Source organism: Caballeronia sp. LjRoot31 (assembly GCF_964253885.1).
In the GTDB taxonomy this organism is placed as follows: Bacteria; Pseudomonadota; Gammaproteobacteria; order Burkholderiales; family Burkholderiaceae; genus Caballeronia.
The window spans coordinates 229,362-341,650 of the sequence record NZ_CAXURX020000001.1 but is presented as its reverse complement, the minus strand read 5'-3'; the positions used below and the strand labels follow the sequence as shown (position 1 = coordinate 341,650).

The following is a 112,289-nucleotide window of genomic DNA, read 5'->3' as shown; positions in this document are numbered from 1 at the left end:
AAGTGCTGCGCCACAAGGACAAGATCCAGGAGCATGCGCACGCCACAATGAAGTACGGACACGAACCGCAGGAGAGCGAAGTTCCGGCGCCGTAAGGTACCGTGAGTGGTTAGAGGAATGATTCAAATGGGGTGAACGGCGCATCGGCTGGAGGTTTTTTCGATGCGCCGGATTCCGGAGCAATGTGGACCGGAGCCCATCAGTCCGATAGTCGGCACGAGCCGCCTGAAAGCAGGCGGCTTTTTTTGTCACCGCCGGTTTCGGGCCGTTTTTTGCAGCAACAGGGGTGAATTGAGGCATGGCATCAACCGTTGCGTTATGCGCAACAAACGCATTCAGCGTATGGCGCGCCGCACCATCGCTGATTGCGCTGTTCTATAATGGTCCGGTTAGTTTGAGTACCGGGATTGTTAATCGGAGTGAAGCGAGACTTTGGTCTGCCGCGCATTCCTTACCAAAATCGCCGTGAGCGTTTCGTGCAGGTTCTGCAGCCGCCACGATGAGGAGAATTCAGGCCACGCATCTGCCTGCCAACATGAATCGTTTAGCCAAATTTCTTCCCCTCGAAAATGTCGTCCTCGGACTGTCCGTCACCAGCAAGAAACGTGTATTCGAGCAAGCGGGCCTGATCTTCGAGAACCAGAACGGCATTGGCCGCAGTATCGTCACCGACAATCTCTTCGCGCGCGAGCGCCTTGGCTCGACCGGTCTCGGCGAAGGCGTCGCCATTCCGCACGGACGCATCAAGGGCCTGAAGCATCCGCTCGCCGCCTTCGTGCGCCTGGCTGAGCCGATCGCTTTCGAATCGCCGGACGGGCAGCCCGTGTCGCTGCTGATCTTTCTGCTTGTTCCCGAACAGGCCACGCAACAGCACCTCGAAATCCTCTCGGAAATAGCGCAGCTGCTGTCCGACCGGGATGCACGCGAACGCCTGAATACCGAAGAAAACCGTGAGGCGCTGTATCAGGTGCTCACGCAATGGCAGCCCTAAGCTCTTTGAGCCGGGCCTCGTGCTGGACTTGAAGCCGGACTCGGCGCGAGAGACCAGGCCGAACGGCCCTCTCGCGCCAGCGGCCCTTCTAGCGCACAATCGGTCCTATTGAGCGAAGCATTGAAGAGACCGAACCCGGCTCTTCAATTGCCCCATGCTCGCGGCCTCTCTCGGAGTTCCGGCCTCATGGATACGTCCAGCATCAACGCCCAGAGCATTTTCGACGACAACGCAGCCACACTCAAACTGAGCTGGCTGACGGGTCACGAAGGCTGGGAGCGCGGCTTTTCGACCGAAACCGTTGCCAATGCAACGTCAAGCGCCGATCTCGTCGGGCACTTGAACCTGATTCACCCCAACCGTATCCAGGTACTCGGCGACGCCGAAATCACCTACTACCAGCGTCAGTCCGACGAAGACCGGTCGCGCAACATGGCCGAACTGATCGCGCTGGAACCGCCTTTCCTGGTGGTTGCGGGCGAAGTCGGCGCACCGCCTGAACTGGTTCTGCGCTGCACCCGCTCGTCCACGCCGCTCTTCACCACACGAATGTCCGCAGCGGCGGTGATCGACAGCCTGCGCCTTTATATGTCGCGGATTCTTGCTCCGCGCGCCACGCTGCACGGCGTGTTCCTCGACATCCTCGGCATGGGCGTGCTGCTGACCGGCGACTCCGGTCTCGGCAAAAGTGAACTCGGGCTCGAGTTGATCAGCCGCGGTCACGGTCTTGTCGCTGACGACGCCGTAGACTTCGTGCGCCTCGGTCCGGATTTTGTCGAAGGCCGATGCCCGCCGCTGCTGCAGAACCTGCTTGAAGTACGGGGTCTGGGCCTGCTGGATATCAAAACCATTTTTGGTGAAACCGCCGTTCGGCGGAAAATGAAGCTCAAGCTGATCGTTCAGCTTGTGCGTCGTCCGGACGGTGAATTTCAGCGGCTGCCATTGGAAAGCCAGGCTGTCGACGTGCTCGGCCTGCCGATCAGCAAGGTCACCATCCAGGTGGCGGCCGGCCGGAATCTGGCCGTGCTCGTGGAAGCGGCGGTGCGCAACACGATCCTGCAACTGCGGGGTATCGACACGCTCCGTGACTTCATGGATCGTCAGCGCCTTGCAATGCAGGACCCCGAAAGCCAGTTCCCCGGCAAGCTGATCTGACGGGTCGAACTGGCAAGACCGGCGGCCTCCAGACTCAGCCGCCGCCCGGACCCGAATTTTCTGCGTGCTTTTATCTCGAGCGAACGAGTCCCTATTCATGCGCATCATTCTGATTACCGGCATCTCCGGCTCCGGCAAATCCGTCGCCCTGAACGCGCTCGAAGACGCCGGCTACTATTGCGTTGACAACCTGCCCCCGCGCTTCCTGCCCGAGCTCGCGGCGTATCTCCATAGTCAGGGGCAGCCGCGTCTGGCCGTTGCTATCGACGCACGTTCGAGCCGTTCGCTCGACGAAGTGCCCGCCATCATCAAAGACCTTTCGCAAGCGTTCGACCTGCGCGTGCTGTTTCTCAACGCCAGTACCCAGTCGCTGATTCAGCGCTTCTCCGAGACGCGCCGCCGCCATCCGTTGTCGGGTTCGTCCAATCAGGACGCCGCGGTGGGCCTGCTGACGTCGCTGGGCGAAGCGATCGAACGCGAGCGCGAACTTGTCTCGGGACTCGCCGAATTTGGCCATCAGATCGACACCAGCAATCTGCGGGCGAACGTGTTGCGCGCGTGGGTGAAGAGTTTTATCGAACAGGAACCGGCCGGGCTGACGCTGATGTTCGAATCGTTCGGATTCAAGCGCGGCGTGCCGCTCGACGCCGATTTTGTCTTCGATGTCCGTACGCTCCCGAATCCCTACTACGATCACGAACTGCGGCCGCTGACGGGCCTGGACCAACCGGTTATCGATTTTTTGTCCGCCCAGCCGATGGTCCACCAGATGATCGACGACGTGGGCACGTTCATCGGCAAATGGCTGCCGCAATTTCGTGACGACAACCGTAGTTACCTGACGGTTGCAATCGGCTGCACGGGTGGCCAGCATCGCTCGGTATTCATCGCCCAGGCGCTCGCCGCGCGCTTCGGGGACAAGGCCAATGTGATTGTGCGGCACCGCGACGCACCCATCGCTGTGGATGGACACGTCGCGCCCTTGCAAACCTGATCGCCTTCGGGCGGCCTTTTTTAAAGAAGCGCGCGATGTCCACCAATCCCCTTCTCGCCGACCTGCCGCTGTTTCCGCTGCATACCGTGTTGTTTCCGGGCGGCCATCTTCCCCTGAAAATCTTCGAAGCCCGCTATCTCGACATGGCGCGTGCGTGCTTGCGCGAAAGCACGCCGTTCGGCGTGTGCCTGTTGAAAAGCGGTAATGAGATCGCGTCGCCGGGGGACCCGTCGGTGCCCGAGAGCATCGGCTGCCTGGCCGAGATCACGCAATGCGACGTGGACACGTTCGGCATGCTGCTGGTCCAGGCGCGCGGGACGACACGCTTTCGACTGTTGTCGCATCGCGTGGAGCCGAGCAATTTGCTCGTGGGCGTAGCCGAAATCATTGGCGACGACACGCCGCTGGACGGCACGGAAGCGTTGGTGAAGTTTGGAGCGTGCGCGGAAGTGCTGGAGCGGATCATCGATGCAATCAAGGCACGCGAGCCGAAGGACCTGCCGTTCACCGAGCCCTTCCTTCTCGACGATCCGACGTGGGTATCCAACCGTTTATCGGAGATCCTGCCGATCCCCATGCGCGCCCGGCAAAAGCTGATGGAGCTTGAAGACGCGGCCGCGCGGATCGATGTCGTGCATCACTATATGCAGCAGCATCAACTGCTTTGACGTTGCTTTAGTTGTTTTAGCATCCTGCCAATATCAAATCAGCGAACCCTGCAGCGCATCAAGCAGTTTGCGGACGGGCGCAGGCACACCGTACGCATCGATATTCGCAAGCGGCGCCCACACGGTGCGGTTATCGGCGGCGTCGGGCACGCCGTTCGCCTGCCCGAGACGCGGCTCGATATCCAGTTTGAAATGCGTGAGCGTATGTGTGAAGGGAGTTAGCCGCTGAAGCTCGGCCGACCCGCCGAAACCATGTGCGACTGCCGCGAGCGCGTCTTCATCCTCTGCTTCCGGCAGGCTCCACAGACCGCCCCAGATGCCCGTCGGCGGGCGCTTTTCAAGCAGGACGCTATCGCCGTCCTGTAGCACCAGCATCCAGGTCTTGCGTGTCGGCACGGTCTTTTTCGGGCGCGACACAGGCAATTCCTTTTGCCGTCCGGTCACGTTCGCCACGCAATCGGCGGCAAACGGGCAGCGCGCGCAATCCGGCTTGCCACGCACGCACAGCGTGGCGCCAAGGTCCATCAAACCCTGCGTGTACGCGGTGACTTCGTCCTTGTGCGCGGCGTCGGGAAGCAGCGATTCGGCCAGTGTCCACATCGTGTTTTCCACGCGCTTTTCGCCCGGAAATCCGTCGATGCCAAACACCCGCGCGAGCACCCGCTTTACGTTGCCGTCGAGAATCGTCGCGCGCGCGCCGAACGCGAACGACGCAATGGCCGCCGCCGTCGAACGACCGATACCCGGCAGTTCAGCCAACTCATCGACGCTGCGGGGAAACTCGCTGCCATGCTCCGTCGATACGACAAACGCGCATCGATGCAGATTCCGCGCGCGCGAGTAGTAGCCGAGACCGGCCCAGAGCGCCATGACGTCGTCGAGCGGGGCGAAGGCGAGCGCGTTCACGTCGGGAAAACGGTCGAGAAAACGCGCGTAGTACGGAATCACCGTCGATACCTGCGTCTGCTGCAACATGATTTCTGATAACCAGATGCGGTAGGCATCGCGCGTGTTTTGCCACGGCAAGTCGTGACGGCCGTGAACACGTTGCCACGCGATCAGGCGCGTGGAGAAGTCGGTGAGCTGGAGCATGGGGCTAGCGCTGGCAGCGCGGGCAAAAGTACGTGGATCGCTGGCCTTGCACGATGTGTTTGATGGCCGTTCCGCAAACATGGCACGGCAAGCCCGCGCGATCATAGACGAAATAATCGAGCTGGAAATAGCCCGACTCGCCATTGCTTCCCACGAAATCGCGCAACGTGCTGCCGCCCTTTTCGATCGCGGCGGCAAGCGTGGTACGCACGGCGTCGGCGAGGAGATCGTAGCGCACGAGCGAGACGCGCCCGGCCGCGACCGTGGGCCGTATTCCGGCTCGAAACAGGCTCTCGGACGCGTAAATGTTGCCCACGCCCACAACCATCGTGCCCGCGAGCAAGGCCTGCTTGACGGACACCTTGCGCCCGCGCGTCTGCCGGTACATCAGCGCGCCGGAAAATTCAGCGGTGAATGGCTCTACGCCCAGGCCGGCCAGCAGCGGATGGTCGAGGACATCGCCATCAGCGCGCGAATGCCAGAGCACAGCGCCAAAGCGCCGCGGATCGCGAAAGCGCAAAATGAAATCATCGAAGATCAGGTCGATATGATCATGCTTCGCCGCATCCGGCGGACGCGGCACGTTACGCAGTACCCGTAGCGTCCCCGTCATGCCCAGATGCACGATCAGCCAGCCTTCGGAGGTTTCGAACAACAGGTACTTGCCGCGCCGCTCGACCTTCTCGATTTTCAGCGCCTTCATCGTCTTCGCGAGATGCGGCGGAATGGGCCAGCGCAGCGCCGGTGTACGGACATCGACACGCTCAACCCGACGTCCGGTAACGAACGGTTCGATCCCGCGTCGGGTTACTTCGACTTCCGGCAACTCTGGCATGGTTTACTGGTCTGTAACTTGCTGTGGGATGTGCGCGTATTGTAGCGAGCGCGTTACAATCGACTGAAACATTGATCGGATTTCCATGAACTTGTCCTTCGTAAAGTTGTTTTCGAAGCAGCGTGCAGCGACCGCTCAAACGAGCGCCGCACGCGGTAAGCCGGTCTACCCGAGCAAGCTCGCGGCCGCAGTGACGTTCGCGGTGGCGGCGTTTGCGCTTGCGCCTGCCTACGCGCAGAGCCCCGCGCAACTTCCTTCGCCTGACGACGACCAGTCGGCCATCAGCGCAGCGGACCTGATCACCGCGCCGCCCACGGGCAAGGAAGTGCAGGACTTGCCGAATGTGGCTGCGTCCAGCCAGATCGTGTTCCAGGTGCTCGCAGCGGAAGTCGCGTTGCAACGCAACCAGGCAGCGCCCGCCTATCAGACTTATCTCGCCCTCGCGCGCGACACGCACGATCCGCGCTTCGCGCAGCGCGCAACCGAGATTGCGATTGCCGCACAAAGTCCCAACGACGCGCTGACGGCCGTTCAGCTTTGGCAGCAGTTCTCACCGAATTCGGAACGCGCGGCGCAGTTGAGCGCGTCGCTGCTGATCCTCTCCGGCAAGCCCGACGACGCCAAGCCGATCCTCAACACCGAGCTCGCGAAGGTGCCTGCGGAGCAGCGTGGCGACGCGATCCTTTCGCTGCAGATCCTGCTCTCTCGCGGACCGAATCGCGTAGGCGGGTTGAATGTGCTGAAGGATCTGGTCAAGAACGACATGGACCGGCCCGAAACGCAACTGGCGCTCGCCCGTCAGGAAATTGCCGCCGACGACCAGCCGGGCGCGAAGGCATCGCTTGAACAAGCGCTGAAATTGAAGCCCGACTATTTGCCTGCTGCGTTGACGCTGGCTCGCATGGGGCCGAACGAACGCGACGAAGGTATTGCTTCGTTCGAGAAGTACCTCGAGAAGGATCCGAAGTCGCACGACGCGCGGCTTGCGCTGGCGCAACTGTATTTGTCGGCGGATCGTCTCGACGACGCGCAGAAGCAGTTCGAAATCATGCGCAAGAACGATGCAAAAGATCTCACGCCGCTGATGGCGCTCGCGCTGATCAATATTCAGAAGAAACAGCCGGACAAGGCGCAGGATTACCTGAAGCAGTACGCGGCGGCGGCTGAAAGCACGCCGGGCGCCGATCCGGGACAGGCTTATATCTATCTCGCGCAGTTGTCGCTGGAAAAGAAAGACGACGCGGCCGCGAACCAGTGGCTCGACAAGATTCCCCGCGCGAGCCAGCAGTATCTGCCGGCACAGGTCACCCGGGCGCAGATCCTTGCCTCGGAAGGCAAGGTCGACGACGCGCGCCAGTTGCTGGGCAGCCTGCAGACGTCGGACCCTCGCGACCTGGCGCTGCTCGCGCGTACGGACGCCGCCATGCTGTTCCAGGCGCAGCGGTATCCGGAAGCGGAAGCGGCGTTGTCGAAGGCATCGACTGCATTCCCCGATGATCCGGACATTGCCTACGACTACGCCATGGCGGCCGAGAAGAACGGTCATTACGACACCATGGAAGGGCAGTTGCGCAAGCTGATGAAAGAGCAGCCGGACAACGCGCAGGCGTATAACGCGCTCGGCTATTCGCTCGTCGATCGCAACGAGCGTCTGGACGAGGCTGAGAAACTGATCGAGAAAGCGGTATCGCTTGCGCCGAACGACGCGTTCATCATGGACAGTCTCGGCTGGGCGAAGTATCGGATGGGCAATTCCACGGAAGCTGCCAGCATCCTGAAGAAAGCCTACGACCTGCAGCCGAACGCCGAAATTGGCGCTCATCTCGGCGAAGTGCAGTGGAAGTCGGGGCAGCAGGACCAGGCGCGTAATACATGGCGCCAGGCGCAAAAGCTCGAACCCGGCAACGACACATTGTTGAAAACGCTCAAACGATTCCAGGTGAACGACCTTTGAACTTGATTGCAACGAATTTCCTGAGCGGTCAGCGCGCGCGTCGCGGCGCGCTGGCGCTGATGGCAGCGGGTGTAGTGGTGGTGTCGGGGTGCGCGATCAAACCGCGCGTGCCGACAACGTCAAATGCAGCAACCGAGGTGACTGCGCAGACCAGTCGCGCTTACCACGGCCGGTTCGCGGTCCAGTACAACGACCAGAACGGCCAGCAGCGCAACGCGTACGGCAACTTCGACTGGCAGGAAACCGGAGACACCGTCACGCTGCAATTGCGTAATCCACTTGGGCAAACGCTGGCTATCGTGACGTCGTCGCCGTCTTCGGCCACGCTCGAACTACCGAATCGCGACCCGCAGACCGCCGATAACGTCTCCCAACTGATGAGCAACACGCTGGGGTTCGCTTTGCCGGTGGAAGGCTTGCGGTACTGGCTGCAGCCCTCGCCTGCGCCCACCTCGCGAGCGCGCACGACCATGGATTCGTCGTCGGAAAATGGCCGTCTGAAGGAAATCAAGCAGGACGGCTGGACCATCGACTACCTGGCCTACGCCGACGCGCCCGCAACCGGCGTGAAACGCCTGAATCTGTCGCGTGCCGAACCGCCGCTCGACATCAAGCTCGTCCTCGACCAGTAACGCTTAGTCCAATCACATGCAGTCATCTTTATCGAGTTCGTCGCGGGGCCCAGCGCGTCCGCTGGCCGATGCATCCCTGCGCGACTGTCTCGCGCCGGCCAAACTCAATCTGTTTTTGCATATCACCGGGCGCCGACCGGACGGTTATCACGCGTTGCAGACGGTGTTCCAGTTGCTCGACTGGGGCGACCGCCTGCACTTCACCCGTCGTGACGACGGCGTGATCGCGCGAAAAACCGATGTCCCTGGCGTGCCGGAAGCGGATGACCTTGTTGTACGTGCCGCGCGTCTGTTGCAGTCGACAACAGGCACCCCCCTTGGCGTAGACATAGAAATTGATAAAATACTGCCCATGGGCGCCGGTCTCGGCGGCGGAAGTTCTGACGCCGCGACTACGCTGCTGGCTCTGAATCGCTTATGGGGCGCGGATTTATCGCGAGAAGCGTTGCAGGATCTGGCGCTGAAACTGGGCGCGGACGTGCCGTTTTTTGTGTTTGGACGGAATGCTTTTGCGGAAGGGGTTGGTGAAACGCTGCAGGTGGTCGATCTACCGAAGCGTTTCTTCCTGGTGGTGACTCCTGCTGTGCATGTTCCAACCGCTGCGATTTTTTCAGAGAAAGGGTTGACGAGGGACTCAAAAGTCCTCACAATTACGGACTTCCTTGCACAACATAGTTCTGACGCAGATTGGCCTGACAGCTTCGGCCGAAATGATATGCAGGCAGTTGTGGTTGAGAAGTACGCGGAAGTAGCCAAGGTGATTGAGTGGTTTTCGAATCTTTCACCTGCGCGAATGACCGGATCTGGAGCGAGCGTGTTTGCCGCTTTTCGTAGCAAAGCCGAAGCTGAGATGGCGCAAGCCAAACTCCCGGCAAGCTGGAAAAGCAAAGTGACCGAAAGTCTGGATTCGCATCCTCTCTTCACTTTCGCGTCGTAAAGTTTCGTTTTGACGGGTTTGTCCTACACTACCCGGCAAAACTCAAAGTTAGTGTAGGGGAGTCGCCAAGTTGGTTAAGGCACTGGATTTTGATTCCAGCATGCGAAGGTTCGAATCCTTCTTCCCCTGCCATAATTTCTCGCGTTTTTCCTCTCGCCCCAGCCAAGAAACAGGTGCACGATGAGCAGTGACGGCCTGATGGTATTCACTGGCAACGCGAATCCCGCGCTTGCACAGGAAGTCGTCAAAATCCTTGGAATCCCGCTTGGCAAGGCAATGGTTAGCCGTTTTTCCGACGGCGAGATCATGGTCGAGATCCAGGAAAACGTGCGCGGTAAAGACGTGTTCGTGTTGCAGTCCACCTGCGCACCGACCAACGACACGCTCATGGAACTCATGATCATGGTCGATGCGCTCAAGCGCGCATCCGCTGGCCGGATCACTGCAGCCATCCCGTACTTCGGTTATGCCCGTCAGGATCGCCGGCCACGTTCGGCTCGCGTCGCCATCTCGGCGAAAGTCGTGGCGAACATGCTGGAAATCGCGGGTGTGGATCGTGTCATTACCATGGACCTCCACGCCGACCAGATTCAAGGTTTCTTCGACATCCCGGTCGACAACATCTACGCCACCCCCGTGCTGCTCGGCGATCTGCGCAAGCAGAACTACGAGAACCTGCTGGTGGTGTCGCCGGATGTGGGCGGTGTGATCCGCGCCCGGGCATTAGCGAAGCAACTGAACACCGATCTCGCGATCATCGACAAGCGTCGCCCGAAGGCGAATGTTGCTGAAGTGATGAACATCATCGGTGAAGTGGAAGGCCGCACGTGCGTGATCATGGACGACATGGTCGACACCGCCGGCACGCTCTGCAAGGCAGCACAGGTTTTGAAGGAACGCGGCGCGACGAAAGTGTTCGCGTATGCCACGCATCCCGTTTTGTCCGGTGGCGCAGGCGAGCGGATCGCGGCGTCGGAACTCGACGAACTCGTCGTTACCGACACCATCCCCCTCTCCGAGGAAGCACGTGCCTGTACCAAGGTTCGTATTCTGTCGAGCGCGGGATTGCTGGCCGAGACGTTCTCGCGTATCCGTCGCGGCGACTCGGTGATGTCGCTGTTCGCGGAAGGTTAAAAAGTATTTGCGGTTTAGCGGGGGGTCAAAGCTCTGCTGAACCGCGTAATCGGTTCAGGCGAACGAAGGCTTGAATCGCTGCTCTGGGGCTGAACGCGAACACGCGGACAGCCCCGTTTTCACTGCCTGGTCGCGGGCAGATTATGGAGTTGAATCATGAAAGTAGTCGCTTTTGAGCGCAATCTGCAAGGTACGGGTGCGAGCCGCCGCCTGCGTAACTCGGGCAAGACCCCGGGCATCGTATATGGCGCGAACGCTGAAGCTCAGGCTGTTGAGCTCGATCACAACGCCCTTTGGCACGCGTTGAAGAAAGAAGTGTTCCATTCGTCGATTCTCGATCTGGAAATCGCTGGCAAGTCGCAACAGGTTCTGCTGCGCGACGTGCAATACCATCCGTTCAAGCAAATGGTTCTGCACGTTGACTTCCAACGTGTCGATTCAACGAAGAAGCTGCACACCAAGGTACCGGTGCACTTCTTGAATCAAGAAACGAATCCGGCTGTGAAGATCGGTGGCGCGGTGATCTCGCACGTTCTGAATGAAATCGAAATCGAATGTCTCCCGGCCGATCTGCCGGAATTCGTCGAACTCGATCTGGCGAAGATTGAAGCCGGTCACACGCTGCACGTGAAGGACATCGTTTTGCCGAAGGGCGTGGCGCTGGTCGCTCACCTCGACGCAGAAAACCCGGTGATCGCTTCGGCGACCATCCCGGCTGCAGTCGTGTCCGACGAAGCTGCTTCGGGCGCTGCCGCTCCGAGCGAAGGCGCCAAGCCGGCTGCATAAGTCTGGCTAAAGCCTGTCCGCTTGAGTCCGCTCTGGGTCTGCCCACAAGAGCGGACGAAGTGACCCGCCGTTGCTCTGCTCCGGCGGGTTTTTTTTGGCCTTTTTCTGGTGCGGCTGACGTTGCTACGCCGCCAAGATTGAACATGATCAAACTGATCGTCGGGCTCGGCAATCCGGGCGCCGAATACACCGCGACCCGCCACAACGCCGGCTTCTGGTTCGTCGATCAACTGGCGCGCGACGCCGGTGCGTCGCTACGTGACGAGCGCCGGTTTCACGGTCACTACGGCCGTGGCCGGCTCAATGGCCAGGAAATTCATCTGCTCGAGCCGCAGACCTTCATGAACCGGTCAGGACAATCGGTCGTGGCCGTGGCGCAGTTCTTCAAGATTTTGCCCGACGAGATCCTGGTCGCGCACGATGAACTCGATCTGCCGCCCGGTACGGTGAAGCTGAAGCTTGGCGGCGGCAGCGGCGGGCACAATGGCCTGAAGGACATTTCCGCGCATTTGTCGGTGCAACACTATTGGCGGTTGAGGATCGGCATCGGGCATCCGCGTGATCTTATTCCCGAAGCCTCGCGGGCCGGTGCGAAACCGGATGTAGCGAATTTTGTGCTGAAACCGCCGCGTCGTGAAGAACAGGACGTGATCGATGCATCGATAGAACGCGCCCTCGCCGTCATGCCGTTCGCGATCAACGGCGAGATGGAGCGCGCGATGATGAATCTGCATCGCAACGCGCAGCCGTAAACCCGCAGCATCCCGTCCCGTGCGGACATCAGGGACAATTAAGGAGCGAATCTTGAGCCGTTTCTGGAGCGATATCGTCAATAAGCTGACGCCGTATGTGCCGGGCGAACAACCCGCGCTCGCACGTCCCGTGAAGCTCAACACGAACGAGAATCCCTATCCGCCCTCACCGCGCGTCGTCGATGCAATCCGTCGCGAACTCGGCGAGGACGGCGACTCGCTCCGCAAATATCCCGATCCGACAGCGCATGCGTTGCGCGCGGCTATCGCGCAGCATCACGGCTTGCGTGAGAGCCAGGTATTTGTCGGCAATGGCTCGGACGAAGTTCTCGCTCACACGTTCCAGGCGCTGCTCAAGCACGACAAGCCGATCCGTTTTCCCGATATCACGTACAGCTTTTATCCCGTGTATGCGCAGTTATATGGCGTAGCGGTAGACGTTGTGCCGCTCAACGCGGATTTTAGTATCGATGTGGACGACTATCGCGCGCCCAACGGCGGCGTGCTGCTGCCCAATCCGAACGCACCGACGGGCCGCTCGTTGCCGCTCGCCGAGATCAAGGTGCTGCTCGCGGCGAATCCGGATTCGGTTGTGGTAATCGACGAGGCGTATGTGGATTTCGGCGCGGAATCGGCCGTGGCGCTTATCGATGAAAATCCGAATTTGCTGGTCGTGCAGACGTTGTCCAAGGCACGTTCACTGGCGGGCATGCGGGTGGGATTTGCGCTCGGACACGAAGCGTTGATCGAGGCGCTGACACGCGTGAAGGACAGCTTCAATTCCTATCCGCTCGACCGGCTGGCGCAAGCCGCGGCAATTGCGGCGGTTGAAGACGACGACTGGTTTCGCGAAACCTGCGCGAAAGTGATCGCCAGCCGGGAGCGGTTGACGGTCGACTTGCAGGCGTTGGGATTCGATGTGGTGCCGTCTGCTGCGAACTTCGTATTCGCGCGCCATCCGGAACACGATGCCGCCACACTGGCCGCGCGCTTGAAAGAGAAAGAGATTTTCGTGCGGCATTTCAAGCTGCCGCGAATCGATCAGCATCTGCGGATTACTGTCGGCACCGATGCCGACTGCGACGCATTGCTGGCAGCGCTGCGGGCATTGCTCTGAGGCCGCGCGCGTAAAGGGTGCTTGGTGCTTGGCGCTTGATGCTTGACGTTAAATCAAGCGCCCTTCGCTTTCATCAACCCGTGATATTTCGTCATCAACTGGATGGCGTTTTCCTCATGTGCCGGATCGCGTGGAATGCAATCGACCGGGCACACTTGCTGGCATTGCGGTTCGTCGTAGTGGCCGACGCATTCGGTGCACTTGTTCGGGTCGATCACGTAGATATCGATACCCATCGAGATGGCGTCGTTCGGGCACTCGGGCTCGCACACGTCGCAGTTGATGCACTCGTCGGTAATGAACAGGGCCATGCTTTACTCTCTTCGCCCGGCATTTCAGCCGGCTTTTGCAGTGCCCGCGCGACTCTAATGGGAGCGCGCGTTAGTGAACGCCTGAAACGCTCACGGCACCGATGACGGGTCTGGCGCAATCGGACCAACCTTGTCCTGCAAGCGCTTTTCCACCGAGGGAAAAACGAACTTGCTGACGTCGCCGCCGAGTTGCGCGATCTCGCGCACGATCGTGCCCGAGATGAATTGATATTGATCCGATGGCGTCATGAACATCGTCTCGACGTCGGGCAGCAGATAACGGTTCATGCCCGCCATCTGGAATTCGTATTCGAAGTCGGAGACGGCACGCAGGCCCCGCACGATCACACGCGCGTTGTTCTTGCGCACAAAATCCTTCAATAGCCCCTTGAAGCTCATCACCTGCACGTTCGGATAATGGCCCAGCACATCATGTGCAATATCCAGCCGTTCCGCCAAACTGAAAAACGGCTTCTTGTTCCGGCTATCTGCGACTCCGACCACCAGCGTATCGAAAATACTCGATGCACGTCGCACGAGGTCTTCGTGACCGCGCGTGAGCGGGTCGAACGTTCCGGGATAAACGGCTACAACCATGGGGCATCTCCTCTTCTGATACTTCTTCTGGTATGTCTTTCGCTACAGATTGGGCCGCCGCTGGTATCGACAAGACCCAAAAATTTCTCCGATTGCCCGCTACGTGCATCACGCCCCGTCCGCAGTCGGCCGGGCGTCGCCTGGCCAGCATTTGGGAACGCGCATTATTCCTCATTTTCGCGCCGCAGCAAATGATAGCGGACCGCACCAGCCTTGCCTTCGCGGGTAATCGCCCATCCGGACAACGCCGGCGTTTGCGCAGGATCGACCGGTTCGCCCGATTCGATGTACAGCGCGCCGCCCGGCGACACCAGCGGCACAGCCAGTTCAATGGCGCGCTGGAGCATGGCGGTATCGCCGAAAGGGGGATCGAGGAACACGACATCGAAGGAATTCGCCGCGAGGCCCCCGGCAAGACGCAGCGCATCCGCTTCCACGATTTCGATGTTTTTCGCGGCCAGGCGCGTCTGGTTCGCCTTCAGTTGCGCTACTGCGCGGCCGCTGCGTTCCACCATGAGCACGCGTAGCGCGCCGCGCGACGCCGCTTCGAAGCCCAATGCGCCGCTGCCGGCGAAGAGATCGAGGCAACGTTTGCCGTCGAGCGACTGGCCCAGCCAGTTGAACAGCGTCTCGCGGACCCGGTCGGGTGTCGGACGCAGGCCGTCCAAACTCAGAACGGGTAGCGGCGTGCGCTTCCATTCGCCACCAATGATTCGGATGGAATTTGCCTTGCCGCCGCGCGATGGCGCCGCTTCGCGGACTTTCGGAGCGCGTTCGGCGGTGCGTTCGGCGTTGCGTTCGCGATTTCGCTCGGGATTTCGCTCTAATGCGCGGGTGATCGATGAACGGGACATGGACGTGCGTGGGGCGTAGATAGAGGCGGCGGGATGATCCGCGCGGCTTGGGTGAGAACGTGATCGGATTGCAACAATTCGCTTGTCGCCGATGCGGGCACGTTACCACAGCCCCGCCGCTCCCGATGCAGGGGTTCGCCGTCGGGCCGGACACTACATCGGTGCCGGCTGATAAAATACGCGTCTTTCGCCCTTTTTGCGCACACGCCCGGCTCTTCCCGCTGTTTTCGGCGGTCTTTCGCGGCACGGCAGCCATCGTCACCTTTGCGTTTGTGCGTTGTTTGCGTTTTTGCGCTCGTTCGACGCAGGAACGCGGTTGCGACGGCATCGATAAAACGCGCCACCCCACCACTGCAGACCATGTTCAGCTTTTTCAAACGATTAATAGGCAAACCGACCGACGCCGATACCGATACGCCAGCGGAAAACGAAGCCGAGGACGTTGCCGAGGCGCGTTCCGAGGGCGCTGCAGGGCTCCGGCACGCGAGTACGCCTGTGACGCCGGCGCAGCCGGTGGAAATCGCACGGGAAGGCGCTGCGGCAGCGGATCGGGCTTCGGAAACGCAACTACGCGGAACGGGATTGGGTGCCGGTGCGCCAGGGACGCCGGATGCGCCTGCGAGCGGGACGAAGGGCACGGCTGAAACCGGGTCATTCGGCGTGTCTGTGGAATCGCGTGACCGGTCCGCGCGTCCGGCTGCCCCGGGCGAATTGGGTTCGGCATCGGGTTCAGCTTCAGCTTCATCGGCGGATTCGGCTCAGAGCGCGCCTCACGCCTCGGAGTCTCCGATCGATAACGGAGCGCCCGCAGGCACGGCAGCGTCTTCTGTGTCGACCGCTACGACTCCGGTTACGCCAGCGCAACCGGCCACGGTTGGCCAGCCGACGCGGACGGAAGCCCCCGGTGCGGCGACGCCGCTGCCGCAGACCCCGCCTGCGAGCGCAACGCCCCAACCGCCAAGCCCTGCCGCAACCGCCACACCAGAAGCCAAGCCGTACTGGCAAGGCCGCACGGCATCGCAATGGAAGGCGCCGGCAGAAGCCGTCGAGATCGTGCCGCCGCCGGAGCCGGAACCCAACGCAAAGCGTTCATGGCTCACGCGCCTGAAAACGGGCCTGTCGAAGACCAGTTCGGGCCTGACGGGGATTTTCATCGGCGCGAAGATCGATGAGGATTTGTATGAGGAACTCGAAACGGCGTTGCTGATGTCAGATGCCGGTGTCGATGCCACCGAATATCTGCTTGAAGCGTTGCGTGAAAAGGTGCGCAGCGAACGGCTCACTGATTCGATGCAGGTCAAGGCCGCGCTGCGCTCGTTGCTCGCCGACCTGCTGCGGCCGCTCGAGAAGTCCTTGATGCTCGGTCGCGCCCAACCGCTCGTGATGATGATCGCCGGCGTGAACGGCGCGGGCAAGACCACGAGCATTGGCAAGCTGGCCAAGCATTTGCAGCGCTTCGATCAGACCGTGCTGCTCGCCGCCGGCGACACCTTCCGTGCTGCCGCGCGCGAACAGCTCACGGTTTGGGGGGAACGCAACAACGTGACGGTGGTATCGCAGGAGAGCGGGGACGCGGCCGCTGTGATCTTCGATGCGGTCGGCGCCGCGCGTGCCCGCAAGATCGACGTGATGATGGCCGACACGGCGGGCCGCCTGCCCACGCAACTCCACCTGATGGAAGAACTGCGCAAGGTGAAGCGCGTGATTGCCAAGGCACAGCCCGATGCCCCACACGAGGTGTTGCTGGTCATCGATGCAAACACGGGCCAGAACGCGCTCGCCCAAGTGAAGTCTTTCGACGATGCACTGGGCTTGACGGGTTTGATCGTGACCAAGCTGGATGGCACGGCGAAGGGCGGCATTCTCGCGGCAATCGCGCGGCAACGGCCGATTCCGGTGTACTTCATTGGCGTGGGCGAGAAAGTCGAGGACTTGCAGCCCTTCAGCGCCGACGAATTTGCGGACGCTTTGCTCGGAAGTTAAACCGGCGCCGCGGCCTGGCGTTCAGCCAGACCGCGGTCGCGCGTGCTACCGGGACACGATCAACGCCCCGGCAATCCACCACATCACAATCCCCACGATCACATCGAGCACTCTCCACGAGATATCTTTCTCGAACAGAGGCTGGAGCAAGCGCGCACCGAACCCGAGCACGGTGAACCAGATGATCGACGAACACATTGCCCCTGCCGCAAACCACGCGTTTCCCGGCCAGCCGTACCGGGCGCCAATGCCGCCGAGCAGCACGACGGTATCGAGATAAACGTGCGGATTCAGCAGCGATAAAGCGAGCACTGTTGTTATCGCTTTTAACGCCGTCTGCGATTCGCCGTTCTCCGCGTGCAAATGTCCCGGCCCCTTCCACGCCGCGTGAAAAGCCCGCAGACCGTAGAGAAACAGGAACACCGCTCCCGCCCATCGAATCACCCCAAGCAGCACCGGCGCTCGCTCAATGAGCGCCCCCATCCCGCCAATACCCAACCCGATGAGCAATACGTCGATCAGCGCGCAGATAAAAACGACCCAGCCCACGTGCCGCCGTTTCAAGCCTTGCCGCAACACAAAAGCGTTTTGAGCACCAATCGCGATAATCAGACTTGCGCCAAGCCCGGCGCCGGATAAAAAAACAGCAGTCGTCATTCGGCGTCCGGTTGCTGTCCGGGCGCAGCACGCGCGAATGCATCGATTTGCGCAGCGTGATCGGCGATACGTTCGATCGTCGGATAACGGCTCATATCGATATTAAAACGCCGCGCGTTGTACACCTGCGGCACGAGGCACAGATCCGCGAGCGTGGGGGTATCGCCGAAACACAGCTTGCCCACGCGCGAGTCGTTCGCGAGCCGCTTTTCGAGCGACTCGAAACCCGATTCGAGCCAATGCTGGTACCACGCGTCTTTCGCTTCATCGGCGACCTTCAGCGTGTGCTTCAGATACTTGAGCACGCGCAGGTTGTCGACGGGATGAATTTCGCACGCAATCTGAAGCGCAACCGAACGAATGAACGCTCGATCCAGCGGCGTACCCGGCAATACCGTAGGCTCGGGATGCGTCTCTTCCAGATATTCGATGATCGCGAGCGACTGCGTGAGCACGTTGTCACCGTCGATAAACGTCGGCACGATGCCGTCCGGATTCAGCTCGCGATAGTCCGGCTTCAGTTGTTGCCCGCCGTCGCGCAGAAGATGGATCGGCGCGTACTCATAGGCGAGCCCTTTGAGATTCAGCGCGATACGCACGCGATACGCCGCCGAGCTACGAAAATAGCTGTATAGCTTCATGGGTCCCCTCCGTTTTTATAGTCAGACCACGCGCACGGAGAACTCTCCGATTCCTTCGACACCGCCCTTCATCAGGTCGCCCTTCTGAATGGCGCCGACGCCTTCAGGCGTGCCGGTGAAAATCAGGTCACCGGGGAACAATTCGAATAGCGTCGACAGATACGCGATCGTGTCACCGACCGACCAGATCAGTTGCGAGATGTCCGATCGCTGCTTCTCTTCGCCATTGACGGTGAGCCAGATCGCGCTTTTTTCCAGATGCCCGACCTTCGCGACTGGATGGATCGGACCCAGCGGCGCCGAATGATCGAAGCCCTTCCCCGTGTCCCACGGACGGCCCAGCTTCTTCGCTTCGGCTTGCAGATCGCGACGCGTCATGTCGAGACCGAGCGCGTAGCCGTAGACGTAATCGAGTGCCTTCTCAGCGGGAATGTCTTTGCCTTGCTTGCCGATTGCCGCCACGAGTTCCATCTCGAAGTGGACGTTCTTCGACTGCGACGGATACGGGAATTCGCCGGTTGCACCGGGCGCGACGTACAGCACGGCGTCGGCGGGCTTGGCGAAGAAAAACGGTGGTTCACGATCGGGGTCGTGGCCCATCTCGCGCGCGTGCGCCTCGTAGTTCCGGCCGACACAATAAATCCGGCGAACGGGAAACTGGTCGCTGGAACCGACAACTGGCACCGCGACCGCGGGTGCCGGAGCGAATACGTGACTCATTGCGTTTTCTCCTGTTTGATGAAGCATCGACCTGGACCTCAAGTTTAACGTGCGCCGTTACGCATCGCGATTCGGCTGAACGGCCTATGCGCCCCAGGGCATCGCGTGGCAAAGCACACAGGAGCACGCCCCACGGTCTGCGATTCCCATGGGCGGTCCTAAGTCCATAAGCCCATAAGCCCACGACCCTCGAACAAATGAGCAGGCAAGCGCCCCGAAAACCATCCGCCGAGCCGCCCCGCGACTTGCAAGCCCGGCTCAAATGCGGTACTGAATGTGATTCCTGCATTTCCGTAATTGCAGCGGCCGAGTCTGCACAAGGCGATGCGATTGAACACCTCTTGCGCAAACCGGCCGCTCTAACCAATCAATGACCGACAAAGCCCCTTTCCCGTGCGCCCGTTTCATCAAGGAAATCGGCCGCGGGCCAAACGGCGCGCGAGCGCTGACCCGTGAGGACACGTACGCCCTATACGAAGCGATGCTCGATAACCGCGTCTCCGATCTCGAACTCGGCGCCGTGTTGCTTGCGTATCGGGTGAAAGGCGAGACGGCCGCAGAACTGGCCGCGATGCTGGCGGCCGCGCATCGCTCGTTCGAACCGTTGCATATCCAGAACGGCCGCGACCACGCGCGCCCCGTCTCCATCCCCACCTATAACGGCGCGCGCAAGCAGCCGAACCTGACCCCGCTGCTGGCGTTGCTGCTCGCACGGGAAGGTGTGCCGGTGCTCGTGCATGGCGTGACAACTGACCCTGGCCGCGTAACGAGCGCGGCGATTTTCGCCGAGCTGGGCATTCCGGAATCCACATCCCACGATGAAATCGAGGACAACCTCGCCTCGCGCCGGCTGGCGTTCGCGCCGATCGCCGTGCTCGCGCCCAAGCTCGCGCGCCTGCTTGCGATCCGGCGGATCATGGGTGTGAGAAATTCCACCCATACGCTGGTCAAGATCCTGCAACCGTTCGCACAGCCCGGTTTGCGGCTGGTGAACTACACCCATCCGGAGTATCGCGAGAGCCTGACGGGACTGTTCACCGAGCATCCCGATGCAGCCGCCGGCGGCGCCCTGCTCGCACGCGGGACAGAGGGCGAGGCGGTAGCAGACACGCGCCGGCAGGTGCAGGTGGACTGGTTCCACGACGGCCACACAGAAACGCTGATATCGGCGGAGCGCTCCTCGCCGGACGCGCCCGTGGTGGCGTTGCCCGAGGCTCTCGATGCGGCGACCACGGCCCGCTGGATCGAAACCGTGCTGCGCGGTGAAGCCCCTATTCCGCCCGCGCTCGCGCGTCAGGCGGAGTTGATTGCGGACATTGTGAGGCGGTAGGGCATTCTTCAGTCGAGAACCGTTTCGGTTGACAACGGCGCACGCGGTGCGCTAATGTAAAGAAATGAGCTTTACCCAATTCCCCTCCCTTCGAATTACTCAGGGTCGCCTAGCGCGGCCCCTATCGCTACGTCTAGCGTAAGTCGCTAAACGTGGCGCCGCGCGTCCCTCGCGCGGTCCCGCCCGCAGTTTCGTAGCTCCCTTTTCACCACCCGTAGTCGTCTGCTTTCGTCCGTTCATCCACGGCACGAAAACGCGAGGATCACATGCACGCTGCTTTTGCATCGTTCACGTTCGTCACCGGCGTCACCCACGCCATGGGACATCGCGAACCTGACCAGCACGCATCGGAACGATGCCGGCAAGCCGCCGGCCACGCATCCGCCTCGCAACGACTGCGCTTTCACGCGTACAACGCGTTCAGCCGAGGCCCACGATGATGATGCGCAACCCTTCCGAGAAATATCGTCCTTTTCCGCAGGTCAACCTCAACGGCCGCCGATGGCCCACCCGCACGATCGAGCGCGCGCCCATCTGGATGAGCACCGATCTGCGTGACGGCAACCAGGCACTGATCGACCCGATGAGCATTGACGCCAAGCTCGAATTCTTCGAGATGCTGGTGGCGGTAGGTTTCAAGGAAATCGAAGTGGGCTTTCCGTCGGCATCGCAGACGGATTTCGACTTCGTGCGCAAGCTGATCGTCGAAAATCGCATTCCCGCCGATGTCACCATTGAAGTGCTCGTGCAGTCGCGCCGCGAACTGATCGAGCGGACTTTTGAAGCAGTGGAAGGCGCGCCCCGGGTGATCGTGCACCTGTACAACGCGATCTCACCGTCGTTTCGCAAGATCGTCTTCGGGCAGTCCAAGGACGAGACCAAGGCGCTTGCCGTGGAAGGCACGCGCATGATCAAGGAGTGCGCGGCCGCGCGCCCCGATACACACTGGATCTATCAGTATTCGCCGGAAACGTTCAGCATGACCGAGCTTTCGTTTTCCCGCGAAGTCTGCGACGCCGTCGCGCAAATGTGGCGTCCCACGCCCGACCACAAGATGATCGTGAATTTGCCGGCCACCGTGGAAGCGGCCATGCCGAACGTGTTCGCCGATCAGATCGAGTGGATGGATCGCAACATGAGTTTCCGCGACAGTATCGTGCTCTCCGTGCATCCGCATAACGATCGCGGCACGGCGGTCGCCGCCGCGGAACTCGCGATCCTTGCCGGTGCGGATCGTGTGGAAGGCTGCCTCTTTGGCAACGGCGAGCGCACGGGCAACGTGGATATCGTCACGCTTGCGATGAATTTGTACACGCAGGGTATCGACCCGGGTCTGGATTTTTCGGATATCGACGGCGTGCGCCGCGTGGTCGAGCGCTGCAACCAGATTCCGGTGCATCCGCGTCATCCGTATGCCGGCGATCTCGTGTTCACGGCCTTTTCCGGCTCGCATCAGGATGCCATCCGCAAGGGTTTTGCACAGCGAGAAGCGGACACGGTGTGGGACGTGCCGTATCTTCCCATCGACCCAGCCGATCTCGGCCGCAGCTACGACGCCGTGATCCGCGTGAACAGCCAGTCGGGCAAAGGCGGCGCGACGTATCTTCTCGAACGCGGACTGGGTTTCACGCCGCCGCGTCGCGTGCAGATCGAATTCAGCCACGCCGTCCAGAAAGTCGCCGACGCTTCCGGCGCGGAAGTCTCCGGCGAAGCCATTTGCGCGTTGTTCAAGCGCGAATACTTCGACGCACAAGGGCCGGCGTCGCGGGCAGATGCCTCGACCCTGCACTTCGATGGACGCCACGTGAAGCTGCCTGTATCTGCGGTGGCTGACGAAGCGCACGTGCAGGCCGTCGCTGCGGCAGTAGCCAGCGTGGCGGGTATCGCGATCGAGGTGACATCGTTTGAAACCGCCGCGACGGCGAAGGGCGAGACGGCGGTGTTCATCGGCTGCCGGATCGGCGATCAACCGATGCGATTTGGCGTCGCGGTGCATGCGAACGCGGTTCAGGCAGCCACCAACGCCATTGTCAGCGCGGTAAATCGCGCGCGCTGGGCCGGACGCAAGGAAGTGGAAAGCGAAGCGGTAGCGGCGTGAAGGAACGCGGCTTTTACAGCAAGGAGTAGTGAGTAGGAAGTGACGCGCGATGATGTGGCCGGGTACCGCTTCCCAGCCACCGCGCAGCAGAAGTTTGCGAAGCAGGCGATAAAACACGACAACCGGTATCGACATGACGGCCGACGCTCACAAGGCGCCGCCCCGCCGGCCGAACCGCGACGCCCCACCGAACGGCGTCGAACCGGTGCTAATCCAGCGCCGCACGTGTTGCCTGCATCGCGAGCAACTGCCATTGCCCATCGACCTGAATGTGGATGGCCGTGTACGCGATCGGGAACAACAAGGCGCCGTTCTTCGACTCCATCTCGAGCAGCGCGCGCCCAAACACGATCCATGTGTCCCGGCCGCCCGGCATTACGTCCTGCGACTGGATCTCGATCTGCCGATAGCGCCGGCGCCCCGCCGTGATCGCGTCGATAAACTGACGCTTCGTCTCGCGCTTGCCATTGGTGTGCACGTAGCTGGCGTTCTCCGCCAGCAGCGCGTCCAGCAATTCGCCGTCACCGTCGACCATTGCACGGAAACGGTCGCGCTCGAGTTCACGGATTGCCTCGACGGGGGTATCGATGGGTTGTGCCGGCATCTTCGATTCCTTTCGCGCTAGAGGAACCGATGGACGCGGTCCTCGTCAGAAGTTGTATTGCAAATATATCTCGCTGAAATTTATACCAGGATTCGGGTGTTCGAAACCGGCGTTGGATAAATGCTGAAATCGCAAGCCTGCCTGATAGTTCTGATGCGCGCCAAATTGAGCGCCCACGCCCACCATGTCGGCAAACTGAAAGGATGAGGAAAAGGTCCGCGTCTCGGTTTCGCGAACGTGCGACAAGAGGCGTACGCCTACGCCAGCTTCAACATAGGGCCGAATCCATCCCGAACTCTTGATGAACCGGAATACCGGCGTGAAACCGAATTCCCAGATGCCCGGATGCGATGCCTGGCTTTCCCGAATATCCCAGTAGGCCACGTGCGCTTCGCCCACAACGGTGAAGTGGAAACCGCCGATTTGCCACCACGTCCAGTTGGGATCCCAGACGCCGCCGACATCGGCCTTCCGGACGTCGTGGTCGGCAACCCCGCCGGCGATCTGCAAGCCGAACTGATCGGCGTGGGCAGTGGCCGAAGCCAGGACCAGCGCACCGAACAAGGCACCGTAGAAAGAGCGCTTTTGCCAGACACTTTTGTTCTTCTGCATGAATACTCCGGAGCTGGATTCTCACAAAACAGGCTCGCCGCTAACGCAGCAAGTCGCCATTTTAGAGACGGTCTCAAAAAAGTGCTCAGAAGAGTTCTGCTGAATGAGGAAAACACGGAATTAAGTTTCGTCGAATCCCGATTGCCGGGTAAATCATGCGAAATCTTGCAAATTTCTTTCGGTAAGTTTGACAACGAAAGCGTTTCGCGGCGTGCAACAGTGCGGGAAAGCACTTATTGGCTATTGGAGCAGAGATTCTAATAGCGTATGGGAACTTGGACACACAAGGCCCCTCTAATCCTTAGCACTCGAAATAGCAGAGTGCTAATATCCTGCTAGACCCGGTTTTTCATCGGGTTTTTTGTTGATAAGGAGCATACAAGCGTGACCAATGCGATGACCCTCCCGAATACTGGACACTCGGCGCCGGCCAAGGCCGCTTCGGCAGGTGCGCTGACGTTTGCGCAGTCGTCCATGTTGACCGGCCAGATCGGCAACATCGACGCCTACATTTCGGCTGTCAACCGGATTCCGATGCTAACGCCGTCGGAAGAACGTCAGTACGCCACCGAATTCCGTGACAACGACAACCTGGACGCGGCGCGTCAGCTCGTGCTGTCGCATCTGCGCCTGGTGGTATCGATTGCCCGCAATTACCTGGGATACGGCCTTCCCCACGCCGACCTGATTCAGGAAGGCAATATCGGCTTGATGAAGGCTGTGAAGCGCTTCGATCCGCAACAAAACGTGCGGCTGGTGTCGTATGCCATGCACTGGATCAAGGCCGAGATTCACGAGTACATCCTGCGCAACTGGCGCACGGTGAAAGTGGCGACCACGAAGGCGCAGCGCAAGCTGTTTTTCAACCTTCGCAGCCACAAGACGGGGCACAACGCGTTCACGCCAGACGAGGTTGATAGTCTGGCGAAAGAGCTGAATGTGAAGCGCGAAGAAGTCTCGGAAATGGAAACGCGTCTTTCCGGCGGCGACATTGCGCTGGAAGGTCAGATCGACGACGGCGAAGAATCGTATGCGCCTATCGCGTATCTGGCCGACTCGCACAATGAGCCAACCAACGTGCTTGCATCGCGTCAGTTCGACAAGCTGCAAAGCGAGGGGTTGTCGACCGCGCTCGAATCGCTCGACGAACGCAGCCGCCGGATCGTTCAGGCGCGCTGGCTCGAAGTGGAAGACGACGGCTCGGGCGGCAAGACGCTGCATGAACTCGCCGACGAGTTCGGGGTATCGGCGGAACGGATTCGCCAGATCGAAGCCAGCGCAATGAAGAAAATGCGCACGGCGCTGCACGAGTACGCTTGACCGTTTAGCGCAGGAGTTTCGCCGCTTGAGTTTTTTAGCGGTGCGTGAACGGGCGAATGAGCATTGCGTGGAGAAGACTTGAAAGCCCGCCGTCGAAAGACGGCGGGCTTTTCTTTGTCTGCTCGATTTGCGTGTGTCCGGAGCGCCCGACACCTACCAATAAAAAGCGGCGCCAGAGGTTTCCCCATGGCGCCGCTCAGCGTCCAGCCAGCAGACCGTCTACAACCTCTAGCGCGACATCATGTGCGCACCGACGTTATGGAGTACCCACAATGTCCCGCCAATCAGGATCACCGCCACCAGCACGGCGAATCCGAGCGAGAGCAGATTCCATCGCTGCGATGAAGACGTGTTCATATGCAGGAAAAACACCAGATGCACGAGGATTTGAATGAACGCGAGCACCGCGATGGCGATGATCGATTCTGTCGGCCCCAACGCCTGTTGCATGACCAGTCCAAAAGCCGCAGCCGTCAGCACGACCGACAGGACGAAGCCAATGACATACGAGCGCACGCTGCCGTGGCCCGCGCCGGTATCGATTGAATGTGCGTTTGACATTTATACGACGCTCGTCAGATAAACAAAGGTAAAGACGCAAATCCACACGATGTCCAGAAAGTGCCAGAAAAGGCTGAGACACGTGAGGCGCGTCAGATCGCGCTGGGTAACTTTCTTGTTGCCGATTACCTGCACCGCCAGGACCGCCATCCAGATCAGGCCGACCGTTACGTGCAAGCCGTGCGTCGCGACCAGCGTGAAGAACGCCGACAAAAACGCACTGCGATCAGGTCCGTAACCCTGCGAGATCAGCAAGCCGAACTCGTGGATTTCCATGCAGATAAACACAACGCCCAGCACGAACGTCACGCCGAGCCACGCCAGCAGCGCGGTCGACTTGCCCTTGTGAGCGGCCAGCATGCCAAAGCCGAACGTGATACTGCTCAGCAACAGGATGGCGGTTTCCAGCATGACGCCGGGAAGCTCGAACACGTCCTTGCCGGACGGGCCGTCGGCGAACTGATGACCCAAGACAGCGAACACTGCGAATAACGACGCAAAAATAATGCAGTCGGTCATCAGGTACACCCAGAACCCCAGCACGGTATTCGACGCGCCGTGGTCATCGTGCGATCCGGGCAAATCGAGTGGGATGGTTTTTTGCAGCATTACAGTGCCTCCTGCAGGTCCAGCGTCCGCGCTGGCGTCAGCGTCGGCGTGCCGTCCATACCGGCGATGGTTTCAGCCGAAATGGTGTAGTCGATGTCGTTGTCATAGCTACGAAGGATCAGCGTGACGACCACGCCCAGAAGCCCCGCGATTGCGAGCCACCAGATGTGCCAGACCATCGCAAAACCCACAGCCAGGCTAAACAAGCCAACAAACAGACCCGCGCTTGTGTTGCGCGGCATGTGGATGTCGCGATAATCCTCAATAGCGTGGCGTGTGCGGCCGCGTTCCTTCACGTGTGCGAACGCGTCGAGTTCATGGACCACCGGCACGACCGCGAAGTTATAGACGGGCGGCGGCGAACTGGTCGCCCATTCGAGCGTGCGGCCGTTCCACGGGTCGCCGGTGACATCTTTGTACGCGGGCGAGTTCCGCTTCACGACGCTGACGACAACCTGAGCGATCTGGAACACTACGCCCACGAGGATGATCAGCGCACCAATCAACGCAACGATCATGTACGGCTGCCACCCTGGCGTGTCGTAGTGGTTCATGCGGCGCGTCGCGCCCATGAAACCGAGCACGTACAGCGGCATGAACGCGGTCCAGAAGCCGACGAACCAGCACCAGAACGCGCACTTGCCGAGCGTTTCGTTCAGCTTGAAACCGAACGCCTTCGGGAACCAGTACGTGAAGCCGGCAAGATACCCGAACACCACGCCGCCGATAATCGCGTTATGGAAGTGAGCAATCAGGAACAGGCTGTTATGCAGCACAAAGTCAGCGCCCGGCACGGCCAGCAGCACGCCCGTCATTCCGCCGACGGTGAACGTGATCATGAAGCCGAGCGTCCACAGCACGGGCGACGACAATTCCAGCCGGCCCTTATAGATGGTGAACAGCCAGTTGAAGATCTTCACGCCGGTCGGAATGGCAATGATCATGGTCATGATCCCGAAAAACGCATTCACGTTCGCGCCGGAACCCATGGTGAAGAAGTGATGCAGCCAGACGAGCAGCGACAACACCATGATCGAGCACGTGGCGTAGACCATGGTCTTGTAGCCGAACAACGGCTTTTTCGCGAACGTAGCCACGACTTCCGAGTAGATGCCGAACGCCGGCAGCACCAGGATGTACACCTCCGGATGTCCCCACGCCCAGATCAGGTTCAAATACAGCATGGCGTTGCCGCCGGCTTCGTTCGTGAAGAAATGCATGCCGAGGTAACGGTCGAGCGCCAGCAACGCGAGCGTTGCGGTCAGGATCGGGAACGTGGCGAGAATCAGCACGTTCGAGCACAACGACGTCCAGGTGAACACCGGCATCTTCATGAGCGTCATGCCCGGCGCGCGCATCTTGATGATGGTCACGAAGAAGTTGACGCCGGTGAGCAACGTCCCTATGCCGGATATCTGCAAACTCCATAAGTAGTAGTCGACACCCACCCCAGGACTGAATTGCAGCTCCGACAATGGCGGATAAGCGAGCCAGCCGGTTTGCGCGAAGTCCCCGATCACCAGCGAGATATTGATCAGGATGGCGGCAAGCGCGGTCATCCAGAAACTAAGCGAGTTGATGAACGGGAACGCGACATCGCGTGCGCCAATTTGCAGCGGCACGACAATGTTCATCAGGCCGATCATGAACGCCATGGCCATGAAGAAAATCATGATGACGCCGTGCGCCGTGAAGATCTGGTTGTAATGCTCGGGCGGCAAAAATCCCGGCCCGTTAGACGCGAGCGCGAGTTGCGTGCGCATCATGAGCGCATCGACAAAACCACGCAGCAGCATTAATACCGCCACCACGATATACATCACGCCAATCTTCTTGTGATCAACCGACGTCAGCCATTCACTCCACAGATAGCCCCACTTCTTGAACCACGTCAGCCCGACCACCACGCTCAGCACAATGAGCGCCATGAACGCTGCCGCGCCCATGATGATCGGCTGATCGAACGGTATGTCCGCTAGCGTTAATTTTCCCAACAGATTTCCAAACATGGCTTACCCCTTCGTGCGGCAGATCGGGTCGGGTATGTTGCGAGCATGCCCGTTGTTATATTTCGCGACGATGCTCTGAAACAGATTTGCGTCGACCTTGGAGAAGTACTGGACCGGATGCTTTTCGGTCGGCAAGGCAACGGCTGCATAGTTCACGCCGTCGAGCTGACTCGGCGATGCCTTGACCTTCGAGACCCAGGCCGCAAACTCCTCTGGCGTAGTTGCCACGGCCCGGAATTTCATGTCCGAAAAGCCTTGACCACTGAAATTCGCAGAGATGCCCGCGTAATCGCCCGCTTCGTCGGCGATTAAATGCAGTTTGGTCTGCATGCCCGCCATTGCATAAATCTGGCCGCCCAATTGCGGGATGAAAAACGAGTTCATCACCGAATCCGACGTAATCTTGAAGTTCACCGGCGTACCTACCGGAAACTCGATTCTGTTAACCGACGCAATACCCAGATCCGGATAAATGAATAACCATTTCCAGTCGAGCGCAACAACTTCGACATTAATTGGCTGGACCTCTGACACGATTGGCTGATAAGGATCGAGCGCATGTGTGCTCTTGTACGTCAAAATACCCAGATACAAAATGATCAGACTCGGGACGAGCCAGATCACCACTTCAATCTTGGTAGAGTGAGCCCATTTCGGCAAATACTCAGCCGATGTATTTGATTGCCGATACTTCCACGCAAACAGCAGCGTCAGGAAGATCACTGGCACCACCACGATCAGCATGGCGTAGGTGGACGTAAGAATAAGATTCTTCTCAGCCAGTCCGATGCTGCCTTTAGGATCGAGAAGATCCATCTGACCACAGCCCGACAGAAGAAGAGCAGGGAAAATTGCTAATCGCTTGCAAAACCCCGACCCGGATTTTTGTTTCATACCTTGCCCGATTTCAACGTTTTTGAGATATTACGTTAGACTTTTAATCAGCCTCGGGGAGAAGGGTAGCGCGACTTCAAGGGTCCACTTAATCCAATTTTTTCGAAAAATATTTTGTGTTTATTCGATGCGTCTTATTGCCGCATATTAATTGTAAAAGATTTATGGAGTTTTTACGGGAATTATCGAGATAACTAAATTAGTGGCGGAAATTATGAATAAGGGGATACGTTACTGATCACCCGTAGAACGTGGTTCGAGCCTGGATCATGCCCGAACCACCTATCATTTGATGCAGAATAACGAATATTCTTTCACTTCAGGTAAAGTCCCGGCGCCCATGACCCTTCGCGTGAAGAAAACTGGAAGGTGACCTTCGTGGTATTTCGGATACAGAGTCCGATCTCCTTCGCTCCAGCTTGTTTTTGCGCCGCGATATACGCGCTGATGTCAGTAGTCCGCACCTGCTGCACGTTGTCCGCATAGAACCGGCCAATGGAGCCAGTCGTTCCGCATGCCGACGCCTTGGGTAAATTAGCCGCGTCGTCCCAGTCAGTCGAGGCGGCATACACGTAAAGGGAAACTGCACTGGTATCGGTGATATTGCCGCCGAGAGTCTGGAGGAAAGAGCCGACATACGGGTAGTCGTCCAGGTTTTCCGGCATCGGAAATTTGATCAGGATAACGTCGCCCGGCGCTGAGACCAACGTTGCGCCCGTCGGACGAACGGCGCCGTTGCCGTCCAACTGGACGTTTGCCGCGGCCGCAGAGTAATAGACAGGAATGCTCTTGTCGCAGGACCCACCGGGAACACCGCCCGAATCACCGCCCTTGTTCATGCACGTATCGACCAGGTATTGCATAGTCTGTACGTGCCATGCATTGATAAAGTCGCCATGTGCGGTGTACATGCTTCCCCACTGCGGCACCCACGTGCCATTCTGCAACACTGGGTCGAGCGATAACTGCGCGGTGGACAAATCCGGATCGCTCCCGAGGTCATACGCAACATTCATTTGCAACTCCGGAATCTTGACCGGATAAGCACTGGGACATGTGCCGTCGGAGTTCCGATACGCCACGTTGAGCTGGCCCTTTGCCGCTTTCATGAGGCTGCTCATCAGGTTCGCCCGGTTGCTTCCGAAGGGCGTCAGAGTCTTGCCATCCCAGCAATCTGGGAAATGCACCGAGATATTGAGTTGTGAAGGCGGGGAATTGCTGCTGATAGGAGGGCAGCTTTTCGGCATGGTGGTTGTGTAACTCCCGCTGCCGGCGCACAAGAAGTTGATGTGCGAGTTCGGAGCGGTCCCCATGTGATCTCCGGCCAGCATCTGCAATCCGGGCGGAATCGCCTGAACAGCAACCACCGCCTGGTCATTCTTGTAGTAGGTCTTCTGATACATCGGAGAGATGACACCCGATGCTCGTTTCAATTGCGGCGTCCAGTATGCCGAACGATCCGCAGCCGAATCGCACGTGATGACCTTATTATTGTTCAATGAATCGTAGGTACTGTAAGCGTCTGCGTTTGCGTTACCGAAAAAGTCATGCACCATCGCTTCTCCCGGCTTTCCAGGGTAAACAATGGGATCGTCCGGCAACGTATGAGAGTAAGCGCATTGCGTGTTGAACTGGTTAGCGTGAGCAGCCCCGGCGACAAACATCAGCAAGGTCCAGATGACAAGTTTTACTTTCATGAACGACTCCTGAGAAGGAAACGTAAACGTAGATGGAATCAGTTTCTCGATACGATTTAATTACTTAGTATTGTTAATCAATTTGCAATGACGAAGCCGATAACCAAACTTTCTGGAGGGCAGTTCCCTTACGTGGAAGAAACGAACGCGGGAAATGCTTTCCGGAACTATTTATTTAGTTTTACTTATTTATACAGCAACAAATAATAGACCCGGATCATGACTTTCGCCATGCCGGGTCGTCAGGTAAACCAAAGGAATTTGAAACTTGCGAGCCCATCTGCATCAATGGGTTCACTTTGTCAGCGGTTGGGCCCTTGAAGGCCCAACCGCCAACGTCTTGCTACGGCGCGAGTTATGCCGGCAGCGGCGCCGCGCCACCGCCAGAAGAAAGACGCTTCGCCATGGTGTCCGCGTAACGTTGCGCGGCATTGCCCACGACAATGTGGAACGTATCTGCCGACACCCAGGCTACGTCGAGCGCCGACAAACGCTGACGATCCACCGACGACGGATCGCGCACCACCACGCGCAGCCGCGTTGCAGCAACAGCATCAAGCGAAGCGACATTGGTCGCACCACCGAACACCGCAAGCCAGCGCACTGGATCGGGGTCCAGCGGACCTTGCTCGCCCGGAGCGACCGCAGCCAAAGGAGCAGCGGCAGGCTTGGACGAAGCCGGCGTTGCACCGCGCGGGGATGAACGTTCGAGTTCGGTGCGGATTTCATCGGAGATGAGATCAGCTTCCGGTCCGATGATGACCTGCACGCTCGTCGCGCCGCGCTTCAACACGCCGCGTGCGCCAATCGACTTCAATTCCGGTTCCGAAACCTTCGCCGAATCCACGACCGAAAGACGCAGACGGGTCGTGCAGGCATCGACGAGCGTCAGGTTCGACGCACCGCCCAAAGCCGCGATGTAGCGTACTGCGCGCGGCACGGTAGCACCGGCTGTCGGGGAAACAAAGCCCGTGTTGTCGTACGATTCGACTTCTGCGTCGGTCGTAGCAGGCTCACGGCCCGGCGTTGCCATGTTGAATTTGCGGATAAAGAAGCGGAACAGTCCGTAATAGACCACGGCGTAGACAATGCCCACCGGAATCGCCAGCCAGCCGCGCTGCGAAAGACCGTAGTTCAGCACATAGTCGATGGCACCGGCCGAGAACGTGAAGCCAAGGTGAATGCCCAACGCGGAACAAATAGCCAGCGACAAGCCCGTCAGCACCGCGTGGATCGCGTACAGCGCCGGTGCGAGGAACATGAAGGTGTATTCGATCGGCTCGGTCACGCCCGTCAGGAACGCGGTCAGGGCCATCGAGAAGAGCAAGCCGCCGACCATTGCGCGACGTTCCTTCGGTGCTTCATGGAACATGGCCAGGCACGCTGCCGGCAAGCCGAACATCATGACCGGGAAGAAACCCGTCATGAAGCCGCCTGCCGTTTTATCGCCGGCAAAGAAACGATGCAAATCGCCCGTCACCGCCGCGCCGCCGCCCGGGGGCGTGTACGAACCGAACACGAACCATGCAAGCGAGTTGATGATGTGGTGCAGACCCGTCACCAGCAGGATCCGGTTCAGCACGCCGAACACGAACACGCCCAGCGCGCCTGCGCCCGTCAGCCAGCCGCCGGCTGCATCGATAGCCGCCTGGATTGGAGCCCAGACATAGCCAAGTACGATGCCGAGCACCAGACAGGTCACCCCCGTGACAATCGGCACGAAGCGTTTCCCTCCGAAGAACGCGAGGTACTCAGGGAGCTTGATGTCTTTATAGCGGTTATAGAGATACCCGGCCACGCAACCCGCAAGAATCCCCGACAGCACGCCCATGTTGAGCTTGTCGTTGATGTCCTTCATCACCGCGATTTCGATCAGGTAACCGATCGCACCCGCCAGACCGGCCGTACCGTTATTGTCCTTCGCAAAACCGACTGCCACGCCGATGGCGAACAAGAGTGGCAGGTTAGTAAAGATGGTGTCGCCAGCATCGGCGATCATCTTGATGTTGAAGACATCCGGCTGGCCGAGGCGCAATAGCAGCCCGGCCACCGGTAGCACGGCAATCGGCAGCATCAGCGCGCGGCCGAGACGCTGCATTCTTGCAAACAGGTTAGCGTCCATCAGGTTCTCCAGAGATAAGTGTCTTGTCGTTGATCGTGTTGGTACAACATGTTGTCGATCGAAGCTTTTTTTACTAATAAACGCGATAAACGCGAAGGCTGGCTGCCGGACGGACGTGTTAGTCCAGCGGCCAGATTTCGCGGCTTGCTGCTCTTACTGCCTGTGCTGATTCGAGCGCCAAGGCATCCTCGGCGCGCTGACGGCACAGTGGGTAATCGAGTTTGCGCACGAGCGCCTTGATGCCGGGAACCGAAACCGGATCCACCGACAATTCCGTCACGCCAAGGCCCACGAGCAAGGGCACGGCGACCGGGTCACCGGCCAGCGCACCGCACACGCCGACCCACTTGCCGTGTTTCGCCGCGCCGTCCGTTGCTGCCTTGATCAGGCGCAGCACCGCGGGATGCAAACCGTCTGCCTGGGCCGCGAGATCGGCCTGGCAACGGTCCATCGCGAGGGTGTATTGCGTGAGATCGTTCGTGCCAATAGACAGGAAATCCGCGTGTTGAGCGAGTTGATCGGCCAGCAGCGCCGCCGACGGCACTTCGATCATCACGCCCACTTGAATGGGATCGGTCCGGCCAATCTCCGCCGCGAGTTCATCGATGCGCTTTCTCAAACGCACGAGTTCGCCGGAGTCGGTGACCATAGGCAGGAGAATGCGCACCGTGCCGAACGGTTGCACCGCGAGCAGACCACGCAACTGGTCGTCGAGGAGATCGGGGCGCACCTGCGCCAGGCGAATGCCGCGCAAGCCCAGCGCCGGGTTCGTTTCAGGCGGCAGCGTGAGGTAATCGACTTCCTTGTCCGCGCCCACGTCGAGCGTACGGATGATCGCCGTGCGCCCGTTCAACGCGCCCACGATCGATTGATAGCTATCCTTATGTTCCTCGGCCGTAGGAGCAGACTGGCGATGAATGAACAACAATTCGGTGCGCAGGAGACCGACCGAGTCCGCGCCGTTATCGACGGCGGTCTTTGCGTCGTCAAGTGTCGCGATGTTCGCCGCGACTTCGATCGTGCGGCCGTCGTGCGTTGCTGCCGCTTCCTGTGACGTGCGCCGGTTCACCTCACGCACGCCCGCGAGACGCTGGCGCTCAAGGCGCGCGCGTTCCACATCGAGCGCGGTGGGCGCGTGCTCCAGCCGACCTGCCGACGCATCGACCACGACCTGCGTGCCGTCGGGAATGGCGTGCAGCGCGTCGCCCACCGCGACCAAGGCGGGAATGCCGATCTGGCGCGCGATGATTGCCGCATGCGACGTCGCGCCGCCGCGTGCCATCACCAGCGCGGTTACGCGCGTGCGGTCGAGCGACGACAGGTCGGAGGGGGTGAATTCATCGGCGGCGAGCACGGCTTCGTCGGGCAATTCGCGTGCCGCCGTATTCGTATAACCGAGCGCGCGCAGCACGCGCTTTTCGATATCGCGGAGATCCGACGCACGTTCAGCCAGCAACGTGTCTTCGATAGTCGACAGCAACACGATCTGCGCGCGGATCGCTTCACGCCACGCGAAGCCGGCGCTCTTCCCCAGGCTAATGAGATCGCGCGCGGCATCCAGCAGCGTGGGGTCTTCCAGCAATACACGATGCACCGCGAAAATTCCCGCTTCGCCGACCGCACCCCGTTGCGAAGCAGTCCGTACGGTTTCTCCCAGTTCCGCGTCGATGGTAGCAATGGCTTTATCCAGCAGGCGGCTTTCCGCGGCCGATGTACCGGTTGCCTGCTCAGGCGGGGTGACGTCGTTATCGTCCCAGCGCACGAGCTTGCCGACCGCAATTCCCGGCGATGCACACACGCCGGCAATCGTATTCGGATCGAGTGGCTTGCCGGGTTCGCGAACCACCGCGAGCGGCGCGGGAGATTGCGTGCGCGCCGGTTTCTCTTCCACTTCACCATGCGCTTCACGCAGCAATTCCGCCGCGACCGCGTCTACCGCCGCGACCGCTTGCGCGCCCACGCCAAGCAATTCGACCGTCGCGCCTTCGCCTGCGCCGAGTCCGAGCAAACCGACCACGCTTTCGATCGGCGCTTTACGGCCGTTGAAACGGACTTCCACCTTGGCGTCGAAACCACGCGCCGCTTCGCGGGCACGCGCAGCGGGCCGCGCGTGCAAACCACCGGCGTGCGCGAGCGTTACGTTGCGGCGCGCTTCATCGGTGAAATTCGAGTCGCTGCGGGCCGCGTCCGCTTTCGCGCCGCCCTTGCCGCGCAGCACGAGCAACTGGCTTTCGCCCGCCGTCAACATGCCTCGGCCAGCGCGCTCGACCACCTCGAACGCGTCGCTATTGGCGACTGCGATCACGGAAACGAGGCTCGGCGCGTTCTGCGCGACGTAGTCGGCGTCGAATTCGATCAGCACCTGGCCGGCGCGCACGCTGGCGCCCTGCTCGACCTTCGGCGTAAAACCTTTTCCGGAAAGCTCGACCGTATCGATACCGATATGAACCAGGATTTCCGCCCCTTGCGGCGTGCGCAAAGTCACGGCGTGATGAGTGCGGGCAAGATGCGTGATGACGCCATCGCAGGGTGAAAGCAACGCACCTGACAGCGGATCGATACCAATACCATCACCGAACATGCCGTCCGCAAACACAGGATCGGGGACATCGGCGAGCGGCACCATCGGGCCGGTGAACGGCGCGAGCAACACGAAATCGTTCGGGTTTTCGGGGGAATGATTCAACAGGGACTCCTCGGCACGGCGCATCGGATGACTCTCGATTAACGGGTTTCGGTGACTTTGGCCAGATGGCGCGGCGCGTCGGGATTACGCCCGCGCGCGGCTGCCAAGGCGTCGGCCATCACATAGAAGGACAGGATCGCGGCGATCGGATCGAGCGCGAAATGGGCGGTCTCGACCAGCGGCAACGTGGCTTCGGGCACATCGGCGGGCGCAGCGAGCAGCACGCGTGCGCCGCGCGCGCGCATGTCGCGGGCGAGCTGGATCAAGCCGGCCTGTTCCGGACCGCGCGGTGCGAACACGAGCAGCGGATAGTCCTCGCCGATAAGCTCCATGGGACCATGCCGCACTTCCGCGCTGGAGAACGCCTCGGCCTGGATGCCCGATGTTTCCTTTAGCTTCAGCGCCGCTTCCTGGGCAATCGCGAGGCCGAGTCCACGGCCGATCACAATCATGCGGTCGACGTTTTTCAGTTCATCGACAGCATGCGACCAGTCGAGCTTGCCCGCTGCGCGCAATGCATCCGGCAGCGTTTTCAAGGCGTTCAGCAACTCGACGTCTTTCTGCACATGCGCAATCACGATCGCCGAAAGCGACAACATCGCGATATAGCTTTTAGTCGCGGCCACCGACAATTCCGGCCCGGCCAGCAGCGGCAGATTCCATTCGCACGCTTCGGCGAGCGGCGAACCGGGCGCGTTCACAGCAGCCACGGTCAGCGCGCCGGCGGCACGCAACGCCTGCATCGTGCCGATCAGATCGGGACTCTTGCCGGACTGCGAGAACGCCACCGCCAGTTGGCCTTTCACGCGCAAAGGCGCTTGCTGCAAGGTCGCAACCGACATGGGCAACGAAGCGACCGGCACGCCGATACGGCTCATGGTCAGGCCTGCGAAGTAACTGGCGGCGTGATCCGATGAACCGCGCGCAACGGTCAACGCAACGTGGCGCGGCTCTTCGGCAAGCCGTGCGGCGAGTGCTTCGATGTGGGAGGTATCGGCAAGCTGGGCGACCACCACTTCGGCGGAGGCCAGTGCCTCGTCAAGCATATTCGACAATTGATTCACCCTCAACATAAGTAGCCGTCAACGCAAGTTCGCGATCGAAAACAACGAGGTCCGCCCACGCGCCACGCGCGATCCGGCCTCTGTCTTCGAGGCCGAGATAATCGGCGGCGTAGCGTGACAGGCGATTGGAAACGTCCGCTATCGGCAAGCCGATGGAGACAAGATTGCGCAGCGCCTGATCCATGGTCAGCGTGCTGCCGGCGAGCGTGCCGTCGGCAAGACGCACGCCACCCATGCACTTCGTGACGTGCTGGCTGCCCAGGCGATATTCGCCGTCGGGCATGCCGGACGCCGAGGTGCTGTCGGTGACTACATACAGGCGCGGAATGGCGCGCAGCGCAGCCCGGATTGCGCCGGGATGCACGTGCAGGAGATCGGGGATCAGTTCGGCGTATTCAGCATGCGCGAGCGCCGCGCCGACCACGCCGGGGTCGCGATGATGCAGCGGCGACATGGCGTTGAACAGATGCGTGAAACCGCGTGCGCCGTGTTTGAGCGCATTGACGGCGTCGTCGTAAGTAGCGAGCGAATGGCCCACTTGCACGCGCACGCCGCGCGCCGCCATTTCCTGGATCACTTCAATATGCCCGGAGATTTCCGGCGCGATCGTGACCACGCGGATGGGCGCAAGCGACAAGTACTTCAGCACTTCGTCGCGCACCGCAACCGCTGCCGCATCCGGTTGCGCGCCGAGCTTGCCGGGATTGATGTACGGGCCTTCCAGATGAACGCCCAGCACGCGGGCGCCACCTGGCGCGCGGCGGATGGATTGTTCGCCGAGGCCCGCGACGACTGCCATGAGTTCGTCGCGCGGAGCGGTCATGGTGGTGGCAAGCATGCTGGTGGTACCGTGCTTCGCGTGCTCGCGTGCAACGGTGGTCGCGGCGTCACCGCCTTCCATGATGTCCGCACCGCCGCCGCCATGCACATGGCAGTCGACGAAGCCCGGCAGGATGTACGGGGCGTCATTGGTCTTCGGGTCCACGCGCGCACCTTCGAGCGCCGTTACCCGTCCGTTCGCAAACTCGACCGAGCCGTATATCCAGCCGTCGGTCGTCAGGATGTTTCCTTTCAGCATGAATCTCTCTCGTGAAACGTACCGCTTGACGTGCATCAGGCGCATCAAGCGGTGCGCGCTATGCGCATGATGAAGCTCCATCAACCGTCGCACCCGCTGCGAGCAGGCCGGAAGTCGCCGGTAAAACGGTTCCCGGTGACGTCCCGCGATGGCGTTTTTCGCCTCTGGAATTGTTTTGCGACGTCTGTTTCGACGTCTCGCCGGCCCAGTGATGGAGGGACTCTGGCGTCATGCTTAAAGCACTGATAACGCAAGAACGGGTCGCTAGCCAGACACCTTGATTGACACTTTGCGACCAATTTTTACGATCATTTGACTGATCGATTGTGCATAAGAATGGTCACGAAGCCGCCATCTTTTGCGAGCCCATTATATAACCAAAATAATACCAGTCAATTTTCAAAATCAATTGGCGCGTCTCTCACAAACTTGTTAATTATCAATAGGTTGAACGTATCTCGAATTGATTTCACGGATGCTTTCGCATCAGTAATTACCCTCGAATTACAGCCCACTTCAATGCTGCTGGTCTACACACTATAGACGCCCGTCGACCGCTGCAAGAGGTGCCGCCGACGCTCTTCTGCACGGTCATACTTTTTATCGGCACAATGGTCTCGATCGATTTGCCAGGGGAAACGGCGAACGGCATAAAAACGAGAGAGCGAGGCGGATATGGACAGTTCCATGAGCAACGGCCTGACGGCGGCGGTACGCCGTTTCCAGTGGTTTTATGCGTGCCATGTCAGGGCGCCGCACGAGTTGGTCGAGCAAAGCGTGCTCTCGCTAACGGAAATGCGCGTGCTGTTTGCCGTCATGCGCGCCGGCACGTGCACGGCAGCGGATATCTCGCGCACGCTCGGACTCGATACTGGCTATCTGAGCCGCATGCTGACGCAATTCGAGTGCGCCGGATTGATCGAGCGGCGTCCATTTTCCGGCGATGGCCGTCGCAACCAGGTTTCATTGACCACAACCGGAGAGACGACGCTGGCTGCGCTAAGCACGCACGTGCGCGACGACGTTTCGGCCACGCTGGACGCAATGACGCGGGACCAGCGCGCGCAATTGCTTGCATCGATGGGTTGTGTCCAGCGCCTGCTCGGGCCGAACGGCGACGCGGCGCGCGTTCGGCTGCGCGGTCCGCGACCGGGTGATTTCGGCTGGATCGTTGAGCGCGAGGCGCAACTCGCCCCCGATGGAATGCAAGCGCAATGTGAGCGGGAAACTCGTATCGCGATTGTCGTCGCGGATTACCTGACCGCACCCGATCCACTGCGCAATGCGTGCTGGATTGCCGAGCAGGACGGCGTCAGCGTAGGCGCTAGCCTGCTGATAGGCGTGTCAGCCGGAAGTGCACGGCTTTCGGCGTTGTTCATGGAACCGGGCGTGAAGCGAGGCGGTATCGCTCGCCGTTTGATCAACGCGTGCGTGACGTTTGCCACCGAGGCCGGGTATGACCGCATCGTCTGCGCGAGCGATCTGAATCCGGTTCCGGTTGCCCCTCTTCTGCGGCCGTTTGGTTTCGAGGAACTGAGCGGCCAGGGAGAATGGGAAAAGCGCTTGAAAGGACCTCGCGCCTTTTAGAGCCTGTGCGCCGGAGCGGGCGCACGGGCTTAATATTGAGGCCCGTTCTCTATCGGTTGAAATCGCCCATGTACGTCATCCATCTACGCTACACCGGCGCGCTCGCTGAAATCGACGACGCGCTCGACGCTCATCGCCTCTATCTCGAACAACAGTTCGATGCCGGCGCGTTTATTATCGCTGGGCCCAAAATACCGTGCGACGGCGGCATTATCCTGGCGGCAACCATGGACCGTGACCGGCTCGACGCGATCATTGCGAAAGACCCCTTCTCGCAGCAGCGGCTCGTGCACTACGACATCATCGAGTTCAACGCCACGCGGTTGGCACCGGGACTGAATTTGCCGCAATCGCCGTGAGCGTTGTCGGCGATAGTTTGAAGCGGGAATCACCTACGAAAAAGGCCGTTTCAACGTGAGTTGAAACGGCCTTGGCGTCACTATCAGCAAGCGTCCGCTTAATCGAGCAACAACTTCAGATCGTGTACCCACGTATCCACGCCCTGCCCGTCGCGTGCGAACAACCTGAGCCGACCTTGCGGGTCGAAGACATAACTCGCGGCCGTGTGGTCCATGGTGTAATCGCCCGCCGCCTTGCCGGGAACCTGCGCGTAATACACGCGAAAATCCTTCGTGATCTTGACGAGCTCGGCCGTGTCGGCGGGACGCAGGCCGATAAACGTCGGGCTGAACGCCGACACATATTCGCCCAGCAACGGCGCTGTATCGCGTGCGGGATCGACGGTGACCATCAGTACCTGAACGCGCTTGCCGTCGTCGCCAAGTTGTTGCAGCGCCTGCGAGAGTTCGGCGAGCGTGGTCGGACAAACGTCTGGGCAATGCGTGTAGCCGAAGAACAGAACCACAGCCTTGCCTTTGAAGTCACCGAGCGTGCGCGTTTTGCCGCTGGTATCGGGCAACGAAAACTCGCTGCCGAACTGCGTATTGCCCGTGATGTCGAGATTCGTGAACGCCGGTTTGCTGTCGCATCCTGCGAGCAGCGCGGCGGCCAAAACGAATCCCAACCAGACAGCAATTCCCCGAACTGAAAACGTCATAAACCGATCACCGTCCGCACGTAATGATCCACGAGCAGCGCGCCGAACAGCAGCGACAAATACACGATGGAGAACCGAAAGGTCTTGCGCGCGAGGGCATCGGAATATTCACGATAAATCTTCCACGCGTAGCCAAGGAAAACGCCGCCAAGCACCACGGCCGACGCCAGATACAGCAGACCGCTCATGCCGGAGATAAACGGCATCATGGTCACGGCAAACAGGATCACCGTGTACAAAAGGATATGCAGGCGCGTGTATTTCTCGCCGTGCGTGTTCGGCAGCATCGGCAAGCCGGCGTTCTCGTAGTCCTTGCGCCGATACAACGCCAGCGCCCAAAAATGCGGCGGCGTCCAGACGAAGATAATCAGCACAAGAATCCACGCGTCACCGGGTACATGGCCCGTCACGGCTGCCCAGCCAAGCGCCGGCGGCATGGCGCCCGACGCGCCACCGATCACAATATTTTGGGGGGTTGCGGGTTTCAGCAAGCACGTATAAATCACCGCATAGCCAACAAACGTGGCGATTGTCAGCCACATGGTCAGCGCGTTCGTGAACGTGTAGAGCGTCCACATGCCTGCGCCGCCGAGCACCGCTGAAAACAGCAAGATCTGCACAGGCGTGATCTCGCCGCGTGCGGACGGACGCCACGCGGTGCGGCGCATCATTGCATCGATCTTTTGTTCCATCAGGCAGTTGATGGCGAACGCGGCCCCGGCCAGCAGCCAGATGCCCACGGTTCCGCCGATCAGCACAGTCCACGGCACCATGCCCGGCGTGGCCAGGAACATGCCGATGACCGCGCAGAAAACCGCGAGTTGCGTCACGCGCGGTTTGGTCAACGCAATGTACTGCGAGAGGCGGTTACCGGACGGGGAAATCAGTGTCGTGCTGTCCATAGAAACTCACGGAGCTTGGCGCGGGAGTGATGCGGGAACGGCGTCGCGCGGGGCCGTGGCAGGCGACCCCACAACATGGCCGGGACGGCTGGAGGAGATTCGAAAGTTTACCATAACGAGCAACAGCAAAAGGATGGCCGCCCCGCCGTTGTGGGCCACGGCAACAGGCAGCGGCCACTGCAGCAGGATGTTCGACAATCCCGTCAGGAACTGCACGACGATCACGATCATGATGCCGTTGGCGGGTTTTCTCAACGACTCAAATCGCCGCAGTTTCGCCGCGAGCCACAACGTGTATAGCACGACGACGATCGCAAAGGTCCTGTGGGTCCAGTGAATCGCGACGAGCGCGTCCTGCGAGATGACATCGCCGTCGCCAGTCATCCCGAGCGCCCGCCACAGGTGGAAGCCGTGCTCGAAGTTCATCGGCGGAATCCACGCGCCGTTGCACAGCGGGAAGTCCGTGCAGGCGAGCACCGCGTAATTCGTGCTGACCCAGCCGCCCAGCGCAATCTGAACTACCAGCAGCAACAATCCGGCTAACGCCGCGGGCAGCCAGCGGGCGGCGGCGGGATCGATGGCGGGAATCGGCGTCTGGCGCGCGGCCAGCCAGCCAAGCGCGCCGAGCAACGCCAGCCCGAGCAACAGATGCGTGGTCACAATCACCGGCTGCAGTTTCATGGTGACCGTCCACGCGCCAAACGCGCCCTGCACCACGATCAGCATCAGGATCCCGGTCGGCCACCAGGGCGACACGTGCAGCGGCCGACGCTTGAAACGCGCCGTCCATGCAATCAGAACCTGCGCGATGATCAACACGCCGATCGCCATGGCGAAATAACGGTGGATCATTTCAATCCACGCCTTGCCGATACTCACCGGCCCCGTCGGCATCGCCTGATAGGCGGCGTTAATGGCAGCATGCGCAATAAACGGCGACGACGTGCCGTAACAACCCGGCCAGTCGGGACAACCGAGACCCGAATCGGTCAGACGCGTAAAACCACCGAACATCACGAGGTCGAGCGTCAGGAACGTGGTCAGCCAGACAAGCTTGCGGAATTTGTTGTCGTCGGCTTTCACCCACACATACGAAAGCGGCAACAACGCAATGCAGATGCCGATCAATCCGAGTTGTAAAACGTAAGTCATGCGTGCACTGTCCTCAACTCGTCCTCAACCGATCCGCGACCACTTCAGCAGCTTCGCCAGATCCGCCTTGATCTTCTCCGGCTCCGGATTCTTCGGGAACCGCATCATGAGATTGCCATTGGGATCGACCAGGAAGATATGGTCGGTAAGTTGCGAATCCGCGCCCGCCGGCAGCCACGCCGCGACGGTTTTGGGATCGGCGACCAGCATGCGCGTGTCCGGCTGTGGATAAGCCGTTTGGATCACGCTCGACACCGGTTTGTCATCGGTACGAAGCCAGACGTTGACCACCCGGTCGCGTTCCGCGCCTTGCAGCACGCGCACCTGCCGCATGAAGAAGAGGCGCGTGACGCATTGTTCGTTGCAGTCGCTGCCGTTGACCGTGATCATCAGCCATTTACCGCGCAAGGCGGTGAGCGGCATGGGCTTGCCTTGTTCGTCGGTGACGACGAGTGGGTCGGGAATCGGCCGTTGCGGCTCGATCAGCGCACCGTAGCTCGTGGTGCCACCGGTCGGCTTGACCACGTAGTACATAAAGTAGGACGCGAGGACCGGCGCGGCGCAAACGGCCGCGAGCAGGATCAGCATCCAGCGCCCCTTGTTCCATGAACCGGGCGCGCGTTCCTGCTGCTGGGCGCGCGCCTTGTGAATGGCAGACGCGGACGGTCGGGGAGTTTGCATGGACAAAATGTTGCCTCTATTCGTTTGCAGCATCGCGTACTTCTTTCACGCGATGCGTTCATTCAGGCGCAGGGCGCCTGCTTCATGGCTGCCGGCCGGTCCCGGTGTTGGTCGTGTGCGTCGGCCCATCACTTCCGGTCAAGCCCGCCCGACGCGAACACACGCGTCGTCCTTTACTGGCCCAACCCGTCGATTATTGGATCAGACTTTCCCATCCAGCGTTTCCGGTGCGCCCTGCCCGTCACCGTCCTTCTTCCCTTCGTTCTTCGCCGCGCGCCTTGCCGCGTACAGCCCGAACCCGAGCGCGGCGAGCGCCATACCCCACCATTGCAGCATGTAGCCGTAGTTGGTATCTACGCCCATGGTGGGCGCCGGCCAGTCACGCACCAGCTTGTCACCGCTGTTGTTCAATTGCTGGATCACGAACGGTTGCAGCGGCAAACCCGTTTCGGTGGCGTACGCGGCGACATCGAGATTCTGCCGAATCTTTTGCTGCGCCGCGGAACCGCCGTGTCCGAGTTCGAAAGCCTGCGACGCGTTCGCCCGCGCAACGCCTTCAATCTCGACAACACCTGACGGCGTGTCATACGGCTCAATGCCCGTGCGGTCCGCCAGATTACGCGGCAACCAGCCGCGATTCACCAGCACGACCCCGCCGCCATCAAGCTTGAGCGGCATCACGACGTAGAAACCCGGCTGGTCGTTATAGGGCCGGTTATCGAGATATACAACCCGATCGGGCATGAACGTACCACGCGCCAGCACACGATGAAAATTGATGTCCTTCAACGCAATCGGCGTTGCGCCTACGCGTTGCACGGGCGCGTTTTCAAACGCGACAATCTGCGCGTTCAACTGCTCTTTCTGATGCGCACGGTCGCGTTGCCAGAAGCCGAGACGCACGGTAACTGCCATGACGATCAAAATAATCAGCGCCGGCCAGAAACGAATTTTCATACCGCATTTCCACCGACGAAAACCTGAACGCCCACGCGGCATGTTACCTGCGGTGCGATAATTGAGCGATCGAACTTCCTAGGCCAACTGGCTGTTTTCATGCACATATTCGTTGCCATTGCATTCATTCTCATCATCGCGAGCCTGGGTTCTGCGCTGTACTTCATGATCACCGACAAGGGCAAGACCCAACGTATGGTGTGGTCGCTCGCCATGCGGGTCGGGCTGTCGATCTCGCTGTTCCTCTTCATCCTGTTCGCGCACTGGATGGGCTGGATTCAGTCCACCGGGATTCCGCTCGGACGGTGAGTAACGTCTTTCTTAAGTCTCTTAGGTCTTAAGTTACGTGTGGGTTGGGCCTTCCGGCAGCGCGAAGGTTCGCCCGGGATCGCGGAATACTAGCGGGCCGTTGCACTCAACACTGCGACAAAACCGCGCAGGAAACGCCTTCCTCAACATTCCGCCAAGCCGCGTTCAAAAACAAAACGCCGCCCGAGTCAGGTCGAGGCGGCGCTTTGCAAAGCATCTTTTTCAATCGACTTCTTTCGATCCACTTCTTTCAATCCACTTCTTTCAATCCACTTCAAACCATCCTGCCAGGCCGGACGCGGGTGGATCAAGCCACCAACATCCGCCACAGCCTGAACGCTGCCTGAATACTTACAACCAGTACACGACCACGTACAACCCGAGCCACACCACGTCCACGAAGTGCCAGTACCACGCGGCCCCTTCAAACGCGAAGTGATGCTCCGCGGTGAAGTGCCCGCGGATCACACGCACGAGAACGACGGTGAGCATCGTGCCGCCGAGAAACACATGGAAACCGTGAAAACCCGTCAGCAGGAAGAACGTGGAACCGTACACGCCCGAAGCCAGCGTCAGGTTCAGTTCGTTGTACGCGTGGAAATATTCATAGCCCTGGCAGAACAAAAAGCATGCGCCAAGCAGCACGGTCGCAGCCAGCCAGATAATCGTTTTCTTCCGATGATTCTCGCGCAGCGCATGGTGAGCAACCGTCAGCGTCGCGCCTGAACTCAGCAGCAGCGCGGTATTGATGGTCGGCAGCGGCCACGGCGTCATGGAGCGGAAGTGCGACACCAGCGCGGCAGGACCGTTGTTCGGCCAAACGGCGGTGAAGTCCGGCCAGATCAGCTTGTAATCGAGGCTGCCCAGCTCATGCAGCGCGATCTCGCGGGCGTAGAACAACGCGCCGAAGAATGCCCCGAAGAACATCACTTCGGAGAAGATGAACCAGCTCATGCTCCATCGGTACGACAAATCGACGTTCTTGCCGTACATCCCGCCTTCGGATTCCCCAATGGAGTCTCCAAACCAGTGCCACAGCGTGTACAGCAGCCAAAGCAGGCCGATGACAAACGTGATCGGCGCCCATGATTCACCATTGACCCACGACGCCAGCGAAGCCATCGAGATCAGCAGGCCGGTGGCGGCCATGATCGGATGTCTCGACGGGTGCGGGACGAAATAGTACGGGCTTTCGTTTTGACCGCTCATTATTGATTCTCCACTTCGATCCAGTTGCTTGAATTTTTTCTGCCACTGCCGCCGCTTGATCCTTCCGCAGCAACGCCACTGGCGTTATCCCACCACCGCCCGCACCACCACCAGCAACACGACGATAAACAGCGCCGCCCCGATAACCCCGGCCGCGATCAAATGCAGCGGGTTCAACGAGGCATCGCTTTCCAGGTCGCTGCGGCGGCGCACGCCGAAGAACGACCAGAAAACTGCCTTCAGCAACCGGAGAAAGCTGTTCTTCGGCGCCTGCTTTTGTGTTTCAACCATCTCACGTCTCCGTCGCCTGGCGCGGCTTATGTACCACTCTGCGTACCACCGGCTGCCGCGTATTTGCCGGAAAGCGCGGCCTTATGGGCTATATACCGCTTCGCGACACCGACGCAGGCGCGGTCAATTCAAAGAACGTGTACGACAACGTGATCGTTTTCACATCCTTGGGCAGCTTCGGGTCCACCACGAACACCACGGGCATGCGCCGGGTCTCGTTCGGTTTCAACGTCTGCTGCGTGAAGCAAAAGCACTCGATCTTCTTGAAATACTCGGTGGCCTGCATGGGCGCGTAGCTCGGAATGGCTTGCGCCTGAACCGTGCGGGCTTGCTGGTTGGTCACCTCGTACATCACCGTCATCACTTCGCCCGGATGCACGTCCAGCGTGTTCTGTTCCGGCTTGAACTGCAACGGGCCGCGCGCGTTTGCATCGAATTCGATGGAAATCTTGCGGCTCGTGTCGACCTGCGTGTTCCTCGCTTCCCGTGCGCCCACGTCGCGCTGCACGAGATTGTTGATGCCGGTAATCGAGCAGATCGCACGATACATGGGCACGAGCGCAAAACCAAAACCGAACATGGCCGCCGCCACCACAATCAGCTTGACCATCATCGAGCGGTTGAACGCGCGATCTTCCTTGATCTCCTCAGGCGTCGACACGTTCCCTAGCCTCTCGACCGCACGTACTGATCGACGACAACCGCCGCGAAAAACACCGCGGCTACCGCCAGCAGGATCAGGCCAAGCCGCTTGTTGCCCGCGCGAACTTGCTCGGGCGTGCGTTGCTTCTGTGAATTCCGGGTCATCCGTTCAGGCTTTATTCCGCTAGTCATGCGCTTCGCTGTCATTGTCCTGCGTGGCGCGCGTCCCGTTTTTTGAATCTGAACGGAACGCGCTGCGTGGCTTTACTCGACGTGCGGCGGCTGCTCGAACGTGTGGAACGGAGCCGGGCTCGGCACAGTCCATTCCAGACCTTCGGCGCCGTCCCACGGCTTGTCGCTGGCTTTCTCCAGATCACCGCCGCCGCGATACGCCGGCAATGCCACCGCGAACAGGAAGTACACCTGTGCCAGACCGAAACCAAACGCGCCAATCGTCGCAATCTGGTTGAAGTCCGTGAACTGCGCCGGGTAATCCGCATAACGACGCGGCATGCCGGCGAGGCCCAGGAAGTGCATCGGGAAGAAGGTGATGTTGAAGAAGATCATCGACGCCCAGAAGTGGATCTTGCCGCGCGTCTCGTTGTACATCCAGCCGGTCCACTTCGGCGACCAGTAATACCAGCCGGAGAAGAGCGCGAACAGCGACCCCGCCACCAGCACGTAGTGGAAGTGCGCCACCACGTAGTAAGTCCCGTGCATCTGGATATCAAGCGGCGCCATGGAGAGGATCAGGCCCGTGAAACCGCCCATGGTGAACACGAACAGGAAGCCGATGGCGAACAACATGGGCGATTCGAAGCTCAACGAACCGCGCCACATGGTTGCGACCCAGTTGAACACCTTAACGCCGGTCGGCACCGCGATCAGCATGGTCGCGTACATGAAAAATAGCTGACCCGTCACCGGCATGCCGGTGGCGAACATGTGGTGCGCCCAGACCATGAACGAGAGAATCGCGATGGATGAGGTTGCGTACACCATCGAGCTATAACCGAACAAAGTCTTGCGCGAGAACGCCGGAATCACCTGCGACACGATCCCGAACGCCGGCAAGATCATGATGTACACCTCGGGATGCCCGAAGAACCAGAAGATATGCTGGTACATCACCGGGTCGCCGCCGCCTGCTGCGTTGAAGAACGACGTGCCGAAGTGGCGATCGAACAGCACCATGGTGATCGCGCCTGCCAGCACCGGCATCACGGCAATCAACAGGTAGGCGGTGATCAGCCAGGTCCAGCAGAACATCGGCATCTTCATCAGCGTCATGCCGGGCGCGCGCATGTTCAGAATCGTCACGACGATATTAATACCGCCCATGATCGACGACGCACCCATCAGGTGGATCGCGAAAATGGCGAAGTCCATGCCCGGGCCCATCTGCGTGGAGAGCGGCGCGTACAGCGTCCAGCCGGCAGCGGTCGCGCCGCCGGGAACGAAGAACGACGTGATCAGCAGGATGGCCGCCACCGGCAGCAGCCAGAAGCTGAAGTTGTTCATGCGCGCGAAGGCCATGTCCGACGCGCCGATCTGCAGTGGAATCTGCCAGTTCGCGAAACCGACGAACGCCGGCATGATCGCGCCGAACACCATGATCAGGCCGTGCATGGTGGTCAACTGGTTGAAGAACTCGGGCCGCATGATCTGCAGGCCAGGCTCGAAGAGCTCGGCGCGGATCATCAGCGCCATCACGCCCCCTGAGAGGAACATGATGAACGAGAACAACAGGTACAAGGTACCGATGTCCTTGTGGTTCGTCGCGAATAGCCAGCGACGCCAGCCGTACGGCAGTTCGTGCGCGTGCTCGTCGTGGCCATGACCGTGATCATGAGCGTGGCCATGGTCGTGGCCCGCGGGTACATCGTGTCCGATGCTAGACATGACAATCTCCTAAAGCGAATACTGCGGCACTTGTGCGTACGCTACGCCAGCTTCCTTTCATTCAGATGGAAGCTGGGCGAACGGGTACGTCAGGCAGCCGGACTGATCTCCACACGCCGTGCTTCTCTCGCGTCAGCACCGCCCGTGATCGTTTCCGGCTTCTTCAAAATGATGCGGTCTTCCGCCACGCCCGCGGCCTTCAGCGCGTCGCGAACAGCCTGCGCACGCGTCTTCGCCAATTCGGCGTTCTTCGCGGCGGAGCCGGTTGCGTCGGTGAAACCCGACAGCGTCAGCTTCGCGTCCGGATGCGCCTTCGCGTAATCCGCGGCGGCCTGCACGGCGCTGGCGGCGTCGGCAGGCAATGCATCCTTGCCCGTCTCGAAATACACGCTCGCCGGCAACGAAGCCGCCGGAGCCGAAGCGTCCGACGCCGCGGCAGATGCCGGCGCTGCCGCACTGGCTGCTTCCGAACCACCAGCCGCGGCGCCTGCGCCCGCCAGATGATCGCCGCCTGTGGGCATCTTGCCGTTACGTGCGTCGGCGACTTGCAGGGGTTGCAGGATGTCGCCCGTGTGGTTGCCCCAGGTATTGCGTTCGTACGTGATCACCGAAGCGATCTCGACGTCATTGAGCGTCGCGCCCCAGTTCGGCATCGCGCCCTTGCCCTTCAGCACAATGCTCACGTGGTCCGCGATCGGGCCATTGGCGATCTTGCTGCCATCGAGCGCCGGGAACTGACCAGCGCCCTTGCCGGTCGGCTGGTGGCAGACCGCGCAATTCGACGTATAGACCTGTGCGCCGCGCGCCTTCAGTTCGTCCATCGTGTAGGTCTTGTTCGGATCGTCCGCGCTGGCCGCCATTTTCTTCTTCTGGCCATCGACCCACGCCGTGTAGTCTTCAGCCGACAACACTTCGACCACGACCGGCATGTACGCGTGTTCCTTGCCGCACAACTCGGTACAGAAGCCGCGGAACGTGCCGATCTTCTCGGCCTTGAACCACGTGTCGCGCACGAAGCCGGGGATCGCATCCTGCTTCACGCCGAACGCCGGGACGTACCACGAGTGGACGACGTCGTTGGCGGTGGTGATGATGCGGATTTTCTTGTCGACCGGAACCACGAGCGGATTGTCGACTTCCTGGAGATACAGGTCCGTGATCGGCGTCTGGCCGTTCACTTCGCTACGCGGGGTAGAGAGCGTGGACAGGAAGTTGATGCCCTCGCCCTGCCCCTTCACGTAGTCGTAACCCCACTTCCACTGATAACCGGTGACCTTCACGGTCAGGTCGGCGTTGGTGGTGTCTTTCATGGCGACGACGGCCTTCGTGGCCGGCAACGCCATCAGCACAACGATCACGAACGGGACGATCGTCCAGATGATTTCGACGGTGGTGCTTTCGTGGAAATTCGAAGCCTTGTGTCCTTTCGACTTCCGGTGCATCAGGACCGAATAGAACATCACGCCGAACACGCCGAGGAAAATCACCGTGCAGATGATCAGCATGAACGTATGGAGGCCGTAGAGCTCTTCGGCGATCTTCGTCACCGGCGTCTGGAAGTTAAGTTCGTTAACTGCAGGACCGCCAGGACTGTCGTTGACCGCCAGGGCCGCGCCGGCGAACAGGAGTCCGCTTAACGCCAGCACGCCCGACAGGGCTCGCTTGATTGTTTTCATAGCTTCCTTACCCAAAATTTCCATTCAGACCCTCGACCCCCGTATGCACCCGTCCGACTCATGCATCGCCTCCCCTGGAAACGATCTACTCGGCGGCGCGTGTCGATGCGTGTGCCGCTTTGCTACATACTTCCCGCGTACTTCCCCTCTTGCTTCCCGGTTCCGTGCTTTTTCGCGGAGCGCTGCCAACCGGACATCCTGAATGCGCCCAGCCGGCGCACCCTCAGACCGTCAGCCGCAGCGCCTCAGCCATGTCCGCAACTCGACGGCGAACTGCTTGCGACGATGCTGCGCCAGATGTATCCCGACCGGCACCGACTCCCCCCGCGACACCAGCTTCACCGGATCTCTCGGTGTTGCCCCCGGCTCGACTCTCACCCAGCGCGGATTGAACTCCCTCTGCGTGAGTGTTTCCGCGTCCATCCGCTCGATCAGCAGCCGGTCGTGAAACAGTAGAATCCGCTCGTAGTCGACAGCATGCCGCGCGTAAATGACGAACGCGATACCGACCGCCAGCAACTCGATACCCGTAAAAGGCAGCACCAGCCAAGCGCCCGCCCACACCAGCAAACTCGCGATCAGCAACGAAAACAGCGCAAGCGACACGTAGAACGCCACGAATTGCCGCGGCGAGACAGAACAGTTCCGCTTGATCAACCAGTCCTTTATGACCGGTTCGGTGTCCATCGGCAGATCCGTTGCTTGCATCGCCGTCTCCCGCGTTGGATTCCCGCGTCAGATTTGTCTCAACCGCGCCGCGTGTTGCCCACCTGCTGCCAGCTTCCTGCACACCCTGCTGCCTACCTGTTGCCACTGCCAATCACTCAGAATGCGCCCAAAATCATGCCAGCCCGGCGACAAACTGACGCATTATAGGCGCGTTGCCCAGCATCCACAAGCAAGGTGGTGCACGCCGCAAAGCCAAGCCGCACAAGCCTCTGCGCCCTTTTGCCGCATCCTTTTGGATGCGTGTCAACACGCGTGATCGAGGAGTGGGAAAGGCTGTTTTGACTGGTTTACTTGCTCCGTTTTGAGCCTCGTCCTATGTCTTCGAGCCTCACAATACCGTGCCCCTCCGCCGTCATTCGCGGCACTGCCTTCCATGCGTGTCCATAGATCACTTCAAAGGTCAGCGGGATCGTGCCGTCCTCGCGGCGGCGCGCTTCGAGCGCCGCGTGAAGCGCGTCACGCAACGCGCGAGCATGCGTTTGCGGCACAACGTCACGCGGATAAGCACCCCAGCGGCGCACGTCCTTCAGCAGCGATTCCGGCGACTTGTACGTGATCGTCAGCACCTCCTGATCCATCACCGGAATCTCGAAGCCGCTCTCGACCAGCATGTCGCCGAGATCGTGCATATCGACGAACTCGATGGTGTGCCGCTGTGGCGCCAGGCCCAGTGATTTTTCCGCCTGCGCGTACGCGCCGCTGAGCTCTTTCAGCGTGTCGGGACCAAGCGTGCTGAACATCAGAAGGCCGTTCACCTTGAGCACACGCGCCCATTCGGGGAATACGAGGTCGGGCCGGGCATTCCAGTGCAGCGCGAGATTCGACCAGAGCATCTCGAACGCGCTTGCAACAAACGGCAGGTGAGCGAAGTCGCCCTGCGCCAGTTGTGGGCCGCGCGCGCCGAACGCCTTGCCCAGCGTGGCGGGAAGAAACCGCCGCCAGCCAGCGTTGGCTTCGGATTCGGCCATCTCGGCCTGGTTCGCCCGGGCCAGCATAGCCGCCGACAAGTCCATGCCGAGCACCGACGCATCGGCGAAACGCTCGCGCAGGCCGGCCAAGTCGGCGCCCATGCCGCAGCCCGCGTCGAGCACGCGCACCGGCGTTACCTTGATGTAGTCGAGTCGCTCGCGCATGCGCTGCGCGATCTCGCGCGGCAGGAACGCGACGTCATCGAACGTCGAGGCGCGACGGTCGAAAATTCGCTGCAGACGGAGCGAATCGTAGGCCGGACGGCCAGCGTTGGCAGGAGTTGGGGACATGACAACCTACTTTCTAAGAGTGCGAAGTATACTCGGTCGATTCCTGAAACGTTCAGCCAAACCAGACCGTGCAACGGTTCCGGCCAGTTCTCCTGAGCGCTCGGCCGCTCACTCAGGGCCGATTTTTGCGCTGCCACGCTTTACCCGGATCGAACGTATGAAGCTACGGTTTGGTGTCCTTGGTGTCATATCGCGCGGCCCAGGCTCGCTGCGCGCGGCTTCTGCCACGGCCATGCAGCGGCTCGGCCAGATGCGCGACATCGCGTTGCCCAGTCAGTGCGCATTGTGTGGCAATTTGTCGCAGAAAGTATTGTGTGCTGGCTGCGATGAACAGTATTGGAACCAGACACGCACGCGTTGCCCGGTTTGTGCGCTGCCCGTGCCGGTGCTTGCCGCGGCCTCGGCCGCATCTGCTGGCGTTAAAAGTGGAGCGCATTTGCCTTGCAAGCGGTGTATTGCGGAGCCGCCGCATTTTGACGCGACCATCGCGCTGGCCGATTACCACGCGCCGCTCGATACACTCGCGCTTGATCTCAAGTTCCACGCGCGGCTGGCAGCGGCCGACGAATTTGCGCGCCAGCTGCACGCCGCATTCGAGAGTACCAACGCGGCGGCACCGGATGTCGTCGCTCCTGTGCCGCTGTCGCCACGGCGCCTGAGGATGCGCGGTTACAACCAGGCGTGGTCGATCGGGAAACCGCTTGCGCGCCGGCTCGGCTCGTTGGCTGACGCAACGCTGATCGGGCGTATCAGGGACACGGCGCCGCAAGCAAAGCTCGATCTCGATACACGGCGCACAAACGTCGGCAATGCGTTCACGGTGCTGCGCGAGATACGCGGCCAGCACGTGGCAATTGTCGATGACGTCATGACCTCCGGCGCCACGCTCGACGCGCTGGCCTTTACGCTGAAAGCCGCCGGCGCGCGGCGTGTCACCAACTTCGTCGCGCTGCGCACGCCGCAAGACTAATTTTCACGAGTTATCGCTTATGTTCAATGTCGTACTGGTCGAACCTGAAATTCCGCCGAACACCGGCAACGTGATCCGGCTATGCGCCAATACCGGCGCCCGCCTGCATTTGATCGAACCGCTCGGTTTCCCTCTCGACGACGCCAAGATGCGCCGCGCCGGCCTCGACTACCACGAGTACGCGCAGATGCATGTTCATGCGAACTGGGCGGCATTCCTCGAAACCGAGGCGCCCGATGTGAGCCGCATGTTTGCCTTCACAACGCGCGGCTCCACGCCATTTTTCGGGCATACGTTCAGGGCGGGCGACTGGTTCGTCTTCGGCGCGGAAACCCGGGGCTTGTCGGACACGGTGCTCACGCAGTTCACGAATGACCGGCGCGTGCGCTTGCCTATGCGGCCGGGGAACCGGAGTTTGAATTTATCGAATACGGTGGCGGTCGTGACGTTCGAAGCATGGCGTCAGACAGGGTTCGAGGGCGGTGAATAAATGATCTCCGGCGCAGTCTTCCTGCGCCGGAGATCCCTCACTCCGCTTTTGCGTCGCGGCTCAACAACGCGTGAACGGCGTCACGCGGCGCGACATTTTCGAATAACACGCGACACACGGCGTGTGTGATCGGCATGTCGATGCCATGAGTCTCCGCCAGCGCCAGCACGGCACGCGCGCACCGTACGCCCTCGGCCACATGACCTAGCGCCGCGAGGATGTCGGTGAGCGAACGGCCTGTTGCCAACTGCATGCCGACCGTGCGATTGCGCGACAAATCTCCCGTCGCCGTGAGAATCAGGTCGCCGAGCCCGGTCAGGCCGGTGAAGGTTTCCGCGCGCCCGCCCAGCGCCACGCCTAGCCGTGACATCTCGGCCAGTCCGCGCGTAATCAGCGCGGCCCGGGCGTTGAGGCCCAGGCCAAGGCCGTCGGCAATGCCGGTTGCAATGGCCAGCACGTTCTTCACCGCGCCGCCCACTTCCACGCCGATCACGTCGTCGCCGGTATAAATGCGCATGGCGCCGTGATGAAACGCAGCAACGGTGCGCTCGCCAAGCGTTGCCGACGCGCTCGCGACTGTCAGCGCCACCGGCAAACCCTGCCCGACTTCACGCGCGAAGCTCGGTCCGGAAAGCGTGCCGTTGCTCGCGTGCTGCGGCAATTCGGCCGCCACCACCTCGTTCGGCAGGCATTGCGTGTCGGCTTCGAAGCCTTTGCACAACCAGACGATATGCGCCGGAACTATATCCAGTTCACGCATGTTGCGGCAGAGCGCGCGCAAGCCCGCGACCGGTGCTGCAACGACGCACAGAGCGTCTTCCGCCGCGCCGTGACCCAGCGCTGAAAAAAGGTCAGCGTCGTACTGAAGCGCTGCGGGCAGCGTTATGCCGCGTAGATAGCGCTCGTTTTCGTGCGTTTGGGACAGTGACTCGATGAGCGCGCGATCGCGCGCCCAGAGCACCGTAGAGTGGCGAGTGGCCAGATGGCCAGCCAGTGCGGTGCCCCACGCACCGGCGCCGAGAACGGCTACTTGCATGCCCGGCTCCGGAATATGCGGGATTTAGTTCAGCGTCGCGCCGTTGGCCACGCCTTCCTGAGCTGCCGACAACTGCGAAATACGTTGTTCGTACAGCGCCTGGAAGTTGATCTCGGCGAGGTGGATCGGCGGGAAACCGGCGCGGGTGATGGCGTCGGCAATGTTCGAGCGCAGGTACGGGAACAAGATGGTCGGGCACGCAATGCCGACCAGCGGATCGATTTGATCGGCGGGAATGTTGCGGATATCGAAAATACCGGCTTGCTTGGCTTCGATCAGGAACGCGACCTTGTCGGTCACCTTCGCGGTCACGGTGCCCGTTACCAGCACTTCGAACACGCTCTCCGCCAGGCGCTCGGCCTTCACGTCCACTTCCACTTCCACCGACGGCATTTCCTGCTCGAGGAAGATGCCCGGCGAATTGGGCTGCTCGAGCGACATGTCCTTCAAGTAGATGCGCTGGATGTTGAAGAACGGCTGGTTGTTGTCGTCAGACATGGTTGTTTCCCTTGATTATTTAATGTGCTACCCGCGGCTTTTCCGGTTTTTTCCGGCTGAAAACCGCAGGCGGCGTAATTGCGCAGCGGATCATCAGGCCGACGCGCCCGGCCTGATGATCCGCTGCTTGTTCAGGCGGCCTCGAGCAGCGGCACCAGGCCGCCTTTGCGATCGAGCGCGGACAGATCGTCGTAACCGCCAACATGCGTCTCACCGATAAATACCTGCGGCACCGTACGGCGCCCCGTACGCGTCATCATTTCTTCACGCCGCGCCGGATCACGGTCGATCAGCACCTTCTCGACGTTTTCCACGCCGCGCGACTTTAGTAGACGTTCGGCCATCTGGCAATACGGGCACACCTGCGTGCTGTACATGATCACTTTATTCACTTTACCGCTCCTTGTTTCACGACCGGCATGCCGGCTTTTTGCCAGGCATCCAGCCCGCCCTGCAATACGTGGACTTCGGCGTAACCGGCATCGCTCACGATCTGGCTCGCCTTCTGGGACTGTTGGCCGGTCTGACACACGAGCAAGACCGGATTGCTCTTATTCTTCGCGATCTGGCCAATTTTTGCTTGAAGCTCCGAAATCTCGAAGTTTCGCGCCGCCGGCAGATGCCCCTTCGAATACTCGGTGGCCGGCCGTACGTCGATCACGGAGGCGTTACGCCGGTTGATCAGTTGAACGGCCTCGGGAGCGGAAACACTTCCGCGGCCGCGCCGGACAATCGTCGGCCAAAGCAGCAACCCACCAGAAATGAGGGCGACGGCGATAAGAACAAGGTTGGTGTAATCGGTGAAAAACTTCACGTCGGGACCGCCGGATTGGGAGTGTGAAAAAATGAAAAGGTCGAAAAAAATCGGGACAATCCAGCCATTATAAAATAACCGTCCGCCGCGATGGCCTCGGCCAATCGGCTGAGTTGCGCCAGAACGCGTTGCCGCACAGAATCGATGCCAGTTTCCAGCTTTTTTGCCGCTTCCTAACTAACCGACCTCTCAACGGACATCATGTACAAGCTAGTGCTCATCCGCCACGGCGAATCCACGTGGAACAAGGAAAACCGATTCACAGGCTGGGTCGACGTCGACCTGACAGAACAAGGCATTCGTGAGGCCCAGCAGGCCGGCGTGCTGCTGAAGGAAGCCGGCTTCAGCTTTGACCTGGCTTACACCTCGGTGCTCAAGCGCGCGATCCGCACGCTCTGGCACGTGCAGGACCAGATGGACGAAATGTACTTGCCAGTCGTCCATTCGTGGCGGTTGAACGAGCGGCATTATGGTGCGCTCGCCGGTCTGAACAAGGCCGAGACCGCGAAGAAATACGGTGACGAGCAAGTGCTGATCTGGCGCAGAAGCTACGACACGCCGCCGCCTGCACTCGATCCGTCCGACGAACGCACGTCGTTCAACGACCCTCGCTATGCAAGAGTGCCGCGCGAGCAGTTGCCGTTGACCGAGTGCCTGAAGGACACGGTCGCCCGCGTCATGCCCATCTGGAACGAATCCATTGCGCCGGCCGTCAAGTCGGGCAAGCGTGTGCTGATTGCCGCCCACGGCAACTCCATGCGCGCGCTGATCAAGTATCTGGACGATATTTCCGACAACGACATCGTCGGCCTGAACGTCCCGAACGGCGTGCCGCTCGTGTATGAACTCGACGAAAACCTGAAGCCGATCAAGCACTATTATCTCGGCGACCCGGAAGCAATCGCCAAGGCGCAGGCGGCGGTCGCGAAACAAGGGAAGGCGGGTTAAGGGTTTTTGTTTCGAGAATGACCGACGGTTGCGGGTGCTCTGATCCGGCACTCATGACCGTTGGTTTGAAGCATGCCGGGGGGGTTCTCGTGTTCACGCCGGTCGTGTTGCTCACCGGATGTATCGCTGAGAGGGAGCAGTCGTGCGAGCTCGCGTGGCCGCTTGCGCACGGTATTCCGTGATTTATGCCCCTTGCGGCGCGGCTCTAAGGTAACGGCAACTCTCGCGTTCGCGCTTTCAGCCGACACGGTCCCCAGCCGTTGGCCCGCATCCCGGAAAGCGCGCCCACCCTCCATTCCTCCGCCTCAGCGCTTATCGTCCGAACGCGCGAAAATAAGCCGTCCGATCTCGCGCGTTGCGAATCCCCTTAATCCGGGCCCGACATTTGCGGACGGACACTGGTTTTGAAACCATCACGCATAAAAAGAACCCGCCCATTCATTTCCCGGCGAAACCCTTTAAGCTGCGTTTAAGTTGTGGTCCGGGGCTTGCAGTTATACTGCCCAGTCAACCACGACGCAGCCTAATCCGCTTTCGACCGCAACAGACTCTATGCGAAAGAACCTGAAAAACATCGGCCTGATCGCCGCGGGCCTTGCTACCGGCGTATTTGCAACGCTGCAACTCTCCGCATCCGCCCAGCAAGCCGCCACCGCGCCTCTCCCGCTCGATCAATTGCGGTTGTTTGCCGAAGTATTCGGGCAAATCAAGCATGAATACGTCGAGCCGGTCGACGATAAAAAGCTTCTCACCGCGGCTATCAAGGGCATGGTATCGAGCCTCGATCCGCATTCGTCATATCTAGATAAAACCGATTACGAAGAGCTTCAGGAGCAGACCAAGGGTCGCTTCGCGGGTCTCGGTATCGAGATTTCGGCGGAAGATGGCTTGATCAAGGTGATCTCGCCTATTGAAGATACGCCGGCGTTCCACGCCGGCATTCGTCCGGGCGACCTGATCACGCGCATCAACGACAAGCCGGTACGCGGCATGACGCTGGATAACGCCGTCAAGCAAATGCGCGGCGATCCGGGCACGAAGGTCACGCTGACCATCTTCCGCAAGACCGACGACCGGACCTTCCCGGTCACGGTGACGCGCGCGATCATCCAGGTGCAGAGCGTGAAGATGAAGATTCCGGCGCCGGGTTACGGCTACATCCGGATCACGAGCTTCCAGGAACGCACCGTGCCGGATCTCGCCGCGAAGCTGCAAGATCTCGCGCGCCAGCAGCCGGACCTGAAGGGCCTTGTGCTTGACCTGCGTAACAACGGCGGCGGTTTGCTGCAGAGCGCGGTCGGCGTGGCCGGTGCGTTCCTGCCGGATAACGCCGTGGTGGTGTCGACGAATGGGCAAATCGCGGACGCGAAGCAAACCTTCCGCGATACGTACGACAACTATCGCCTGCCGTCCTTCGACTCCGATCCGCTGAAGAACCTGCCGGAAATCTTCAAGAAAGTACCCATGGTCGTGTTGACCAATGCGTACTCGGCGTCGGCTTCCGAGATCGTCGCGGGCGCGCTGCAGGATCATCATCGTGCGTTGATTGTTGGCAAGACCACGTTCGGCAAGGGCTCGGTACAGACCGTCCGGCCAATGACCGCCGACACCGCGCTGCGTCTGACCACCGCGTATTACTACACGCCGAGCGGCAGGTCGATCCAGAACAAGGGGATCCGCCCGGACGTTCCGGTCGACCAGTACGCTGAGGGTGATCCGGACGACGCGCTCGTCACGCGCGAAGTGGATTATTCAAACCACCTGGCCAATACGCAAGACCCGAACGAGAAGAAGGAACAGGACGCGCGCGAAGCGGACCGGCTCGAGCAACTGCGGATTCTTGAAGAGCAGAACGACAAGAAGACGCCGGAGCAACGCCGTAAGGATCGCGAGCGCAAGCCTGTCGATTTCGGCACCGCCGATGACTTCATGCTCGCACAAGCGCTGAACAAGCTGGAAGGCAAGCCGGTGCAGGAATCGAAGTCTTATTCCGAAAGGAAACTGGCGCAGGATAAGCCGGCTCCCTCGGCTTCGGCTCCTATTGCTGTCAAACCCGCGTTGCCGGTTACGCCAGGGGCGGATGCAACGCCGGCCTCCGATGTGCCGGGTGCCGACGCCACGCCGGCGCCCGCGTCTGCACCGGTGCCCGCTTCGGCTACACAGTAAGTTTGGTCCCGGAATCAATCGGCGCGGGCTCAATAGCCGCGCCGACTGATTCAGCAGTAACCAGCAACGAATTCACGTTACCGTCCTCCGGCACAACATAGGTGCCGCGCCAGTCTGACTCCCCCGTTACGCTCCCGGTTCCACCTCAGCATCTTGTGATTGCCTGGGACCGGAGTAAGTGCTCTGCCCCAACGCCCCTCGACACGCGATTAAAATAGCGCTTTCGCGACCGCGCGCCTGTTTCGTGCTCTCAGGCATTCCGGTCGTAGCCTACTTGAGCGCTCGATGAACGACGATCAGCTTCTCCGCTATTCCCGCCACATCCTCGTCGATGAAATCGGCATCGAAGCGCAGCAGCGCTTTCTCGATGCGCACGCCATCATCATTGGTGCGGGTGGGCTCGGGTCTCCGGCCGCGATGTATCTGGCGGCGGCGGGTGTCGGCGAGATCACGCTGGTCGATGCCGATTCCGTCGATCTCACCAATCTCCAGCGCCAGATCCTGCACGTGAGCGCATCGGTCGGTGAATCGAAGGTGGATTCGGCCCGTCATACACTCGCCGCCCTCAATCCCGGCGTGAAGGTCAATACCGTCGCCATCCGCGCCGACAAGGACTGGCTCAACACGCACGTCCCACACGCCACCGTCGTACTCGATTGCACCGATAACTTCGCCACTCGCCACGCGATCAACGCCGCCTGTTTCGCCCACGGCATCCCGCTCGTCTCCGGCGCCGCACTTCGCTTCGACGGCCAGATCAGCACCTTCGACTTCCGCTCAGCGCAATCCCCGTGCTACGCCTGCGTGTTCCCGCCGGACGAAGCGTTCGAGGAAGTCGCGTGCTCGACCATGGGCGTCTTCTCGCCGACGGTCGGGATCATCGGGGCCATGCAGGCGGCCGAGGCGTTACGCGTGATTGGCGGATTCGGTACGACGCTCGAAGGCCGCCTGATGATGCTCGACTCGTTGCACATGGAATGGAACACGATGCGCATCGCACGGCAGGCAACCTGCCCGGTTTGCGGAACGTACGCACAGAAATAGTCTGTTTTCGCAAGCCCAATCAGGTCATCGCAGCACCGCCTGACAGCCTGCTCGGCTCTCCGGCCGTGCGTCAGCGAGCGCGCATGTTCCCTCGCCGTCTCAAATTTAAGAGTTCTCCAATTTTTCTGATCGTCGGGCCGGCTTATCGTGGCTACTACACTTTCAACGCAATTGGAGCCACACGTGAGCAACACCGCAAATACGAGCACGCAGCGCGGCAGGACCGAGACCGAATTCGCCAAGCCCGGTATCCCGGCGCTGACAGGACCCGAAGGTATCCTCTACGATTTCAACTACGGTTGCCGGGTACAGGTACCCGTAGACGGGTGGCATGTTCGGATGACTGACCTCGACACGTTCAACGTTCTTCTGGACGAAGCCGTGGAGGCCAACGCGATAATCACTAGTCGACGCAAGTATTTCGTGCGCTTCCTCTTGCAAGTATTCGACGGCTCGCGACTGGTGTTCTCCCATGCATTCGACGCCACCAAGCAAAAAGTTCTGTTGCACATGGCGCGTCTGGCGTTAGGCGATTCGCTCGCGTGGCTGCCGATTTTCGACGCATTCAGGGAACAGCACCAATGCGAAATCTACATGCAGTTGCCCGAGCACTTGCAGCCGCTGTTTCGAGAAAGCTATCCGGATATTCATATCGGGACAGAAGCTGAACTCAAGAGCCAGACGTATTACGCGACGTATTACCCGGGTTTGCTCAAGCCCTTCTCCGAACGCGATCATCAACCCACTGATCCGCGTATATCCAACATGCAGGACATGATTGCTTATATGCTTGGCGTGCCTTCCGAAGAACGCCGGCCGAAGGTGGTTATAGAGGATACGACGCGCACGATTGCCGAGCGCTATGTATGCATAGCAACGCAATCAACGGCGCAATGCAAGTATTGGAACAATCCGCGCGGCTGGCCAACGCTGATCGAGCATCTGAAAACGCAAGGATATCGCGTGTTATGCATTGACCGCGACAAGGAGTATGGCAACACCGAGTACATGAACGTAATGCCAGAAGGCGCCGAGGATTTCACTGGCAACCGGCCGCTCCAGGAACGCATGAGCCTGTTGCAACACGCGGATTTTTTTGTCGGCCTCGGAAGCGGGTTGTCCTGGCTGGCATGGGCCGTGGGCACCCCGGTGGTCATGATCAGCGGCTTCTCTCATCCGTCGACCGAGTTCCGCACGCCGTATCGCGTGATCAACTTTCACGGCTGCAACAGTTGCTTCAACGACACGACTTCGCAGTTCGACAACAAGAACTTCGCCTGGTGCCCCCGCCGCTTCGACAAACCGCAGCAGTTTCAATGCACAGCAATCATCACGCCTGAGTTCGTGATGCGCGTGGTCGATAAACTCATCGCCGAGCGCGGCCTCGCTCAAGCCCTCTGAAGCACCGCCAGCGCGGCGAGCAACTCCGCGGGTTCGTACGCGGCAAGCACGTCCGCGACCGGCTTTTGCAACGCCTTCAAGTCCGCCCGCAGGATCTCCTGCTTGACCACGAGCAACTGGCTTGGGTGCATCGAAAACTCGGTGAGGCCCATGCCGAGCAGCAGGCGTGTCACGGTCGGGTCGCCAGCCATTTCACCGCACACCGAAACCGGGACGCCCGCAGCTTTCGCTTCGCGCAGCGTGAACGCGATCAAGTGCAAAACCGCGGGATGCAACGGGTCATACAGATGCGCGACGGCGTTATCCGCGCGATCGATTGCAAGCGTGTACTGGATCAGGTCGTTGGTCCCGATCGACAGGAAATCCAGCCGCTTCAGGAACAGCCGCACGGCAATCGCGGCCGCCGGAATCTCGATCATCGCGCCGACCTGAATGTTGCGATCGTAGTCGATACCCGCATCGTCAAGCTGGCGCTTCGCCTCGTGAATCAGGTCGAGCGTCTGGTCGATTTCCTGCGCATGCGCGAGCATCGGGATCAGGATCTTCGCGTGGCCGAACGCCGATGCCCGCAAGATAGCCCGCAATTGCGTCATGAACATCTGCGGCTCGGACAGGCTCCAGCGGATTGCCCGCAGACCCAGCGCCGGGTTCTGCGCGGTCTCGTAACCGTCGCCACCGCCCATGGATTCAAGCGGCTTGTCCGCACCCACGTCGATCGTGCGAATGGTCACCGGCCGGCCCTTCATCAATTCGATCGCGCGCCGATAGGCCGCAAATTGCTCTTCTTCTTCCGGCAACTCGTCCTTGTAATTCATGAACAGGAACTCGCTGCGGAACAGGCCCACGCCCATCGCGCCGGCATCGAGCGCGGTCTTCGCGTCGTCGGGTAATTCGATGTTCGCGCACAAGTCGATCTTGGTGCCGTCCAACGTTTGCGTCGGCGAGAACTTGAGGCGTTGCAACTTGCGCTGCTCAAGCACCTTTTCGCTCTGCCGGTACGAATACTCTTCCAGCACGATCGGCGCGGGATCGACGATCACAATGCCGTGATCCCCATCCACGATGATCAAGTCGTTCTGCCGGATCAACGCACTCGCCTGCTGCACGCCGACCGACGCCGGAATACCCAGGCTACGCGCCACGATAGCCGTATGCGACGTGCGGCCGCCGAGATCCGTCACGAAACCCTTGAACGCCTGGGTCTTGAACTGCAGCATGTCGGCGGGCGCGATGTCGTGGGCGACCACGATCATGTCGTTGTGCCCGTTGGTCGCCGCGCCATCCACGACAAGCGTAGCGGTGGACGGTGCGCCGGCCAGCGCCTTCAGCACGCGCTCCACGACTTGCTGGATATCGGCTTTGCGTTCGCGTAAGTATTCGTCTTCGATATCGTCGAAATGGCGGCTCAGGATTTCAAGCTGCTCGGTCAGCGCCCACTCCACGTTGTAGCGGCGCGTACGGACGAGATCGATGGTTTCGTGAACGAGCATGGCGTCGTTCAGGATCATGGAATGGACGTTGATAAACGCGCCCATTTCGCTGGGGGCATCCGCAGCCAGATCGTCGCGCAAGGCGTCCAGCTCCGCGTGCACCTGCGCTTGCGCCGTATGAAAGCGTTCAATTTCACTGTCGATGCGATCCGGTTCGACCAGATAGTGATCGACATCGAGTGCAGCCGCCGCGATCAGATACGCGCGGCCGATGGCGATACCGCGCGAAACGGGAATTCCATGCAGCGTGAACGACACGCGCACCTCTCTCTAGTTATGGGTGTGGCTCGCGGTTTTGTCGACCACCGGCTGGCGATGCGATCCGCGCACCATTATAAATTCGAACGCGATTTGGCACGCTTTGCGCTGCAGCAACTTTCTGTCACAAACTGACGCAGTTTGTTGCGCCGCGTGTCAACGCCATGTCCACGGGCACAAAAAAGCCGCGTCAATGCGCGGCTTTTTCTCAGTGCTGCAGGCAGGACAACGTCATTGTCCTTCGCCAAATTTATCTGCGATGAGCGCAAGGATGCCCTTCATGGCTTCTGCTTCGTCGGAGCCTTCAGTTTCGATTGTTACCGTACTGCCGATTCCCGCCGCGAGCATCATCACGCCCATGATGCTTTTCGCGTTGATCCGGCGGCCGTTGCGGCTCATCCAGATCTCGCATTGAAAGTTTCCCGCCAGTTGTGTGAGCTTGGCTGAAGCACGCGCGTGCAGCCCCAGCTTGTTCACGATAGTTGTTTCCTGTTGCAGCATGATGCTCCGGGCGCTAGGTGAGAGGGCTGACGCGATGCAGCTGGGTCAATGCTTTTTAACGATCTTCTTAACGTGCGGCCAATGTGCCGTCAGCGGAGCAACTTAACGCGCTCAAGCGCGGCTCAGTGACTTGCCACCTTGGCGGGCATGCAACTGGTCGCGGCGGCGCCCACCGCGCAATTGGCAACGGCCGCAGCTGCGGCGCTGGCCATTGCGCAGGGATTGGCGGGCGTCGAGGCATCCAGCTCCTGAATGCCCTTCGATCCGCCTTGCAGCGACTTTTCAGCCAATGTGTCGAGCGGCGTGGTCCTGTAACAGACGGCGCGCACGAGCATGGGCAGATTGACGCCGGCGAGCACGCGAACGCTGCCGCTTGCCAGGCTTTGCGCGATATTCGCAGGCGTCGCGCCGAACACGTCCGTGAGGACGATCGCACCGTTTTCTTCCTTCAGACGGTCGATTTCGGAACGCGCAAACGCTCGGACTTCAACGGGGTCGCAATCCGGCTTCACATCGATCACACCAATGCGTGCGGGCAAACCGCCGTAAATGTGGGTAATGCACTCACGTAACGCCGAAGCGAACGGAGCGTGCGCAATAATTAGAATGCCAGCCATGTCAGAGTGTGCTGCCCCAAAACGACGAGATGCGTCGGAAATTGTGGGAACTTGCTGTTATATATGCCAATTGCGTGCTGAAAAATCGCGAAACATTGCAAAACGCGACTGCAACATCGATCCGGGTACAGAAACGTCAACAAGCGCCAATACCTAAGCTTAGTCGGATTTCGCACGCTATGCGCAGCGTTATGCGCTGCAGCAAGTTTCCACTTTCAATTTCGGGGCCGGATCGCGCCACGAAACGAATCTCATGAGCGGGAGATTGTAACAGTCTGGGAGAAATCAACGGTTGGGCGGCCTTCTTCGACAGCCACCTCTAATTTCTCGCTTCCCGCTCGTCATTAAACTGATCGCCAGCTTCTTGCTTAAGCTGCGGCCGCGCGTTCCAGTGCATCGATAAACATGCCGGCTACATCGAAACCTGTCTGGTCCATGATTTCACGGAAGCACGTGGGGCTGGTCACGTTCACTTCGGTCAGGTAGTCGCCAATGGCATCGAGTCCGACCAGCAGCAAGCCGCGTGCGAAAAGCGTCTGTCCGAGCGTTTCCGCAATCTTGCGATCGTTTTCCGTGAGCGGTTGTGCGCGCCCCAATCCGCCCGCGGCCAGGTTGCCGCGTACTTCGTTGCCCTGTGGAATCCGGGCAAGTGAATACGGCACGGGTTGCCCACCGATCAGCAGGATGCGTTTGTCGCCATCGACAATTTGCGGGATGAACTTTTGGGCCATGACGCTACGCGCGCCGTTGTCGCTGAGCATTTCCACGATCGTGCCGAGATTCATGCCGTCAGCCTTCACGCGAAACACGCCCATGCCACCCATGCCGTCGAGCGGCTTGAGGATCACGTCGCCGTGCTCGGCGTGGAAGGCGCGCAGACGCGCGGCATCGCGGGTGACCAGCGTGGGGACGACAAACTCCGGCCATTCGCCAATCGCCAGCTTTTCCGAGTGATCGCGGATCGCGCTCGGCTTGTTGAAGATGCGTGCACCGGTACGCTCGGCCAACTCCAAAAGCCACGTTGACGTCACATATTCCATGTCGAACGGCGGGTCTTTGCGCATCAGGACAGCGCCGAAATGCTTGAGGTCGAGCACTTCCGGCGTGGCGGCCTCATACCACGGCGAGCGCGCGGAATCTGCTTCGTCGCCGACGATTGTCACGCGCTGGACCGCCCCTTCTACCCTGCCGCCGACCCAGGCCAGATGTTGCGGCTCGCACGCGTAGATCGTGTGTCCGCGACGCGCGGCTTCGGCCATCATCGCGTAGGTCGTGTCTTTGTAGATCTTGAAGTGATCGAGCGGATCGGCGATAAAAAGGATGTCCATAAGCGTCCAGAGCGGCCGTTCGGCCTTGGTTTATTCAATAGGCGGCGGCAAACAGCGCCCTGCAATACGCGATTTTTAACACGTCGCGCGGGTTCGCGCCTGAAGTGCAAAACGGCCGCAACTTCGTGCGGCCGTCGTGATGGGGTGAAGCTTAGACCTGAATGGCTTCCGGATCGGTTTTTTCCAGTTCCACCGATGCCGCGAGCAACCCCAGCCGCGCCACCACGCCATACATATAAAAGCGGTTCGGCGGCGCGGCGCCGGGCTTCGCATGGGCGTCGGGCAAGGCCGTATGCTCGAAGCCGAGCGGCACGAAATGCATGCCCGGCGCGTTGAGGTTCTGGTCGCGGTCACGGGAATCGTGCACACGATAAAACCCGCCCACCACATACCGGTCGATCATGTAGACCACCGGCTCGGCGACTGCATTTTCCACGCGCTCGAATGTATGGACGCCCTCCTGCACGATCACGTCGTGGACTTCGAGGCCCTCTTTCGCGTCGTTCATCTTCACGCGTTCGCGTTTCGTCAGCGCGGCGACTTCCGACGCGTCGTGCACCGTCATGACGCCTTTGCCGTAGGTGCCGGCATCGGCTTTGATCACGACATACGGCTTCTCGCTGATTCCATACTCCCGATACTTCTTCGCAATCTTCTTCAACACGCCATCGATTGCATCCGCCAGCGCTTCCTCGCCGGTACGCGCCTCGTAATCCACGCCTTCCACGTGCGCGAAATACGGGTTGATCATCCACGGATCGATCTCGACGAGCTTCGAAAATTTCTTCGCGACGTCGTCATAACAGGCGAAGTGATTCGACTTGCGGCGCACGGCCCAGCCCGCATGCAACGGCGGCAGCAGATATTGCTCGTGCAGGTTTTCCAGCACGGGCGGAATGCCACCGGACAGGTCATTGTTCAGCAGGATCGAGCAGGGATCGAAGTTTTTCAGGCCCAGCCGGCGCGGCGTGCGTTCGAGCGGTTCGAGGACAATCTTCTGTCCGTCGGCGAGCGCGATGGTGACCGGTCCGTGAATATTCTCGTCGAGCGTGCCGAAGCGAATGTTCAGCCCGGCCTGACGCATGATGGTCGCGAGCCGCGCAACGTTCTCGAGATAAAACGCGTTACGCGTATGGCGCTCGGGGATCACGAGCAGGTTCTTCGCGTCGGGGCAGATCTTTTCGATCGACGCCATCGCGGCCTGCACGGCGAGCGGCAACACTTCCACCGGCAGGTTGTTGAAGCCGCCGGGGAACAGGTTGGTATCGACGGGAGCGAGCTTGAAACCGGCGTTGCGCAGGTCGACCGAACAATAGAACGGCGGGGTGTGTTCTTGCCACTCCAGCCGAAACCAGCGTTCGATGGACGGCGTCGCGTCGAGTATCTTCCGCTCGAGATCGAGCAAAGGGCCGTTTAAAGCCGTAACGAGGTGCGGAACCATTGATGACTCGCGGACTTAAGAGGAAAGATTGTAGAACAAACGCCTCACGTATTTGGGTATGAACTGCCTTTTCCCAAGCCTATTCGCACGGTTCGTGCCGGTGTTTGCATCAATCCCGCCAGCCAGAAACCATTACCTCGCACAAAAGCGGGACAAAAACGAGGGCAAAAAAAATGCCCGCCACTAAGTGGGCGGGCAAAATCGCTGCGCTTGTCTCGGAGCCTTACTGCTATTGCTTGCGCTCGATCAGGGGATGACACCGCGACCTCTCGCGCCGGGCATCACCTCCATCGAAAAAACTTCTTATTCGACGTGTTCGCCATGCAGCGAGACGTCGAGGCCTTCACGTTCCTCTTCTTCTGTGACACGCAGACCCATGACCATGTCGATAACCTTCAACAGGATGTAGCTGACCACGCCGCTGTAGACCAGCGTGGTGAGAACGCCCTTGGCTTGCAGCAGGATGCTGCCGTCCGCGCCGCCAATGTCCTTGACCGCGAAGATGCCGGTCAGGAGCGCGCCGAGAATACCGCCCACGCCGTGGACGCCGAACGCGTCGAGCGAATCATCGTAGCCGAGCTTCGTCTTGAGCCACGTTGCCGACCAGAAGCAAACCACGCCAGCCGCAATACCGATCACGATCGCGCCGGTCACGCCAACGAAGCCCGAAGCCGGCGTAATTGCCACCAGACCTGCCACCGCGCCCGAGATAATGCCGAGCACCGAAGGCTTACCCTTGGCCAGCCATTCGGCGAACATCCAGCCGAACGCGGCAAATGCGGTAGCGATTTGCGTGGTGAGCATTGCGAAACCGGCACGGCCATCAGCCGCCACTGCCGAACCCGCGTTGAAGCCGAACCAGCCGACCCACAACATGGAAGCACCGATCAGCGAGAGCACGAGGTTGTGCGGCGCCATGACTTCGCGGCCGTAACCGACCCGTTTGCCGAGCACCAGACAGCACACCAGACCTGCGATACCGGCGTTGATGTGAACCACCGTGCCGCCTGCGAAGTCGAGGATGCCAGCCGCCGACAGCCAGCCCGTCGGTTCCCAGACCATGTGCGCGATCGGCGAGTAGACGATGATCGTCCACAGTCCCATGAATACCAGCATGGCGGAGAACTTCATCCGGTCAGCGAACGCGCCGGCGATCAGCGCCGGGGTGATGATCGCGAACGTCATCTGGTAGACGAAGTAGACCGATTCCGGAATCGTCGGAGCCAGATGGCTGACGGTCAGGGTGGTCGCCTTGTCGCCGTGGATGTAGTTCATGCCGTGCAGGAACACCCGCGAGAAGCCGCCGATGAATGCGTTACCCGGTGTGAACGCAAGGCTGTAGCCAACCACGGTCCAGAGGATCGTGACCAGGCAGCAGATCGCGAAGCTCTGCATCACGGTCGCGAGCACGTTCTTCTTGCGGACCATGCCCGCGTAGAACAGCGCCAGGCCCGGGATCGTCATGAACAGCACGAGGGCGGTGGAGGTCAGCATCCAGGCGGTATCGCCGGAATTGATCTTCGATGAATCAACAGAGAACGGTGCCGTCGGCGCGGCCGGTGCGGCGTCGGATGCGCCGGAAGCCGGAGCGGCCGCCGATGCTGCGTCAGCGCCCGAAGCCGGGGCCGTATCGGCGCTGACTGGGGAGGCTGTATCCGGTGCGCTTGCGGGTGCCGCTGCGGTCGTGTCTGAAGCCGCGGCGGATGCAGCCGCTGGCGCGGATGCATCCTGCGCCATCACGGTGCCGACGCTCACTCCCAAGAGCGACCCCGCCATCAACAAGGACATCAATAATTTACGCATTCTTCTGTTTCCTCTTATCGCCGTGTCTTTTTTTAGAGAGCGTCCGCGCCGGTTTCACCGGTGCGAATGCGAATGACTTGTTCAATCGGGGTGACGAAGATCTTGCCGTCGCCGATCTTGCCCGTGCGAGCCGCGCGCTCGACCGCCTCGATCGCCTGGTCGACGATGTCGTCGGAAACCGCCGCTTCGATCTTCACTTTCGGCAGGAAATCGACCACGTATTCGGCGCCGCGATACAGCTCCGTGTGGCCCTTCTGGCGGCCGAAGCCTTTTACCTCGGTCACGGTGATGCCCGAGACGCCAATAGCCGATAGCGCTTCGCGTGCTTCGTCGAGCTTGAACGGCTTGATGATTGCGGTAATAAGCTTCATGTATCCCTCGCTGTGTGTCGAACAGAGTTGGCGCGTGAGCGCTTTAATCTGGTCCGATGCCTGATCCCCGTTGCCTCATGTCCGTCGCGAGTGGTGTCTGATGCGCCACGCCGCATTGCCGACCGCCCGGAAAAGCGCGCACGGACAAGGCCCGGGCCACATATGCAACTCGTATGCCATGCGCGTGTCCATGACCGGTCAAACCGGCTCGAAGGGCATGCAATGCGTGGGCGTAGACCGGATGGCCAGCAACGCTTGCGTTCGCTGGCGCGCACCGTGGATCGTTGCTAGAGTGCTCGCAAGGTCCAGCAAGCAGGTGTGTTCCAAAGCGCGGCATCGTGTTGCGCGGAGGGGTCGGGGTTCTCCTGGTGCGCCAGAGTACGCACCAAATTGGATCATCCGGTTTGCCGGAGCACTGAGCTAACAATGAATGCACTTATATGGTGCGCAAGAGGAAAACCGCATGAAACAACCGAATGACATGTTCAATGACTTCCAGGCCAAGATGAGCGAGCTGCTCAAGAATTCGCCGGCAAAGGACATTGAAAAGAATATGAAAGCCATGCTGTCCCAGGGTTTTTCGAAGCTGGATCTGGTGACGCGTGAAGAATTTGATACCCAAACGCAAGTGCTCGTGCGTACGCGCGCCCGGCTCGAGGAACTGGAACAACGCGTCGCGCAACTGGAAGCGAAGCTGGGCGGCGGACCGTCGTCCAGTTCGTCCAGTGTCCAGGACTGAAGTCCAGATGTTCTAAAGCGTGTCATCGGCTAAGCGAGCCGTGATGTTGGATCATTAAGCCGGCGCCTCGAATTAGCGAGGCAACGGCAGCGGGGAAAAAATCATGTCGCTTGCCGTGGTGCGCAGCCGCGCGCCCGCCCCTGGGCGTGCGCCCGAGGTGACCGTCGAGGTTCATCTCGCCAATGGATTACCTTCGTTTTCAATCGTCGGCTTGCCCGATCTCGAAGTTCGTGAAAGCCGCGAGCGGGTGCGCGCAGCACTCCAGAATTGCGGTTTCGATTTCCCCGTCCGCCGCATCACCGTCAATCTCGCTCCCGCCGACCTGCCAAAGGAATCCGGCCGTTTTGACCTGCCGATCGCTTTGGGCATTCTTGCAGCGAGCGGCCAGATTCCGGCCGATGCGCTGCTGAATCGCGAGTTCGCCGGGGAATTGTCGTTGACCGGTGCACTGCGCCCAATGCGCGGCGCGTTCGCCATGGCCTGTGGCGCGGCGCGTCAATATGCGCGCGCCGGGTCGGTGCTCGAAGGCGCGTCCATCCGCGAGTCCGATCCCCGCATGCCCGAAATCTATCTGCCCCTGGGAAGTGCGGCGGAAGCGGCGCTGGTCCCGGGTATCGATGTATTCGGGGCCGCCAATCTGCCCGCTTTGTGTGCACACCTGAGTGGTTCCGTCGAGGGTCGTCTTACACCTATCCGCGGTGCGGCGCCCGATTCCCCGCTGCGCAGGCGCGCGCCGTTGCCCGATCTCGTCGATGTGATCGGCCATCCCGGCGCACGCCGCGCGCTCGAGGTTGCGGCTGCGGGTGGACATCATCTGCTGATGGTCGGACCGCCCGGCGCCGGCAAGTCAATGCTCGCCGCCCGGCTACCCAGCCTTCTTCCGCCCATGACCGACGACGAAGCGTTGTCCTCGGCGGCCATTCTGTCCGCCAGCATGCTCGGATTTTCGCCCTCGCAATGGCGCCAGCGACCGTTTCGTGCGCCGCATCATTCGTCGAGTTCGGTTGCGCTGGTAGGTGGGCGCAATCCGCCGCAACCCGGCGAGATCACGCTGGCGCATCTCGGCGTGCTGTTCCTCGACGAACTGCCCGAATTCGACCGGAAGGTGCTCGAGACGCTACGCGAACCGCTGGAGGCTGGCCGCATCACTATTTCACGCGCCGCGCATCAGGCCGATTTTCCGGCGGCGTGTCAATTGGTCGCAGCCATGAATCCCTGCCCGTGCGGCTGGCGCGGCGATCCGAACGGCCGCTGCCGATGCACGCCCGACGTCGCTACGCGGTATCTGCGCAAGTTGTCGGGGCCGCTGCTCGATCGCATCGATATCCAGATCGAATTGCCCGCGTTGTCGCCGGCGGAATTGTCCGGGAGGAGTGCATCCGTTGGCGAGACCAGCGCGGTCGTTGCACGGCGTGTCGCCGACGCGCGCGACCGGCAACTCGAACGGCAAGGAAAGACGAATCGCGAGCTGGACGGACGGGAAGTGGACGCTGTCTGCCCGCTCGATGCCACCGGCGAAGCCTTGCTTCGCGAAGCCAGCGAACGTTTCGGCTGGTCGGCACGAGCGTATTACCGCGTTCTGAAAGTGGCGCGCACGATCGCCGATCTCGCGGCGGCCGATTCACCCACCGCGACTCACCTCGCCGAAGCAATTCAATATCGACGGGCATTTGCGACCGCATAAACCACACGTCGGAACTGCCGCCCGCAAAAAAGAAAAATCGGCTGTCAAGACTTGACTTATGCACATTGCATCGTTCTTTGTTTCTCTAACATCTGATCAAACACCTATTTTGTCAATGATCGTCAGGCCTTTGATTTTATTAACTATTTTTGACTGCACTGAATCAAGGCAAAGTAAGGAAAGCCGCGTCGGACGGGCACTTGGCGAGGGCGCGGCGATGTTTTCCACAAAGTTATCCACAGCCTCTGTGGATAGTTGAAAAAACTGAGATAAATCCTAGTTTTAGCTGTAAATGCTTGTGCGACTTCTCAGATACGAAACGTTTGCTGCGCGTCGTTCAATTTGAGAAATATTGACGAACGAATGGACGCGATTCGGGGCAAATACTTAAAAAAGTTTGAACGAGGAAAAAAATTGATCGATTTGATCGGCCGGCGGCGCCTTGGTTGAGACGATTGCGATTTGGTAAGCGTGCGTCCCTTTGGCGATGAAACGGGCCCGGATCTGACGCGTTTCGCTCTTCTGGCCGTTGGCGCTCGCCTCGCTCGCGTAACTCGTCCCGCTGACGGTGATTTCCGCCCCGGGCAAACGTCCGCCTGCCGCCACTTCGATATCCACAGGATGCGCAGCGGGCGCGGTATTGAGGTTGCGCGCCAATCCTTGCTGAAGAAAATCGAGCGCAGCGCGCTGGGTCGCGGGGTCGGCGTTGGGCAAATCAACCGTACCGACGGCGAATACCGCGTCGCCCGCCTCGGCCATCTGCATCTTCATGTGCATCGGCTTGCCGGCGACGTCGATATCACGGGCGTCGGAACGCGGCTTGGCTGGAAAGGTAACTTCGTAGGCGTCGTCGTTGTTCTGGATCGTGCGCCAGTCATAGGCCGGCGTGCAGGCCAGCAGCGCGGCGGCGGTGACCAGCAGCGTGGTGGTCGAAGCGGCCGACTTGAACAGCGTGCGCGGGGAAGGCACTACGGCGTGAAAAACAAAGCGTTTCAAGGCGCGGGAAAAAGATCGGATCATGAGAAAAACTGGGGGAAAAGCATGATTATCCGCTGCCGGTGCTGAAACCGTTGACGGTGACCAAGACGGCGGCTGCCACACGGGGCTGTGCCCTGCCTTGCAAAAGGCTCACAGCAAGCCGCACGCAGAACGCTTTTTCAAGATTGGGGCTAAAATGCCCTGCATCCCGGCAAGCTGGCATTGCTGCGCGTTGTTGCAAATCAGTCGAGTACGAACCAGATACGAACCGAGCACGCTCGAGGTTTCCATGTCAGAAAATTCACAGGTTTCACCCGGGCGCAGCAAGAGCCCGCTGCGCTATATCTTGATGGCAGTTGTCGCCGGCGTGATTGCGTGCACCGGCTACTTTGCGTTCGGCGGCCAGCAACGCGTTCCGGACGCCACGTTCACGCTGTTGTCGGGTCAGAAGATCTCGACATCGACGGATCTGAAGGGCAAGGTCTACCTGATCAACTTCTGGGCGACCGACTGCGAAACGTGCATGAAAGAGATGCCGGCGATGGTCGACACATACAACCGCTTCAAGGGCCGCGGCCTGGAATTCGTCGCGGTGGCGATGAAATACGACGCGCCAATGTACGTGACCAACTACGCGCAGACGCGCAACCTGCCGTTCAAGGTTGCAATGGACGACGGCAGCGCGGCGAAGCAGTTCGGCAACGTGCAATTGACGCCGACTACGTTTGTCGTGGATAAGGACGGCAAGATCTTGAAGCGTTACGTGGGTGAGCCGACGTTCGCGGAACTCGATGCGCTTCTCGACAAAGCGCTGAACGCAGCCTGAAACCGGTTCGGCTTGACGCATTACCCCAGGCACAAGCAAAACGCCCGCCGATTCATCGGCGGGCGTTTTGCTTTTTAAGGCGTGGAAAATACGCAGAAGATCACATGCGGCCTACCGATCGACTTCGCCCTTCGCCGCCAGCCCATAGCGCTTGATCTTCTCGTAGAGCGTGGCCTTGCCCAGTTGCAGCCGATCGGCCGCCGCAGCCACCACACCGCCGCACTGCTCCAGCGCCTCCCCGATCACCGCGCGTTCGAACTGCTCCGTACGCTCTTTGAGCGATTGCGTGGCGGCATCGAGCGGAACGCCGGTTTCATCGATGATACCCAGCACCATCCGGTCCGCCGCGTTGCGCAGTTCGCGCACATTGCCCGGCCAGTCACGCTGCATCAGCTCGGCTCGCTGGCGATCGTTGAGCAAAGGCGCGGGGCGCTCGTATCGCACGGCGGCATCGAGCAAAAAGTGTTCGAAGAGTGGCACCACGTCTTCGCGGCGTTCGGCGAGCGGTGGCAGCGTGATCGTCACCACGTTTAGCCGGTACATCAGGTCGCGCCGGAACGTACCTGCCGCGACGTGCTCCGCCATATCGCCCTTCACGGCCGCGATCACGCGGCAATTCGCACGAATCGGCTGATTCGAGCCCAGCCGCTCCAGCACGCCGTCCTGCAGCACGCGAAGCAACTTCACTTGTAACGCAAGCGGCATGCTTTCGATTTCATCGAGGAACAGCGTGCCGCCCGACGCATGTTCAAGCTTGCCGATGCGGCGTTTCTGCGCGCCGGTAAACGCGCCGGCCTCGTAGCCGAACATCTCCGACTCGAACATCTGCTCGGGCAATGCGCCGCAATTCACCGCGATAAACGGTTTGTCCCGGCGCGGCGACAGGTCGTGCAGGCTACGCGCAATCAGTTCCTTGCCGGCGCCGGTGTCTCCGTTGATCAGAACGGAGGCGTCAGTGGGCGCGACGTTGGCGATCAGTTTGCGTACTTGTTCAATCGCCGGGCTGCGTCCGATGATTCTCGGCGCCACACTGCTCTGCCCGGCAAGTTCACGCCGCAGCGCGCGGTTTTCCAGCACGAGCGTGCGGCGTTCCAGCGCGCGGCGAACCGCTTCAATCAAACGCTCCGACGCGAAGGGCTTTTCGATGAAATCGTAGGCGCCGTCGCGCATCGCCTGGACGGCCATCGAGATATCGCCGTGGCCTGTCACGAGGATGACCGGCACTTCGGGCGCCCGCTCGTGGCATTGAGCCAGAAGGTCGAGACCGCTCGCCCCCGGCAGACGGATGTCGCTCACGATCACGCCCGGGAAACTGGCATCGATCAAGCGCGATGCGCCCTCCACACTGCCGAATGCGGTTACCTCGAAGCCCGCGAGCTGGAGGCTTTGCACGCTTGCACGGCGCACCAGTTCATCGTCTTCGATGAAAATCACCTGAACGCCTGTGGTCATGGGTTTCTACTCCTGCGGGGTATTGCTTTGTATTGCCGCTTTCAGCGCGAGCGACGGCGTGTCATCGCATTTTCTCAGCATGTGGCACGTGCTACTACAGCCTGCTTTTCACGCCCGATGCAGCGTAATCACGAATTCTGCCCCGTGCGAGCGATCGGCGTCGGCCTGCGTGCCGCCCTCGGGCCCATCCACTTCCATCTGCGGGACGAGGTTGCGTGCGACCAATGTGCCGCCGTAATCCCGCGCTATAGCCGATGAAATCGCCAACCCCAGGCCCAATCCGTGACCCATTTCCTTCGTGGTGAAAAACGGCTCGAAAAGACGCGGCAGGACATCTGCTGGAATGCCCGGCCCGTTGTCGCGCACCAGAATGTCGACCGTTGTTTCGTACCTCACCAACTCAATCTCGATACGAGGAACATCGCACGCGGCCACCGCGTCCAGCGCGTTGCCAATCAGGTTGATCAGGATTTGCTCAAGCCGCAAATCCTCGCAGCGCACATACAGCGGCGGGCTGGAATCGGCGCGTTCGTTGGCATCGAAGGCGAGCACCACGTTCTTCATGCGCGGCTGCAACATGGCGAGCACGTTGCGCAATGCGCGGCCAACATCGGTACGCGCGTTTTTCGGACGGGCCTTCGCCACGAACAACTTCAACTGATTCGTGATCTTTCCCATGCGCTCGGTCAGCGCGGCAATCGCCTCGAGATTCTCATGGGCCGCCACGTGATCGCCGCGCTCGATGAGCACGCGGGTGTTGTCGGAGAAACTGCGCAACGCGGCAAGCGGCTGGTTCAGTTCATGCGTGATGCCCGCCGCCATCTGACCGAGCGCGGCCAGTTTGCTCGCCTGGATCAGCTCGTCGTGCGCGGCGCGCAAGTCCTGTTCGGCCCGCGTGCGCTCGCCGACCTCCTTGGTCAACAACGCGTTCGCCTCCGATAAATCCACCGTTCGCTCCGCGACGCGTTCGTTCAGCTCGGCATAAGCCGTCTGCAACAGCGCGCGGCTGCGGATCATTTCCCGCACGCGCACACGCCGCATGCGCCAGTAGAACGCGAGCAAACATAGCGAGACGAACACGAGCGCGGTCACAATCGTCGCGCTCCACGCGGCATCGACCGCCGGATCGAGAGACACCATCGTCATCAAGTGCCAATCGGGCTCGCCCAATGCGCGCTGCGTGGCGAGAAAACTCGGCGCGTCGCGCCCGCCTCCCACGCGCACAATCTGCGCGCCGTCTTCGAGCGTTCGCACGATGGTCATCGGCAACGCGGTGATCGGATGCTGCGCGTATTGCCGCGCCGAATACACCGACGCTTCGATGTCCTTCGGCAACGGCCGCAGCGTGTGATATTTCCATGCCGGCACGGAAGACAGGAAGATCACGCCGTGATCGTCGGTGACGAGCAGCGGCTCGGAGGCATCGGCGCCTTGCAGCCATTCCAGGTTCAGCTTGACCACCGCCACGCCGATAATGTCCCGCGTGCCCTCTTTGAATACCGGCTGCGAGATGAAATAACCGGGCTCGCGCGAGATCGTGCCGAGACCGAAAAAGCGGCCGGTGCCGCCTTTGACTGCATCGACGAAATACGGCCGGAACAGGTATTCCGCGCCCACGAAACTATCCGGTCCATTCCAGTTGCTCGCCGCCACGCAGCGCCCGTTCGACTGGATGATGTAGGTCGCCGTGGCGCGCGCGTGCGTGTTCAGGTCGGCGAGATAACGGTCCGCGCGTGCGGCGAAGCTTGGGTTCGGATCGGCGAGAACCTCCTGCACGAACGGGTGGCGCGAAAGCAGATAAGGCAGATATTCGTAACGGTCGAGCGTGCTTTTCAGCTCGGCCGTCGTACGGTCTACACGCGCCGCCGCGTTTTGACGCAACGTGTCGAGCCCGCGTTGCCACGCGATGCTCCACGTGAGCGCGCATACACCGGCCAGCGCTGCGAGGAGAAGCAGGAAAACGACCAAACGCCGGGTCACGTGAACGGGCTCCAGACGATGGGGAAGCCCGATTGTGGCACGCGCTGCTTCGAACGCGGTTTCCGCCGATGCCTTCGTGCCCTGCTTCGTAAACGCATGCGGCGAAGCATCCGCCGCCGAATGCTTCGCCGCTTTCATTGCTGTTGAATCCTTTTCGCGTGGATGTCGACTAAGCAGCGAACTCGGATGAGCCGCTGCTTCGCCCGATCAGGACACGGTTTCGGCTTCGGTATCCACCGCGCCGTGCTTGAGCTGATCGCGCAGCTTGTTGCGGTCCAGTTCCTTTTCCCACGCCGACACAACCACCGTCGCCACGCCGTTACCCACGATGTTCGTCAACGCGCGGCACTCGCTCATGAAGCGGTCGATGCCAAGAATCAGCACCATGCCCGACAGCGGAATGGTCGGTACGACAGCGAGCGTTGCAGCCAGCGTGATGAACCCTGCGCCGGTCACGCCGCTCGCGCCCTTCGACGTCAGCATGGTCACCGCGAGCAGCGTCAGTTGCTGCGTCCACGTCAGGTCCGTGTTCGTGGCCTGGGCGATGAACAGGACGGCCATCGTCATGTAGATGTTGGTGCCGTCGAGGTTGAACGAATAACCGGTCGGCACGACGAGGCCCACCACCGAGCGCGAGCAGCCGAGCTTTTCGAGTTTGAGCATCAATTGCGGCAACGCGGCTTCCGATGAACTCGTGCCCAGCACGATCAGCATTTCTTCCTTGATGTACGCGACGAACCGGAAGATGTTGAAGCCCACCAGCCGCGCAATCGCGCCGAGTACGACGACCACGAAGACGATCGACGTCAGATAGAACGTGCCGATCAGCTTGAGCATGGGGATCAGCGAGCCGATGCCGTACTTGCCGATGGTGAACGCCATTGCACCGAACGCGCCGATCGGGGCCAGCTTCGTGATGATGCGCACGATGCCGAACAGGATGTGCGACAAGCCTTCGATAAAGCTCGTCACCACGCGGCCTTTCTCACCTGCAGTAGCCAGCACGGCACCGAACAACAGCGCGACCAGCAGGATCTGCAGGATTTCGCCTTGCGCGAATGCGGACGAGATCGTGTCCGGAATGATGTGCATCAGGAAATCGGTGGTCGTCTGGCCGTGCGCCTTCGCGGCGTACGAAGCGACCGCCTTGGCGTCCAGCGTAGCCGGATCGATATTGAAGCCAACGCCTGGTTTCAGCAGATGCGTCGCGGCCAGGCCGAGCACAAGTGCGAACGTCGAGACGATTTCGAAGTAGAGCAGCGCCTTGCCGCCTACGCGCCCGACCTTCTTCATGTCTTCCATGCCGGCGATACCGGTCACGACCGTACAGAAGATGATTGGGCCGATCACCATCTTGATGAGCTTGATGAACCCATCTCCGAGCGGTTTCATCTCGGTGGCGAGCGCAGGATAAAAATGCCCGAGCGCAATGCCGATGGCAATAGCCAACAGCACCTGCACATACAGGACTTTATAAAAAGGTTTCTTCACGGTTGTCACAGTTGTTCCGGGCATGGTCGGCGAAAAAGCAAAGGGGTGAGACAAAAACGCGCCGGCGCTAGGCTGCGGCGATGCGCGTCTGGCGTCGGCAAAATCAGGTAAAGCTGAATGGGATGGGTTGCATCGAATCGTCTCCCTGTCTTTTTTATGGCCTGTCTGGCCACCCTTCATATTGCAAGGTCGATGCCAGTTTTTGACCCGCGTTCAGCATTGATTTTTAAGGGTTTTTTGTTGATGCGAAACAGTGAAAATCTGCGTTTCCGGAATTCGGGAATTAGACCGTCCGACCATCCGGACGGCATTCGGGTTATCCCTGAGACGCTTTATTTACGGGCTTTCCCGAGGTTTTCGGGGGATTGGAAGAGGGTTCGGCGAGGTCGCGCGTTCCGGGCAATTGGAGCGGTGTCAAAACGAAAAAACCCACGTTTCCGTGGGTTTTTTCGTACTGGTCAAGCCAGAGGAAAACTTACATCGCTCCGACCAGGCCCGCGTCGTGAGCCTGCTGATCCGCGTGGTAGCTCGAACGGACCATCGCGCCAACGGCCGCGTGCGTGAACCCCATCTTGTACGCTTCTTCCTCGTACATCTTGAACGTATCCGGATGCACGTACGAACGCACCGGAAGATGATGTTCGGAAGGCTGCAAATACTGGCCGATAGTCAGCATATCGACGTTGTGCTCACGCAGGTCGCGCATGACCTGGAGGATTTCTTCTTCCGTTTCGCCCAGGCCGACCATCAGGCCGGACTTGGTCGCCACTTCCGGATGCAGCGCCTTGAAGTCCTTCAGCAGCTTCAGCGAATGCGCGTAATCCGAACCCGGACGCGCTTCCTTGTACAGACGCGGCACCGTTTCAAGATTGTGGTTCATCACGTCGGGCGGCGCGGCGGTCAGAATGCCGATTGCGCGGTCCAGACGGCCACGGAAATCCGGCGTCAAAATTTCGATGCGCGTCATCGGCGAATGCTCGCGCACCTGCCGGATACATTCCACGAAGTGCGCTGCGCCGCCGTCGCGCAGGTCGTCGCGGTCAACGCTCGTGATCACCACATACTTCAACTTCAACGCGCCGATAGTGCGTGCGAGGTTCAGCGGTTCGTCGGCATCGAGGGGATCGGGGCGGCCGTGGCCCACGTCGCAGAACGGGCAACGACGCGTGCATTTATCGCCCATGATCATGAAGGTCGCGGTGCCCTTGCCGAAACATTCGCCAATGTTCGGGCAGCTCGCTTCTTCGCAGACCGTATGGAGATTGTGTTCGCGCAGGATCTGCTTGATTTCGGTGAATCGTGAATTGCCCGTTGCGGCCTTCACGCGAATCCATTCCGGCTTTTTCAGCCTTTCGATCGGGATGATCTTGATCGGGATGCGCGCCGTTTTCGCCTGCGCTTTTTGTTTGGCGGTGGCGTCGTAGGGCGCCGCAGCGGGGGTCGAAGTAGCGGTGCTGCCAGCCAGATTTCCGGTTACGTCAGTCATTCGGTCGGTCCATTCAGACGGCCACGCCGTTCTGCGGTTGGGCGGCGGTCGCGCTGTGGCCGCCAATATGGTGAGTGAGGTTTTCTGCCAGCGTTTGAGCCACGTCGTTCCATTCTGCCGTCACGCCGAGTGTTGCCATGTCGACAGTTTCGAGGCCGGCGTAGCCACACGGGTTGATCGCGAGGAACGGTTGCAAGTCCATTTTCACGTTGAGGCTCACACCGTGATAACTGCAGCCGTTGCGAATTTTCAGCCCGAGCGCTGCGATCTTTGCGCCTGCATGGGCGAGCTGCGACGGCGTTGGCGCGACGTAGATGCCCGGCGCGCGTTCCTTGCGTTCCGTTGCGAGATTATACGATGCAAGCGTTTCGATCACGCCTGCCTCGATTCGCTGCACGAGTTCGCGGACCATGAGTTTGCGGCGGCGTAGATCGAGCAGGAGGTATGCAACAACTTGTCCGGGCCCGTGATAGGTGATCTGGCCGCCACGATCGACTTTGACGAGCGGAATGTCGCTATCGGGGTTGAGCAGATGCGCGGGATCGCCGGCCAGTCCCAGCGTGAAAACGGGCGGATGTTCGACGAGCCAGATTTCATCGGCGGTCTCGGGCGTGCGCGTATCCGTGAAGGCGCGCATGGCGTCGAAACTTTGTGTGTAGGGCTCAAGGCCACGCCAGCGGAAAATGACCGAGGGGGTCAAGGCGCTAGGGACGGAGTGGTCTATTGACGCTGAGTGGGGAGTTATTACCGGCTGGGCGGACATAGTCCCGTTAGTTTACCGAACTTCGGTTGCTCGCGTCGGCGGACGGTTTTTGAAGGAGTGGTTTTGCGGCCTGGCGGTCGAGGCCCAGCAACCCGGCTTCAGTCTCGACCGCTAAGCCCTGCAATCTTGTGCGAGCCAAACTACCTCGCTACATGAGCGAGAACGGGAAACCGCTTAAACCGTCCTCCACCCCGACCGGAACCGCCCGGCAAGCTTCTCAAAACGGCGCGCCAACCATCCAATCGCCCGCTGATCTGGCCGCGGCGCCAACGTGAACACCACCTGCGCCGTACGCCCCTTCTCCGTACTCAGCCACAACCGCTCATGCTCACGCAGCTTCAGGCAATCGCCTGGTACAAGCCAGTAATCTTCCGTATCGTTACTGCGCGTAGCCCACACTGGCGCACCCTGAACGACCAACCGAACGCTGCGGCCGATCTTCATCGGAACGGTTTCCCCATCGCCTATCTCAAACGTGATGCTTGTGGATATTTCTCGCATGACAGCCTCCGCCAAAAATCGTGTTCATGGCTATAAGATAGGCTCAGCATACGTTTCAGCAAAACGAGCAATTTTCGTCGGTTTGTGAGATAAATTCACATATGCAACTCGAGTGAACGCCCGTGGACCTCCGACAACTCCCCGCCCTCAACGCGCTGCGCGCCTTCGAAGCCGCCGCGCGTCACGAAAGCTTTTCACGCGCCGCCGACGAACTGTTCGTCACCCACGGCGCCGTCAGCCACCAGATTCGCGCGCTCGAAGCCGATCTCGGCGTCACGCTATTCGCTCGCGACGGCAAACGCGTACGCCTCTCGGACATTGGCCGCCAATACGCCACCGAGGTTCGCGCCACACTCTCCGCCCTCGCCGAAGCCACGCGCCGCCTGCGATCAGGAGAACGGGACCGGCGGCTGGTGGTATCTATGTTGTCGTCGTTTTCAGCGCGCTGGGTGACACCGCGGATCGGCGGGTTTATCGAGGAACATCCGGAAATCAACCTGGAACTGCTCTCGACCAACACGCTGACCGATTTCACCCGCGACGACGTGGACGTCGCCATCCGTTTCAGCAGCTTGGGCAAATATGCCGGATTGCACGCGGAAGAATTGCTCGATGAAGTGTTTTTCCCGGCGTGTTCGCCGAATTTCAACGGCGGCAAGCTGCCGCGCACACCCGCCGACATGGCCGACGTGCCGCTGCTGCGCTCGCACGACGAGCTCTGGAAGCCGTGGTTCGATGCAGCCGGGCTCGTGGATTTTCCTGAGCCAAAGCGCGGGGTTTTATACGAGGATTCGTCGAATTTGCTGCAGGCGGCCATTCAAGGCCAGGGAATTGCGCTCGTGCGCCGATCGCTTGCCATGCATGAAATCGTGGCGGGCCGGCTCGTGCGGTTGTTCAATGTAGACGGGCCGAGCCCGTGGAATTACTACTTCGTGTGCCCGCCCGCGTTGCTGGGAACGCAACGCGTGCAGGTCTTTCGCACCTGGCTCTTCGACGAAATCATGCGCTTCAAGCAACTCTACGAGTGCACGCCGGCCGCCTGCGATGCACCCATGCCGCCGTCACTGCCGGCCGCGCCCGAACTCAGGCTCAAAGTACCACTTTGACCATCGGGTGACCGGTCAGCGCACGATAGATATCGTCGAGATGCGCGCGGCTTTGCGCCCGCACGGTAATAGTCAGACCGGTGTATTTACCGCCCGAGGACGGACGCACTTCAATACGCTCGATGTCAAACTGGTCGTCAAATTCGCGGATTACAGTCACGACGGCATCGCGGAATTCCGGATGCGTCGCGCCCATCACCTTGATCGGAAAATCGCAGGGGAAATCGAACAGGGCGTCGATATCGGGTGAGCTCATGGTGTTCTCCATCACAGGACGCCCGGTCCACCCGGGCGTCGTACAGCAGGCATAGATGGAGCCGGATCACGTAAATCCAACCGCCGCCGTGCCTTGCCGCTTACTTCTTCCGCTTACTTCTTCTTTTGCCACATCATCAGCAGCGAGTCCCACGTCCGGCCGACAAAACCGGCTTGCGGCACATCCTGCAACGCGACTAGCGGAAACTGCGCAACTTCCTTGCCGTCCGCCATCATTTTCACGGTCCCAACCTGCTGGCCCTTCTTGATCGGCGCAATGATGGTGTCGTTATGCGTGACCGTCGGCTTGACCTTGTCGCCCATGCCCTTCGGCACCGTGATGTACTGATCCGTCTCCACGCCTGCCTTCACCAGGTTGTCCGTACCCTTGTAAACACGCGGCGACTCGATCACCTGACCCGCCTTGTAAAGGCGCAGCGCGTCATAGGCCGTATAGCCGTAGTTCAGCATTTTCAGGCTGTCCTGCACCCGGTTGTGCTCTTTCGGCTCGCCCATCATCACGGCGACCAGACGGCGGCTGGCGTCGGGCACGCCGTCCAGCGGACGTTTCGCCGAAGCAATCAGGCAATATCCGGCCGCCTGGGTATGGCCGGTCTTGAGGCCGTCGACGGTCGAATCAATCCACAGCAAGCGATTGCGGTTCGGCTGCTTGATCTTGTTATAGGTGAAATCCTTCACCGAGAAGATGCTGTAGTACTCGGGAAAATCTCGAATCAGGCGCGTGGACAACACGGCCAGATCGCCTGCCGTGGTGTAGTGCTGCGGGTCGGGCATGCCGTTGACATCGGCGAAATGGGTATTCTTCATACCGATCTGTTTCGCCGCCGCGTTCATCAGCGCGACGAAGTTCGACTCGCTGCCGCCCACCAGTTCAGCCAGCGCAATAGCCGCGTCATTGCCCGACTGGATAATCATGCCGTACACGAGATCGTGCACGGTCACCGGCTTGTTCGCCTCGATGAACATGCGCGACTCGTCCGTGCCCACGCGGCGCACGGCCTCGCTCGGCATGACCGTCTGGTCCATGTTGATCTTCTTCGACTTCAGCGCGTCGAAGACAAGATAAGCGGTCATGAGCTTGGTCAGCGACGCCGGCTCCGAGCGCTCGTCCGGGTTGCCGGAAGCAAGCACCTGATTGCTGGTTGCATCGACGAGAACCCAGGAACGCGCCGTGACATCGGGCGGCGGCACTTGCGCAAATGCGGTTGCCGCGACAAGTGTCGCAGGCAAGACGATAGCGGCAGTGACAGCGCGGTGAATGGAGGAAGGAGCGACGAAGGACAAGCTTGAAGGGGAAAAGCGCATAGGTTCGGATCGGCAGAAAAAACATCGGCGAGTCAGGCATTCCCTTCAAGGAAATACGCAACGCGCGGGTTGTACAGGCGGAAGGGCAGTCCGGTAGAGCGCTTGGGCGATGACATTTTTGGATGTCGCGCGACAAGCGGATTCATTGGACCCGTCAGGACCGCTCGGGTTGCATCGGTTTTCGTTTGACGGCTTTTAAATCGGGTTCGAACTGCCGCTGAATGGCGGAGAGTTTAAAACACGGCGTAAAGCACGCAAACTTAAAACCCAAGGCAAACCCGGCGAGAGCCCGGTTGAATCCTTAATCCGCCGGCGCGGCATAAAACGCTCGCTGGACTGACCTCCGCGCGCTTCGATACTCGAGCGGCACATGGGCAAAACGCATCCGGTTATGCAGATACCGGACACATGCCGCATGCGCTACGGCAAGCGCTGAACCGACAAGCGGTCGCGCAAAAGTCTGCGCCATTATACCCGTGCGCCAAACCGCTTTTACCGCGAAAGTGGCTGGATGTGCCGGGGATCCGTGAAAAATGGGATAAAAGCGGCTGCGACGCGAAGCCTTTGAAAGCCTCTCGCCGCGCGTTGATTCAACAGACGGTTGGTACAGGTGAAGCGTAAAGCCGAGGCCGATTCAACGCCATGCGTCGACGATAATCTTCTTCAGCACATGCAGCTTGCGATGAAAGAAATGCTCGCCGCCGGGAATCACCACCACGGGTAATTCCTGCGGCCGCGCCCAATCGTAGACGGAATTGATAGGCACGGTTTCGTCCACTTCACCGTGAATCACGAGCGTGTTGTCCGGCACTTCGGCCACCTGCCAATTGCTCGCCGCCGTCCCCACGAACACCATCCGCTCAATGACCTCGCCCGACTCGCGCAAGTGCTTCGCCACATGCGACATCACGAACGTGCCGAACGAGAAACCGGCGAGCACCAGCGGGACATCGGCTTGGCCCGGCTGTGCGCGCATATGAGCGACCACGGCCAGCAGATCGTCGCGTTCGCCCGTGCCGTTGTCGTGCTCGCCTTGCGTTTCACCCACGCCCCGAAAATTCGAGCGATACGTGACGTACCCGAGTTGCACGAGCGTGCGCGCGAGGGTCTGCGCGACCTTGTTGTCCATCGTCCCGCCGTACAACGGGTGCGGGTGCGCAACCAGCGCAATGCCTCGCGTGGGCGCGCCGTCGGCGGGACGATCCAGCGCGACTTCAATCTTGCCCACCGGCCCGTCGATCAGGAACCTGTCAGTCTGTGCGTTCATTGCGTGAGCCCTCAGACCACGGGCTGATCGATCAGCAAACGTTCGACGATCTTGCCATTCACCAGATGCGAATCGACAATTTCATCGATATCCGCTTCATCCACATACGTGTACCAGGTCCCTTCGGGATACACGACGACCACCGGCCCCAGTTCGCAGCGCTCAAGGCAGCCGGCCTTGTTGATGCGGACCTTGCCGTCGCCGGCGAGCCCGAGTTGTTTTACGCGCTTCTTCGCGTACTCCTGCATGGCCTGCGCATTGCAATTCGCGCAACTCGGGCGCGCGGCGTCGGGGTCGCGCTGGTTAAGGCAGAAGAACACGTGGTATTTGTAGAACGGGTCCATGAGCTTGGCCGGAAGATGTTTGATGTCGTGGGATTTTTGTGTCGCTTTCAGCCGATTATAACGACCGGCGCTTTTCGCCGCCGTCACGCCGCCGTGCAAGAAATGCGCGCTCCGCAGTCGATGCCAACCAGCCAAGTGCAGCATACGGCCACACCCACGCAAGCCACTGCGAAAGGCCATTGAAATGCAGATAACGCCCCTGGCGCCAGTCGGCGAGCACGATATCGAAGTAGGGATTGACCGGCAGAAGATTCACCAGCACCAGCGCCACGACAAGCGCAAGACCGGCCAGCGTCGCACGCCACGCCCGCGAGCATCGCAGTGACAGCAAACTCACCAGCGTTCCGCACGCTATGCCGGCAATGGCGCCGTCGGTCGCCCAGTTAAACGTGAGCCCGGCGCGCGATTGCAGGAACGTCGCGCCCGCCTTCGCGCCGAGTGTCGCGATCACCAGGCCGAGCAGCAGCCGCACACGCGGCGCGCGAGTGCGCATCGGCAACGTGGCCAACACCAGCGCGGCAAACAGGTTGAGCGAGGTGATGAGCGTTTCCCAGGCGCCGTCGGGGAGCTTGGCGCCCAAATGCGCCGGCCAGGTCGCGACGTTCCATGCGGCAGGTGTCCACGCGAGCAGCGCGTCCTGCATGACCGGGTCGATGCTCGACCACAGCACGCGCGGCAAATCGCCGACAGCGAACAGGAACGGCGCGGGATACATTGCGGCGAACGGCCAGAGCCCGGATAAGCCGATCATGTACGCGGCATCGCGCTCGAACCACATGAAACGCATGCGCCGCAGCAAGCCCCGGTCGAGCAGCATGCTGGTGGCGGGCGCGGTGAGCGCCGCGCCCAGCAGCGCGCCGAGGGCGTTTGCGGCCAGATCGAGATTCGACGCCACCCGTGTGGGCAGATAGGTCTGCACGGCTTCCATCGAGCCCGACAACATCGCCCCGCCGATAAACGCCACGCCCGCCGCAAGCGCGCCACGCCAGCGCGGATAGAGCGCAAGCACGGCGAGCGCGCCGAACGGCATGTAACCGAGCACGTTGGTGATGACGTCGAACGCGGTGAGATATTGCGGCAGCGGATCAGTGAGATACGCGAACGGGCCGATTCCGAGCGTTCGCCAGCCGGAAAACGGATACAGCGACCCGTAGACGACCAGCATTGTATAAACCGCCAGCGCCTGCCGCGAGAGCGCGGACGGACGGCGCTGCCAGTGCTTGAGAGTCATGCGCGCCGCCGTTGTTCTTGCGCTGGCCCTCGCACTCTTGCTCGTTCCGGAACACAGCGCGCCGCGTCAGCCTGCATGGCAGTCACCGGCGGTCCTGAAGCGATTCGCGGCGTTCACTGCGAAGCGACCAGCGGCTGCACGCCGAGCCACGCCGCCATTTGCGCGATCAGGTCGTCGGAAGCTGCGGCAAGCGCACGCGCGCCACCGGCGGCATCGGCCGTGTACGAAGGCGCCCGCGCGATGAACGTGCGCTGGCTGACCACCTGCCCATGCTGCGACAACGTCACCCGCGCCGAGACCTCGCCATGGCTTTGCTCGGGGGCATCGAAGACTTGCTCGAAGTCCGTCAGATCAACCTGCAACATGGGCGCGCGCACCGAGTCGGCCCCCGTGAGCACCGGTCCGCGCGAGGCCAGCGCCGCGCGCAGGCGCTGCGTGAGCAACTCCGCCGGCGACATGGTCCAGTGGCTATCCGCATAACTGCCGGTGCGCTGGGCATTGGCATATTTCAGCCGATACACGAACGCGTCGGTATCCAGGTTTTTCGCTGCGCTCACCGCCAGCACTTTCACCGGCGGCATGTTCATGGTGTTGCCAAGCGGCGCGGGCGCACCCAGGTCGTAGCGGATATTCGACACCGCCGCGGGCGGTCCCGACGCGCACCCCGCGAGCATGGCGGCAACGGCTAGAACGGCTGAACCGGCCAGGCTGATAAAACCGGAGCGCGCCCGCGGCAGCGGGCGCGCAGCACGCTTCGATAAGCGCATCGCCTGCAAGATCGTGTGTGGCATCACAGTTCCCTATTTCAAGATCAAAAACGCTTGGACATCGAACTCTAGTCCGCCAAATTTCCGTGGGCAGCGGACCCGGGGCGGATGGTTCTGCGCCATGTTTTACAACTTCATTTCGATGGACTCGACGGCGCCGACGGCCACTGGAAACCCGGCTCACCGGGCCCCGGCGTCGGCTGCGGCGCGCCAAACAGCACGCTGCGCGGATTCCGGTTGAAGGTCTCGGCGGCACGATCCACGGAGCGCGCCGCGCTGCCCACGTCGTCGGCCAGGGAATTCACGCGTGGCAAGGTCTCGTAACCCACCCGCGCGGCCATTTCCTGCAACGACTCGTTGACTTCGTTCATCACCTGGCCGGCGCGTTGAGCGGCCTCGCCCGCTCGATTCATGTTGGTCACGAACGGGCCGTCCGCCCGGCTGAGGCTGTTCGCGAGCGCATTGGTCGACGCGAGTGTCCGGTCCAGTTGATTCAGCGTGCGCGGCAGTTGCTCCGCCACCGGGCCGACCTGCTTGCTCAACACCGCAATGCTGTCAGCGGCGCCTTGCAAGCTCTTCGCCGTTTGCTGAACCTGATCACGCATGTCGTCGGACAGGAATTTGTCGGCATCGTCGGCAATCCGTTCAAATTTTCTGATCAGGATGTCGCCGCGTTGCTGCAACTGGTCGAACAAGCCCGGGCGCAATGGCAGCGACGCCACCTTCTGCGCCGATGAAACCAGCGGCGCGGGATTCTTGCCGGTGTCGTCGAGCTGCACGAATGCAATCCCTGTCACGCCCTGGAAACCGAGCGTAGCGAACGTGGACTGCGTGATCGGCGCGGTCTTGTCGACCTCGATACGGATGCGGATCTGCCCCGGATTGTTATGGTCGAACTTGATGGACTCCACCTTGCCCACGCCAAGCCCCCGATACCGGACGTCGGCGTCGGTGTACAAGCCCGTCACGTTGGTGCGCGCGACGAGGTCGTACGGCACGCGCACGGTGCGGTCCACGTTGAAAAAGAACACCGCGAGGCCGATAGCGACCAACAGCCCGATAGTGAACAGACCGGCCCAGAACGCATGGGATTTGTTTTCCATCAACAGGTTCCTTTTTTTACTACGTACTGCCAGAGCTTTCCTGAAAACCGTTCATGAGAACGCCCGTAAGAACGGCTAGAGTGCGGGGCCGCATGGCGCGTCTTCCAGCGCGATAGCCGGCAATTTTGCGCGGCGCTCGGGCGGTAGCGCCTGCAACGCGCGCCTGCCGCGCCGCCCGAGAAAATATTCGCGGATAAACGGGTGATCCACGGCCACCGCCTCTTCCACCGGTGCGGCCACCAGCACTCGCCGATCGGCCAGCACCGCGACCCGTGTGGACAGCGCGACCATGGTATCGAGATCGTGGGTGACAAGAACCACGGTCAGCCCGAGCGCCCGGTGCAGCGTGGCGATCAGATCGACGAATTCGTCCGATGCCTTCGGATCCAGCCCTGCCGTGGGTTCATCGAGAAACAGCAATTCGGGTTCGAGCGCGATGGCCCGTGCAATCCCCACGCGCTTGACCATGCCGCCCGACAACGCCGACGGCATCTTGCTCATGTTCTTGCACGACAGCCCGACCATTTCGAGCTTGAGCATCACGAACTCGCGGATCAGGTCTTCCGGAATCTTGCCCAGTTCGCGAAACGGCTGCGCGATGTTGTCATACACCGACAGCGACGAGAACAGCGCACCCTGCTGGAACATCATGCCGGAGCGCGTGCGCAGGATGCGCGCGGTGTCTTCGTCCATGTTTGCCCACTCGTCGCCGAGCACACGGATCGTGCCCGACGTGGGCGACTCCAGCCCGAGCATCTGCCGTACGAGCGTGGTCTTGCCGGAGCCCGATCCACCTAGCAACGCGAGGATTTCGCCGCGCCGCACTTCCAGGTTCAGATGCTCATGAATCACCGTACGGCCGTAGCGTTTCGTCACGTCCACGACTTCGATCACCGGTTCGGTGGTGACGGGTGTCGGTTTGTCGCGAACGGCGGATGCAAGGGTAGCCGACATCAGATGCCCACCGACTGGAAGAGGATGGCGAACACGGCGTCGGCGAGAATCACGATAGTGATGGATGACACCACCGAGGTCGTTGTCCCCTCGCCCAGGCTCTGCGAATTCGCCTTGATCCGGAAGCCAAAATGGCACGCGGCCAACGCGATAAGCATGCCGAACACCACGCCCTTGCCGAGCCCGATCCACAGGTTGGCGATCGGCACGACCGAGGGCAGCGAGCGCGCAAAAAAGGACAGGTCGATACCCAATACCAGCTTCGCCGCCAGCGCGCCGCCGAGCAGCGAGACCATATTGGTCCACATGACCAGCAGCGGCATGGCAATGCCGAGCGCCAGCACGCGCGGCAAGACGATCCGCAGGCCGTGAGGGATACCCATGACCTGCATGGCGTCGAGCTCTTCCGTCACGCGCATCACGCCGATCTGCGCGGTGATGGCGGAACCGGAGCGGCCGGCGACCAGGATGGCTGACAGCACCGGCCCGAGCTCGCGGATCACCGAAAGCCCCAGGATATTCACGATGTACTGGTTCGCGCCGAACATGCGCAGTTGTTGCGCCGACAGGTAACTCAACACGATGCCGATCAGGAACGCCACGAGCGCCGTAATGCCGAGCGCCTGCGTGCCCGCGCTATAGATGTTCGCCGAGATTTCAGTCCACGGAATGCGCTTGGGCCGCCGCACCAGTCCGATCAGGTCGAGCACGAAGCCGCCGAACATGGCCAGGCCGCCTTGCAGATGCTCGACGAACGAGAACAGCATCAGGCCGAAACGCGTGATGGGATCGATACGATCCGGCTGCTCAGGCTCTTCACGATTCGCGTCAAGCAACGCGACCCGTTCAAAGATTTCCCTTTGCGTGTCCGAGAGCGTGACGCGCTCCGGCAACTTCCTGCCCCACACGCGCCACAGCGCCTGTCCACCGACGTGATCGAGCCGTTCGATCGACAGGAGATCCCACTGCTTGATCGCTTCTTCGCCCACGCCGCGCAGCCGGTCCACCACACCTCGCTTGGTGTTTGCGTGGTCGCGCGCCAGTGCGAACGCCGTCCACTGGCCGGATAGCCGGACAACCTTGCCCTGCTGGCCGGACTCGACCAACAGGCCGGGCGGAGTGTCGAAGTTCAAGGCTTGAAAACGCTCCGGGTAGGGTGGAGGGAGAAGCCATTGTAGCGAAGGTACGTGGTGGAATCTCGAACAGGCGGGGCGTTGGCCAATCGGCCAGGGTTTCGGCACCCAGACGCGGTGCAACGATCGGCTTGCGCGTTTCCCCGGCCAGCTCCCAGGCGCCAGATCGCTACAATGCGGATATGAACTCATCCAACTCGTCTTTCCCGCTCGACGCCGCCTGGCGGATCGATCGCGACCGGCTGATGTCGCTCGCCGCGCGGCCGGTGCGCGACTGGCCGATCGAGATCGTCGATGAAACGGGCTCCACGAATGCCGATCTGATGGCGCAGCTCAAGGAGCAGCCCCGCAACAAGACGTCAGCGTCGGCACCCGACTCGTTCTCGCCACGTTCGACGCTGAAGGCCGCCGATGGCACACCGTTCGTGCGAGTTGCGTACTTGCAGACAGCCGGCCGGGGCCGCCGGGGCCGCGCATGGGTGGCGCAACCGGGCAATGCGTTGCTGTTTTCCATCGCTTGCGTGTTGCCGCGGCCGCTGGAAGGGCTCGCAGGCCTGAGCCTCGCCGTCGGCACGAGCGTGCTCGAGGCGCTGAACGGCTTGCCGCTGGCGGCATCGGCGAGACTGGCGCTGAAATGGCCGAACGACATCCTGCTCGACGACGGCAAGCTCGCCGGCATCCTGATCGAAACTGCGTGGAATACGCCGCGGGCGAGCGCGGTGGTGATCGGTATTGGCATCAACCTGCACGGGGCGGCGGAACTGGCGGCAGAACTCGATGAAGCCCAGCGTCGAAACGCCCTCCCAGCGCCGGGAAATACGCCGGCATCGCTGTCGCGGGCGTGGCCCGAAGCGAATCTCACCGATACCCTCGCCGCCGTCCTGAACGCGCTCGATGCCACCCTCGCGCGTTTTGCCGCCGATGGCTTCCGCCCGTTTCGTCAGCAGTGGCTCGCCGCGCACGCGTACGCGGGACGCGAGGTGGTGCTGCTTGAGCAAGGCGTGGAAGTGGCGCGCGGCGTGGCGGTTGGTATCGACGATAACGGCCAGTTGCAGATCGATACGCCGACTGGCCTGAGAACCGCCACGACCGGCGATGTCTCGCTGCGGCTTGCGGAGCAACGGCCGTGAGTGAAGGACCGTTTGAAGGACCGTTTCTGCTTATCGATGCAGGCAATAGCCGGATCAAGTGGTCGCTGGTAAGCGCCGCCCAGGAAACGCTGCATGGCGGCGCGTTTGAGCACATCGATGTTGAAGCCGTTCTTGCGGATATAGCCGACTGGTCCAGTTTGCCGCGGCCCGCAAGCGCATGGATTTCGAACGTGGCGGGACCGCGCGTAAGCGAGCGCATGACAGCCCTTCTTGATGCACGCTGGCCCGGCTTGCCCCGCACGATCGTGCGCGCTCAGGCGCAACAATCGGGCGTGACGAATCGCTACGTGGAACCGGCGGCGCTCGGCAGCGACCGGTGGTGCGGCATGATCGGCGCGCACGCCGCATACCCCGGGGAAAACTTGCTGATTGCCACCATCGGCACGGCGACGACGCTTGAAGCGCTGCTCGCCGACGGCACCTTCACAGGCGGCCTGATTGCACCCGGCTGGCTGCTGATGATGCAATCGCTCGGCACCCACACCGCACAATTGCCCACGCTTCTGCCTGACACCGCCCGCCGCGCAATCAGCTCATCCAGCGGTATTTTCGCCACCGACACGCGTACGGCTTTGTCATCGGGATGCCTGCTCGCGCAGGCGGGCTTGATCGAGCGCGCGTGGCAGGATCTGCGCGCTCAATGGAACAATGGGAGCAATGGGAACAACGATGTACGCCTGATTCTCAGCGGCGGTGGCGCCAGCGAAGTAGCGGGCGCGCTAAAGGTGCCGCATACTCGCCACGACTCCCTCGTGCTCGCGGGGCTTGCATTGATCGCTCGCGAAGCCGCCGTTTCCCGTTCACCTGATTGATGGAGCGCTTTCCATGTTGCGCTGGCTGCTCGCCTTGTTGGTTTTGGCAAACCTGTTGATGTTCGTTGTCGTACAAGGCGTGTTCGGACCGCTGCCGTCGGCCGGCGGACGCGAACCGCAACATCTCGACCGGCAAGTGCATCCGGAATTAGTACGGGTTCACCCGATCAGCCCCGAAGAAGCCGCCGATCAGGCCGTGGTCGGTGGTCCCGCGCCCGCCGCGCCCGTGCAGGCTGCACCGCTCACGCAATAAGCGTTTCGGCCGACGCACTTATCCCTGCGTGCGCACTTTCTTGAGCAATGCAGTCGTCGAGCGATCGTGCTCGAACGCAATGGCCAGCGCCTTGCCGCCCCAGCTCCGCACCAGCGCTGATTCGGCCAGCTTGTCCATGTCGTAATCGCCGCCTTTCACCAGCACGTCCGGATGCAGTTCGCCGATCAGCTCCAGCGGCGTCGATTCCTCGAATTTCACCACCCAATCCACGCTTTCCAGCGCGGCCAGCAGCGCCATGCGGTCGTCTTCGCGATTGATCGGCCGGTCGTCGCCCTTGCCGAGCATGCGCACCGACGCGTCACTGTTCACACCGACGATCAGCGTTGCACCCAGCGCCTTCGCATCGGCGAGATAGGTCACATGGCCGCGATGCAGGATATCGAAGACGCCATTCGTGAAAACCACCGGCGACGCGAATTGCGGGCGCAGTGCAGCGAGCGCGCCGCGCGTCATGATCTTGCGTTCGAAAGGAGCGGGCATGTCGGTAAGCGATGAGGGATTCAGAAGGACCGTAGTGTGCCATGCGGCCGGCCGCCTTCGACGCACGTTTACGTCCAAGCGTGTTTGCGCAGGAAACGCACCCTTTATAAACAAAACAGCCCACCGGTCACAAACCGGCGGGCTGTTCAGAACAACAAGTCGGAATTCCGGTCAGGCCGGCAGTTGCGACGCGGCTTGTGCAGCCTGCAGGCGCAACACCACTTCCTTGCGATACCGGTTCAACTCCTGCGCCGTCGCGAACGAGCGTTCGAACAGAATGGAAAGGTTATGCAGGATGCGCTCGACGACTTTCTTTTCCCAACTGTCGTCGAAGCGAATTTGTTCGTCGAGCCAGTGTTCGAGCCACTCCGGGTCCGGCAAACGCGACTGGATTGTGTCGCGCGGAAACAGCGCCTGGTTCACGTGGAGATTGGTCGGATGCAGCGGTTTCTCCGTGCGCCGTGCCGAAGCCATCAGGACACCGATCTTCGCGAACGCAGCGCGCGCGATATCGCCGGTCTGCGTCATGGCTTTCTTCATGTAACGCAGATACGCGCCACCGTGACGTGCTTCGTCGCGTGAAATGGTTTCATAGATGTGCTTGATCACCGGCTCCGTATGCCATTCGGCCGCGCGCCTGTACCAATGGTTCAGGCGGATCTCGCCGCAGAAATGCAGCATCAGCGTTTCGAGCGGGGGAGCGGGATCGAATTCGAAGCGAACGGCGTCCAGTTCTTCTTCGGTCGGCACCATTTCAGGCTTGAAGCGCCGCAGGTATTCCATCAGCACGAGCGAATGTTTCTGTTCTTCAAAGAACCACACGCTGATGAACGCCGAAAAATCGCTGTCGTTGTGGTTGTCGCGCAGGAACATTTCCGTGGCGGGCAACGCGGACCATTCGGTGATCGCGTTCATCTTGATGGTCTTGGCTTGTTCGTCGGTCAGCAGCGCCGAGTCGAATTTGTCCCAGGGAATATCTTTCTCCATGTCCCAACGAACCGATTCCAGCGATTTATACAGTTCCGGATAAAGCATCGTGTTCATAGTCCACCCCTGGTTTGCAACATAGTGCGACAGTACTGTCTGTTGTAACTGTAGCCGGCTCGCGCGGGAACCGCGCCGCCAGCAGCGAAGCTTTCAATTTTACGCGGGAATCAGGCGCTCAGATGCAAAAACGGTAAAGAAGCGCCTGTCGCGTCCCTCTGCGACTTTCTGCCCGTTGCAAACGCGCGGCAGTAAGCGGCGTTGCAATGTCTACCGTGGGTGAGGAGCGAACCCTGTGCCTGAGGTAAGTACGAAGCGCGAGCTGTAATGAAGCTCGTTTAAAGCCTTTTTCAACACCTTGTTAAAAATTGTTGCTTGGGCAAGACCTTTGCCGGACTTCCGCCGCCGTACCGCTGTGTACGCCGCGTGAAGCATGCCTTTCGCGCGTGACAGGCGCAAGGCGCAACATGTTTTACGCCATGCCCTGGACCGGACCATGAATCGCACCTTGGTCTCGCCGGGCGGCCCTCGCTGCATCAACCGTAGTGCGAAGTGGATGCTGCATCAAACAGGCTGTCGATCATAGCATGGCGGTATGGCGCCACTCCGCTACGGCGTCTTCAATCGGCCCAAGTCCAGCGACGTTCAACACGCCGTCAGGGAGCTTGCGCCGTAATGCAGGACTGCTACCGCCAACCCAGATTGCCACCTCCGGCGGCAGCACCGCGCGCAACTCCGTGAGTCCGTTGACTACGGCCTGCACGGACATGGAAGCGGAAAACGACAACGCGACGATCTCGATTTCATGGGCCGTAACGGCGTCGACGATGTCTTGCTGCGGCGTCTGTGTCCCGAGCGCCATGCATTCGCAATCGGCCAGCGCGAGCATGGCCTCGGCCATCAAGATGCCGAGCCCGTGCGCCTCGCCCGGCAAGGTGGTGAGCACCACCCGCGGGTGCGCGCCTCGTCCGCGCAAAGCCTCGGAGAGCGGGCGCATCAGCGAGCGCAGCGTGACCTGCAAGGCTTCACTGAACAGGTGCTCGTGATAGACCTGCAGCGTGCCTGCCGCCCATGCATTGCCCACCCTCGCCGACAACGGCGCGGCCACATCAAGAACGAAGCGCGCGAGCCCTTCGCGCGTGGCGCGCCTGAGCAACTCGAAGCGGAAGTCGTCGTATCGGCCTGCGCGCAGCAGCTCAACGAGCCGATCGAGTTCCCCGTCCGGCGCGTCCTGTCCCACGCCCGAATCTTCCGCCAGTTGCTGTAACTGCGTGATGGATTGCGGCAAGACTTTGCTCGGCCTGTGGCCCGCGTCCAGCAGACGCTTGACCAGCCTGAGCTTGGTCACCTGCTCTTGCGGATAGAGCCGCTCGCCGCCAGAAGATCGCAACGGTTGCGGGAAACCGTAACGCCGCTCCCAGACCCGCAACGTGTCCTTCGTGAGCCCGATCTCGTGGGCAATCGCACCAATGCCAATACCCGCGATACCTGCCACCGCCCTGTCCTCCGCCGTGCCTGTTGGGTCGGGATTCATCGGCGTCAGGCCTCCTGCTCCAGTCTCACCACCCACCGTAACGTTCATGGATTGGTCAGTTTCCGACGTATTTGTCATGGACAAAACTATTGAATAGATAAATTAACTGATGAAGAAAAATCACCTAAATTTCATTATTCGTAGACTCTAACGACAATTCTAAACATTATCGATCATAGACGAAATTTCTATTTTGTCGTGGACAAAACATCGTCAACGAATGGTCGTTTAATTCCTGCTGCGTGCATCCATCGCGACCGGGATTGCGTAAATCACCTTGAACGCGGCATGAGCAACCGCCGGCAGTTCCATACAAAGAGGCGTCAGCGCCATCGGGCAGTCGACACAAAGACAAAGACACACGGAGCAACGTCATGAAAGTTGCAGTAATCGGAGCGGGGATTTCCGGGCTTGCATGCGCCTATCGGCTGGCGAAGGCCAAGGCGGGCATCGACGTGACGCTGTTCGAGGCCAACAGCTACTTTGGCGGTCACACGAACACGGTGGACGTGACACTCGACGGCATCACGCACGGCGTGGATACCGGCTTTCTAGTCTTTAATCGCCGCACTTATCCGAATCTGGTGAAGCTGTTCGAAGAACTCGACGTCCCGACCACTTCGACCGATATGTCGTTCTCCGTATCGCTGACAGACCGTCGGCTGGAATGGGCGGGCAGCGACCTGAACACGGTTTTCACACAGCGCCGCAATCTGCTGCGCCCGGCATTCCTGCGCATGCTGGCCGATATCGTCCGCTTCAACCGCACGACCACCGCGCTGGCGCTGGCTGGCAAGGACGTTCAACTCGCCGAGCCGGTGAGCAGCTTTCTCAAACGGGAAAAGTTTTCGACAGCATTTCGCGACTGGTACCTGCTACCGATGATCGGCGCAATCTGGTCGTGCTCCACGCCGCAGATGATGGCGTTTCCCATCGGCACGCTGATTCGCTTTTGTCATAACCACGGCCTGCTGCAAGTCAACGGCAGGCCGCAGTGGCACACCGTCAACGGAGGCGCACGCGAATACGTGCGGCGGATGCTGCCCGTCTTAGGCGATGCCCGCGTCGGTGCGCCCGTGACATCGGTGAGACGCAACGCGCACGGCGTGGAGATCGATAGCGCGCGGGGGTCGGAACACTTCGATCACGTCGTGCTTGCGTGCCATAGCGACCAGGCGCTGGCCGTCCTCGCCGATCCCTCGCACGGCGAATCGGCCACGCTCGGCGCGATCGGCTATGCGCCGAATCGCGCGGTGCTGCATACGGACGCTTCGCTGCTGCCGGCGCAACGTGCATGGTCGGCATGGAACTACGAAAGCCGCACCGGCGAGCTGGGCGGCGAGCCACAGTTATGCGTGCATTACCTCATCAACAAGCTGCAACCGTTGCCGTTCAAGACGCCAGTCATCGTCTCGCTGAATCCGGTGCGTGAGCCGCGTCGCGACACGGTAATGCGCGAATTCGCCTACAGCCACCCGGTCTTCGATCAAGCCGCCGTGCAAGCCCAACGCAATTTGCCGTCGATGCAAGGCGTACGCAATACGTGGTTCGCAGGTGCATGGACCGGTTACGGTTTCCACGAAGACGGCCTGAAGTCCGGGCTGGAAGCGGCCGCGAAGCTGACTGCCCTTGCGGCCCTTGCGACATTCAGCAGCACCGAACCGGCGCTTGCAGCATGAGTACGCGCACCCCTCAATCCTTCGATGCCCCCGACCTGTTGCTCGTCGGGCCCGTGCGCCACAAGCGGCTGCGCCCGGCACGCAACGCGTTCTCCTACGGCGTCTATACGTTGCGGCTACCGCTGCGCGCACGTGCCGCAAGGTTGGCCCAAGGTACGCAGCGCGACTCGCGCTTGTTCGCAACCAATCGATTCGGCTTACTAAGCTTTCACGACAGCGATCACGGTGCAGAGGGACAAACGGCGCTCCAATGGATCGAATCGATGCTGCATGAAAACGGCATCCACGACGCCACTGGCGAGATCTTCCTGCACACGTTCCCGCGCGTGCTGGGCTACGTCTTCAATCCTGTCAGCTTCTGGTTTTGCGAGCGCGCGGACGGCACATTGCGCGCCGTGGTCTGCGAAGTGAACAACACCTTCGGCGAGCGCCATTGCTACCTGCTCGATCCAGGCAGCGGCGTCCTGAACGGCACACCGCTCACCGCCGCCAAGGTTTTCCACGTGTCGCCATTCTGCAAGGTGCAAGGGCACTACACGTTCCGCTTCATGTTTGCATCGCCGAAACGCGGTAAGCCGTTGCGCTCACTGGCGCGCATCGACTACGACGACGGCGAAGGTCCGCTCTTGCTGACCAGCATCGCGGGAAGCGCCCGCCCGCTCGACGCCCGCAACGTGCTGCGCGTGTTCTTCGGTTATCCGCTGATGACGTTCGGCGTTGTCGCGAAAATTCACTGGCAAGCGCTGAAGCTGTTCTTCAAGCGCGTGCCGTTCGTGAGCAAACCCACTCCGCCGTCTGCGAACGTCTCGCACGAGCGGGCCGAATTGCCGACCAGGACCAGGTGACTTGCAAATGTCGACACAGCCCTCCGCCCCTTCATCGCTTCGCAGCCCGGCCGCATCGTGGTTCATCCGGCCCTTGGTGCGGACTCATCGCGCGTGGCGCAAACCCGCTGCTGCGCGCGTCGTGCTCAGGCTTTTGAGCCGGCTTCAATACGGCGTCCTCGATGTCCACCTCCCCGACGGCACCACGCGCCGTTTCGGACAAGCGCCTGACGCCGCCGGCAACCCGCCGTATGCGCGTGTCGTGCTGACCAACTGGAACGTGTGCGCGGCGGCGCTGAAGAGCGGCGATATCGGTTTTGCCGAGACCTACCTGGCGGGCGACTGGCATACCGACGATCTCGCCGCGCTGCTCGACATCATGGTGCGTAACCGCACGACGATCGAGGCGGTGGTCTACGGTTCGTGGTTCGGCAAGCTGACGAATCGCTTCCGGCATCTGCGCAACGCGAATACGAAGGAAGGCAGCCGGCGCAACATCCACGCACATTACGATCTTGGCAACGCGTTCTACAAGCTCTGGCTCGACAGCACGATGACCTATTCGAGCGCCCTCTTCGACGGCTCGCCGGACCAGACGCTCGACGACGCGCAACGCGCGAAATACCGGCGGTTGTTGAACGAATTGAAGCTCGAAGGCGTCAATCCAGGCGTGCTGGAAATCGGTTGCGGCTGGGGCGGATTCGCACAACTCGCTGCAAGCGAAGCGAAAGCGAACGTGACCGGCCTGACACTGTCCACCGAACAGCTCGCTTACGCGCAGCAGCGTCTGGCGGACGCGGGGCTCAGCGACCAAACCGATCTTCGCCTGCAGGATTACCGCGATACCCACGGCCAGTTCGACGCGATTGCATCGATAGAAATGTTCGAAGCAGTGGGCGAGGAATATTGGCCGAGCTACTTTGAATGCATCAAGCGCAATCTGAAACGCGGCGGGCGCGCATGCGTGCAGACGATTACCATCGACAACGCGCTGTTCGATCGCTACCGGACGAGTACCGACTTTATCCAGCAGTATATTTTTCCAGGCGGTATGCTGCCTTCGCCTGCCGTGTTCGTGCAATCGGCGGAACGCCACGGGCTGAAAGTGGTCAACCAGTTCTCCTTTGGCCGCGACTATGCACGCACGCTCAGGATGTGGCGCAATGCGTTTGTTGCGCGGCTCGACGAGATCCGTGCACAAAGATTCGACGAACGATTCATCCGCTTGTGGGACTTTTACTTATGTTATTGCGAGGCCGCGTTCGCGCACTCGAACACCGACGTCATCCAGTTCACGCTGGAACACGCCTGATCGCAAGGATCGCCGCGCTTGCTCTGGTGCTGATCGTCTTGCCGCTGCAGGCGTTTGCTTTCGACGCCGCACCGGTCGTGCGTCAGACGATTCCCCAGGCGCGCGTGCAGGGCGAAGGCGAGTTGCGCATGTACGGCTTTCATATCTACGACGCCAAGCTGTTTGTCGGGCCGACCGGTCTGTCGAGCAAGGAATTGACGGCGCGGCCGTTTGCGCTGGATATCGAATATGCGCGCGCTTTCAAGGGCCGTTCGATCGCTAAAAGAGGTCGCGAGGAAATGGACAACCTGAAGGTAGCCAGCAAAGAGCAGACGGAGCAATGGCAAGAGCAGATGGAGGAAATCTTCCCGGACGTGCAGCCGGGAGATCATGTCATTGGCGTATTCGTGCCGGAACGCGGCACGACGTTTTATGCCGACGATAAGGTCATCGGCACTATTCCCGGCGACGACTTCGCTCGCGCATTCTTCTCGATCTGGCTCGATCCGCGCACGTCGGCGCCGGGCTTGCGCAATCAGTTGCTTGCTAACGGCGCGGCGCAGTAGGTTGGCGTTTCAACCTCGCCGCCACGTCGCTTGAAGCATGGATCAAAGCGGTTTCTTTCTTGGCGCCGCTTTCCTGGCAGGCGCTTTCTTCGCTGTGGCTTTCCTGGCGGCTGGCGGCGCGTCGGCTTCAGGCGGCGCGGTGGCTTCGGGCGGTTCTAAATCATCATCGCCGTCGTCATCGCCGTTTTCGTCTTCATCCGTGCTCATGCTCGGCGTCGCCGCGCCAGCATGTTGTTGCGCCATCGCCAAGGTCGCCAGGCTGTTGAATTGCGATTGAAGCATGTTCCACCAGCCCGATGGATCGAATGAAGCGTCGTTCACGCCGGCTTCATTGGGCGCCTCGGTTTCGGGCTCCGCCTTCGGCTCTTTCCCCGGCGGCGCAGGCCACCCGGATACGGTCGATGGCGCCGACGACGAAGCCTTCTCCACCGACGACTGCGCGAACGCGCCGAACGCGCGCAACGTGGCAAGCGTCGCGCGCTGCACTTCCAGCGCCTGGATAGCCGATTGCAGCATGTTCAGGTTGAGCTTGAGCCATTGCTCGACCGCGCGCATGTCCTTGATGCGCTTGTCGAGTTCTTCAACGTTCGTGAGCGGCGCAAGCATGTCGGACATCATGGACAGCGACGGCGACCCGCCCGGTGCCGCGGCTGCCGCGAACGGGTTCAGCTTCATCATGTCCCACATCTTTTCCATCATGTCGCCCTGGGGAAAACCGGTCATGCCTGGGAAACTTCCAAAGGGCGACGTACCGCCGGGCGTATCGGTCATGAGACTTTCTCCTTGATGCTGCGGGTACGTATCGGGATCGGGTAAAGGGGAAACTACAAACTGGTCGATGCGGATCTAAAACGGCGATCCGCCCGGGAAATCCGGCGCGCGCCGCTCACGCAGCGACTTGATGCCTTCCTGCACATCGGGCCCGGAAAAGCCCATGAATTCGAGCGCCAGCGAGGTATCGAAGGCCGGGCCGGCCGTTCGCAGCCAGTTGTTCAGCGCATATTTCGTCCAGCGGATAGCCGTCTGCGAACCTTGCGCCAGACGATTCGCGACTTCGAACGCTTTCGTCAGCAACTCGCTTTCGTCCACCGCCAGCGACACCAGCCCGATGCGCTCCGCTTCCTCGCCGCTCACCGGTTCGCACAACAGCAGGTAATACTTCGCTTTCGCCATGCCACACAACAACGGCCACACGATTGCCGCGTGATCGCCGGCGGCCACGCCGAGCCGCGTGTGTCCATCGATAATGCGCGCAGTTTTCGCCGCGATGGAAATATCGGCGAGAAGGCCTGCAACCAGTCCCGCACCGACAGCCGGTCCGTGCATGGCTGAGACGATCGGCTTGCTGCAGTTGATCACGTTATAAACGAGATCGCGGGCCTCGCGCCAGACCCTCGCGCGGACCTCGAAGTCGGAGGCCATCTGTTCGACCAGATGCAGGTCGCCGCCGCCTGAAAAACCTTTCCCCTCGCCGCGAATCAATGCAACGCGCGTGTCTGGATCGCGATCGATATCACGCCAGATATCCGCCAGTTCGCGATGCATGTTCGCATCTGCGGTCGCGAGTCCGCTCTTGTTCGCGCCCGCACCGTTCATGACGATTTCGAGCACACCGTGGTCATGCCGCCGCAATTCCAGCGACGTGTAATGTGCGTACAGAGAAAGGTCGCTCATGGCCGTGCCTTAGCTAAAGAAAGATCAACGCGGTTGATAGATCCACTTGCCGTTCTCGATCTCCGCTATCACGCGGGCACGCTGATCGAGACCGATATGATCGTTCGGCGTCATGTTGACAAGGCCGTTCGAGTCCGCAAAATTCTGCGTGTTTTCCAGCGCATCGCGTAAAGCGGTACGGAACTCAGGCGTGCCCGGCGCCCCCGCTTTCAGCGCAATCGGCACCGCGCGGTTCAGCAACATACCCGCGTCCCATGCATACGAGCCGAACGCCGAGACCGACCCCGCGCCGTACTTCGATTCATACAGCTTGATGTAGTCGAGCGCGAGATGTTTCGCCGGATGATCGTCGGGCAGTTGCGATGCGACGAGTACGGGGCTCGTCGGCAGGAACGTGCCGTTGCAATCCGCGCCGCACACGCGCAGGAAGTCGCGATTGCCCGTGCCGTGGTTATGATAAATCGCGCCTTTGTAACCGCGTTCTTTCAATGTCTTCGGCGGCAGCGCGGCAGGCGTTCCCGCTGCACCCACGACCACCGCGTCCGGCTTCGCCGCCATGATCTTCAGCACCTGTCCGGTCACGCTGGTGTCCGTCCGGTTGAAGCGTTCGTTGGCTACCATCGTTATGTGGTGAAGCTGCGCGAACTTCGCGACTTCCACGTAGAAGGTCTCGCCAAGCGCGTCGGCCTGGCCGATGTACGCCATCGTTTTCACGCCATGATTGCTGGCATGTTCGGCAATGGCCGATGCCATCATGGCGTCGGTTTGCGGCGTCTTGAAGACCCAGTGGCGCTTGGCATCGACCGGTTCAATGATCTTCGACGACGACGCGAGCGAGATCATCGGCGTCTGACCATCGGCGACCACATCGATCATGGCGAGCGAGTTCGGCGTAATGGATGAACCGATGATCGCGTCCACGTGATCTTCGGAAATCAGCTTCTTCGTGGTCTGGACGGCTTGCGTGGTGTCGGAGGCGTCATCAAGAATGATGTAGTCCACCGGGCGGCCGCCCATTTCCTTCGGCAGCAACGCGACGGTGTCTCGTGCCGGAATGCCGAGCGACGCGGCCGGTCCCGTCAACGACAACACCAGCCCGATCTTCACATGCGGCGTCTGCGCCCAGGCTGCCGTTGAAAGTGTGATCAAGACACCCGCCGCCAACTGCCTGAACGCCGCTCCCCATCCGCCGCCTGACTGCATCGAAGTCTCCTTGTTATGGGTGCGCCGACGCAGTTTTTTGTAAGCGTTTCGACGCAATGCGGCTAAGTGTAGGGCGGCGCAGCATGGGCGCGCATCGGGCGAAACCCCTTACTGGCGGCGTCGCTTATTCATCGGTTATTCATTCAACGCCACAACCGACTGATCGATTGCACCGAAAATCGACTTGCCGGCTTCGTCGAATATTTCGATCTTCACGCTGTCGCCGAATTTCATGAACTCGGTTGTAGGCGCGCCGTGCTCGATGGTCTCCAGGCAACGCTTCTCGGCGATACAGCAATAACCCCGCTTCGTATCCTTGTTCGAGACCGTACCCGAACCCACGATCGATCCCGCGCGCACATTGCGGGTCTTGGCCGCGTGGGCGATCAGCTCGCCGAAGTTGAACACCATGTCGGTGCCGCAATCGGGCTGGCCGACTTTCTTGCCGTTCCAGTGCACGATCATCGGCCGATGCACGCGACCCTCGCGCCACGCGTCGCCAAGTTCGTCCGGCGTAACCGCGACCGGCGAGAACGCCGTGGCCGGCTTGCTCTGGAAAAACCCGAAGCCTTTGCTAAGCTCGGCGGGGATCAGGTTGCGCAGCGAGACGTCGTTGACCAGCATCAGGAGGCGGACGTGCCTGAGCGCGTCGGCGGGTTTGACGGTCATCGGCACGTCGGATGTGATCACGGCCACTTCTGCTTCGAAGTCGATGCCGTAAGCCTCCGATGCACACACGATATCGTCTTCAGGTCCGAGCAGATCGTCGCCACCGCCTTGGTACATCAAGGGATCGGTCCAGAATTCGGGCGGCATTTCCGCTTTGCGGGCGCGTCGCACGAGTTCGACGTGGTTCACGTACGCCGAGCCATCGGCCCACTGGAACGCGCGGGGAAGCGGCGCCATGCAGGCTTTGGGGTCGAAAGCGAACGAGTGGCGCGCGCGGCCCTGGTTCAGCGAATCCGAGAGATCCAGCAACTGGGGCGCGTAAAAAGTCCAGTCGTCCAGCGCGCGTTGCAGCGTCGGTACGATCGCGTCGGCAATGGCCGCCGTGCGCAAATCACGCGATACGACGACCAGTTGGCCGTCGCGCGTTCCGTCCTTCAGCGTGGCAAGTTTCATAAGCCGTTTTGTACGTTTAGTGACGATGGAGGAAATCTATTTTACGATGGTGAATCATGTCGGGGCGGTTTTGGGATGCTTCGGGCTGATGTGGTGGAATGGTTCGCTGCGTTTGGCGGTTCGTTTTCAGGCTTGATGGACGTCCGTTTTGAGCGGTGATGGCGTTTTCCGGTTGCCGTTTCAAGCAGTTGCTTTAGCTATTTTTAGCTATTTGCCGTCGCCATTCAGGCCGCTCACGCGCCTCCGGCCTAACCTTGTTTTGTGAACCGGCTCGCGCCGTTATCGATTTCTCCATGCCCTCTCCCAGCCGTCCCGGTCCGTCCGTGTTGCCCATATCTGAACAGGCCGAAGCCGACGATGCCCTCGACTCCGCCGACCCAAGCGACGCCACCGACACCACCGAGGAAAAGTCCCGCTCGGGCATCCAGTCGATCGAAGTCGGCTTCCGTCTGCTCGACGTGCTGACAAACGAGCCGCGCGCGATGATGCTGCGCGATCTCGCCCAGCGCGCCGGCATGAGCCCGGCGAAGGCGCATCGTTACCTGGTGAGTTTCCTGCGGCTTGGCGCGGTCTCTCAGGACCCGGTATCCGGGCGTTATGAGCTGGGTGGTTTCGCGTTGCAGATGGGTTTGGCGCGCCTCGCCCGGGTCGATGGCGTCAAACTCGCACGCATCGCGCTGACGGGATTGCGCGACCGGCTGGACCTGACGGTGGGGATCGCGGTATGGGGCAATCAGGGTCCGACGGTCGTGCACTGGATGGAGTCGAGCTATCCGGCGAAGGCTTCGTTGAAACTGGGCGATGTCATGCCGCTGTTGTCATCGGCGACGGGTTTGCTGTTTGCCGCGTGGCTACCGCGCAGCAAGACGCAAGCGATGCTCGATCGCGAACTCGCCGCCACGCGGCAGTCCATGGCAGATATTGAACCGGTGCTGACCGAGATCCGCGCACATGGCGCGGCGCGCGTGGAGGGCATGTTGCTGCCGACCATCCATGCGTTCTGCACGCCGGTGTTCGACTCGACCGGCGACCTCGCGCTCGGGCTGATTGCGCTCGGCCACGAAGGATCATTCGATACCCGCTGGGGCGGCGAAATTGACACCGCCTTGCGAGAATGCGCCGGACAACTTTCTTACGAACTCGGGTATAAACCGGGCGAACGGTAAGACTTGAGGATCGTACGATGCTTAACGAGCGCGGAACATCGCGGCGTGCCCGCGAGTCATATGCGTTTCGTGCGCGTTTCGCCTGGTCCTGCCGGGTCCTTTGATCATTCGCGTTCTGTCATGATCGTTGCCGATTGTTCCCTCGGCAGCGTTTTACCGCTTGCCCGACCACGCGCGTTTCTGAGCTAGCCGATGCCGTTCTCCCTGCTTCGCCGCCGTCGCGCCACTGCTGGCGCATCGTCCGACAATTCATCCGCCGACCATTCCCTTCGATGGGTCGTGTGGCTGGTCGTGCTGCTCGTCGTTCTCGCACTGCACTGGATCGCGGGGCGCTGGGTGGACAGGAGCGGGAACGCATCGAATCCGGAGCCGGCTGAACATGTCCCGGTGCAGGTCGAGTTGCTAACGCCCAAGCCGGTAGTGCAAGCGCCAGTGCCTGTCGCGCCGCCTCGGCCCGCTCCCAAGCCCAAGCCCAAGCCGGTGCCCCAACCCACGCACGCCATCACGACAGCGCAGACTGAACAGGCGGCACAGGCAGCTCAAGTGGCAAAAGCAGCACAAGCAGCACAAGCAGCTCAGGCCGAGCAAGCGGCTCAAGCAGCGGCAGCGCGAGCAGCAACCGCACAGGCCGCGGCGAAAGCCGCAAGCGATGCGGCAGCTTCTCAAGCAGCCGCCGCCGCAACCGGCGATAAATTCAGCGTCCCGCCCTCGGGCGAACTTCGTTACGACACGCGCATCAATGGCGTGATGAACCAGATCGGCAACATCCACTGGCTCAACGATGGCCAGCACTACGAGATGGTCGTCTCCATCCCCTTGCCGTTTGTCGGACCGTATGTGTATTCCAGCAAGGGCCATATCGACAGTTTCGGCATTGCGCCTGAGCAATACTCGGAGCAGCGGGGCCGCCGCGCCGCCGACGTCACCGTCTTCGATCGCACCACGAAGCAACTGGTCTACACCCGCACGCCGAATAACCAGCCGCTCGCCGATGGTGCGCAAGACCGTTTCAGCGTTGTCATGCAATTGTCGACTCTGGTGCGCGGCTCGCCCGATACTTACAAGCCCGGCGTAGTGCGTCAATTCAGTGTTGCCGATAACGACAGCAACGAGATCTGGCCGATAGAAACCGTCGGCGATGAAAACGTCCAGACCGCTGACGGCAACATACAGGCTCGTCATTTCACCCGCCTGCCACGACGCGAAGGTGATCGCCGGCGTCTCGACATCTGGCTCGCACCTGCACTGGGTTGGCTGCCCGTGCGTATTCTGCAGACGGAGCCGAACGGCATGCAGATCGAGATGCTCTGGCGCGGCAAGCTGCAAGCGCCGTCCACCACGCCAGGTCAATCCGGTGCGGGCACGCCGGATGCGTCTGAAGATGCAGCGCCCGTCGCGCCTGAATCCGACAAGCCCTGATATCCGCTCGATTTAACGCAGGCTTAAGCCAGGCCGTGTAGTCTGAGGTAAAGATTCGACGAAAAACTCCGTTAAACAGGTGATGCCAGAACGTGCGAGGATGTGTGAGGAGAGTTCGATCCCGAACTGATGCCGCGGTGTCAACAGAGCCAGTATGCAAGTGTCGATCAAGCGGTCAGGCATCGGGTGAAATGGTTGTACGTACATCGGTTGAAGGTTTCGTCAGGGTCGTAGAAACGATCCGCGATTTCGCTTTGAGGGCGCAATTGACATCGATTAAAACGCCTGAGCGAGTCATTACCGGCGATGCGGACGAAAGCGGTGGTGGATTCAAACATGAATGCAAGATTCGCAATACTTGACGTGTCATATCTATCCCCAGTAGAAGAAACACAGCGTTTCAGGGCACTTCTGGAAACATTTTTGCGGGAGAATGTCTAACAAAGGTCCTCGATGGGCTTTCGGTATCAACGTCGAGGCCACCCCTTGAATTCCAACCCAAACGCTCAATGTAAGACGGTGAAACGCCTTACGGGCAAACAGGAATAAGGAGTGTCGCCATGCAAATGATCTACAACAGCCCTAACTATTGTGTAGTCGAATTCCCGCCGCAGGACAATCATCTCGCGATGAAAGCGGGGGGTTACGAGATCGTGGACAAGACCATGCAGCGCGAAATCTTCATTGACGGCGCACTCGCGGCGCGTTTTCGCGAGCATGTCCAGAAGTTGATGCAGGAAGAACAATCGTTGGAGGACGTGGACGAGTTTCTCGGCCAGTTCGACATCTTGATGAACCAGCCGGTGATCCTCCATTAAGCGTTTTACCTTGGCTAAGCGGTAAGAACACCCAGCGACACCTCCCAAAACCCCGCCACGAAAGTGGCGGGGTTTTTTGTTCATGACGCTTGATTGCCGGGTGTTTTGGAAAGCGCCATAAGAAAGCGTTCGTGCCCTACTACAGATACAATGTCAGGTTATTTCAGCCTGTTTGGAGCCATGTCGATCATGAATCCGTCCGCCGCCATTGATGCCCCGAAATCCGCCGCAAAGCGCCGCCCGTACACGCGCGGCGCCGTGTTGCCTGCCCTTTTGCAACAGCGCATTCTCATCCTCGACGGCGCAATGGGCACCATGATCCAGCGCTACAAGCTCGACGAAGCGGCGTATCGCGGGGAGCGTTTTGCCGACTATCCTCGTGACATCAAGGGCAACAACGAGTTGTTATCGATCACGCAGCCGCACGTGATTCGTGAGATCCACGACCAGTATCTGGCTGCCGGCGCGGACATTCTTGAGACGAACACCTTCGGTGCGACGACCGTGGCGCAGGCCGATTACGGCATGGAATCGCTTGCGGTCGAAATGAACACGCAGTCGGCAAAGCTGGCGCGCGAGGCTTGCGACAAGTACTCGACGCCGGACAAGCCGCGCTTTGTCGCGGGCGCGATCGGGCCGACGCCGAAGACCGCGAGCATTTCGCCGGACGTCAACGACCCGGCCGCGCGCAACGTGACCTTCGACGAACTGCGCCAGGCCTATTACGAGCAGGCGAAGGCGCTGATGGATGCGGGCTGCGATCTGTTCCTGGTCGAAACCATCTTCGATACCTTGAACGCAAAGGCCGCGTTATTCGCGCTCGATCAATTGTTTGAGGACACGGGCGAACTGTTGCCGATCATGATTTCGGGCACGGTGACCGATGCTTCGGGGCGCATCCTGTCGGGGCAAACGGTCGAGGCGTTCTGGAACTCGCTGCGTCATGCGCGGCCATTGACGTTTGGTTTGAATTGCGCGTTGGGCGCGGCGCTGATGAGGCCGTATATCGCTGAATTGTCGAAGCTTTGCGACACGTATGTCTCGTGCTACCCGAATGCGGGTTTGCCGAATCCGATGAGCGATACAGGCTTCGATGAAACGCCCGATGTCACGTCCAGCCTGCTGAAGGAATTTGCGCAGGCGGGGCTGGTGAATCTGGCCGGCGGGTGCTGCGGGACGACCCCGGAACATATCGCGGAAATCGCGAAGGCACTGGCCGATGTAAAGCCAAGGAAGTGGCCGTCGCATTATCGTGAAGATGAGGCCGAGACGGTTTGATTTGCTGTTTTCCGCTGGTTTCCTACTGGAACTGATCAATGGCCGCCGTCAACAAACTGACGATCACCGGGTACAAGTCGATACGCGAATTGCGTGACTTCGAGTTGCGCAATCTGAACGTGTTGATTGGGGCCAATGGGGCCGGTAAATCGAACTTCATTAGCTTCTTCCGAATGCTGGCAGAGATCGTTGGGCAGCGGTTTCAGTTGTTTTCGCAGGTGGAAGGCGGCCCAGATGCGTTGCTGCGATTCGGCAGGAAGACGACGGCCGGTATATACGCCGGCCTCACGTTTGGAGGACACGGATACAGCTTCACCCTCCGTCCAACTAACGATAAGCGCCTGATTTTTGAACAGGAAGGCGTGCCGGCGGCGGGTCTTACGGCCGACCAAAGCTTGCTTTCCGGGACGTGGCGCCTATTGGGTTCCGGACAATCGGAATCGTTGCTAACTGGGTCAATCGATCCTCGCATGTCAGCGGTTTTGAAAGGCGTTGATAGTTGGCGTGTCTATCACTTCCACGACACCGGCTCAGACGCAAAGGTAAAGCAACAACACGCTCCGTTCGACACTCTCCGCCTTCAAGTCGATGGCGCAAACCTTGCCGCCTACCTCGGTCTTCTGCGGACTTCGTATCCGGACAATTACCGCATGACCGTGGAGACCATCCGACTCGTGGCCCCGTTCTTCGACGATTTCGTTCGAGCCCGCGAAGAAAGCAAAATGGTCCAGCTAGAGTGGCTGGAAAAAGGAAAGCCTGACGTGGTGTTCAATGCCCACGCGCTATCTGACGGCACACTTCGCTTCATCTGCCTGAGCACGCTGTTGCTGCAACCATGGGATTTGATGCCGGACACCATTCTGATCGACGAACCGGAACTCGGTCTGCATCCGTACGCTATCGTCATCCTCGCCGATCTGCTCAAGCGCGCGGCCGAGCGGAAGCAAGTAATCGTCTCCACGCAATCGGTGGAATTGATGAACTTGATGGAGCCCGAGGACATCGTCGTCGTGGACCGGGAAGGCGGCGCGTCGACATTTCACCGTCTCGACGCTGAACACCTCAAAGGTTGGCTGGAAGACTATTCGCTCGGCGAGCTCTGGAATCAGAATGTGCTGGGTGGGAGGCCGTCGTGATGACCCGTTTGTTCATTATCGGCGAAGGTCCGACCGAAGAGGCTTTTGTGAAAGCGGTGCTGGCCCCCGTCCTGCGGTTATCCAACATCCACGCGAAGGCTTTGCTCATAGAAACGTCTCGCGGACACCGCGGTGGCGGGCTCAATCTCGAGCGTACAACACGCGCCGTGAGAAACGCGCTGCAGCAGTATGACGACGCGTATGTAAGCACCATGTTCGATCTCTATGCGCTCCACAAGACTTTTCCAGGCGTCACTGACTCCGTGGGCCTGCAGGCATCCAACCGTGCTGCACGCATCGAACATCTTCTGCATGCCGATATCGTCGCGCGCGTCGGCTGCCGTCCGGAGCGTTTCATCCCGCACATCCAACCGCACGAGTTCGAATCGTTATTGTTCTCGGACATCGGCAAGCTTTGCGATGCGGAACCGGAGTGGGACAAACATCGAGCAGCGCTTTCGAAGGTGCGCGCTGATGTCGCGAACCCAGAATGGATCAACGACTCACCGCACACCGCGCCATCAAAGCGACTAGAAATTCTCCGTCCTCGTTACAGAAAGACAACGCACGGCCCGGCGAGCGCAGTAAGAATCACGCTCGATAAAATTCGCGAACAGTGCCCGCATTTCCGGCAGTGGTTTGAACGACTGCTGCACATCGGCGCGCAGCCGTTGGCCGTCCGACTCCCAGAATCCATAAGCTAAGCCAGCCATGACCGATCACACCATGCGCCTTTCCGGCCTCGAGCCGTTCAACGTCACCGACGGTTCGCTCTTCATCAACGTCGGTGAGCGAACCAACGTGACGGGATCGAAGGCGTTCTCACGCATGATCCTCAACAACCAGTTCGACGAAGCGCTGGCCGTCGCGCGCCAGCAGGTTGAGAACGGTGCGCAGATCATCGACATCAACATGGACGAGGCCATGCTCGATTCGAAAGCAGCCATGGTTCGTTTCCTGAACCTGATTGCTTCCGAACCGGACATTTCACGCGTGCCGATCATGATCGACTCGTCCAAGTGGGAAGTGATCGAAGCGGGCCTGAAATGCGTGCAGGGCAAGGCGGTCGTGAACTCGATCTCGCTGAAGGAAGGCGAAGACGCGTTCCGCCATCACGCCACGCTGATTCGACGCTACGGCGCGGCAGCAGTCGTGATGGCCTTCGACGAAGACGGCCAGGCCGATACCTACGAACGCAAGACGCAGATCTGCAAGCGCTCATACGATTTCCTCGTGAACGAAGTGGGTTTCCCGCCGGAAGACATCATCTTCGACCCGAATATTTTCGCAATCGCCACGGGCATCGAAGAACACAACAACTACGCCGTCGACTTCATCAACGCCACGCGCTGGATCAAGGAAAACCTGCCCTACGCGAAGATCAGCGGCGGTGTGTCGAACGTGTCGTTCTCGTTTCGCGGCAACGATCCGGTGCGTGAAGCCATCCACACCGTGTTCCTCTACCACGCGATTTCAGCGGGCATGGACATGGGTATTGTGAACGCGGGTCAGCTCGGCGTGTATCAGGATCTCGATCCCGAACTGCGCGAACGAGTGGAAGACGTGGTGCTGAACCGTCGCGAGGACGGCACGGACCGCTTGCTCGAAATCGCCGATAAATTCAAAACCGGCGCCGCGAAGAAAGAAGAGAACCTCGAATGGCGCAACCAGCCCGTCGATAAACGTCTCGCCCACGCGCTGGTTCACGGCATCACGAACTTCATCGTAGAGGATACCGAAGAAGTTCGGGCACGCATTGAAGCGGAAGGCGGCCGGCCGATCAACGTGATCGAAGGGCCGTTGATGGACGGCATGAATATCGTCGGCGACCTGTTCGGCGCGGGCAAGATGTTCTTGCCGCAAGTGGTCAAGTCGGCACGCGTGATGAAGCAAGCCGTGGCGCACCTGATTCCGTACATCGAGGAAGAAAAGAAGCGCATGGCCGATGCCGGCGAGGACGTCCGGCCGAAGGGCAAGATCGTGATCGCGACGGTCAAGGGCGACGTGCACGACATCGGCAAGAACATTGTCTCGGTCGTGCTCCAGTGCAACAACTTCGAAGTGGTCAACATGGGCGTGATGGTGCCCTGCGCGACCATCCTCGCGATGGCGAAGGAGCAAGGCGCGGACATCATCGGCTTGTCGGGGCTGATTACGCCGAGCCTCGAAGAAATGGCCTACGTTGCGTCGGAAATGCAGCGCGACACCTATTTCCGCGACAAGCAAACGCCGCTGCTGATTGGCGGCGCGACGACTTCGCGCGTGCATACGGCCGTGAAGATTGCCCCGCATTACGATGGTCCGGTGGTCTATGTGCCGGATGCGTCACGGTCGGTATCGGTGGCGTCGAGCCTGCTCTCGGACGACGGCGCGAAGAAGTATCTCGCCGACCTCAAGACGGACTACGAACGCATTCGCACGCAGCACGCGAACCGCAAGGCGCAGCCCATGGTGACCTACGCCGAAGCG

108 protein-coding genes, 1 tRNA gene and 1 pseudogene (2 of these 110 cut by a window edge) are annotated in these 112,289 nt (G+C 60.5%); 44 read left to right on the top strand and 66 right to left on the bottom strand.

Annotated features, from left to right (window positions below; translation table 11 throughout):
• From hpf to ACSQ8V_RS01545, 5 genes are all read left to right on the top strand, one after another.
• A protein-coding gene (hpf, locus tag ACSQ8V_RS01565) for a ribosome hibernation-promoting factor, HPF/YfiA family (RefSeq protein WP_213764789.1) crosses the window boundary here: on the top strand, nucleotides 1–95 show its 3' portion. Its footprint begins 265 nt before the window's first position; 95 of the gene's 360 nt are visible here — the last part of the coding sequence; its start codon lies beyond the left edge, outside the window; it ends in the stop codon at nucleotides 93–95.
• Nucleotides 96–499: 404 nt separating this feature from the next.
• Complete coding sequence (gene ptsN, locus ACSQ8V_RS01560) at nucleotides 500–991, top strand: PTS IIA-like nitrogen regulatory protein PtsN (RefSeq protein WP_165086018.1); 492 nt, start codon at nucleotides 500–502, stop codon at nucleotides 989–991.
• A 186-nt stretch (nucleotides 992–1,177) separates the two neighbouring features.
• Entirely contained in the window at nucleotides 1,178–2,146 is a 969-nt protein-coding gene (gene hprK / locus ACSQ8V_RS01555) for an HPr(Ser) kinase/phosphatase (RefSeq protein WP_213764788.1), read from the top strand.
• 97 nt (nucleotides 2,147–2,243) lie between these two features.
• Nucleotides 2,244–3,140: an RNase adapter RapZ gene (gene rapZ, locus ACSQ8V_RS01550; protein ID WP_213764787.1), complete on the top strand. Its 897-nt coding sequence runs from the start codon at nucleotides 2,244–2,246 to the stop codon at nucleotides 3,138–3,140.
• Nucleotides 3,141–3,175: 35 nt separating this feature from the next.
• Nucleotides 3,176–3,808 carry an LON peptidase substrate-binding domain-containing protein gene (locus ACSQ8V_RS01545; protein WP_213764786.1) on the top strand — a complete coding sequence of 211 codons (633 nt, stop codon included), beginning with the start codon at nucleotides 3,176–3,178 and terminating at the stop codon, nucleotides 3,806–3,808.
• Between the two features lie 33 nt (nucleotides 3,809–3,841).
• Here the strand turns inward: ACSQ8V_RS01545 and mutY are convergent, their stop codons facing one another.
• Together mutY and mutM are read right to left on the bottom strand one after the other, a co-directional pair.
• Nucleotides 3,842–4,900 carry an A/G-specific adenine glycosylase gene (gene mutY, locus ACSQ8V_RS01540; RefSeq protein WP_436204681.1) on the bottom strand — a complete coding sequence of 353 codons (1,059 nt, stop codon included), beginning with the start codon at nucleotides 4,898–4,900 and terminating at the stop codon, nucleotides 3,842–3,844.
• A gap of 4 nt (nucleotides 4,901–4,904) precedes the next feature.
• A complete protein-coding gene (mutM, locus tag ACSQ8V_RS01535; protein WP_436204680.1) occupies nucleotides 4,905–5,735 on the bottom strand; it encodes a bifunctional DNA-formamidopyrimidine glycosylase/DNA-(apurinic or apyrimidinic site) lyase in 831 nt (276 codons plus the stop codon).
• A gap of 85 nt (nucleotides 5,736–5,820) precedes the next feature.
• Here mutM and ACSQ8V_RS01530 point away from each other — a divergent pair, with 85 nt between their 5' ends.
• From ACSQ8V_RS01530 to hisC, 8 genes are all read left to right on the top strand, one after another.
• Nucleotides 5,821–7,689 (top strand): tetratricopeptide repeat protein, encoded by a 1,869-nt coding sequence (locus ACSQ8V_RS01530; protein WP_436204679.1) that lies wholly within the window; start codon nucleotides 5,821–5,823, stop codon nucleotides 7,687–7,689.
• Nucleotides 7,690–7,748: 59 nt separating this feature from the next.
• Complete coding sequence (gene lolB / locus ACSQ8V_RS01525; RefSeq protein ID WP_213764816.1) at nucleotides 7,749–8,321, top strand: lipoprotein insertase outer membrane protein LolB; 573 nt, start codon at nucleotides 7,749–7,751, stop codon at nucleotides 8,319–8,321.
• A gap of 16 nt (nucleotides 8,322–8,337) precedes the next feature.
• On the top strand, nucleotides 8,338–9,258 hold the full coding sequence (gene ispE, locus ACSQ8V_RS01520) for a 4-(cytidine 5'-diphospho)-2-C-methyl-D-erythritol kinase (protein WP_436204678.1): 921 nt from the start codon (nucleotides 8,338–8,340) through the stop codon (nucleotides 9,256–9,258).
• Nucleotides 9,259–9,313: 55 nt separating this feature from the next.
• Nucleotides 9,314–9,390 (top strand) — tRNA-Gln (locus ACSQ8V_RS01515).
• A 48-nt stretch (nucleotides 9,391–9,438) separates the two neighbouring features.
• Nucleotides 9,439–10,392, top strand: a complete 954-nt coding sequence (locus ACSQ8V_RS01510) for a ribose-phosphate pyrophosphokinase (protein ID WP_213764781.1) — start codon at nucleotides 9,439–9,441, stop codon at nucleotides 10,390–10,392.
• Between the two features lie 156 nt (nucleotides 10,393–10,548).
• Entirely contained in the window at nucleotides 10,549–11,178 is a 630-nt protein-coding gene (locus ACSQ8V_RS01505; protein WP_213764780.1) for a 50S ribosomal protein L25/general stress protein Ctc, read from the top strand.
• A gap of 143 nt (nucleotides 11,179–11,321) precedes the next feature.
• A complete protein-coding gene (gene pth / locus ACSQ8V_RS01500) occupies nucleotides 11,322–11,930 on the top strand; it encodes an aminoacyl-tRNA hydrolase (protein ID WP_213764779.1) in 609 nt (202 codons plus the stop codon).
• A 52-nt stretch (nucleotides 11,931–11,982) separates the two neighbouring features.
• Nucleotides 11,983–13,047, top strand: coding sequence for a histidinol-phosphate transaminase (hisC, locus tag ACSQ8V_RS01495; protein ID WP_436204677.1), 1,065 nt, complete (start codon nucleotides 11,983–11,985; stop codon nucleotides 13,045–13,047).
• 53 nt (nucleotides 13,048–13,100) lie between these two features.
• Here hisC and ACSQ8V_RS01490 read toward each other — a convergent pair whose 3' ends face one another.
• From ACSQ8V_RS01490 to rsmD, 3 genes are all read right to left on the bottom strand, one after another.
• Complete coding sequence (locus tag ACSQ8V_RS01490; RefSeq protein ID WP_213764777.1) at nucleotides 13,101–13,358, bottom strand: YfhL family 4Fe-4S dicluster ferredoxin; 258 nt, start codon at nucleotides 13,356–13,358, stop codon at nucleotides 13,101–13,103.
• 90 nt (nucleotides 13,359–13,448) lie between these two features.
• Complete coding sequence (gene coaD, locus ACSQ8V_RS01485) at nucleotides 13,449–13,955, bottom strand: pantetheine-phosphate adenylyltransferase (RefSeq protein WP_213764776.1); 507 nt, start codon at nucleotides 13,953–13,955, stop codon at nucleotides 13,449–13,451.
• Nucleotides 13,956–14,119: 164 nt separating this feature from the next.
• On the bottom strand, nucleotides 14,120–14,809 hold the full coding sequence (rsmD, locus tag ACSQ8V_RS01480) for a 16S rRNA (guanine(966)-N(2))-methyltransferase RsmD (protein WP_436204676.1): 690 nt from the start codon (nucleotides 14,807–14,809) through the stop codon (nucleotides 14,120–14,122).
• A 918-nt stretch (nucleotides 14,810–15,727) separates the two neighbouring features.
• On the opposite strand from rsmD, the gene ftsY reads away from it, so the two are divergent.
• Nucleotides 15,728–16,792: a signal recognition particle-docking protein FtsY gene (gene ftsY, locus ACSQ8V_RS01475; RefSeq protein ID WP_436183062.1), complete on the top strand. Its 1,065-nt coding sequence runs from the start codon at nucleotides 15,728–15,730 to the stop codon at nucleotides 16,790–16,792.
• 45 nt (nucleotides 16,793–16,837) lie between these two features.
• Here ftsY and ACSQ8V_RS01470 read toward each other — a convergent pair whose 3' ends face one another.
• From ACSQ8V_RS01470 to ACSQ8V_RS01460, 3 genes are read right to left on the bottom strand one after another with little or no spacing between them, the layout of a single operon-like run.
• The gene (locus ACSQ8V_RS01470; RefSeq protein ID WP_213764774.1) at nucleotides 16,838–17,449 is read right to left on the bottom strand and encodes a LysE/ArgO family amino acid transporter; all 612 of its coding nucleotides are present in this window, start codon (nucleotides 17,447–17,449) and stop codon (nucleotides 16,838–16,840) included.
• A complete protein-coding gene (gene maiA / locus ACSQ8V_RS01465) occupies nucleotides 17,446–18,090 on the bottom strand; it encodes a maleylacetoacetate isomerase (protein ID WP_436204675.1) in 645 nt (214 codons plus the stop codon). The genes ACSQ8V_RS01470 and maiA overlap by 4 nt, the downstream gene beginning before the upstream one ends.
• 21 nt (nucleotides 18,091–18,111) lie before the next feature.
• Nucleotides 18,112–18,810, bottom strand: a complete 699-nt coding sequence (locus tag ACSQ8V_RS01460) for a fumarylacetoacetate hydrolase family protein (protein WP_213764772.1) — start codon at nucleotides 18,808–18,810, stop codon at nucleotides 18,112–18,114.
• Between the two features lie 370 nt (nucleotides 18,811–19,180).
• On the opposite strand from ACSQ8V_RS01460, the gene ybiB reads away from it, so the two are divergent.
• Both ybiB and leuA read left to right on the top strand, forming a co-directional pair.
• The gene (ybiB, locus tag ACSQ8V_RS01455) at nucleotides 19,181–20,140 is read left to right on the top strand and encodes a DNA-binding protein YbiB (RefSeq protein ID WP_436204674.1); all 960 of its coding nucleotides are present in this window, start codon (nucleotides 19,181–19,183) and stop codon (nucleotides 20,138–20,140) included.
• A 439-nt stretch (nucleotides 20,141–20,579) separates the two neighbouring features.
• On the top strand, nucleotides 20,580–22,238 hold the full coding sequence (gene leuA, locus ACSQ8V_RS01450) for a 2-isopropylmalate synthase (RefSeq protein WP_436206572.1): 1,659 nt from the start codon (nucleotides 20,580–20,582) through the stop codon (nucleotides 22,236–22,238).
• Nucleotides 22,239–22,446: 208 nt separating this feature from the next.
• Here leuA and ACSQ8V_RS01445 read toward each other — a convergent pair whose 3' ends face one another.
• Both ACSQ8V_RS01445 and ACSQ8V_RS01440 read right to left on the bottom strand, forming a co-directional pair.
• Nucleotides 22,447–22,842, bottom strand: a complete 396-nt coding sequence (locus ACSQ8V_RS01445; protein ID WP_213764770.1) for a nuclear transport factor 2 family protein — start codon at nucleotides 22,840–22,842, stop codon at nucleotides 22,447–22,449.
• A 45-nt stretch (nucleotides 22,843–22,887) separates the two neighbouring features.
• Nucleotides 22,888–23,454: an acyloxyacyl hydrolase gene (locus ACSQ8V_RS01440; RefSeq protein ID WP_213764769.1), complete on the bottom strand. Its 567-nt coding sequence runs from the start codon at nucleotides 23,452–23,454 to the stop codon at nucleotides 22,888–22,890.
• A gap of 384 nt (nucleotides 23,455–23,838) precedes the next feature.
• Between ACSQ8V_RS01440 and rpoH the strand changes: the two genes are divergently transcribed.
• Nucleotides 23,839–24,774, top strand: a complete 936-nt coding sequence (gene rpoH / locus ACSQ8V_RS01435; protein WP_158937166.1) for an RNA polymerase sigma factor RpoH — start codon at nucleotides 23,839–23,841, stop codon at nucleotides 24,772–24,774.
• Between the two features lie 228 nt (nucleotides 24,775–25,002).
• Here rpoH and cyoD read toward each other — a convergent pair whose 3' ends face one another.
• The 9 genes and pseudogenes from cyoD to nagA all read right to left on the bottom strand — a co-directional run bounded on the left by cyoD (nucleotide 25,003) and on the right by nagA (nucleotide 37,494).
• On the bottom strand, nucleotides 25,003–25,335 hold the full coding sequence (gene cyoD / locus ACSQ8V_RS01430; RefSeq protein WP_436204673.1) for a cytochrome o ubiquinol oxidase subunit IV: 333 nt from the start codon (nucleotides 25,333–25,335) through the stop codon (nucleotides 25,003–25,005).
• Nucleotides 25,336–25,944, bottom strand: coding sequence for a cytochrome o ubiquinol oxidase subunit III (cyoC, locus tag ACSQ8V_RS01425; RefSeq protein WP_213764767.1), 609 nt, complete (start codon nucleotides 25,942–25,944; stop codon nucleotides 25,336–25,338).
• 112 nt (nucleotides 25,945–26,056) lie between these two features.
• Nucleotides 26,057–27,941: pseudogene (gene cyoB, locus ACSQ8V_RS01420) on the bottom strand (cytochrome o ubiquinol oxidase subunit I); the annotation flags it as partial.
• Between the two features lie 15 nt (nucleotides 27,942–27,956).
• On the bottom strand, nucleotides 27,957–28,847 hold the full coding sequence (gene cyoA, locus ACSQ8V_RS01415; RefSeq protein WP_213764766.1) for a ubiquinol oxidase subunit II: 891 nt from the start codon (nucleotides 28,845–28,847) through the stop codon (nucleotides 27,957–27,959).
• Nucleotides 28,848–29,161: 314 nt separating this feature from the next.
• Nucleotides 29,162–30,544, bottom strand: coding sequence for a DUF1996 domain-containing protein (locus tag ACSQ8V_RS01410; protein WP_213764765.1), 1,383 nt, complete (start codon nucleotides 30,542–30,544; stop codon nucleotides 29,162–29,164).
• 355 nt (nucleotides 30,545–30,899) lie between these two features.
• On the bottom strand, nucleotides 30,900–32,666 hold the full coding sequence (nagE, locus tag ACSQ8V_RS01405) for an N-acetylglucosamine-specific PTS transporter subunit IIBC (protein ID WP_436204672.1): 1,767 nt from the start codon (nucleotides 32,664–32,666) through the stop codon (nucleotides 30,900–30,902).
• 118 nt (nucleotides 32,667–32,784) lie between these two features.
• Nucleotides 32,785–35,376: a phosphoenolpyruvate--protein phosphotransferase gene (ptsP, locus tag ACSQ8V_RS01400; RefSeq protein WP_436204671.1), complete on the bottom strand. Its 2,592-nt coding sequence runs from the start codon at nucleotides 35,374–35,376 to the stop codon at nucleotides 32,785–32,787.
• 14 nt (nucleotides 35,377–35,390) lie between these two features.
• Nucleotides 35,391–36,398 carry an SIS domain-containing protein gene (locus ACSQ8V_RS01395; protein WP_213764813.1) on the bottom strand — a complete coding sequence of 336 codons (1,008 nt, stop codon included), beginning with the start codon at nucleotides 36,396–36,398 and terminating at the stop codon, nucleotides 35,391–35,393.
• The gene (nagA, locus tag ACSQ8V_RS01390) at nucleotides 36,391–37,494 is read right to left on the bottom strand and encodes an N-acetylglucosamine-6-phosphate deacetylase (protein ID WP_436180664.1); all 1,104 of its coding nucleotides are present in this window, start codon (nucleotides 37,492–37,494) and stop codon (nucleotides 36,391–36,393) included. Before nagA ends, ACSQ8V_RS01395 begins: the two co-directional genes overlap by 8 nt.
• Nucleotides 37,495–38,169: 675 nt before the next feature.
• Here nagA and ACSQ8V_RS01385 point away from each other — a divergent pair.
• Both ACSQ8V_RS01385 and ACSQ8V_RS01380 read left to right on the top strand, forming a co-directional pair.
• The gene (locus ACSQ8V_RS01385) at nucleotides 38,170–39,081 is read left to right on the top strand and encodes a bifunctional helix-turn-helix transcriptional regulator/GNAT family N-acetyltransferase (protein ID WP_436204670.1); all 912 of its coding nucleotides are present in this window, start codon (nucleotides 38,170–38,172) and stop codon (nucleotides 39,079–39,081) included.
• A gap of 68 nt (nucleotides 39,082–39,149) precedes the next feature.
• Entirely contained in the window at nucleotides 39,150–39,440 is a 291-nt protein-coding gene (locus ACSQ8V_RS01380; RefSeq protein WP_213764760.1) for a YciI family protein, read from the top strand.
• A gap of 98 nt (nucleotides 39,441–39,538) precedes the next feature.
• Here ACSQ8V_RS01380 and ACSQ8V_RS01375 read toward each other — a convergent pair whose 3' ends face one another.
• The 5 genes from ACSQ8V_RS01375 to ACSQ8V_RS01355 form a co-directional block, all read right to left on the bottom strand.
• Complete coding sequence (locus ACSQ8V_RS01375; RefSeq protein ID WP_436180661.1) at nucleotides 39,539–40,138, bottom strand: SCO family protein; 600 nt, start codon at nucleotides 40,136–40,138, stop codon at nucleotides 39,539–39,541.
• Nucleotides 40,135–41,040, bottom strand: a complete 906-nt coding sequence (gene cyoE, locus ACSQ8V_RS01370; protein ID WP_213764758.1) for a heme o synthase — start codon at nucleotides 41,038–41,040, stop codon at nucleotides 40,135–40,137. The genes ACSQ8V_RS01375 and cyoE overlap by 4 nt, the downstream gene beginning before the upstream one ends.
• 6 nt (nucleotides 41,041–41,046) lie before the next feature.
• Nucleotides 41,047–42,192 carry a COX15/CtaA family protein gene (locus ACSQ8V_RS01365; protein WP_436204669.1) on the bottom strand — a complete coding sequence of 382 codons (1,146 nt, stop codon included), beginning with the start codon at nucleotides 42,190–42,192 and terminating at the stop codon, nucleotides 41,047–41,049.
• A 24-nt stretch (nucleotides 42,193–42,216) separates the two neighbouring features.
• Nucleotides 42,217–42,873 (bottom strand): SCO family protein, encoded by a 657-nt coding sequence (locus ACSQ8V_RS01360; protein WP_436204668.1) that lies wholly within the window; start codon nucleotides 42,871–42,873, stop codon nucleotides 42,217–42,219.
• A gap of 201 nt (nucleotides 42,874–43,074) precedes the next feature.
• Nucleotides 43,075–43,830: an SURF1 family protein gene (locus ACSQ8V_RS01355; protein ID WP_213764755.1), complete on the bottom strand. Its 756-nt coding sequence runs from the start codon at nucleotides 43,828–43,830 to the stop codon at nucleotides 43,075–43,077.
• A 99-nt stretch (nucleotides 43,831–43,929) separates the two neighbouring features.
• Here ACSQ8V_RS01355 and ACSQ8V_RS01350 point away from each other — a divergent pair, with 99 nt between their 5' ends.
• Nucleotides 43,930–44,139, top strand: coding sequence for a twin transmembrane helix small protein (locus ACSQ8V_RS01350; protein ID WP_436204667.1), 210 nt, complete (start codon nucleotides 43,930–43,932; stop codon nucleotides 44,137–44,139).
• Between the two features lie 351 nt (nucleotides 44,140–44,490).
• Here ACSQ8V_RS01350 and ACSQ8V_RS01345 read toward each other — a convergent pair whose 3' ends face one another.
• The 8 genes from ACSQ8V_RS01345 to ACSQ8V_RS01310 all read right to left on the bottom strand — a co-directional run bounded on the left by ACSQ8V_RS01345 (nucleotide 44,491) and on the right by ACSQ8V_RS01310 (nucleotide 51,847).
• Nucleotides 44,491–45,348: a cytochrome c oxidase subunit 3 gene (locus ACSQ8V_RS01345; RefSeq protein ID WP_213764753.1), complete on the bottom strand. Its 858-nt coding sequence runs from the start codon at nucleotides 45,346–45,348 to the stop codon at nucleotides 44,491–44,493.
• A gap of 84 nt (nucleotides 45,349–45,432) precedes the next feature.
• Entirely contained in the window at nucleotides 45,433–45,639 is a 207-nt protein-coding gene (locus tag ACSQ8V_RS01340) for a DUF2970 domain-containing protein (protein WP_213764752.1), read from the bottom strand.
• Nucleotides 45,640–45,727: 88 nt separating this feature from the next.
• Nucleotides 45,728–46,300, bottom strand: coding sequence for a cytochrome c oxidase assembly protein (locus tag ACSQ8V_RS01335; RefSeq protein ID WP_213764751.1), 573 nt, complete (start codon nucleotides 46,298–46,300; stop codon nucleotides 45,728–45,730).
• A gap of 5 nt (nucleotides 46,301–46,305) precedes the next feature.
• Complete coding sequence (locus tag ACSQ8V_RS01330) at nucleotides 46,306–46,446, bottom strand: cytochrome oxidase small assembly protein (RefSeq protein WP_213764812.1); 141 nt, start codon at nucleotides 46,444–46,446, stop codon at nucleotides 46,306–46,308.
• A 99-nt stretch (nucleotides 46,447–46,545) separates the two neighbouring features.
• Nucleotides 46,546–48,183, bottom strand: a complete 1,638-nt coding sequence (ctaD, locus tag ACSQ8V_RS01325; RefSeq protein ID WP_213764750.1) for a cytochrome c oxidase subunit I — start codon at nucleotides 48,181–48,183, stop codon at nucleotides 46,546–46,548.
• An 89-nt stretch (nucleotides 48,184–48,272) separates the two neighbouring features.
• Entirely contained in the window at nucleotides 48,273–49,883 is a 1,611-nt protein-coding gene (gene coxB / locus ACSQ8V_RS01320) for a cytochrome c oxidase subunit II (protein WP_436204666.1), read from the bottom strand.
• A 207-nt stretch (nucleotides 49,884–50,090) separates the two neighbouring features.
• On the bottom strand, nucleotides 50,091–50,567 hold the full coding sequence (locus tag ACSQ8V_RS01315) for a DUF2244 domain-containing protein (RefSeq protein ID WP_436204665.1): 477 nt from the start codon (nucleotides 50,565–50,567) through the stop codon (nucleotides 50,091–50,093).
• 308 nt (nucleotides 50,568–50,875) lie between these two features.
• On the bottom strand, nucleotides 50,876–51,847 hold the full coding sequence (locus ACSQ8V_RS01310) for a methyltransferase domain-containing protein (RefSeq protein WP_436204664.1): 972 nt from the start codon (nucleotides 51,845–51,847) through the stop codon (nucleotides 50,876–50,878).
• A gap of 232 nt (nucleotides 51,848–52,079) precedes the next feature.
• Between ACSQ8V_RS01310 and ACSQ8V_RS01305 the strand changes: the two genes are divergently transcribed.
• Together ACSQ8V_RS01305 and trmL are read left to right on the top strand one after the other, a co-directional pair.
• Nucleotides 52,080–52,817 carry a ComF family protein gene (locus ACSQ8V_RS01305; RefSeq protein ID WP_436206571.1) on the top strand — a complete coding sequence of 246 codons (738 nt, stop codon included), beginning with the start codon at nucleotides 52,080–52,082 and terminating at the stop codon, nucleotides 52,815–52,817.
• 19 nt (nucleotides 52,818–52,836) lie between these two features.
• The gene (trmL, locus tag ACSQ8V_RS01300; RefSeq protein ID WP_213764746.1) at nucleotides 52,837–53,307 is read left to right on the top strand and encodes a tRNA (uridine(34)/cytosine(34)/5-carboxymethylaminomethyluridine(34)-2'-O)-methyltransferase TrmL; all 471 of its coding nucleotides are present in this window, start codon (nucleotides 52,837–52,839) and stop codon (nucleotides 53,305–53,307) included.
• A gap of 37 nt (nucleotides 53,308–53,344) precedes the next feature.
• Here the strand turns inward: trmL and ACSQ8V_RS01295 are convergent, their stop codons facing one another.
• The 4 genes from ACSQ8V_RS01295 to ACSQ8V_RS01280 all read right to left on the bottom strand — a co-directional run bounded on the left by ACSQ8V_RS01295 (nucleotide 53,345) and on the right by ACSQ8V_RS01280 (nucleotide 55,655).
• Nucleotides 53,345–54,343 carry an NAD(P)H-dependent glycerol-3-phosphate dehydrogenase gene (locus ACSQ8V_RS01295; protein WP_436180656.1) on the bottom strand — a complete coding sequence of 333 codons (999 nt, stop codon included), beginning with the start codon at nucleotides 54,341–54,343 and terminating at the stop codon, nucleotides 53,345–53,347.
• A 24-nt stretch (nucleotides 54,344–54,367) separates the two neighbouring features.
• Nucleotides 54,368–54,841 carry a protein-export chaperone SecB gene (gene secB / locus ACSQ8V_RS01290; RefSeq protein ID WP_089165294.1) on the bottom strand — a complete coding sequence of 158 codons (474 nt, stop codon included), beginning with the start codon at nucleotides 54,839–54,841 and terminating at the stop codon, nucleotides 54,368–54,370.
• A gap of 131 nt (nucleotides 54,842–54,972) precedes the next feature.
• Complete coding sequence (gene grxC / locus ACSQ8V_RS01285; protein WP_158937140.1) at nucleotides 54,973–55,233, bottom strand: glutaredoxin 3; 261 nt, start codon at nucleotides 55,231–55,233, stop codon at nucleotides 54,973–54,975.
• On the bottom strand, nucleotides 55,230–55,655 hold the full coding sequence (locus ACSQ8V_RS01280; RefSeq protein WP_213764744.1) for a rhodanese-like domain-containing protein: 426 nt from the start codon (nucleotides 55,653–55,655) through the stop codon (nucleotides 55,230–55,232). Before ACSQ8V_RS01280 ends, grxC begins: the two co-directional genes overlap by 4 nt.
• 201 nt (nucleotides 55,656–55,856) lie before the next feature.
• On the opposite strand from ACSQ8V_RS01280, the gene gpmA reads away from it, so the two are divergent.
• The 4 genes from gpmA to ACSQ8V_RS01260 all read left to right on the top strand — a co-directional run bounded on the left by gpmA (nucleotide 55,857) and on the right by ACSQ8V_RS01260 (nucleotide 61,214).
• The gene (gpmA, locus tag ACSQ8V_RS01275) at nucleotides 55,857–56,603 is read left to right on the top strand and encodes a 2,3-diphosphoglycerate-dependent phosphoglycerate mutase (protein ID WP_213764743.1); all 747 of its coding nucleotides are present in this window, start codon (nucleotides 55,857–55,859) and stop codon (nucleotides 56,601–56,603) included.
• Between the two features lie 552 nt (nucleotides 56,604–57,155).
• Nucleotides 57,156–58,769: a S41 family peptidase gene (locus tag ACSQ8V_RS01270; RefSeq protein ID WP_436180654.1), complete on the top strand. Its 1,614-nt coding sequence runs from the start codon at nucleotides 57,156–57,158 to the stop codon at nucleotides 58,767–58,769.
• A gap of 285 nt (nucleotides 58,770–59,054) precedes the next feature.
• Nucleotides 59,055–59,813 carry a HesA/MoeB/ThiF family protein gene (locus ACSQ8V_RS01265; RefSeq protein WP_436204663.1) on the top strand — a complete coding sequence of 253 codons (759 nt, stop codon included), beginning with the start codon at nucleotides 59,055–59,057 and terminating at the stop codon, nucleotides 59,811–59,813.
• Between the two features lie 183 nt (nucleotides 59,814–59,996).
• Nucleotides 59,997–61,214, top strand: coding sequence for an autotransporter strand-loop-strand O-heptosyltransferase (locus ACSQ8V_RS01260; RefSeq protein WP_436204662.1), 1,218 nt, complete (start codon nucleotides 59,997–59,999; stop codon nucleotides 61,212–61,214).
• Here the strand turns inward: ACSQ8V_RS01260 and ptsP (ACSQ8V_RS01255) are convergent.
• The 7 genes from ptsP (ACSQ8V_RS01255) to ACSQ8V_RS01225 form a co-directional block, all read right to left on the bottom strand.
• The gene (gene ptsP / locus ACSQ8V_RS01255) at nucleotides 61,202–62,962 is read right to left on the bottom strand and encodes a phosphoenolpyruvate--protein phosphotransferase (protein WP_436180651.1); all 1,761 of its coding nucleotides are present in this window, start codon (nucleotides 62,960–62,962) and stop codon (nucleotides 61,202–61,204) included. The genes ACSQ8V_RS01260 and ptsP (ACSQ8V_RS01255) overlap by 13 nt on opposite strands.
• A gap of 231 nt (nucleotides 62,963–63,193) precedes the next feature.
• Complete coding sequence (locus ACSQ8V_RS01250; RefSeq protein ID WP_031364349.1) at nucleotides 63,194–63,463, bottom strand: HPr family phosphocarrier protein; 270 nt, start codon at nucleotides 63,461–63,463, stop codon at nucleotides 63,194–63,196.
• Between the two features lie 122 nt (nucleotides 63,464–63,585).
• Complete coding sequence (locus ACSQ8V_RS01245; protein WP_436204661.1) at nucleotides 63,586–64,080, bottom strand: PTS sugar transporter subunit IIA; 495 nt, start codon at nucleotides 64,078–64,080, stop codon at nucleotides 63,586–63,588.
• Nucleotides 64,081–64,448: 368 nt separating this feature from the next.
• A complete protein-coding gene (gene gshB, locus ACSQ8V_RS01240; RefSeq protein ID WP_436204660.1) occupies nucleotides 64,449–65,408 on the bottom strand; it encodes a glutathione synthase in 960 nt (319 codons plus the stop codon).
• Nucleotides 65,409–65,559: 151 nt separating this feature from the next.
• Entirely contained in the window at nucleotides 65,560–66,849 is a 1,290-nt protein-coding gene (gshA, locus tag ACSQ8V_RS01235) for a glutamate--cysteine ligase (RefSeq protein ID WP_213764735.1), read from the bottom strand.
• A gap of 303 nt (nucleotides 66,850–67,152) precedes the next feature.
• Nucleotides 67,153–68,652, bottom strand: a complete 1,500-nt coding sequence (locus tag ACSQ8V_RS01230; protein ID WP_213764734.1) for an ammonium transporter — start codon at nucleotides 68,650–68,652, stop codon at nucleotides 67,153–67,155.
• Nucleotides 68,653–68,684: 32 nt separating this feature from the next.
• A complete protein-coding gene (locus ACSQ8V_RS01225; protein WP_031364354.1) occupies nucleotides 68,685–69,023 on the bottom strand; it encodes a P-II family nitrogen regulator in 339 nt (112 codons plus the stop codon).
• Nucleotides 69,024–69,486: 463 nt separating this feature from the next.
• On the opposite strand from ACSQ8V_RS01225, the gene ACSQ8V_RS01220 reads away from it, so the two are divergent.
• Nucleotides 69,487–69,762, top strand: coding sequence for an accessory factor UbiK family protein (locus ACSQ8V_RS01220; protein WP_213764733.1), 276 nt, complete (start codon nucleotides 69,487–69,489; stop codon nucleotides 69,760–69,762).
• 103 nt (nucleotides 69,763–69,865) lie between these two features.
• Nucleotides 69,866–71,446: a YifB family Mg chelatase-like AAA ATPase gene (locus tag ACSQ8V_RS01215; RefSeq protein ID WP_436204659.1), complete on the top strand. Its 1,581-nt coding sequence runs from the start codon at nucleotides 69,866–69,868 to the stop codon at nucleotides 71,444–71,446.
• A gap of 387 nt (nucleotides 71,447–71,833) precedes the next feature.
• Here the strand turns inward: ACSQ8V_RS01215 and ACSQ8V_RS01210 are convergent, their stop codons facing one another.
• The gene (locus ACSQ8V_RS01210; RefSeq protein ID WP_436204658.1) at nucleotides 71,834–72,547 is read right to left on the bottom strand and encodes a hypothetical protein; all 714 of its coding nucleotides are present in this window, start codon (nucleotides 72,545–72,547) and stop codon (nucleotides 71,834–71,836) included.
• A gap of 166 nt (nucleotides 72,548–72,713) precedes the next feature.
• Between ACSQ8V_RS01210 and ACSQ8V_RS01205 the strand changes: the two genes are divergently transcribed.
• Nucleotides 72,714–73,250 carry a peroxiredoxin family protein gene (locus tag ACSQ8V_RS01205; RefSeq protein WP_158937127.1) on the top strand — a complete coding sequence of 179 codons (537 nt, stop codon included), beginning with the start codon at nucleotides 72,714–72,716 and terminating at the stop codon, nucleotides 73,248–73,250.
• Nucleotides 73,251–73,361: 111 nt separating this feature from the next.
• Here the strand turns inward: ACSQ8V_RS01205 and ACSQ8V_RS01200 are convergent, their stop codons facing one another.
• The 6 genes from ACSQ8V_RS01200 to ACSQ8V_RS01175 form a co-directional block, all read right to left on the bottom strand.
• Nucleotides 73,362–74,702 (bottom strand): sigma-54-dependent transcriptional regulator, encoded by a 1,341-nt coding sequence (locus ACSQ8V_RS01200; protein WP_213764731.1) that lies wholly within the window; start codon nucleotides 74,700–74,702, stop codon nucleotides 73,362–73,364.
• Between the two features lie 108 nt (nucleotides 74,703–74,810).
• Nucleotides 74,811–76,820: a sensor histidine kinase gene (locus ACSQ8V_RS01195; RefSeq protein ID WP_436204657.1), complete on the bottom strand. Its 2,010-nt coding sequence runs from the start codon at nucleotides 76,818–76,820 to the stop codon at nucleotides 74,811–74,813.
• Between the two features lie 69 nt (nucleotides 76,821–76,889).
• Nucleotides 76,890–78,173 carry a dicarboxylate/amino acid:cation symporter gene (locus ACSQ8V_RS01190; RefSeq protein ID WP_213764729.1) on the bottom strand — a complete coding sequence of 428 codons (1,284 nt, stop codon included), beginning with the start codon at nucleotides 78,171–78,173 and terminating at the stop codon, nucleotides 76,890–76,892.
• Between the two features lie 475 nt (nucleotides 78,174–78,648).
• Nucleotides 78,649–79,659, bottom strand: coding sequence for a lipoyl synthase (gene lipA, locus ACSQ8V_RS01185; protein ID WP_213764728.1), 1,011 nt, complete (start codon nucleotides 79,657–79,659; stop codon nucleotides 78,649–78,651).
• A 13-nt stretch (nucleotides 79,660–79,672) separates the two neighbouring features.
• Entirely contained in the window at nucleotides 79,673–80,422 is a 750-nt protein-coding gene (gene lipB, locus ACSQ8V_RS01180; RefSeq protein ID WP_436204656.1) for a lipoyl(octanoyl) transferase LipB, read from the bottom strand.
• 174 nt (nucleotides 80,423–80,596) lie between these two features.
• Nucleotides 80,597–80,923, bottom strand: coding sequence for a DUF2917 domain-containing protein (locus ACSQ8V_RS01175; protein ID WP_436204655.1), 327 nt, complete (start codon nucleotides 80,921–80,923; stop codon nucleotides 80,597–80,599).
• A gap of 122 nt (nucleotides 80,924–81,045) precedes the next feature.
• On the opposite strand from ACSQ8V_RS01175, the gene ACSQ8V_RS01170 reads away from it, so the two are divergent.
• Nucleotides 81,046–82,029, top strand: coding sequence for a transcriptional regulator GcvA (locus tag ACSQ8V_RS01170; protein WP_436204654.1), 984 nt, complete (start codon nucleotides 81,046–81,048; stop codon nucleotides 82,027–82,029).
• Here the strand turns inward: ACSQ8V_RS01170 and ACSQ8V_RS01165 are convergent.
• The 9 genes from ACSQ8V_RS01165 to ACSQ8V_RS01125 all read right to left on the bottom strand — a co-directional run bounded on the left by ACSQ8V_RS01165 (nucleotide 82,013) and on the right by ACSQ8V_RS01125 (nucleotide 90,409).
• Nucleotides 82,013–82,285, bottom strand: coding sequence for a DUF493 family protein (locus ACSQ8V_RS01165; protein ID WP_213764724.1), 273 nt, complete (start codon nucleotides 82,283–82,285; stop codon nucleotides 82,013–82,015). The two genes, ACSQ8V_RS01170 and ACSQ8V_RS01165, sit on opposite strands and share 17 nt — an antisense overlap.
• Nucleotides 82,286–82,398: 113 nt before the next feature.
• Nucleotides 82,399–83,610: a D-alanyl-D-alanine carboxypeptidase family protein gene (locus ACSQ8V_RS01160; RefSeq protein WP_213764723.1), complete on the bottom strand. Its 1,212-nt coding sequence runs from the start codon at nucleotides 83,608–83,610 to the stop codon at nucleotides 82,399–82,401.
• A 634-nt stretch (nucleotides 83,611–84,244) separates the two neighbouring features.
• Complete coding sequence (locus ACSQ8V_RS01155) at nucleotides 84,245–84,877, bottom strand: alpha/beta hydrolase (protein WP_436204653.1); 633 nt, start codon at nucleotides 84,875–84,877, stop codon at nucleotides 84,245–84,247.
• 11 nt (nucleotides 84,878–84,888) lie between these two features.
• Nucleotides 84,889–85,221 (bottom strand): (2Fe-2S) ferredoxin domain-containing protein, encoded by a 333-nt coding sequence (locus ACSQ8V_RS01150; RefSeq protein WP_089165576.1) that lies wholly within the window; start codon nucleotides 85,219–85,221, stop codon nucleotides 84,889–84,891.
• Nucleotides 85,222–85,276: 55 nt separating this feature from the next.
• Nucleotides 85,277–86,452 carry a VanZ family protein gene (locus ACSQ8V_RS01145; protein ID WP_436204652.1) on the bottom strand — a complete coding sequence of 392 codons (1,176 nt, stop codon included), beginning with the start codon at nucleotides 86,450–86,452 and terminating at the stop codon, nucleotides 85,277–85,279.
• A gap of 113 nt (nucleotides 86,453–86,565) precedes the next feature.
• A complete protein-coding gene (locus ACSQ8V_RS01140; protein WP_436180639.1) occupies nucleotides 86,566–87,243 on the bottom strand; it encodes an ABC-type transport auxiliary lipoprotein family protein in 678 nt (225 codons plus the stop codon).
• Nucleotides 87,244–87,353: 110 nt separating this feature from the next.
• The gene (locus tag ACSQ8V_RS01135; RefSeq protein WP_436180638.1) at nucleotides 87,354–88,322 is read right to left on the bottom strand and encodes an MlaD family protein; all 969 of its coding nucleotides are present in this window, start codon (nucleotides 88,320–88,322) and stop codon (nucleotides 87,354–87,356) included.
• 75 nt (nucleotides 88,323–88,397) lie between these two features.
• A complete protein-coding gene (locus ACSQ8V_RS01130; RefSeq protein WP_213764718.1) occupies nucleotides 88,398–89,276 on the bottom strand; it encodes an ABC transporter ATP-binding protein in 879 nt (292 codons plus the stop codon).
• Entirely contained in the window at nucleotides 89,276–90,409 is a 1,134-nt protein-coding gene (locus ACSQ8V_RS01125) for an MlaE family ABC transporter permease (protein WP_213764717.1), read from the bottom strand. Before ACSQ8V_RS01125 ends, ACSQ8V_RS01130 begins: the two co-directional genes overlap by 1 nt.
• A gap of 182 nt (nucleotides 90,410–90,591) precedes the next feature.
• Here ACSQ8V_RS01125 and ACSQ8V_RS01120 point away from each other — a divergent pair, with 182 nt between their 5' ends.
• From ACSQ8V_RS01120 to ACSQ8V_RS01110, 3 genes are read left to right on the top strand one after another with little or no spacing between them, the layout of a single operon-like run.
• A complete protein-coding gene (locus tag ACSQ8V_RS01120) occupies nucleotides 90,592–91,539 on the top strand; it encodes a biotin--[acetyl-CoA-carboxylase] ligase (protein ID WP_213764716.1) in 948 nt (315 codons plus the stop codon).
• The gene (locus tag ACSQ8V_RS01115) at nucleotides 91,536–92,372 is read left to right on the top strand and encodes a type III pantothenate kinase (protein WP_436204651.1); all 837 of its coding nucleotides are present in this window, start codon (nucleotides 91,536–91,538) and stop codon (nucleotides 92,370–92,372) included. The genes ACSQ8V_RS01120 and ACSQ8V_RS01115 overlap by 4 nt, the downstream gene beginning before the upstream one ends.
• Nucleotides 92,373–92,385: 13 nt before the next feature.
• A complete protein-coding gene (locus ACSQ8V_RS01110) occupies nucleotides 92,386–92,625 on the top strand; it encodes a hypothetical protein (protein ID WP_213764714.1) in 240 nt (79 codons plus the stop codon).
• An 18-nt stretch (nucleotides 92,626–92,643) separates the two neighbouring features.
• On the opposite strand, the gene rfaE2 is transcribed toward ACSQ8V_RS01110, so the two are convergent.
• The 3 genes from rfaE2 to ACSQ8V_RS01095 all read right to left on the bottom strand — a co-directional run bounded on the left by rfaE2 (nucleotide 92,644) and on the right by ACSQ8V_RS01095 (nucleotide 95,644).
• A complete protein-coding gene (gene rfaE2, locus ACSQ8V_RS01105; protein WP_436204650.1) occupies nucleotides 92,644–93,126 on the bottom strand; it encodes a D-glycero-beta-D-manno-heptose 1-phosphate adenylyltransferase in 483 nt (160 codons plus the stop codon).
• A 171-nt stretch (nucleotides 93,127–93,297) separates the two neighbouring features.
• On the bottom strand, nucleotides 93,298–94,170 hold the full coding sequence (locus ACSQ8V_RS01100) for a ferritin-like domain-containing protein (protein WP_213764712.1): 873 nt from the start codon (nucleotides 94,168–94,170) through the stop codon (nucleotides 93,298–93,300).
• Between the two features lie 520 nt (nucleotides 94,171–94,690).
• The gene (locus ACSQ8V_RS01095) at nucleotides 94,691–95,644 is read right to left on the bottom strand and encodes a MerR family transcriptional regulator (protein WP_436204649.1); all 954 of its coding nucleotides are present in this window, start codon (nucleotides 95,642–95,644) and stop codon (nucleotides 94,691–94,693) included.
• Between the two features lie 374 nt (nucleotides 95,645–96,018).
• Between ACSQ8V_RS01095 and ACSQ8V_RS01090 the strand changes: the two genes are divergently transcribed.
• From ACSQ8V_RS01090 to ACSQ8V_RS01075, 4 genes are read left to right on the top strand one after another with little or no spacing between them, the layout of a single operon-like run.
• Nucleotides 96,019–97,323, top strand: coding sequence for an NAD(P)/FAD-dependent oxidoreductase (locus ACSQ8V_RS01090; protein WP_436204648.1), 1,305 nt, complete (start codon nucleotides 96,019–96,021; stop codon nucleotides 97,321–97,323).
• Nucleotides 97,320–98,168 carry a DUF1365 domain-containing protein gene (locus ACSQ8V_RS01085; RefSeq protein ID WP_436204647.1) on the top strand — a complete coding sequence of 283 codons (849 nt, stop codon included), beginning with the start codon at nucleotides 97,320–97,322 and terminating at the stop codon, nucleotides 98,166–98,168. The genes ACSQ8V_RS01090 and ACSQ8V_RS01085 overlap by 4 nt, the downstream gene beginning before the upstream one ends.
• 7 nt (nucleotides 98,169–98,175) lie before the next feature.
• Nucleotides 98,176–99,459, top strand: coding sequence for an SAM-dependent methyltransferase (locus tag ACSQ8V_RS01080; RefSeq protein WP_213764708.1), 1,284 nt, complete (start codon nucleotides 98,176–98,178; stop codon nucleotides 99,457–99,459).
• Between the two features lie 26 nt (nucleotides 99,460–99,485).
• Nucleotides 99,486–100,004, top strand: a complete 519-nt coding sequence (locus tag ACSQ8V_RS01075; protein WP_213764707.1) for a chalcone isomerase family protein — start codon at nucleotides 99,486–99,488, stop codon at nucleotides 100,002–100,004.
• 42 nt (nucleotides 100,005–100,046) lie between these two features.
• Here ACSQ8V_RS01075 and ACSQ8V_RS01070 read toward each other — a convergent pair whose 3' ends face one another.
• The 4 genes from ACSQ8V_RS01070 to ACSQ8V_RS01055 all read right to left on the bottom strand — a co-directional run bounded on the left by ACSQ8V_RS01070 (nucleotide 100,047) and on the right by ACSQ8V_RS01055 (nucleotide 104,003).
• Nucleotides 100,047–100,775 carry a PhaM family polyhydroxyalkanoate granule multifunctional regulatory protein gene (locus tag ACSQ8V_RS01070; protein WP_436204646.1) on the bottom strand — a complete coding sequence of 243 codons (729 nt, stop codon included), beginning with the start codon at nucleotides 100,773–100,775 and terminating at the stop codon, nucleotides 100,047–100,049.
• A 75-nt stretch (nucleotides 100,776–100,850) separates the two neighbouring features.
• Entirely contained in the window at nucleotides 100,851–101,678 is an 828-nt protein-coding gene (locus ACSQ8V_RS01065; RefSeq protein ID WP_436204645.1) for an enoyl-CoA hydratase/isomerase family protein, read from the bottom strand.
• A 24-nt stretch (nucleotides 101,679–101,702) separates the two neighbouring features.
• Nucleotides 101,703–102,881: an ABC transporter substrate-binding protein gene (locus tag ACSQ8V_RS01060; protein ID WP_436180627.1), complete on the bottom strand. Its 1,179-nt coding sequence runs from the start codon at nucleotides 102,879–102,881 to the stop codon at nucleotides 101,703–101,705.
• Between the two features lie 135 nt (nucleotides 102,882–103,016).
• Complete coding sequence (locus tag ACSQ8V_RS01055) at nucleotides 103,017–104,003, bottom strand: fumarylacetoacetate hydrolase family protein (RefSeq protein WP_436180626.1); 987 nt, start codon at nucleotides 104,001–104,003, stop codon at nucleotides 103,017–103,019.
• 293 nt (nucleotides 104,004–104,296) lie between these two features.
• On the opposite strand from ACSQ8V_RS01055, the gene ACSQ8V_RS01050 reads away from it, so the two are divergent.
• The 7 genes from ACSQ8V_RS01050 to metH form a co-directional block, all read left to right on the top strand.
• Nucleotides 104,297–105,169: an IclR family transcriptional regulator gene (locus tag ACSQ8V_RS01050; protein WP_436204644.1), complete on the top strand. Its 873-nt coding sequence runs from the start codon at nucleotides 104,297–104,299 to the stop codon at nucleotides 105,167–105,169.
• Nucleotides 105,170–105,361: 192 nt separating this feature from the next.
• Nucleotides 105,362–106,588, top strand: coding sequence for a DUF3108 domain-containing protein (locus ACSQ8V_RS01045; RefSeq protein WP_436204643.1), 1,227 nt, complete (start codon nucleotides 105,362–105,364; stop codon nucleotides 106,586–106,588).
• A 560-nt stretch (nucleotides 106,589–107,148) separates the two neighbouring features.
• Nucleotides 107,149–107,406, top strand: coding sequence for a BTH_I0359 family protein (locus ACSQ8V_RS01040; protein WP_056358215.1), 258 nt, complete (start codon nucleotides 107,149–107,151; stop codon nucleotides 107,404–107,406).
• A 189-nt stretch (nucleotides 107,407–107,595) separates the two neighbouring features.
• The gene (locus tag ACSQ8V_RS01035) at nucleotides 107,596–108,684 is read left to right on the top strand and encodes a homocysteine S-methyltransferase family protein (protein WP_436204642.1); all 1,089 of its coding nucleotides are present in this window, start codon (nucleotides 107,596–107,598) and stop codon (nucleotides 108,682–108,684) included.
• A gap of 38 nt (nucleotides 108,685–108,722) precedes the next feature.
• Nucleotides 108,723–109,820 carry an AAA family ATPase gene (locus ACSQ8V_RS01030; RefSeq protein WP_213764699.1) on the top strand — a complete coding sequence of 366 codons (1,098 nt, stop codon included), beginning with the start codon at nucleotides 108,723–108,725 and terminating at the stop codon, nucleotides 109,818–109,820.
• Nucleotides 109,820–110,524 (top strand): DUF4276 family protein, encoded by a 705-nt coding sequence (locus ACSQ8V_RS01025; RefSeq protein ID WP_436180622.1) that lies wholly within the window; start codon nucleotides 109,820–109,822, stop codon nucleotides 110,522–110,524. Before ACSQ8V_RS01030 ends, ACSQ8V_RS01025 begins: the two co-directional genes overlap by 1 nt.
• Nucleotides 110,525–110,531: 7 nt before the next feature.
• Nucleotides 110,532–112,289 carry the 5' portion of a methionine synthase gene (gene metH / locus ACSQ8V_RS01020; protein WP_213764697.1) on the top strand. Its footprint extends 960 nt past the window's final position, so only the first 1,758 of its 2,718 coding nucleotides appear in the window; the start codon lies at nucleotides 110,532–110,534; its stop codon lies off the right edge, out of view.

Excerpts from the sequence above, each read along its gene's own strand:
- ptsN (WP_165086018.1), top strand. The coding sequence starts at position 500 with ATGAGGAGAATTCAGGCCACGCATCTGCCTGCCAACATGAATCGTTTA.
- hprK (WP_213764788.1), top strand. The coding sequence starts at position 1,178 with ATGGATACGTCCAGCATCAACGCCCAGAGCATTTTCGACGACAACGCA.
- rapZ (WP_213764787.1), top strand. The coding sequence starts at position 2,244 with ATGCGCATCATTCTGATTACCGGCATCTCCGGCTCCGGCAAATCCGTC.
- ACSQ8V_RS01545 (WP_213764786.1), top strand. The coding sequence starts at position 3,176 with ATGTCCACCAATCCCCTTCTCGCCGACCTGCCGCTGTTTCCGCTGCAT.
- mutY (WP_436204681.1), bottom strand. The coding sequence starts at position 4,900 with ATGCTCCAGCTCACCGACTTCTCCACGCGCCTGATCGCGTGGCAACGT.
- mutM (WP_436204680.1), bottom strand. The coding sequence starts at position 5,735 with ATGCCAGAGTTGCCGGAAGTCGAAGTAACCCGACGCGGGATCGAACCG.
- ACSQ8V_RS01530 (WP_436204679.1), top strand. The coding sequence starts at position 5,821 with ATGAACTTGTCCTTCGTAAAGTTGTTTTCGAAGCAGCGTGCAGCGACC.
- lolB (WP_213764816.1), top strand. The coding sequence starts at position 7,749 with ATGGCAGCGGGTGTAGTGGTGGTGTCGGGGTGCGCGATCAAACCGCGC.
- ispE (WP_436204678.1), top strand. The coding sequence starts at position 8,338 with ATGCAGTCATCTTTATCGAGTTCGTCGCGGGGCCCAGCGCGTCCGCTG.
- ACSQ8V_RS01510 (WP_213764781.1), top strand. The coding sequence starts at position 9,439 with ATGAGCAGTGACGGCCTGATGGTATTCACTGGCAACGCGAATCCCGCG.
- ACSQ8V_RS01505 (WP_213764780.1), top strand. The coding sequence starts at position 10,549 with ATGAAAGTAGTCGCTTTTGAGCGCAATCTGCAAGGTACGGGTGCGAGC.
- pth (WP_213764779.1), top strand. The coding sequence starts at position 11,322 with ATGATCAAACTGATCGTCGGGCTCGGCAATCCGGGCGCCGAATACACC.
- ACSQ8V_RS01490 (WP_213764777.1), bottom strand. The coding sequence starts at position 13,358 with ATGGCCCTGTTCATTACCGACGAGTGCATCAACTGCGACGTGTGCGAG.
- coaD (WP_213764776.1), bottom strand. The coding sequence starts at position 13,955 with ATGGTTGTAGCCGTTTATCCCGGAACGTTCGACCCGCTCACGCGCGGT.
- rsmD (WP_436204676.1), bottom strand. The coding sequence starts at position 14,809 with ATGTCCCGTTCATCGATCACCCGCGCATTAGAGCGAAATCCCGAGCGA.
- ACSQ8V_RS01470 (WP_213764774.1), bottom strand. The coding sequence starts at position 17,449 with ATGACGACTGCTGTTTTTTTATCCGGCGCCGGGCTTGGCGCAAGTCTG.
- maiA (WP_436204675.1), bottom strand. The coding sequence starts at position 18,090 with ATGAAGCTATACAGCTATTTTCGTAGCTCGGCGGCGTATCGCGTGCGT.
- ACSQ8V_RS01460 (WP_213764772.1), bottom strand. The coding sequence starts at position 18,810 with ATGAGTCACGTATTCGCTCCGGCACCCGCGGTCGCGGTGCCAGTTGTC.
- ybiB (WP_436204674.1), top strand. The coding sequence starts at position 19,181 with ATGACCGACAAAGCCCCTTTCCCGTGCGCCCGTTTCATCAAGGAAATC.
- leuA (WP_436206572.1), top strand. The coding sequence starts at position 20,580 with ATGATGCGCAACCCTTCCGAGAAATATCGTCCTTTTCCGCAGGTCAAC.
- ACSQ8V_RS01445 (WP_213764770.1), bottom strand. The coding sequence starts at position 22,842 with ATGCCGGCACAACCCATCGATACCCCCGTCGAGGCAATCCGTGAACTC.
- ACSQ8V_RS01440 (WP_213764769.1), bottom strand. The coding sequence starts at position 23,454 with ATGCAGAAGAACAAAAGTGTCTGGCAAAAGCGCTCTTTCTACGGTGCC.
- cyoD (WP_436204673.1), bottom strand. The coding sequence starts at position 25,335 with ATGTCAAACGCACATTCAATCGATACCGGCGCGGGCCACGGCAGCGTG.
- cyoC (WP_213764767.1), bottom strand. The coding sequence starts at position 25,944 with ATGCTGCAAAAAACCATCCCACTCGATTTGCCCGGATCGCACGATGAC.
- cyoA (WP_213764766.1), bottom strand. The coding sequence starts at position 28,847 with ATGAAACAAAAATCCGGGTCGGGGTTTTGCAAGCGATTAGCAATTTTC.
- ACSQ8V_RS01410 (WP_213764765.1), bottom strand. The coding sequence starts at position 30,544 with ATGAAAGTAAAACTTGTCATCTGGACCTTGCTGATGTTTGTCGCCGGG.
- nagE (WP_436204672.1), bottom strand. The coding sequence starts at position 32,666 with ATGGACGCTAACCTGTTTGCAAGAATGCAGCGTCTCGGCCGCGCGCTG.
- ptsP (WP_436204671.1), bottom strand. The coding sequence starts at position 35,376 with ATGCGCCGTGCCGAGGAGTCCCTGTTGAATCATTCCCCCGAAAACCCG.
- ACSQ8V_RS01395 (WP_213764813.1), bottom strand. The coding sequence starts at position 36,398 with ATGCTTGACGAGGCACTGGCCTCCGCCGAAGTGGTGGTCGCCCAGCTT.
- nagA (WP_436180664.1), bottom strand. The coding sequence starts at position 37,494 with ATGCTGAAAGGAAACATCCTGACGACCGACGGCTGGATATACGGCTCG.
- ACSQ8V_RS01385 (WP_436204670.1), top strand. The coding sequence starts at position 38,170 with ATGGACAGTTCCATGAGCAACGGCCTGACGGCGGCGGTACGCCGTTTC.
- ACSQ8V_RS01380 (WP_213764760.1), top strand. The coding sequence starts at position 39,150 with ATGTACGTCATCCATCTACGCTACACCGGCGCGCTCGCTGAAATCGAC.
- ACSQ8V_RS01375 (WP_436180661.1), bottom strand. The coding sequence starts at position 40,138 with ATGACGTTTTCAGTTCGGGGAATTGCTGTCTGGTTGGGATTCGTTTTG.
- cyoE (WP_213764758.1), bottom strand. The coding sequence starts at position 41,040 with ATGGACAGCACGACACTGATTTCCCCGTCCGGTAACCGCCTCTCGCAG.
- ACSQ8V_RS01365 (WP_436204669.1), bottom strand. The coding sequence starts at position 42,192 with ATGACTTACGTTTTACAACTCGGATTGATCGGCATCTGCATTGCGTTG.
- ACSQ8V_RS01360 (WP_436204668.1), bottom strand. The coding sequence starts at position 42,873 with ATGCAAACTCCCCGACCGTCCGCGTCTGCCATTCACAAGGCGCGCGCC.
- ACSQ8V_RS01355 (WP_213764755.1), bottom strand. The coding sequence starts at position 43,830 with ATGAAAATTCGTTTCTGGCCGGCGCTGATTATTTTGATCGTCATGGCA.
- ACSQ8V_RS01350 (WP_436204667.1), top strand. The coding sequence starts at position 43,930 with ATGCACATATTCGTTGCCATTGCATTCATTCTCATCATCGCGAGCCTG.
- ACSQ8V_RS01345 (WP_213764753.1), bottom strand. The coding sequence starts at position 45,348 with ATGAGCGGTCAAAACGAAAGCCCGTACTATTTCGTCCCGCACCCGTCG.
- ACSQ8V_RS01340 (WP_213764752.1), bottom strand. The coding sequence starts at position 45,639 with ATGGTTGAAACACAAAAGCAGGCGCCGAAGAACAGCTTTCTCCGGTTG.
- ACSQ8V_RS01330 (WP_213764812.1), bottom strand. The coding sequence starts at position 46,446 with ATGACCCGGAATTCACAGAAGCAACGCACGCCCGAGCAAGTTCGCGCG.
- ctaD (WP_213764750.1), bottom strand. The coding sequence starts at position 48,183 with ATGTCTAGCATCGGACACGATGTACCCGCGGGCCACGACCATGGCCAC.
- coxB (WP_436204666.1), bottom strand. The coding sequence starts at position 49,883 with ATGGAAATTTTGGGTAAGGAAGCTATGAAAACAATCAAGCGAGCCCTG.
- ACSQ8V_RS01315 (WP_436204665.1), bottom strand. The coding sequence starts at position 50,567 with ATGCAAGCAACGGATCTGCCGATGGACACCGAACCGGTCATAAAGGAC.
- ACSQ8V_RS01310 (WP_436204664.1), bottom strand. The coding sequence starts at position 51,847 with ATGTCCCCAACTCCTGCCAACGCTGGCCGTCCGGCCTACGATTCGCTC.
- ACSQ8V_RS01305 (WP_436206571.1), top strand. The coding sequence starts at position 52,080 with ATGCAGCGGCTCGGCCAGATGCGCGACATCGCGTTGCCCAGTCAGTGC.
- trmL (WP_213764746.1), top strand. The coding sequence starts at position 52,837 with ATGTTCAATGTCGTACTGGTCGAACCTGAAATTCCGCCGAACACCGGC.
- ACSQ8V_RS01295 (WP_436180656.1), bottom strand. The coding sequence starts at position 54,343 with ATGCAAGTAGCCGTTCTCGGCGCCGGTGCGTGGGGCACCGCACTGGCT.
- secB (WP_089165294.1), bottom strand. The coding sequence starts at position 54,841 with ATGTCTGACGACAACAACCAGCCGTTCTTCAACATCCAGCGCATCTAC.
- gpmA (WP_213764743.1), top strand. The coding sequence starts at position 55,857 with ATGTACAAGCTAGTGCTCATCCGCCACGGCGAATCCACGTGGAACAAG.
- ACSQ8V_RS01270 (WP_436180654.1), top strand. The coding sequence starts at position 57,156 with ATGCGAAAGAACCTGAAAAACATCGGCCTGATCGCCGCGGGCCTTGCT.
- ACSQ8V_RS01265 (WP_436204663.1), top strand. The coding sequence starts at position 59,055 with ATGAACGACGATCAGCTTCTCCGCTATTCCCGCCACATCCTCGTCGAT.
- ACSQ8V_RS01250 (WP_031364349.1), bottom strand. The coding sequence starts at position 63,463 with ATGCTGCAACAGGAAACAACTATCGTGAACAAGCTGGGGCTGCACGCG.
- ACSQ8V_RS01245 (WP_436204661.1), bottom strand. The coding sequence starts at position 64,080 with ATGGCTGGCATTCTAATTATTGCGCACGCTCCGTTCGCTTCGGCGTTA.
- gshB (WP_436204660.1), bottom strand. The coding sequence starts at position 65,408 with ATGGACATCCTTTTTATCGCCGATCCGCTCGATCACTTCAAGATCTAC.
- gshA (WP_213764735.1), bottom strand. The coding sequence starts at position 66,849 with ATGGTTCCGCACCTCGTTACGGCTTTAAACGGCCCTTTGCTCGATCTC.
- ACSQ8V_RS01230 (WP_213764734.1), bottom strand. The coding sequence starts at position 68,652 with ATGCGTAAATTATTGATGTCCTTGTTGATGGCGGGGTCGCTCTTGGGA.
- ACSQ8V_RS01225 (WP_031364354.1), bottom strand. The coding sequence starts at position 69,023 with ATGAAGCTTATTACCGCAATCATCAAGCCGTTCAAGCTCGACGAAGCA.
- ACSQ8V_RS01220 (WP_213764733.1), top strand. The coding sequence starts at position 69,487 with ATGAAACAACCGAATGACATGTTCAATGACTTCCAGGCCAAGATGAGC.
- ACSQ8V_RS01215 (WP_436204659.1), top strand. The coding sequence starts at position 69,866 with ATGTCGCTTGCCGTGGTGCGCAGCCGCGCGCCCGCCCCTGGGCGTGCG.
- ACSQ8V_RS01205 (WP_158937127.1), top strand. The coding sequence starts at position 72,714 with ATGTCAGAAAATTCACAGGTTTCACCCGGGCGCAGCAAGAGCCCGCTG.
- ACSQ8V_RS01200 (WP_213764731.1), bottom strand. The coding sequence starts at position 74,702 with ATGACCACAGGCGTTCAGGTGATTTTCATCGAAGACGATGAACTGGTG.
- ACSQ8V_RS01195 (WP_436204657.1), bottom strand. The coding sequence starts at position 76,820 with ATGAAAGCGGCGAAGCATTCGGCGGCGGATGCTTCGCCGCATGCGTTT.
- lipA (WP_213764728.1), bottom strand. The coding sequence starts at position 79,659 with ATGACTGACGTAACCGGAAATCTGGCTGGCAGCACCGCTACTTCGACC.
- lipB (WP_436204656.1), bottom strand. The coding sequence starts at position 80,422 with ATGTCCGCCCAGCCGGTAATAACTCCCCACTCAGCGTCAATAGACCAC.
- ACSQ8V_RS01175 (WP_436204655.1), bottom strand. The coding sequence starts at position 80,923 with ATGCGAGAAATATCCACAAGCATCACGTTTGAGATAGGCGATGGGGAA.
- ACSQ8V_RS01165 (WP_213764724.1), bottom strand. The coding sequence starts at position 82,285 with ATGAGCTCACCCGATATCGACGCCCTGTTCGATTTCCCCTGCGATTTT.
- ACSQ8V_RS01160 (WP_213764723.1), bottom strand. The coding sequence starts at position 83,610 with ATGCGCTTTTCCCCTTCAAGCTTGTCCTTCGTCGCTCCTTCCTCCATT.
- ACSQ8V_RS01155 (WP_436204653.1), bottom strand. The coding sequence starts at position 84,877 with ATGAACGCACAGACTGACAGGTTCCTGATCGACGGGCCGGTGGGCAAG.
- ACSQ8V_RS01150 (WP_089165576.1), bottom strand. The coding sequence starts at position 85,221 with ATGGACCCGTTCTACAAATACCACGTGTTCTTCTGCCTTAACCAGCGC.
- ACSQ8V_RS01145 (WP_436204652.1), bottom strand. The coding sequence starts at position 86,452 with ATGACTCTCAAGCACTGGCAGCGCCGTCCGTCCGCGCTCTCGCGGCAG.
- ACSQ8V_RS01140 (WP_436180639.1), bottom strand. The coding sequence starts at position 87,243 with ATGCCACACACGATCTTGCAGGCGATGCGCTTATCGAAGCGTGCTGCG.
- ACSQ8V_RS01135 (WP_436180638.1), bottom strand. The coding sequence starts at position 88,322 with ATGGAAAACAAATCCCATGCGTTCTGGGCCGGTCTGTTCACTATCGGG.
- ACSQ8V_RS01130 (WP_213764718.1), bottom strand. The coding sequence starts at position 89,276 with ATGTCGGCTACCCTTGCATCCGCCGTTCGCGACAAACCGACACCCGTC.
- ACSQ8V_RS01120 (WP_213764716.1), top strand. The coding sequence starts at position 90,592 with ATGAACTCATCCAACTCGTCTTTCCCGCTCGACGCCGCCTGGCGGATC.
- ACSQ8V_RS01110 (WP_213764714.1), top strand. The coding sequence starts at position 92,386 with ATGTTGCGCTGGCTGCTCGCCTTGTTGGTTTTGGCAAACCTGTTGATG.
- rfaE2 (WP_436204650.1), bottom strand. The coding sequence starts at position 93,126 with ATGCCCGCTCCTTTCGAACGCAAGATCATGACGCGCGGCGCGCTCGCT.
- ACSQ8V_RS01100 (WP_213764712.1), bottom strand. The coding sequence starts at position 94,170 with ATGAACACGATGCTTTATCCGGAACTGTATAAATCGCTGGAATCGGTT.
- ACSQ8V_RS01095 (WP_436204649.1), bottom strand. The coding sequence starts at position 95,644 with ATGAATCCCGACCCAACAGGCACGGCGGAGGACAGGGCGGTGGCAGGT.
- ACSQ8V_RS01090 (WP_436204648.1), top strand. The coding sequence starts at position 96,019 with ATGAAAGTTGCAGTAATCGGAGCGGGGATTTCCGGGCTTGCATGCGCC.
- ACSQ8V_RS01085 (WP_436204647.1), top strand. The coding sequence starts at position 97,320 with ATGAGTACGCGCACCCCTCAATCCTTCGATGCCCCCGACCTGTTGCTC.
- ACSQ8V_RS01080 (WP_213764708.1), top strand. The coding sequence starts at position 98,176 with ATGTCGACACAGCCCTCCGCCCCTTCATCGCTTCGCAGCCCGGCCGCA.
- ACSQ8V_RS01070 (WP_436204646.1), bottom strand. The coding sequence starts at position 100,775 with ATGACCGATACGCCCGGCGGTACGTCGCCCTTTGGAAGTTTCCCAGGC.
- ACSQ8V_RS01065 (WP_436204645.1), bottom strand. The coding sequence starts at position 101,678 with ATGAGCGACCTTTCTCTGTACGCACATTACACGTCGCTGGAATTGCGG.
- ACSQ8V_RS01060 (WP_436180627.1), bottom strand. The coding sequence starts at position 102,881 with ATGCAGTCAGGCGGCGGATGGGGAGCGGCGTTCAGGCAGTTGGCGGCG.
- ACSQ8V_RS01055 (WP_436180626.1), bottom strand. The coding sequence starts at position 104,003 with ATGAAACTTGCCACGCTGAAGGACGGAACGCGCGACGGCCAACTGGTC.
- ACSQ8V_RS01050 (WP_436204644.1), top strand. The coding sequence starts at position 104,297 with ATGCCCTCTCCCAGCCGTCCCGGTCCGTCCGTGTTGCCCATATCTGAA.
- ACSQ8V_RS01045 (WP_436204643.1), top strand. The coding sequence starts at position 105,362 with ATGCCGTTCTCCCTGCTTCGCCGCCGTCGCGCCACTGCTGGCGCATCG.
- ACSQ8V_RS01040 (WP_056358215.1), top strand. The coding sequence starts at position 107,149 with ATGCAAATGATCTACAACAGCCCTAACTATTGTGTAGTCGAATTCCCG.
- ACSQ8V_RS01035 (WP_436204642.1), top strand. The coding sequence starts at position 107,596 with ATGAATCCGTCCGCCGCCATTGATGCCCCGAAATCCGCCGCAAAGCGC.
- ACSQ8V_RS01030 (WP_213764699.1), top strand. The coding sequence starts at position 108,723 with ATGGCCGCCGTCAACAAACTGACGATCACCGGGTACAAGTCGATACGC.
- ACSQ8V_RS01025 (WP_436180622.1), top strand. The coding sequence starts at position 109,820 with ATGACCCGTTTGTTCATTATCGGCGAAGGTCCGACCGAAGAGGCTTTT.